Here is a 112332-nt window from a genome sequence, read left to right as displayed (position 1 = left end):
CCCAATATGGTTCGGGCGGCCCGGCAGATCTTGATGGCCTCGCGGGTGTTGTTGAGCTTGCCGAAGCTGACCTGTTCGGGGCGCAGGCCGACGCCGTCCTTGAGGCGGCCGAGGTGCAGCGACAGCAGCTGGCCCTTGTGCAGTTCGACGGCCATGTCGACGAGTTTGGCCTGGGTCAACTGGAATCCGGCGATCGGGCGACCGAATTGGGTGCGCTGCGTGGCGTAGTCCAGCGCGGATTGCCAGGCCGTCCGCGCCGCCCCCATCGATCCCCAGATGATGCCGTAGCGCGCCTCGGACAGGCAGGACAGCGGCCCCCGCAGCCCGGTGGCGTCGGGCAGCATCGCGTCGGCGGGCAGCCGCACGTCGTCGAGCACCAGCTCGCTGGTGATCGACGCCCGCAGCGACAGCTTGTGGTGGATGGTGTTGGCGGTGAACCCGGGGGTGTCGGTGGGGACGATGAACCCGCGGATCCCGTCGTCGGTGGCGGCCCACACGATCGCGACGTCGGCGACCGAGCCGTTGGTGATCCACATCTTGCGGCCGTTGATCACCCAGTCCGAACCGTCTTGGCGCGCGCCGGTTTTCATCGCGGCGGGGTCGGACCCGACGTCGGGCTCGGTCAACCCGAAGCAGCCGAGCAGGTCGCCCGCGGCCATGCCGGGCAGCCACTGCCGCTTCTGCTCCTCGGATCCGAAGTTCCAGATCGCGAACATGGCCAGCGACCCCTGCACGGAGACCATCGACCGAACACCGGAGTCGGCGGCCTCCAGCTCGGTACAGGCCAGGCCGTAGTGCACGGCCGAGGCGCCGCCGCATCCGTAGCCGTGCAGGTGCATGCCGAGCAGGCCGAGCTCGCCGAACTGCTTCCCGAGTTCGCGGGCCACCGGAAGGTCGCCGGCCTCGAACCAGTCCGCCACATACGGCGTGACGTGCTCGGCGCAGAACTTCCTGACGGTGTCGCGCACCGCGATCTCGTCGCTCGACAGGGATGCGTCGAGGCCGAGCGGGTCGAATCGGTCGAAGGCGGGGGGTGCGTCGGTGCTCATAGCAGTCAGCCTGCCATCGTCAGCCCGCCGCTGACACTGATGACCTGTCCGGTGATGAACGACGCGGCGTCGGAGGCGAAGAACAGCACCGGCGCCGCGACCTCCTCGGGACGGGCCAGGCGGCGAAACGGGATCGCCTTGACCAGCGCCTCTTTCAGCTTCTCGGGCTGTGCGTGAAACAGCGGCGTGTCCGTCGGGCCCGGGCACACGCAGTTCACCGTGATCCGATGGCGGGCCATTTCCCGGGCCAGCGACTTGGTCAGCGCGATGACGCCGCCCTTGGCGCCGGCGTAGACGGTTTCGCCCGCGCTGCCGACGCGGCCCGCGTCGCTGGCCACGTTGACCACCCGTCCGCCCGCGTGCGTCTCGATCATCGCGGGCAGGAAGGCGCCGCAGACGTACACCGGACCCAGGTAATTGATCGCCACCACCTTGGCGGCGAATTCCGGTGTGGCATTGAGGAATTGGTCGGTGCGGTCCCAGCCGGCCGCGTTGACGACGATGTTGGGCACCCCGACCTCGTCGTGGGTGCGGGCGCGCAGGGTGTCGACTTGGGCGGGGTCGGCGACGTCCACCGGCAGCGCGGTGATCAGCCCGGGGTGCTGCTCGGCGGTGGCCGCCGCGGCCGACTCGTCGAGGTCGGCGGCGACGACCCGGTCGCCCCGGGTGGCGAGCGCCAGGGCGATCGCCCTGCCGATGCCCGACCCGGCGCCGGTCACGACGGCGATCCCGCCGGAATGTGAATCAGCATTCATCGCCGACGAATCTAGGTTCACCGCGGCTTCGCGGTCAAGGCGCGCGACCCGGCCCGGTAGTCTCGCTGCATGCAGCGGTGGCCGAGCTCCCTAGCCGCGGACGTCATTGCCGTGCTGGTGTTCTGCGCCGCGGGGCGCCGCAGCCACGGCGAGGGGCTCGACGTCACCGGCCTGGTGACGACGGCGTGGCCGTTTCTCACCGGGACCGCCGTCGGTTGGCTGGCGTCCCGGGCCTGGCGGCGCCCGACTGCCGTGGCGCCCACCGGGGTGGTCGTGTGGCTGTGCACGGTGGCGGTGGGCATGGCGCTGCGCAAGGCCAGTTCGGCCGGTGTGGCGGCGAGTTTCGTGTTGGTGGCGGCGTCGGTCACCGCGGCCCTGCTGCTCGGTTGGCGAGGCGCCGTCGCGCTGACCGCGCGGCGCGGCGCCCACACACGATGAAACGGACGGAAGACGACACCTGGGGTCCGGCCACCGGCGTCGGAACGACGGCGACGTTCGGCGCGGTCGCCCGGGCGGTGGCCACCAACGCGGGGCTGCTCGACGACCCGCTCGCCGAGCACCTGGTTCGTGCCGCGGGGGTGGATTACTTCACCCGGCTGATCGACGACCGGCGCTACGCCGACGACGGCGGCGCTTACTCCGTCGTGAACGGGATGGCGGATGTCCTTGCGGCACATACCCGATTCGTCGACGAATACCTCGCGGACGCCGGGAGGGCGGGCATCCACCAGGTGGTGATCCTCGGGTCCGGCCTGGACACCCGGCCCTACCGGCTGTGGTGGCCGCCGGGCACGACGGTGTACGAGATCGACCAGCCGGAAGTCATCGATTTCAAGACCGGCGTGCTGCGCGGGCTCGGCGCCGGGCTGACCGCGAACCGTCGCGCGGTCGGCGTCGACCTTCGTCAGGATTGGCTGGACGGGCTGCGGCGCGTGGGTTTCGACGCCGCGCAACGCACGGTGTGGGTCGCCGAGGGCGTGCTGGTCGGCTACCTGCCGCCGCGCGCGCAGAATCGGCTGCTGGAAACGCTCACGGCCCAGAGCGCCACCGGTAGCCGGTTGGCCGCCGATCACATGCCGACCTGGAGCCAGGCGCAGATGGACGCGGGGCGGGCCTTCATCGACATCTGGCGGCAGCAGGGCCTGGACGTCGACCTGGCCGCGCTGACCCACCCGGGCGAATACCGGTATGTCCCGCAGTATCTGGCGGCCCGCGGCTGGGAGACCGTCGAGCGGAAGGTCACCGATATGTTCGCTGCGATCGGAATGGCCGGCCTATGGCGCGGCGGCCCGCAGGACGAGGCCGTCACCCCCCGCTACGTCACCGCCACCCTGTCCGGGCGGCGCCGTGAGCGCGGCCGGAATGCATCCACCCGCCACACGTTGGACAGTTAGGTGATGTCCCGACTCCAGTTCGTATCGGCGGCCTACGAGGACCCGCTGGCACAGCCGCTGCTGGCCGAGCTGGCCGTCGAGTACGCGCAGCGCTACGGCGGGACGCCGAGCGCGCACCTGACCTGGTTGCCGGTGCCGCCCGAGGAGTTGGCGGCGCCCGACGGCGGCTTGCTGATCGGCGTGCTGGACGGGGTGCCGGTCACCGGCGGCGCGTTCCGGCGTTTCGACGACGAGACCGCCGAACTCAAACGGATCTGGACCGACCGCGCGCATCGGCGCCGCGGCTACGCGAGGGCGCTGCTGGCGGCGCTGGAGGCGGAGACCGCGACGCGCGGCTACCGGCGGCTGTACCTGATCACCGGCAACCGCCAGCCCGAGGCCGAGGCGCTGTACGACGCGACCGGGTACACCCGGGTGCAGGCCGAGCCGATGCCGTCCTGGGGGCCGTTTCACCCCATCGCGTTCGAGAAGATCCTCGGCGAGGGGCTCGCATGACTCAGCTGCATCTGGGGGTCGCGCTCGACGGCTACGGCTGGCACCCGCAGGCGTGGCGGGCCACGCTGGCGTCCGACCCCGCCTTGTCGGTGCTGGACGGCGGCTATTGGTCTGCGCTGGCGGCCACCGCCGAGCGCGGGCTGCTCGACTTCCTCACCATCGACGACACGTTGATGCCGCAGATCGGACGGGGCGAGCGCATCCGCCCCGAGCGGCTGGCCGGCCGCGGCGACGCCGTGCTGGTCGCGGCCCGCATCGCCCCGGCGACCCGGCACATCGGGTTGATCCCGGTGGCCACGGTCACCCACACCGAGCCCTTTCACGTCTCCAAAGCCATTGCGACGCTTGACTATGTGTCGCATGGCCGGGCCGGCTGGCAACCGCGGGTGAGCGTGACCGCGCACGAGGCGGCGCTGTTCGGCCGCCGGGACGTGTCGGAGATCGCGTTCTTCGATGAGGCCGTGGAGTACGTCGACGTGGTCCGCCGGTTGTGGGACAGCTGGGAGGACGACGCGATCATCCGGGACGTGACCACCGGGCGCTACGTCGACACGGACAAGCTGCACTACATCGACTTCACCGGAAGGTACTTCTCGGTCAAGGGGCCGTCGATCACGCCGCGCCCGCCGCAGGGCCAGCCGGTGGTGGCCGCGCTGGCGCACGCCGGATCCGCATACGAATTCGCCGCCGCCGGCGCCGACGTCGTCTTCGTCACGCCCACCGACGACGCGTCGCTGCGCGGCATCCTCGGCGAGCTGCGCGCGGCGGGCGGCACCGAGCTGAAGGTGTTCGCCGACGTGGTGGTGTCGTTCGGCGGCGACGGCTTTCGGTCGGACGCGCTCGTCTTCACCGGTGGCGCAACGGAATTGGTGGACCTGCTGTTGGGCTGGCAGCGGCTCGGCATCGACGGCGCGCGGCTGCGGCCGGCGGTCAACGCCACCGACCTGCCGGCGATCGTCGACGAGCTGGTGCCGCTGTTGCAGCGGGCCGGGCGGTTTCGCGCCGGCTACCGCGACGGCGAAACGCTGCGCGCGCGGCTGGGTCTGCCCGTCGCGCCCAACCAAACCGCGGTCCGGCGATGAGCCCGGTGCCGCTGTCGATACTGGACCTCGCGCCGATCAGCGAGGGCAGCGACGTCGCGACGGCGTTGCGCAACACCGTCGACCTGGCCCAGCACGCCGAGCGGTGGGGCTATCGCCGGTTCTGGGTCGCCGAGCATCACTTCGTCGCGGTCGGCGCCGCGGTGCCGGCGGTGCTGATCGGGCGAATCGCAGCCGCCACCAAGGAGATTCGCGTCGGGTCCGGCGCGGTGCAGCTCAGCCACACCACGGCCGCCGCGATTGTCGAGAGCTTCGGGATGCTGGACGCGTTCTTCCCGGGCCGCATCGATCTCGGCGTGGGCCGCTCGGCGCAGCGACGCATATCGAAGCCGAAGGGGCCGCGGCCCCCCAGGCCGGAGCCGTCGCGCGAATGGCGCGAGGTCGACGGCGTGGTGATCCCGCCCCCGTTCGATCTGCGCGGGTTGCTGGGCAGCGACCGGGTCAGGGCGACGATGTCGGTCCTGCAGCAGCCCGAGGCGGTCGCCCCCGACTTCGAAGAGCAGCTCGGCGACATCATCGCCATGCTGGCGGGCAGCTACCAGGTCGACGGCGTGGACCTGCACGCGGTGCCGGGTGAGGGCGCCGCGCTGACGCCGTGGATCTTCGGCAGCAGCAAGGGCCGCAGCGCCAAGGTGGCCGGGGCGCTGGGCCTGCCGTTCGTCGCCAGCTACCACATCACCCCGTCGACCGCGCTGGACGCCATCGACGCCTACCGGGACGCCTTCGTGCCGTCGGAGGCGCTGGAGCGGCCCTACGTAGTGGTGTCGGCCGACGTCGTGGTGGCCGACGACACCGCCACCGCCAGGCACCTGGCGTCCAGCTACGGCCAATGGGTCTACTCCATCCGGGCCGGGGGCGGGGCCATCCCGTACCCCGACCCCGACCACTGCCCGCCGCTGACCGACGAGCAGCTGGCGGTGGTAAACGACCGGATAGCAACGCAATTCGTCGGCAACCCGGACGAGGTGGCCGAGCGGCTGGAGACGCTGCAGCGCGCCACCGACGCCGACGAACTCGTCATCACCTCGGTCACCCACCGGCACTCCGACCGGCTGCGCTCGCACGAGCTGATCGCCAAACGGTGGGGGCTGACGTGAGCCGCAAACCGATCTACCTCGCCGCGCACTTCCCGGGCGTCAACAACACCACCGTATGGACCGACCCCCGCGCGGGCAGCCAGATCGAATTCGACTCGTTCGTGCACCTGGCCCGCACCGCCGAACGCGGGTTGTTCGACTTCTTCTTCCTGGCCGAGGGGCTGCGGCTGCGCGAACACCGCGGCCGCATCTACGACCTGGACGTGGTGGGCCGGCCGGACACCTTCACTGTGCTGGCGGCGCTGGCGGGTGTCACCGACCGGATCGGGCTGACCGGGACCATCAACACCACCTTCAACGAACCGTTCGAGGTGGCAAGGCAATTCGCGACGCTCGACCACCTGTCCGGCGGCCGCGCCGGGTGGAACATCGTCACCTCGTCGGACGCCTTCACCGGCGCCAACTTCCGGCGCGGCGGATTTCTGCCGCACGCCGACCGGTACCGGCGGGCCGAGGAGTTCCTCACCGTGGCCCGCCGGTTCTGGGACAGCTGGGAGGCCGACGCCGTGCTGGCCGACTTGGAGGCGGGTGTGTACGTCGACCCGGACCGGATCCACCGCGTCGAACACCGCGGCCCGCAGTTCGACGTGCGCGGGTTCGCCACGCTGCCCGCCGGACCGCAGGGCCATCCGATACTGCTGCAGGCCGGCGACTCCGACGAGGGGCGCGCGTTCGGTGCGCGGCACGCCGACGCGTTGTTCACCCTGCACTCGTCGCTGGAGAACGGTCAGCGCTACTACGCCGACGTCAAGGGCCGCGCCAAGTCCTACGGTCGAGACCCCAACCGGCTCAAGGTTTTTCCGGCGGCGACGTTCGTTATCGGGGACACCGACGCCGAGGCCGAGGACAAGGCGCGCCACATCCGCTACCAGCAGGTCAGCGGCGCGACGGCGATCGCGATGCTCGAGCAGGTGTGGGGCCGCGAGCTCTCCGACCACGACCCGGACGGCCCGCTGCCCGATTTCGATCCCGTCGTCGACAGCGACATCACCCAGGGCCGGGTCCGGCACGGCGACCCGATCGCGGTGGCCCGCCGCTACCGCGATCGGGCCGAGGCCGAGAACCTGTCGATCCGCGAGCTCGTCATCGCCGTCACCAGCCGCCAGCAGTTCGTCGGCACGCCGGCCCGGATCGCCGACGAGATCGACCTGTACATCCAGGCCGACGCGTGCGACGGGTTCATCCTGGTGCCGCACCTCACGCCGCACGGCTTGGACGAGTTCGTCGACCGGGTGGTGCCGCTGTTGCAGGAGCGCGGCGCGTTCCGCACCGAGTACACCGGCGAGACGCTGCGCGAGCACCTGGGTCTGGCGGCTTCGACTGTGAGGTGAGGGTTCACGCTTAGCGCGCCAGCGCGAGCGCGGCGTCGGTCGCCTCCCGGATCGGCCCGCGCCACACGTCGCCGTGACCGGGCAGCAGCACCTCGGTCTCCAGCAGGGCGAGCGCGGTCAGGCTGCGCAGGCAGTTCGGCTGGCTGTGGCTGAACACCGCCGGCAGCAGCTGCGGCCCGCTGTGCCGCAGCAGCGGGTGGCCGGTGATCAGCGCGTCGCCGCTGACCAGCACGCCGTCGACGACATACGAGCAGTGCCCGCTGGTGTGCCCCGGGGTGGCGATGGCCATCGGACGGCCGGGCAGCCCGGCGGCCGCCTCGGCGGTCAGCGGCTGCGTGGTGGGGATGCCGTCGCGGACCAGGCCGCCGCTGCGCACCACATGAAGGCCCCAGGTCGCCCACCGCGGCCGCCAAATGCGCAGGGCGACATCGAGAATCGAGACCTGCTCCAGGTACTCGCGCTTGGCGTGACCCACCTCGTCGGCGTGGCAGTACACCGGGGTGCCGTGCTCGCGCGCGAACCAGATCGCCGAGCCCAAATGGTCGATGTGCGCGTGGGTGAGCAGGATGGCGCGAACGTCGCCCGCGTCGTAGCCCAGCCGGCGCAGCGACGCCAGCACCGCCTCGCGGTCGCCGGGATAGCCGGCGTCGATCAGCATGACGCCGTCGTCGCCGGTGACCAGCGTCCAGTTGACGGCCGGGCCCTGGGCGAGGTGCACGATGTCGGTGACTTGAACTAGCTCCGCCATGCCCGCCAGCCTAGGAGTAGAAAGAACGGGTGGCCGAACTGAAACTTGGATACAAAGCCTCCGCCGAACAATTCGCACCGCGCGAGCTCGTGGAACTGGCCGTCGCCGCCGAAGCGCACGGCATGGACAGCGCCACCGTCAGCGATCACTTCCAGCCGTGGCGGCACGAGGGCGGGCATGCGCCGTTCTCGCTGGCCTGGATGACCGCCGTCGGCGAACGCACCGAACGGCTGCAGCTGGGCACCTCGGTGCTCACCCCGACCTTCCGGTACAACCCCGCCGTCGTCGCGCAGGCCTTCGCCACCATGGCCTGCCTGTACCCGAACCGCGTCTTCCTGGGGGTGGGCACGGGTGAGGCGTTGAACGAGATCGCCACCGGGTACGAGGGCGCCTGGCCGGAGTTCAAGGAGCGCTTCGCCCGGCTGCGCGAATCGGTGCGGCTGATGCGCGAGCTATGGCGCGGCGACCGGGTCGACTTCGACGGCGAGTACTACCGCCTCAAGGGGGCCTCGATCTACGACGTGCCCGAGGGCGGCGTGCCGGTCTACATCGCGGCCGGCGGACCCGCGGTGGCCAAGTACGCCGGCCGCGCCGGCGACGGCTTCATCTGCACGTCCGGCAAGGGCGAGGAGCTGTACGCCGAAAAGCTGATGCCCGCGGTGCTGGAGGGCGCCGCGGCCGCCGAGCGCAACCCCGACGACATCGACAAGATGATCGAGATCAAGATCTCCTACGACACCGATCCGGAACTGGCGCTGGAGAACACCCGCTTCTGGGCGCCGCTGTCGCTGACGGCCGAGCAGAAGCACAGCATCGACGACCCCATCGAGATGGAGAAGGCCGCCGACGCACTGCCGATCGAGCAGATCGCCAAGCGCTGGATCGTCGCGTCGGATCCCGACGAGGCCGTCGAAAAGGTCGGCCAGTACGTCGAGTGGGGCCTGAACCACCTGGTGTTCCACGCGCCCGGCCACGATCAGCGCCGGTTCCTGACGCTGTTCGAAAAGGATCTGGCGCCCAGGTTGCGGCGACTTGGCTGACACCGCTCGGACCGCCTCGGGGATCTACATCGCGGCGCCCGAGGCGGAGACCGGCAAGTCGACGATCGCGCTGGGGCTGCTCAACCGGCTGACCGCGACCGTCGCCAAAGTCGGTGTGTTCCGGCCCATTACACGGGCGGACTCGGACCGGGACTACATCCTGGAATTGCTGCTGACCCGAACCACCGCCGGGCTGTCCTACGAGCAGTGCGTCGGCGTCACCTACCAGCAGCTGCATGCCGACACCGACGCCGCGATCGCCGCCATCGTCGAGGCCTACCAGGCCGTGGCGCAGGCCTGCGACGCGGTGGTGATCGTCGGCAGCGACTACACGGACGTCACCAGCCCCGCGGAGCTGTCGGCCAACGCCCGGATCGCGGTAAACCTCGGCGCACCAGTGCTATTGACGGTGAGCGGCAAGGGCCGCACCCCGGGCGAGGTCCTCGGCGTCGTCCAGGTGTGCATGGCCGAGCTGATGGCTCAACGCGCCCACACCGCCGCGGTGGTCGCCAACCGGTGCGAGCCCGCGGAGCTCGCCGCCGTCGCCGAGGCGCTGCGCTCGTTCGTCCCGCACAGCTATGTGCTGCCGGACGACCCGCTGCTGTCGGCGCCGACGGTGGCGGAATTGCAGAAGGCCGTGGGCGGGACGCTGGTCAGCGGCGACGCCGAGCTGACCGGGCGCGAGGCGATGGGCGTGCTGGTGGCCGGGATGACGGCCGACCACGTGCTGGAACGGCTGCGCGACGGCATGGCGGTGATCACCCCCGGCGACCGTTCCGATGTCGTGCTGGCCGTCGCGAGCGCCCATGCGGCCGAAGGGTTTCCGTCGCTGTGCTGCCTGATCCTCAATGGCGGCTTCGAGCTGCATCCGTCGATATCGGCGCTGGTGTCGGGCCTGCGGCTGCGGCTGCCCATCATCGCGACCGAGCTGGGAACCTACGACACGGCCGGCGCCGTCGCCTCGGCCCGCGGCCGGGTCACCGCGACGTCGCAGCGCAAGATCGACACCGCGGTGGAGCTGGTGAACACCCACATGGACGTCGCGGATCTGCTGGCGCAGCTTGCCATTCCGATCCCTACGATCACCACGCCGCAGATGTTCACCCATCGGCTGACGCAATGGGCCCGCGCCGACCGCAAGCGCATCGTTCTTCCCGAAGGGAACGACGACCGGATCCTCGAGGCGGCCGGGCGGGTGCTCCGGCGCCGCATCGCCGACCTCACCATCCTGGGCGATGAAGCCGAAATCCGGTTGCGCTCCGCCGAACTCGGGGTCGACCTCACCGAGGCGAAGGTCATCGATCCTCGCGACGAGGGCCTGTGCGACCGGTTTGCCGAGCAGTACGCAGAGCTGCGCAAGGACAAGGGGGTCACCGTCGAGCAGGCCCACGAGATGATGCACGATGTCTCGTATTTCGGGACCATGCTGGTGCACAACGGCGTGGTCGACGGCATGGTGTCCGGCGCCGCGCACACCACCGCGCACACCGTGCGCCCGGCGCTGGAGATCATCCGGACGGTGCCGGACGTCTCGACGGTGTCCAGCATCTTCCTGATGTGCCTGCCGGATCGGGTGCTGGCCTACGGTGACTGCGCGATCGTCCCGGACCCCACACCCGAACAGCTCGCCGACATCGCGATCTCGTCGGCGCGCACCGCCGCGCGGTTCGGCATCGACCCACAGGTGGCGATGCTGTCCTATTCCACCGGCGATTCGGGCGCCGGGGCCGACGTCGAAAAGGTACGGAAGGCAACGGAATTGGTGCACGCCCGGGATCCGCGGCTGCCCGTCGAGGGGCCCATCCAGTACGACGCCGCGATCGAACCGTCGGTCGCGGCCGCCAAGCTGCGCGATTCGCCGGTGGCCGGTCACGCCACGGTGCTGATCTTTCCCGACCTCAACACCGGCAACAACACGTACAAGGCGGTGCAGCGCAGCGCCGGGGCGATCGCGATCGGGCCGGTGCTGCAGGGCCTGCGCAAGCCGGTGAACGACCTGTCCCGCGGCGCGCTGGTCGAAGACATCGTCAACACCATTGCCATCACGGCCATTCAGGCGCAGGACGGTCATGGCTGAGACGCTGGTGCTGGTTATCAACTCGGGTTCTTCATCTCTCAAATTCCAGCTGGTCGAACCGGCTTCCGGCCGGTCGCGGGCCGGCGGGATCGTGGAGCGGATCGGCGAACCGTCGTCGCCGGTGGCCGACCACGACGCGGCGCTGCGCCGCGCCTTCGACGAGCTGGCCGATGCCGGATACGAATTGAAGCGCGTCGACCTGGCGGCAGTCGGACATCGGGTGGTGCACGGCGGCACGCGGTTTTATCGTCCGACGCGGTTGGACGACGCGGTGGTCGCCGAACTCGACAAGCTGTCGGAGTTGGCGCCGCTGCACAATCCGCCGGCGGTCACGGCGATCGAGGTGGCGCGACGGCTGCTGCCCGACGTACCGCACGTCGCCGTGTTCGACACCGCGTTCTTCCACGACCTGCCGCCCGCGGCCGCGACCTACGCCATCGACCGCGAGCTGGCCGAGCGACACCAGATCCGCCGCTACGGATTCCATGGCACGTCGCACGAGTACGTCAGCCAGCAGGCCGCGTCGTTCCTCGGCAGGCCGTTGGACGTCGTGAACCAGATCGTGCTGCACCTGGGTAACGGCGCGTCGGCTTCGGCCATCGTCGGCGGCCGTCCGGTCGAAACATCAATGGGCTTAACGCCGTTGGAAGGCCTCGTGATGGGCACCCGCAGCGGTGACATCGACCCGGGCGTTTACAGCTACCTGTGGCGCACCGCGAAGATGGACGTGGACGAGATCGAGTCGATGCTGAACAAGCGGTCCGGGGTGTTGGGCCTGTGCGGGGAGCGGGACTTCCGGCGGCTGGGCGAGATGATCGAATCCGGTGACGAGGTAGCGAAATTGGCGTACGACGTGTTCATCCACCGGTTACGCAAGTATGTCGGCGCCTACCTGGCCGTGCTGGGCCACACCGACGTCATCAGCTTCACCGCCGGAATCGGCGAGAACGTTCCGGCGGTCCGCCGCGACGCCGTGGCCGGCCTGGAAGAGCTGGGCATCGTGCTGGACCAGGCCCGCAATCTCGGCGGCGGCAAGGGGCCGCGGCAGATCTCTGCGGACGACTCTCCGATCGCCGTGCTGGTGATCCCGACCAACGAGGAGCTGGCCATCGCCCGCGACTGCGTCGGCGTGGTGGCCTGTGGATAGCCGAAGGCGCGGGGGCCGGCTGTCGTGCGACCCTTCGCGGCGTGCGGGAACCATTCATCGGCAGCGAGGCGCTGCGGCGCGGGGCCCTGGACCGCCATCAATTGCGCACGCGATACCGCGCCGTGCTGCCCGACGTGTACCTGCCGACCGCGGTGCAACCCTCACTGGAGCAGCGCATCTCCGCGGCCTGGCTGTGGTCGAGGGGCCGGGCGACCATCGCGGGCGCGGCCGCCGCGGCACTGCACGGCACCAAGTGGATTCCCGCTGACGTCCCCGTCGAGCTGATCTGCGGCAACTCCCGCCCGCCGCGGGGTGTCGTGACGCGGCGCTGTGAACACAGGGCGGCGCCTCGGCGATTTTCCCGCCCACGATTCACTCTCGAAGCCCAGGATTCACAGTCGATGCGCTGCGAGGTGCGTAGCGCTAGAAGGTGCTGGTCGGCCGCACCTTGTTGGCCATGTCGACCAGCGTGTAGCGGTGCCGCTGGGTGGGCGCGACGCGGGCCAGGGCGCGCAGCGACGCCTCGACGCCCAGGCGCAGGCCGTGCTCGGTGAACGGGAAGCCGAGGATGTGGTTGGTGCTGGCCTCGTTGTCCTGCAGCCAGTCCATCGCCCCGCCCAGCACCAGCGCGCGGATCTGCAGCACGCGGGGCTCGGTGGGCGGCAGCGCCTCCACCCGCCGGGCGGCGTCGCGGATCTGCTCCTCGGTGATCTCGCTGGCGGAGCGGCCGGACATCAGCGTCACCGCACTGGTCAGCCGCGCGGTGGTGAAATGCCTTGAGGTGGCCGGGACTTCGTCGAGGGTGCGCACCGCGCCGGCCCGATCGCCCTCCGCGGAAAGGGATCTGGCCAGACCGAAGGCCGCCGAGATCACGCCGTCGTTCGTCTTCCACACCGTCTCGTAGAACTTGTGCTCGTCGGTTGTGCCGGCCAGCTCGGCGGTGGCCGCCAGCGCCAGCTTGGGCGCCAGCTCGCCGGGGAAGGTGTCCAGCACCTCGGTGAAATGCTTGATGGCCGAGTCGTAGTCGCCGGTGAGCAGCTCGGCGACGGCGCGATACCAGACCAGCCGCCACCGCCAGCCGACCCGCTCGGCCAGGTCGTCGATCTTGCGGGTGGCCTTGGCCACGTCGCCGAGGTCCAGCAGCGCGCGGACCTCCATCAGCGGCAGCTCGATCGACTCGGACACGTCGGCGCCCTCGGCGTCCAGCGAGCCGTGCCGGGCCGCGCGCAGCGAGTCCAGCGTCTGCACCGGCTGGGAAAGCACGGTCGCCTGCAGCACCGGTGCGGCGACGTCCGTCGGGTCGACCAGCGGCACCGGCAGCGCGGTCACGATCTCCCGGGCGGTCAGCCGCTCCGAATGCACCTGGCCGTCCAGGTAGACGTCGGTGTGCGCGACCAGCAGGTCCACCCCGAACGTCGAGCGGCTGGGCGAAAAGATCGTCGACAGCCCGGGCCGCGGCGTCCCGGTGTCCTGGGCGACCACCTCGCGCAGCACGCCCATCAGTTGCGCGGACATCTCGTCGGCGCTGGAGAAGCGGCGCCGCGGGTCGGGGTCGGTGGCGCGGCGCAGCAGCCGGCCGAACGAGTCGTACTTGGCCAGCACCGGGTCGTCCTCGGGCAGCCCGTCGACGTAGCGGCCGTTGCGGGTGCGCAGGTTCAGCGTCAATGCGGCCAGGGTGCGGCCCACCGTGTAGATGTCGGTGGCCACGGTGGGACCGGTCCGCACGATCTCGGGCGCCTGGAAGCCGGGCGTGCCGTAGAGGTAGCCGAACGAGTTGATCCGCGACACCGCGCCCAGGTCGATCAGCTTGAGCTGCTCCTCGGTGAGCATGATGTTCTCCGGCTTCAGGTCGTTGTAGACCAGGCCGATGGAGTGCAGATAGCTCAGCGCCGGCAGGATTTCCACCACGTAGGCGACGGCCTCGGATACCGGCAGCTTCCCGTCCTTGAGGCCCCGCTTGAGCGACTGCCCGCCGATGTACTCCATGACGATGTAGCCGACGGGATCGCCGTGCCGGTCGGTGTGCTCGACGAAGTTGAAGATCTGCACGATCTGCGGGTGGACCACCTCGGCGAGGAACTGCCGCTCGGCCATCGCGATCGCCTGCGCCTCGGCGTCACCGGAATGCACCAGGCCCTTGAGCACCACCGGGCGGTCGTTGACGTTGTGGTCGACCGCCAAATACACCCAGCCCAGGCCGCCGTGCGCGATGCAGCCCTTGACCTCGTACTGGCCGGCGACGATGTCGCCCGGATTCAGTTGCGGCAGAAAGGTATACGGGCTCCCGCAGGACGGGCACCAGCCCTCCGACGCCCCCTTGCCCTCCTCGGTGGACCGCCCGACCGGCTTTCCGCAGTTCCAGCAGAACCGCTTGGATTCCGGCACCACCGGGTTGGTCATCAGCGCCTCGACCGGATCGATGTCGTGCACCCGCGGGATCTCGACCAGCCCGCCGCCGAGCTGCCTGGTCGGCGGAAGCACCCGCGTCCCGACGGTCATCCGGTCCTGCGGCTCGGTGTCCATGGCGCCGAGCTCGATGTGCGGCAGGTCGTCGTCCTCGTCGTCGAAATCCGGGCGGAACAGCGCCTGGGTGGCCTGCAGCCGTCCCGTCGCCATCTGGGTGTCCGGCGGCTGGGTCGCGGGGCTGACGTCGTCCTGCTCGACGTCGCGTTCGACGTCCTGCCCGGCGTTCTTCTCCTTCTTCATGGGCTTCATGGGCTCGGCCATCAGTCCACGTACCTCGGCGTGGGCGGGGCGGGCGCCGGGCCCAGCACCCCTAACCACTTGCGGTACAACGTGTTCCACGTGCCGTCCCGGCGGATGCGTTCCAGCGTGCCGTTGACGAACCGGACCAGTCCGGTGTTGTCCAGCTTGATCCCGATGCCGTAGGGCTGGGTGGCCAGGTTCGGCCCGACGATGTGCAGGTACGGATCCTCCTCGACCAGCCCGGCCAGGATCGAGTCGTCGCTGCTGACGGCGTCGATCTCGCGCTGCTGCATCGCCACCAGGCAGTCGGCCCAGTTCACCACCGACACGATGACCGGCGGCGGCGCGATCTCGCGGATCCGGTGCAGCGACGTCGTGCCCCGGGCCACGCAGACCCGCTTGCCCGACAGGTCGGCCGCCTTGACGATCGGCGAGTCGCGCGGGGCCAGGATGCGCTGGTTGGCGTCGAGGTACACGGTGGAGAAATTCACCAGCTGGCGCCGCTCGCAGGTGATGGTCATGGTCTTGACGACGACGTCGACCTCGGAGTTCTGCAGCGCGGTCACCCGCTCGTCGGCCGACAGGATCCGGTACTCGACGTGCGACGGGGAGCCGAAGATGTCGCGCGCGATCTCGCCCGCGATGTCGACGTCGAAGCCGCTGATCTCGCCGGTGATCGGGTCGCGGAAGCTGAACAGGTTGCTGCCGATGTCGAGCCCGACGATCAGCCGGCCGCGGGCGCGGATGTCGGCCACCGCGGCGTCGGCCTCGGCCTTGGTGGGGAAGGGACGCAGGCTCGCGGTCGCGTCGCAGTGCTGGCTGTCGTCCTTCGGCAGCGGCGGCTGGGGCGGCAGCTGCTCCATGCCCACCGGGGTGGGGGGCGGCAGCGTCGGCACCGTGGCAACGGTCAGCGATTCGGTGTGGCTGCACCCCGCCAGCACGATCGAGGCGGCCAGCGCGCCGCACGCCCGTCGGGCCCCGCGCAGGCGGACCATCATCGATACTCTTTCAGCCGCGGCCACAGGCCGAGGGCGACCGCGATGGCGGCGCCCAGGCTGAGCACCACGCCGCCGACCTGCGCGCCGGACAGCCCGCCGCGCGCGGACAGCACGTCGTTGCGCAGGTGGATGCGGCTTTGGTCCATGGCCTTGCCCAGCTCTTCCTCGAGCTTGTCGAAGGCGGGGGTGGAGTCGTCCTCGCCGCTGCCCAGCGCGACCTGGGTGGCGGCCCGGTAGTTGCCCACCGAGATGTAGGCGTTGATCCGGTCGTTGGCCTGCCGCCAGCGGACCAGCAGCTGATCGGCGCCCTGCAGGTCGGGCTTGTCGACGGCGTCGCTGCGCGACATGTACTGCTCGAGCTGGTTGTGCATCGAGTCGATCCGTTGGTAGAACGACTGCTTGCGCCGGTCCTCGTCGCCGCGCCGGATCAGCGACAGCGTCTCGTCGGCGCGCGCCTGCTGCGCGGTGATCGCCACATTGGTCACCGTCTTGAGCGACTCCGCCGCGGTGTCCTTTGCGCTGCGACTCGCGGTCGTGGAGATCGTCAGCGCAGTTCCGACCCACACCACCATGACGAGAATACCGAGCGCGCCGACAACCAGGCCGGGGTTGATGCGGCGCCGGGTGCGCCGCGCCAGCCACCGATGCGAGAACGCGCCGAAGACCACCGTCGTGGCGACGACGAGGATCACCGGGGCCGGGAAATGGGTGGACGCCGTGGTTTCCGAGTCCACCCGCTCCGTGGTGGCCTGGTAGAGCTGCGCCGCGTCGGGCAGGATCGTCGACTGCATCAGCCCCGACGCCTCCGACAGGTACGACGACCCGACCGGGTTGCCGGCCCGGTTGTTGGTCCGCGCTATCTCGATCAGGCCGGTGTACACGGCCAGCTCGGCGTTGAGCTTGCCCAGCAGCTGCACCAGGGGTTCGTCGGTCAGCCCGCTCGACGCCCGGGTCACGGCCACCGCGGCGTCGGTGATGGCCTGCTCGTAGCGCTGCCGCACGGGTCGCGGCTCGGCCTGGGCGATGAACGCGGTGGCCGCCGCGGCGTCGGCCACCGACAGCGTGGTGTAGAGCCGCCCGGCGGCGAACGACAGCGGCTCGGTGTGGTTGAGCACCGTCGTCAGCACCTGCTGGCGGTGGTTGATGGTCGTCGACGTGGCGAAGGCGCTGGACACGCCGAGCGCCGCCAGCACGATGCCGATGGTCAGGATGCGGCCCGGCGTCGTCGAGATGAACCACCAGCGCGGATGTGCCGGTTCCGCCGGCGACCGCGACCCCAGCGGCTCGGTCGACGGGTGCGCCAGCTCAACCGTCACGTCTGTTCCGACCTCAGCTTTCGGCCTCTATTAGTCGCTGCACGAACCTGTATAAGCGAATTCTAAGAGAATGTTCCGGCGCATGGGGGGAGGCGGAGCCAATTGGCCGCGGGCTTCGAGGATTGCCCGCCTGCCTATCCTGAACTCGTGCAGGGCGACGGTGACGGATGGGTGATATCCGACCGTGGCGTCCATTACTGGGGCCGGTACGGCGCGGCCGGGCTGCTGCTGCGGGCCCCGCGACCCGACGGCACCCCGGCGGTGCTGCTTCAGCATCGCGCGGTGTGGAGCCATCAGGGCGGGACGTGGGGTTTGCCGGGCGGTGCCCGCGACAGCCACGAGTCCGCGGAGGAGACCGCGGTCCGCGAGGCGCGCGAGGAGGCCGGGCTGCTCGCCGAGCTGCTGGCCGTGCGGGCGACCGTGGTCACCGCCGAGGTCTCCGGGCCCGGCGGCGCGCACTGGACCTACACCACCGTCGTCGCCGACGCCGGCGAGCTGCTGCACACCGTGCCCAACCGCGAGAGCGCCGAGCTGCGCTGGGTGGGCGAGGACGAGGTGGCCGGCCTGCCGCTGCACCCCGGCTTCGCCGACAGCTGGCACCGGCTGCGCACCTCACCGGCGCTGGTGCCGCTGGGCCACGCCGACGAGCGGCGGCGACGCCTGCCGCGAACGATGGAGATCGAATCCGGGAAATTCGTCTGGTGCATGCCGGGCGACGCGGATCAGGAGCCGCTGAGCCCGGAGATCAGCTCGCTGCTGCAAGCGCTGACCTGAGCTGGCGCGCCGCCGCCCCCGGGTCCTCGGCCGCGGTGATCGCCCGCACCACCACGACCCGCCGGGCCCCGGCCGCGAGCACGTCGGGCAGCCGCGCGGCGTCGATGCCGCCGATCGCGAACCACGGCTTGTCGCCGGCGAGTTCGGTGACCGCTTGTGCGGCGGCGCGCACCAGGTCCAGGCCCGGCGCCGCGCGGCCGGGCTTGGTCGGGGTGGGCCAGCAGGGGCCGACGCAGAAGTAGTCGGCCTCGCTTGTCGCGGCCGCGGCGACCTGGCCGGGATCGTGGGTGGACAGGCCGAGCAGCGTGTCCGGCCCGACGATCTCCCGCGCGACGTCGAGCGGCAGGTCGCCCTGGCCCAGGTGCAGCACGTCGGCGCCGGCCGCGCGGGCGATGTCGGCCCGGTCGTTGACCGCGAACAGGGCGCCGTGCCGGCGGGCCGCGTCCGCCAGCACCTCGCACGCCGCCAGCTCGTCGCGCGCTTCGAGCGGCCCGAACCGCTGCTCACCGGCCGATCCCTTGTCGCGGAGCTGGATGACGTCCACCCCGCCGGCCAGCGCGGCGTCGGCGAATTCGGCCAGGTCGCCGCGCTCACGGCGGGCGTCGGTGCACAGGTAGAGCCTGGCCGAGGCGAGACGGGCGGCGGGTTGGTGCACACCGCGACGCTAGCGCGCTAGCGTGGAACCCGAACAAACACGGGAGTCCCGGCGAACGGGGACTGAGAGTGGGCGCGCGTGCCCTTACCGTCGAACCTGATCCGGGTCATGCCGGCGAAGGGAGCGCAGGATGCAGTTTCTGGCCGTCATCGGCGGCGGCGTCATCGGGCTGTCGGTGGCGCGCGCGGCGGCGCGGGCCGGGTGGGCGGTGCGGGTGCACCGCACCGGCGAGGCCGGCGCGTCCCGGGTCGCCGGGGGGATGCTGGCGCCGCACAGCGAGGCCTGGCCCGGCGAGGAGCGGTTGCTGCGGCTGGGGTGCGAGTCACTGCGGCTGTGGCGCGAGGGCGGCTTCACCGACGGGCTGCCGCCGGGCGTGATCACCGCGCGCGAGTCGCTGGTGGTGGCCGTCGACCCCGCCGACGTGGCGGACCTGCGCACCGTCGCCGATTGGCTGTCCGCGCAGGGTCACCCGGTGGTGTGGGAGCCGGCCGCCCGCGACGTCGAACCGCTGCTGGCACAGGGCATCCGGCACGGCTTCCGGGCGCCGACCGAGCTGGCGGTGGACAACCGCGTGCTGCTCGACGCGCTGGCAGCGGACTGCGAGCGTCTCGGCGTCGAGTGGGCGCCGCCGGTCTACGACCTGGCCGGGGCCGACGGGGACGCGGTGGTGATCGCCAACGGCATCGACGCGCCCGCGCTGTGGCCCGGCCTGCCGGTGCGCCCGGTGAAGGGCGAGGTGCTGCGCCTGCGCTGGCGAAAGGGTTGTATGCCGTTGCTGGGCAGGGTTATTCGCGCCCGCGTGCACGGGCGGCAGGTGTACGTGGTTCCGCGCGCGGACGGCGTCGTGGTGGGTGCCACCCAGTACGAGCACGGCCGCGACACGGCCCCGGTGGTGTCCGGGGTCCGCGACCTGCTCGACGACGCGTGTGCGGTGCTGCCGGCGCTGGGCGAGTACGAGCTGGCCGAGTGCGCCGCCGGGCTGCGCCCGACGACACCCGACAACCTGCCCCTGGTGCGACGGCTGGACGCGCGCACCCTGGTCGCCGCCGGCCACGGCCGGTCGGGATTTTTGCTGGCGCCGTGGACCGCGGAACGGATTGTCTCCGAACTCGTTCCGGTGGGAGCCCCCCGATGATCGTCACGGTCAACGAGAAACGGGTCGAGGTCGACGAGCAGACCACGGTCGCGGCGCTGCTGGAGTCGCTGGGCTTTCCCGACCGGGGTATCGCGGTGGCGATGGACCTCTCCGTGCTGCCTCGTTCGGATTGGACGACAAAGCTTTTCGATGGAGCGCGACTCGAGGTGGTGACGGCGGTGCAGGGTGGCTGATTCCAAGTTGACGATCGCCGACCGCAGCTTCGCGTCGCGGCTCATCATGGGCACCGGCGGAGCGACCAACCTGGCGGTGCTGGAGGAGGCGCTGATCGCGTCGGGCACCGAGCTGACCACCGTCGCCATGCGCCGCGTCGACGCCGAGGGCCGCACCGGAATGCTGGACCTGCTCAACCGGCTCGGCATCACGCCGCTGCCCAACACCGCGGGGTGCCGCAGCGCGGCCGAGGCGGTGCTCACGGCGCAACTGGCCCGTGAGGCGCTGGACACCAACTGGGTCAAGCTCGAGGTGATCGCCGACGAGCGGACGCTGCTGCCCGACGCGGTCGAATTGGTCAGGGCCGCAGAGCAATTGGTCGACGACGGGTTCGTCGTTCTGCCCTACACCAACGACGACCCGGCGCTGGCCCGGCGGCTGGAGGACACCGGTTGCGCGGCGGTGATGCCGCTGGGCTCGCCGATCGGCACCGGCCTCGGCATCGCCAACCCGCACAACATCGAGATGATCGTCGCCCGCGCCCGCGTTCCGGTGGTGCTCGACGCCGGCGTCGGCACCGCGAGCGACGCCGCGCTGGCGATGGAGCTGGGTTGCGACGCGGTGCTGTTGGCCACCGCGGTGACCCGGGCCGCCGATCCACCGGCGATGGCCGCGGCGATGGCCGCCGCCGTCACCGCCGGCTACCTGGCGCGGCGGGCCGGGCGTATCCCGAAACGCTTCTGGGCGCAGGCATCCAGCCCGTCCCGATGAAACGCTATGTGGCCCTTGGCAGTTCGATGGCCGCCGGTCCCGGCATCCGGCCGCGCGCCGCGGGCGCACCGCGGTGGTCGGGCCGATCGGCCCGCAACTACCCGCATCTGGTGGCCGAACGGCTGGAGCTCGACCTGGTCGACGTGACGTTCTCCGGCGCGACCACCGCGCACGTGCTGACCGACCGCCAGCACGGCCAGCCGCCGCAGATCGCCGCGCTGGACGGCTCGGAGAGCCTGGTCACGGTCACCATCGGCGGCAACGACGTCGGCTACGTCCCGCTGCTGATGGCCGCGTCGCTGCCGCGCTGGGCGCGGCACGTGCCGGTGCTGGGTGGGCGGATATCCGAACTGCTGGACCGTGACACCCGCGACCGGGCCCTGGCCGAGGTGTCCGATGCGCTGCGCGCGGTGGGCCGCGCGGTGCGGGAGCGCGCACCGCGCGCCCGGGTCTGCTTCGTCGACTATCTGACGATCCTGCCGCCCGCGGGCGCACCGGCCCCGCCGCTCTCGCAGCCGGAGGCCGACCTGGGCCGCCATGTCGCCGAGGCGCTGGAACGGCTCACGGCCGACGCCGCCGTGGTGAGCGGGTGCGAGATCGTCAGCGCCGCGGGGGCCAGCCGGCAACACCACGCCTGGTCGGCCGAGCCGTGGACGACGACGCCGGCGCGACTCGGCGTGCCGCTACCGGGCCGGCCGGCCCCGCTGCACCCCACCGGCGCCGGGATGCGCGCGGTCGCGGAACTCGTTGCGGCTCAGCTGTAGAGGTCAGCCGTTGGTCTGCCACCACTGGTAGAGCGCGTTGACGTCGGTGTTGGAGGCGCGGATGTGGCTCAACACGTTCTTGGCGTCGGTGGTCCAGGTGATCACCGCGGCGTTCTTGTAGGTTCCGCACGCCACCTGCCCAGCGGTCTTGCCGCTCTGGCTCCACGTCGTCGGCGATTTACCACTGTCGCCGCACGCGACCAGGGATACCCCGCCGAGGCCATCCGAGAACGCGCTGGCGACATCGGTGCTGTTCTTGAAGAGCTGGTACACGCCGGCGGCCGGGCCGCTGGAGTCGGGGTTTTGCCCGCAGTCGAGCTCGGCCACCACCGAGCCCGTCAGCGCAGCCGATTGACAATTGTTGAGGCCGTAGCCCTTCGACAGCGCGCTGGCCAACGTGTTGACGTCGGCCGAGCTGCCGGTGGGGTCCGCGCTCGCCGTGGCGCCACCGGCGAGGGCGAAACCGCCCATGAGCGCTACGGCCGCAGCGGCGCGCAGTGCGTGGGTGAGAGGGGACATTTTGAACTCCTTTGTTCTAGTGGAAAACCGGTGACTGCGAGCATCTTTCGGCTCGGTGTGCGTGGAATGCGCTGGGGCTCAGCCGTTCAGCCGTTGGACTGCCACCACTGGTAGAGCGCCGCGACGTCACCACCGGATCCGCGGATGAGGCTCATCACGTTCTTGGCGTCGGTGGTCCAGATGACCTCCGCCTGGCCCTGATACGTCCCGCACGCCACCTTTCCCGCCGAGTCGGTATTGCTGCCCTGGTGCCACACGGTCGGCGACTGGGTGTCCCCGCAATTGGTCAGCGTGTCGGCCTTGATGCTGTTGGCGAACGAGCCGGCCAGGTCGCCGGGGTTGTTGAAGAGCATGTACTTGGCAAAGACCGGCCCGTTGGGGTCGTTGTTGTGGCCGCACTGCAGGACCGCCGCCACGCCGTTGGGCGGCGCCTGCGAGGTGCAGTTGCTGGAGCTGTAGCCCTTCGACAGGGAGCCGGCGAGCGTGTCCGTGGGATCCGCTGCGGCGGTGGCCGTGCCGAGGCAGACCGCGCTGCACACGAGTCCCGCGGCCGTCGCGGCCCGCCCGAGGGTCAGGTGAAACATTCGATGGCTCCTTACGGTCGTCGGACCGCCGGTGCGGCTGCGCTGACGTCCGGGAAACGTGCTTCGGCTAAACGGATCGTAAGGCTATGTCGTGGGTATGCAACACATTCCGTTGGATATTATCTGTCTGGTCACCTTTCTCGGCGCGTCCCGGCGACCGCGCCGGCCGGCCGCGCGCGTCGTCAGCGCTAGCGAAATATCCTGAAGGCCACGGCATTTCGAGCGACTTCCCGGACGAATTGTGGCAGCCAGGCGCGAATCCGGTGGCAAGCCGCCGGTCCCGCACCGCGCCCCGTTGCGTTTGCCAAGATCGGCCGGGATATGAATTTCGTGTTCAAACCACTCGCGCGACGGCCGTCGGGTATGGTAAGCACCGCTTTACGCCAGCTAACTTCCCCTCGACTGGAGTACCGATGACACAACAGCCGCCGCCTCCTCCCCCTCCCGGCTACCCGCCGCAGCAGCCGCCCGGCGGTCAAGCGCCGGACAACTACTTGGTGTGGTCGATCTTGGCGACGATATTCTGCTGCCTCCCGTTTGGGATCGTGGCGATCGTCAAATCGAGCCAGGTGAACGGGTTGTGGGCACAGGGCCGTTTCGCCGAGGCTCAGGCGTCCGCCGACAGCGCCAAGAAATGGGTGATCTGGTCGGTGGTCGCCGGTGTGGTGGTAGGCGTCATCTACGGCATCCTGATCGCGATCGGCGCGTTCAACGCCAATACGAATGCGGCGCTTGCCGCGATGTTCTAAGCCGGCATCATGGTGACCCGCACCGGGTCGGCGGCCGCGGGTTTGGGCGCGCCGCTCCTGGTGGCGGCGTCCACGACGGTGGTGTGCGCCTTTACCTGGGTGGCCGACCCGACGACCCCGGGTGGCCCGATGCCGGTGTGCCCCACCAAGGCCCTGTTGGGCATCGACTGCCCCGGGTGCGGGAGCGCGCGGATGCTGTATTCGCTGTTGCACGGTGACGTGACGGCGGCCGCGAGGTTCAACGCGCTGGCCTTGGTGGCGCTGGTGTTGCTGGTGGTGGCGTACGGCGCGTGGACCTACGGCCGGGTGACGGGCCGACGGATCCGGGGCTGGCAACACCGTCGATGGTCGGCGGCGGTGACGCTGGCGGTGGTGCTGGCCTGGTTTGTGGTGCGCAACATTCCCGCCGCGCCATTCAGCGCGCTGTATGTCTAATACCCTTGGGCGCGATGGCAAAAAATTCGCGGCCGATCCCGGCGGTGCTCGCCGTGGTCGCCCTCACCGTGCTCACGTCCGGCTGCTCGCATCGCTGCCCTACCCTGGAGCAGGCGACCGCTAACCCCGCCGCGGCCCAGTTCGCCACCGCGTTGCACGACAAGGTCACCACCGACGCGATGATGGCGCACCTGACGAAACTCCAGGACATCGCCAACGCCAACAACGGCACTCGCGCGGTGGGCACCCCCGGTTATGAGGCCACCGTCGACTACGTGGCTAATACGCTGCGCGGCAAGGGTTTTGACGTGCAGACCCCGGAGTTCTCGGCCCGGGTGTTCCACGGCGACAAGCCGGAGGTGACGGTCGCCGGCAGGCCCGTGGAGGCGCACGCCCTGGACTACAGCCTCGGCACGCCGGCGGACGGGGTGAGCGGGCCGCTGGTGGCCGCGCCGACCGGAGACAGCCCGGGCTGCAAGCCCGCCGACTACGACGGGCTGGCGGTGCAGGGCGCCGTGGTGCTGGTGGATCGCGGCGTCTGCCCCTTCTCCCAGAAGGAGGACGCCGCGGCGCAGCGCGGCGCCGTGGCGATGATCGTCGCCGACAACGTCGACGAGCAGCAGATGGGCGGGACCCTGGGGGCGAACACCGAGGTGAAGATCCCGGTCGTCGGCGTGACCAAGTCCGTCGGGGTGCAGCTGCGCCTGCAGCCGGGACGCGCCACGATCAAGCTCAACGCCCACATCCAGAGTTTCAAGGCCCGCAACGTCATCGCGCAGACCAAGACCGGCTCGCCCACCGACGTGGTGATGGCCGGCGCGCACCTGGACAGCGTGCCGGAGGGGCCGGGCATCAACGACGACGGGTCCGGGGTGGCCGCGGTCCTGGAAACCGCGGTGCAGCTGGGGAATTCGCCACAGGTGCGCAACGCCGTGCGGTTCGGCTTCTGGGGCGCGGAGGAGCTCGGGCTGATCGGATCGCGCAACTACGTCGAGTCGCTGGACCTCGACGCGCTCAAAAACATTGCGCTGTACCTCAACTTCGACATGCTCGCGTCGCCGAACCCCGGCTACTTCACCTATGACGGCGACCAGTCGCTGCCCGCGGACGCGCGCGGCCAGCCGGTGGTGCCGGAGGGCTCCGCGGGCATCGAGCGCACCTTCGTCGCCTACCTGAAGTCGGCCGGCAAGACGGCCCAGGACACCTCGTTCGACGGCCGCTCCGACTACGACGGGTTCACGCTGGCCGGCATCCCGGCGGGCGGCCTGTTCTCCGGTGCGGAGAACAAGAAGTCCGGCGAGCAGGCGAAGCTGTGGGGCGGCACCGCCGACGAGCCGTTCGACCCCAACTACCACAAGAAGACCGACACCCTCGACCACATCGACCGCACCTCGCTGGGCATCAGCGGAAGCGGCGTCGCCTACGCGGTGGCCCTGTACGCACAGGACCTCGGCGGGCGAAACGGCGTCCCGATCATGCCGGACCGCACCCGCCACGTGCTGTCCAAGCCATGACGCGGGCCATGCTGCGCCGGGTGGGGGCGGTGTTGGCGCTGACCGGGCTGCTGGCGGGCTGCTCGTCGTCGCGCCCGGCGCCGCGCGCCGCGGCGCCGGACCTGGGCCGTGGCCTGGCCGCGAAGGTGACCGTCGACGCGATGTTCGGCCACCTGCGCGCGCTGCAGGACATCGCCAACGCCAACAAGGGCAACCGCGCGGAGGGCACACCCGGATACGACGCCAGCGTGGAGTATGTGGCGAAGACGTTGCGCGGCAAGGGTTTCGACGTGTCGACGCCGCAGTTCGACCGGCTGTACGCCGTGTCGCCGGGCAAGCCGGCGCTGACGCTGGACGGTCGCAGCTATCCGGTCGACCAGGCCTCGCTGCTGGTCCGCACGCCGCCCGGCGGCCTGACCGGGCCGCCGGTCCGGCCCACGGTGCCGTCCGGGTGCGCGGCCGGCGACTACCCGGCCGCGATGCCCAAAGATGCCATCGCCGTCGTCGACGACTCCCGCTGCTCGGTGGTCGACAAGCAGAACAGCGCGGTGGCCAGGGGCGCCGCGGCGCTCGTGGTGCTCAGCACGCCCGGCGGCCAGGGCGCGCCGCCCACGCTGTTCAACCGCGGTTACTTCAAGCAGCTGACGGTGCCGGTCGCCGTCGCGGGCGGGTACGCCGCCGGGGCCCTGGCGCGCGCCAGCGCGCCGATCCGCCTGGTGCTGGACGCCGAGAACGTCGACATCACGTCGCGAAACGTGCTGGCGCAGACCAAAACCGGCTCGCCGAACGACGTGATCGTGGTCGGCGCGCACCTCGACGGCCCGCGCGGCGGCCCGGGCATCAACGACAACGGCTCCGGGGTGGCCGCGGTGCTGGAAACGGCGCTGCAGCTGGGCCCGTTGGCCCCGGTGAACAACGCGGTGCGGTTCGCGTTCTGGGGCGCCGACGAGGACGGCCTCAACGGCGTCATGGACTACCTGTTCGGCCTGGACAACGGTCAGCTCAACGACATCGCCCTGTATCTGAACGCCAACCTGATCGGCTCCCGCAACGCCGGCTTCTTCACCGACGACGGCGACCAGTCCGGTCCGCCCGGGCAGGGCATCGCGTTCGGCGACGTGCCCGAGGGGTCGGCCGGCATCGAGCGCACGCTGTCGGCCTACCTGAACCTGTCCGGGAAGCGGCCCGCCGACATGCCGTTGGGCACCCGGACCGACTACCACCCCTTCATGTTGGCGGGCGTGCCGATCGGCGGTTTGACCGCCGGTGCCTCGCAGCCGAAAACGACTGTGCAGGCGCGCCTGTGGGGCGGGCAGGCCGGCGTCGGCTTCGATCCGAACTTCCAGGGCCCCCGGGACACCCTCGACAACATCGACCGGGAAGCGTTGGCGGTCATGGGTTCTGGGCTGGCGTTCGCGGTCGGCAGCTACGCCGAGTCGATCGGGGGCGTCAACGGCGTCCCGTCCCACGACAAGCGGCACCGCACCCGGCTGCCGTAGCACCCGTCGGCCGATCGGCGGTCCGGGGGTTTGCTGGCGTGCCGATTTGTGGCACGCTCGTTGATCGACGGATCTAGAATGAGATCCCTTTGATGCTGCCGTGCAGGCCGGTCGGGATGAGGTTGGTCATGGATAACCACGCGCGGAATCGACGTCGACCGGCCGGTGCCCGCCCGCGCGCCGCGGTGGCGGCGCTGCGGGCGGCAATCGCCTGCGCAGCGGCGACACTCGTGGTCGCGGGCTGCAGCACTTTCGTCGAGGGGCGGGCCCTGTCGATGCTCAACGACCCATTCCGGGTCGGGGGCCTGCCGGCCACCAACGGTCCCAGCGGCATTCGCCCGAACGCGCCGAGTCCGAACGGGACGGTGCTCAACACCAACAACGGAACGATCGACAAGCTGTCGTTGCTGTCGGTGAACGACATCGAGGAGTACTGGAAGTCGGTGTACGGCGATTCGCTGAAGGGAACGTTCATCCCGGTCGACAAGCTGATCTCGTATGACTCCAACAACCCCAGCAGCCCGATCGTCTGCCACAACGACACCTACAAGCTCGTCAACGCGTTTTTCACGTCGCGCTGCAACCTGATCGCCTGGGATCGCGGGGTGTTCATGCCCATCGCGCAGCGCTATTTCGGCGACATGTCCGTCAACGGCGTGCTGGCGCACGAGTTCGGGCATGCCCTGCAGCAGATGGCGAAACTGGTGACGCGCAAGGACCCCACCATCGTTCGCGAGCAGCAGGCCGACTGCTTCGCCGGTGTCTACCTGTTCTGGGTGGCCGACGGCAAGTCGCCGCGCTTCACGCTGAGCACCGCCGACGGGCTCGACCACGTGCTGGCGGGCATCATCACCACCCGCGACCCGGTGATGGACGCCGACGCCGAGAACGACGACGAACACGGATCGGCGCTGGATCGCATCGGTGCCTTCCAGATGGGCTTCATCAGCGGGGCATCGGCGTGCGCGGGGATCAACAAGCAGGAAATCGAGCAGCGCCGCGGCGATCTGCCCAACGCCCTGCGGGTCGACACCAACGGGGACCCGGAGACCGGCGAGGTCACGATCGACCAAGACACCCTGTCGACGCTGACCGAACTCCTGGGAAAGATCTTCTCCCCGAAGAATCCGCCGGCGGTGTCCTACAGCCCGGCCGGTTGCCCGGATGCGAAACCCAGCCCGCCGGCGTCCTACTGCCCGGCCACCAACACCATCTCGATCGACCTGCCCGCGCTGGCGTCGATGGGCAAGGTCTCCGCCGAAAGCGAACACACGTTGCCGCAGGGCGACGACACCGCCCTGTCGGTGGTGATGTCCCGCTACGCGCTGGCGGTGCAGCACGAGCGCGGGCTGCCGATGCAAAGCCCGTGGACCGCTTTGCGGACCGCATGCCTGACCGGTGTCGTGCACCGCAAGATGGCCGAGCCCATCGAGTTGCCTTCCAAGAAGGAGCTTTTGCTGACCGCCGGCGATCTCGACGAGGCCGTTGCCGGCTTGCTCACCAACCACCTTGTCGCCAGCGACGCCGACGGCACCAGTGTCCCGGCCGGTTTCACGCGGATAGCGGCGTTTCGCGGCGGCGTGACCGGCAACATGGACGCGTGCTACTCGCGCTATCCCGGCTGAACGGTTCCGCGACAGGCTAAGACAGCGCGGGCTAGATTTCGGCGAGGCGCGGTATCAGCTCGTCGGCATAGCGGCGGATGAAGCCGACGGGGTCCGGGTTGCCGGGCAGGGGACCGATGTTGATCATCTCGATGCCCAGCGCCCCGAAGCGTTCCACGGTCTTCAGGTAGTCGTCCGTGTCCTCGAACGGGTCGAGCGGCAGCAGGCCGCCCGCCGTCTTGCGGATTTCGCCGGGGTCGCGGCCGAGCGCGGCGCAGTGGCGGTTCAGCACGTCGATCTTGTGCTCGAGCTCGTCGGCGTCGGTCGCCATGCTGTTCCAGACGTCGGCGTACCGCGCGACCAGGCGCAGCGTCTTGCGCTCGCCGTCACCGCCGATCAGCACCGGCGGACGCCGAATCGGTTGCGGCGCACAGATGGTCTCGGCCAGCCGATAGTGCTTGCCGTTGTACGGCCCGTCGTCGTCGCTCCACATCTGCCGGCAGATCTGCAGCGTCTCTTCCAGCATCTCGAAGCGGGTGCTCAGCGGCGGATATGGAATGCCGAGCGCGGTGTGCTCGCGGTCGTACCACGCCGCGCCCAGCCCCAGCATCGATCGGCCCTGCGACAGCACGTCGAGCGTGGTGACGGCCTTGGCCAGCACCCCCGGATAGCGGTAGGTGACGCCGGTGACCAGCAACGCCAGCTCGATCGTCGTCGTCCGCCCGGCGAGGAAACCCAGGGACGTGTAGCCCTCGAGGAACGGATTGTCCGCGGGCCCAAGGGCTTCCATCTGGAAGAAGTGGTCGGCCAGGGTGAACAGCGTCGCGCCGCCCTGCTCGGCGGCCCTGGCCGCGTCGGCCAGCGTCGGGCCCAGGTTCGCCGGGTCGCCCGGCAGGAAATCGATGAAGTGCACTCCGACTTGCATTGCGTATTCGTCCCTTCGAGCGCGGTGGCGGTCCGCCGCGGGGTACCCGTTCTGCGCTCGCCGATGCCGTGGGCTCAGGCGGACGAGGTTTCCTTCTCGGGCTGCGCGGCCCGCACCCAGGCCAGCAGGAACGCCGCGATCAGCAGCGACCCGACGGCGACCGTCGGGATCGCCCAGGCGCGACGGATGATCAGCGCGGTGTCGCACCTGGTGGCGAGGTGGGCCTGCGCGGCCTGGTTGAGGTCGGCGCTGAAGCCGTTGCCGCAGGCGACCTGGACGCCGTAGAGGTCGAATTGGTCCAGGTAGACCGGATACGCCAGGGCCAGGAGCCCGATCAGCGCAAGCGCCAGGCCCGCGATTCCGATGATCGTGTGACGACGAGTCAAGATTCCCCCAATTTCCTTTCTCGGCCGACGGCCGATTATGTGAATGTTAGTTCAGGTCATGCAGACGTTCGAGAACAGCAGCACCGGCCACGACACGATCGACCCCAGGAACGACACCGCCAAATCGACCCCGTGCATCTGGTGCAGATGCTCGGTGTGCGTCGTCGACCAGATGGTGCCTATCAGCAGGTATGGCGTGCCCAGGATCAACCCGATGGCGATCAGCTGCCCGATGGTGACCTGGAAGCCGAGCACCCGGCGAACTTTGTCCAACATGTGCGGTCCCTCCGGCGACCCCCGCTCGGCAACACCCCCTCGAGCGCGCCGGGCGCCCATTATGTTAATTGACATTCTGTTCTGTTGGAAGGCGTTCAGGTCATGCAGACGTTGGCGAACAGCAGCACCGGCCAGGACACGATCGAGCCGAGGAACGACACGACGAGGTCGGCGCCCTGCATGCCGCGAAGGTGGTCGGTGTGGGTCGACGACCAGATCAGCCCGACGACGAAGTACGGGGCGCCCAGCAGCACCCCGAGCCCCATCCACTCGGCGACGGTCATCTGGTAGCTCAGCAGCCGCCGCAGCTTGGTCATCAACGGCCGCGCTCCTTTCCGGCCGGGCGTCCCAGCAGGATGGTCTCCGCCAGGCGGCGCGCGGTCGACCGGGCGTGTGCGGTGTTGTTGTCGTGCCGGACGACCCGGCCCAGGTCGACGATGACCGCGTAGGCGGCGTGGACGGCGTACCGCGCCCGCCCGACGCTCAGGCCCGGGCGCGCCGCCGCGGCCAGCCGGGCCCACGCGTCGACGCTGGACTGCTGGATCGCGTCCAGCATCAGCAGCTCCTCCGCGGGCAGGTTGTGCCGCTCCGTGTAGTAGATGTAGGCGACCTCGGGACGCGCGAAGGATCGGGCGACGTAGGCGTCCAGTAGCGCCGAGAGCGCCCGCCCGGGGTCGGCGGTGCGCGCGACGACCTTGGCCACGTCGCCCGAAAGCCGGTCCGCCGCACGGCGATACAGCGCGGTCAGGATGTCGACCTTGCCGGGGAAGTAACGGTAAAGCCCCGACGGCTGCATGCCCACGGCCGCCGCGATGTCGTCCATGCTGGTGTCGCGGAACCCGCGCTCGTAGAACAGGTGCAGCGACTCGTGCAGGACGAACTCGTAGGTGCCCGCGGACGCGGTGACGGCGGGTCGCGGCGTGGCCGGCGCGCGGGCCCGGCCGGCCGGCAGGTCGGCGGCGAGGACGTCGGCGGCCATCCGGGACACGGCGTCGCGGATCTCGCCGACCGCGAGCGGCGCCGTGTGGTCGGTGATGCTGCCGATCACGGCGAGCGCCGCCGCCGACAGCGTCGACAGCTGGGGCGGCTTCAGCGTCGGCCGCAGGACCGCCAGCGGCCGTTGCAGGCGCCGGTTGGTGAGCCTGAGCTGGTCCTTGAGGGCGGTCCGGTCGGCGCCCTGCAGATAGCGCCCCTCCCATCGGTACAGGCCGCCGGCGGTCCGGTTGGCGATCGCGGTGTCGACGAGCGCGGTGACCAGGGCTTGTAGCAGCTCCGCCGGGTCGCCGTCGGCGGCGTCGTCGGCGAACGCGGTGGCCTCGACGAGCTGTCGGCCCAGGGCGAGCACCGCATCGCGGAACAGGTCATACTTGCTCGGCGAATGGCGGTACAGCGCGGCCGGCGAGATGCCCACCCGCGCGGCGATGTCCTCCATGCTCACCGCGTGATAGCCCTGGGCGCTGAACGCGTCGGCCGAGGCCCGGGCGATCTGCGCCTTGCGGTCCTTGGGCCGCCGTCGCACCTCGGGTGAACTTTCAATCACTTCCGCTGCCCCTTTACGCGCAATCGCAGGAAAGCTTTCGCTCGGATGACTAGGAACGGACATTAACTTATCGTTGCGCGCCAGTCGAGGATGTGAGACGCTTCGTCAACGATGGCCTCACCACCCGTGCCGGCCGACGTGCCGCTGACGACCACGCGGATCAGCATCGGCCGGCGCACCGCCCGCTGGAGCGACGGGCCGGTCGCGGTGAGCGACGCGATGGATTTCTGGTCCTTTGCGGCCGGCGCCGCCAACGTGATCATGCAGCTGTCGCGGCCGGAGGTCGGCTACGGCGTCGTGGAGTCCAAGGTCGATTCGGGCAACCTTTTCAAGCACCCGTGGAAACGCGCCCGCACCACGTTCCAGTACCTGGCCGTCGCGGTGTTCGGCGACGACGAGGACCGCGCGGCCTACCGGGAGGCGGTCGACGCCGTGCACCGGCAGGTCCGCTCGACGCCGGCAAGCCCGGTGTCCTACAACGCCTTTGACCGCGACCTGCAGATGTGGGTGGCGGCCTGCCTGTTCGTCGGGCTCGAGGACACCTACCAGCTGCTGCGCGGCGAGATGACCCCCGAGCAGGCCGAGCAGTTCTACCGCTCGGCCTGGCCATTGGGGACCACCTTGCAGGTCGGCGCGGAGCAGTGGCCGGCCACGCGCGCCGCCTTCGACGACTACTGGAACGCCGCCTGCCGGCGCGTGGCGGTCGACGACGTGGTGCGCGGCTACCTGCGGGACCTGGTCGACCTGAAGATGGTCAATCCGCTGCTGCGGCTGCCGTTTCGGCCGCTGCTGAGGTTCCTGACCGCGGGGTTCCTGGCGCCGGTCTTCCGCGACGCGCTGGGTATGTCGTGGAGCGAGCGCAAGCAGCGGCGCTTCGAGCGCCTGTTCCTGCTCGTCGCGCTGGTGAACCGCTTCATCCCGCCCTTCCTGCGCCAAGGGGGCAGCCACCTGCTGCTGGCCGACGTGCGGCGACGGGTCAGGCGGGGGAAACATCTGCTGTAAGAGGCGGTGCTGCAATGGAATTGCTTCGACGGGTGCTGCAGCGTCCGGTCACGGTGGCGGCCTTCCTCGAGTTCGCGATGTGGCTGGGGGTCGCCTACGTCGTCGTCGGCGTCGCGTGGGCGTTCGTGCACGCCGACCGGGTCAGCGAACTCGAAGCCGCGTGGGCCAAGGCGGTGCCCGTGGGCGCGAACATCGCCGCCTTCGGTGAGGCGACCGCGCTGTGGCCCGCCATACTGCTGCTGCCCACGACCTGTTCGGTGGGGGGCTGAGGCACGCGTCGAGCGTGGGGGATTTGCACAAAAAGCGACCGCTTGTCATCCATGTCCCACACGCTCGGCGAACCGAAGGGCTGAGGGACGCGTCAGCGCAGCAGGCGCAGCGCCGCATCCACCGCGAGCGCGGCGACGTCGACGCCCTTGGCGCGCAGGTCGTGTCGGGCCCCGGAGATCTCGACGACCTCGGTGGGCCCGTTGACCATCGCCGCGGCGGCGCGCACCTCGGCCGGCGTGCCGAAGGGGTCCGACGTGCCGTGGGTGAACACCGTCGGCACCGTGATGCCGGGCAGGTGCTCGGTGCGGGACCGCTCGGGCTTGCCCGGCGGGTGCACCGGATAGGAGAACAGCGTCAGCGCGTCGACCCGGGCCTCGTTCGCGGCGACGACCATCGAGGTCTGCCGGCCGCCGTAGGAATGTCCGCCGGCGATCAGCGGGCCGTCGGCCAGGCCGCGGCACACGTCGATCGCCTCGACGATGCCGGCGCGGTCGGTGGCCGCCGAGCCGGACGGCGGGCCCTTGGGCCGCCGTCGGCGATACGGCAGGTTGTAGCGCACCGCGAGCCAGCCGCGCCGCGCCCACTCGTCGCAAACCTGTTGCAGCAACAGCGATTCCCGGTCGCCGCCCGCGCCGTGGGTCAGCACCACGACACCGGCCGCGGCGCCCTCGGGCTGGTGCGCGATGCCCGCGATCCGGTCGAGGTTCACAACAGCCTGAACAAAGGGGAGACGGGGCCGTGGCCGCCGCCCAGCGGATAGGCGACGCGCAGGCTCTCGGTGACCCAGCGCTTCCCGAACCCGACCGCGTCGGGCACGCCATAACCGTGCGCCAGCGCGCAGGCGATCGCCGACGCGAGCGTGTCGCCGCCGCCGTGGTCGTTGCCGCCGGGCAGCCGCTCCGAATCGAATTCGTAGCGGGAGGCGCCGTCGTAGAGCAGATCGCAGCTGCGATCGGAGGACCGCAGGTGCCCGCCCTTGACCAGCACCCAGCGCGGGCCCAGCGCGTGCAATGCCTTGGCGGCCGCGCGCTGCGACTCCGCGTCGACCACGTCGATGCCGACCAGCAGGCGCACCTCGTCGAGGTTCGGCGTCACCAGCGTGGCCAACGGAAACAGTTGGGCGCGAAGGGTATCCAGCGCCGACGGCGCCATCAGCGCGTCGCCGTGCATGGACGCGCAGACCGGGTCGACGACGAGCGGGACGGTAAGCCCGAGCCGGCGCCAGGTGGCGGCCACCGCGTCGACGATGGCCGACGACGCCAGCATCCCGGTCTTGGCGGCCTGGATGCCGATGTCGGTGACCACGGCCTCGATCTGGCCGGCGACGACGTCGCCGGGCACCTCGTGAAAGCTCTTGACCCCCAAGGTGTTCTGCACGGTGACGGCGGTGACCGCGACGCACGCGTGCACGCCCAGCAGCGCCATGGTGCGCATGTCCGCCTGGATGCCCGCACCGCCGCCGGAGTCCGACCCGGCGATGGTCAGCACCCGCAGCGGCGTGCTGCCGGGCGGCGCAAGCGGCAGGAAGTTCACTGCGTGATCGGCAGATACACCCGATTGCCGTGCTCGGCGAATTCGGCCGACTTCTCCGCCATGCCCTGCTGCAGCGCCGCCTCGATGGCCTCCTCGCTGTCGAGCCCGTGCGCGGCCGCGTAGTCGCGGACGTCCTGGGTGATGCGCATCGAGCAGAATTTGGGCCCGCACATCGAGCAGAAGTGCGCGGTCTTGGCCGGCTCGGCGGGCAGCGTCTCGTCGTGGAATTCCCTTGCGGTGTCCGGGTCCAGGGACAGCGCGAACTGGTCGTTCCAGCGGAACTCGAAACGCGCCGTGCTCAAAGCGTCGTCGCGTTCCTGCGCCCGCGGATGCCCCTTGGCCAAGTCCGCCGAGTGCGCGGCGATCTTGTAGGCGATCACCCCGTCCTTGACGTCCTTGCGGTCCGGCAGCCCCAGGTGCTCCTTGGGCGTCACGTAGCACAGCATCGCGGTGCCGGCCTGCGCGATGATCGCCGCGCCGATCGCCGAGGTGATGTGGTCGTAGGCCGGGGCGATGTCGGTGGCCAGCGGGCCCAGCGTGTAGAACGGGGCCTCCTCGCACAGCTCCTCTTCCAGCCGCACGTTCTCGACGATCTTGTGCATCGGGATGTGCCCGGGCCCCTCGATCATCACCTGTGCGCCATGGGCTTTCGCGATCGTGGTCAGCTCGCCCAGGGTGCGCAGCTCGGCGAACTGGGCGGCGTCGTTGGCGTCGGCGATCGAGCCCGGGCGCAGCCCGTCGCCGAGCGAGAACGTGACGTCGTAGCGCGCGAATATGTCGGCCAGCTCGTCAAAGTGCGTGTACAGGAACGACTCCCGGTGATGCGCCAGGCACCAGGCCGCCATGATCGACCCGCCGCGTGACACGATGCCGGTGACCCGCTTGGCGGTCAGCGGCACATACCGCAGCAGCACGCCGGCGTGCACGGTCATGTAGTCCACGCCCTGCTCGCACTGCTCGATCACGGTGTCGCGGTAGATCTCCCAGGTCAACTCGGTGGGATCGCCCTTGACCTTCTCCAGCGCCTGATAGATCGGCACCGTGCCGACCGGGACCGGCGAATTGCGCAGGATCCACTCGCGGGTCTCGTGGATGTTCTTGCCGGTGGACAGGTCCATGATGGTGTCCGCGCCCCAGCGGGTGGCCCACACCATCTTGTCGACCTCCTCGGCGATCGAGGACGTCACCGCCGAGTTGCCGATGTTGGCGTTGACCTTGACCGCGAACGCCTTGCCGATGATCATCGGCTCGCTCTCGGGGTGGTTGTGGTTGGCCGGGATCACCGCCCGGCCGCGGGCGACCTCGTCGCGCACCAGCTCGGCGGGCATCCCCTCCCGCAGGGCGATGTACGCCATCTCGGCGGTGATCTCGCCGGCGCGGGCCCGCTGCAGCTGGGTGCCGCGGTCGCGGACCACCCCGGGCCGCGCCGGCAGACCCGACGCCAGGTCGATCGCCGCGTCCGGGTCGGTGTACGGCCCGGACGTGTCGTAGAGGTCGAAGTGGTCCCCGGTGGACAGGTGCACCCGGCGGAACGGGACGCGCGCGCCGGGCACCCCCTCCAGCTCGCGGTAGGCCTTGCTGCTGCCCGCGATGGGGCCGGTGGTGACGGACGGTGCAGTGGTCTCCGACAAGGTGTCGGTCATTGTTGTCATCTCCCTACGCCGGCATTACCCGGTCAGGTTCGTACGGTCGACGGCCCCAAGCCGTCCTCTCAGCGCACTCGGCGTGCGCTCCCGCGCCCTAATCCAGTTGGTTTGATCGTCCGCACGCGACGTTACTCCCAGCCGGGGCCCGCCGCGCCAGCCCGGTCGGGCCGCTGCCTGGGAACTCCCCGTGAACCTTCGCCGCCCGATCCGCGCGGTGCCATGATGGAACCGTGACGCAGTCCGCTCAAAACACCAGCTCAGCCGACGGTGCGCCCCCCTCCTTCCTGAGCGTCGGCAGCTTCCGCTTCTGGTTCGCCGACGAACGCTGGGAATGGTCCGACGAGGTCGCGCGGATGCACGGTTACGAACCAGGGTCCGTGACGCCGACGACGGAACTGCTGCTGTCGCACAAGCATCCGGACGATCGCGAACACGTCCGGGATCTGCTCGAGTACGCGCTGCACTCCGGGGAGTCCTTCTCCAGCCGGCACCGGTTCATCGATACCGCCGGCGGCGAGCACGACGCGATCGTCGTGGCCGACCGCATCGTGGACGAATCGGGCGCGGTGCTGGGCACCGCGGGCTACTACATCGACCTCACCGCGACGATCGACGAGACCCGGTTCGAGACCCGGCAGGAGGTCCTCGACGAGGCGCTGCCGGACCTGTTCGAGAACCGCGCGGCCATCGAGCAGGCCAAGGGAATCCTGATGGCCGTCTATCGCGTCAGCGCCGAGCAGGCGTTCCGCGTGCTGCAATGGCGGTCGCAGGAGACCAACGTCAAGGTGCGCGCGCTGGCCAGGCAGCTCGTCAACGAGGTCCTCAGTCTGCCGTCGCCCTCGGCCAGCGTGCAGAGCCGGTTCGACCACGTGTTGCTGACCGTGCACGAGCGCGTCCCCGCCGAACCCGGCGACTGAGTGGCCCGTACCGGTCAGGCCTCCTCCATCGCCTCGCCGAGCTCCTCGAGGATCCGGTTGTGGTGGTTGCTCGCCAGCAGGTGGCCCGCCGCGATGACCAGGGCCACCGGCCAGTCGATGAGCTCGAACGCGGCCAGGGCGGCCAGGCCGCCGTAATAGGCCAGCTGCTCGGGTCGCGGTATCTCCATTTGGCCAAAAACCGGAAGATTGACGGCGAACGTCTCGCCTTCGCGGATTTTCTGCACCGCCTCGCTCTGCGATGTCGCCCTGCGAGCCTTCTTTTCCGCCATCATTTGCCTTTCGGTAACGAAGGATTTGCCGTCGCGCCGGGTCGGGCGGTCACCGTCGGACATATGTCGACGACCGACGCCCTGGCCGATCCGATGACTTCGACGGTAGCTTCTGTGCTGACCGTGCCCCTGCGCCAGCTGTATGCGCTGCTGTGGCGCGCGGGCGTCGTGGAGATTGTGGAGACCGATCGGCGCCGGGCGCCGCGTCCGGGTCCGGTGGCGGTGTGTCCGGCGTGCGCCGGCGCTCCGAGACAAGGTTCACAACGGCTATCGCAGCGGTCGCGGCGCCCGCGGCCCCCAGCGCCTGCGCCCATCCGAGGGGCCCGAGAGGCGTACAGCCAAGTAGTTGGCTGACGCCCGGGGTGCTGATCAGGGTTCCCACCAGGACGAGTGAGCCCGTCGCGGTGAGCACCACCATCGGGGCCCGGGACTCCAGCAGCGTCTGGGCCAATTCGGCGGACACCAGCGCGATCAGCGCCACGGTGGAGGCGCGTTGCGGGCGCCCGGTGACGCGCGCCATCGCCCACGCGCCCGTCGCCGCCGCGGCCGTGGTGACGCCGCGGACGGCCACGGCGCTCCACAGCGCGGGCTGATCCGCGCCGCGCAGGTTGGGGTCGACCGCGCCGCGCGGCTTGCTGACCGCGAGCGCCGCGGCGGGCAGGGCGTCGGTGAGCGTGTTCACCAGCAGCAGCTGGCGGGTGTTCAGCGGCGAGATCCCGGTGAGCGCGCTGCCGACGATCGCGAAGATCACCTCGCCGGCGTTGCCGCCGAGCAGCACGGTCACCGCGGCCTGCACCCGCCGCCACAGCTGACGGCCCTCCTCGATGGCCTCCAGCAGCGCCTCGATCCGGCCGTCGACCAGCACCACGTCGGCCACCAGGTGGGCGGGGTCGCTGCCGTGCGCCACCACGCCGAGGCCGACGGTGGCGGCCCGGATGGCGGCCGCGTCGTTGGCGCCGTCGCCGACCATCGCGGTCCGCACCCCGGCGCCTTCGAGGGCCTGGACGACCTGGACCTTGTTCTCCGGTGTCATCCGGGCGAAGATCACCCGTTCGGTCGCGACCCGCTCCTGGTCCTTGCGCGACAAGGATTCCCATTCGGCGCCGCTGATGACCTGGTCCGCGGTCACCGGCAGGCCCAGCTCCTCGGCGATGGCCTTCGCGGTGATCGGGTGATCGCCGGTGATCAGCTTGATGCCCACGCCCTGCGACCGCAGGGTCCCGACGACGCCCGCCGACTCCGGGCGCGGGGTGTCGGACAACCCGAGGAATCCCGCGAGGGTCAGCCCGTCGGCGCAGAATTCCGCGACGCGATCGGGGCCGTCTCGCAGCGCCCGGGCCTGCTGCGCGTCGAGGCGGCGGCGCGCCACCGCGATCACCCGCAGCCCGCCGGCGGCCATCCGGGCGACGGTTTTGTCCAGCGCGGCGAGGTCCCCGCACGCGGCCAGCACGACTTCGGGTGCGCCCTTGACGGTCAGCTCGGTTCCGGTCACCGAGGCCGAGAACGACCTGCCCGAGCGGAACGGCAGGTGCGCGCTGGGGCCCTGTCCGTCGTGGCCGGCGAAGGCGCCCGCCGCCGCGGCGGCCTCGACGATCGCGACGTCGGTCGCGTGCGCCTGCGGGCCGCCGTTGGTCACCGGCGCGGCGTGCGCCGCGCAGCGCAGCACGTCGTGGTCCGAATGGCCGGGCTCGGCGTGCACCTGCGACACCCGCAGCCGGTTCTCGGACAGTGTCCCGGTCTTGTCGAAGCACACCACCTCGATGCGGCCGAGCGCCTCGACCGAACGCGGAACGCGAACCAGCGCACCGAATTTCGTCAACCGCCGCGCCGACGCCGCCTGCGCCAGCGTCGCGACCAGGGGCATCCCCTCGGGAACCGCGGCGACCGCGATGGCGATTCCGCTGGACACCGCGTGCTGCAAACCGGTGCGGCGCAACAGCCCGAGCGCGCCGACCACCGCGCCGCCGGCGATGCTGACCGGCAGCGCCCGGGCGGTGAGCTGGCCGAGCTGGTGCTGCAGGCCGATGTCCGACGACAGCTCGCCCGACACCAGGTCGGCGGCGCGACGCTGCTGGGTGTCGGCGCCGACCGCGGTCACCAGTGCTACCGCGGTGCCCGCCACCACGGTGGTGCCGGCGAACAGCATGCAGCGGCGCTCGGCGAGCGGGGCGCCGGGCGTGGCTTCGACCTGTTTGTCCACCGACAGCGACTCGCCGGTCAGCGTCGACTCGTCGACCTCGACGTCGACCTCCTCGATGATCCGGGCGTCGGCGGGCACCACCTCGTGGGTGCGGACCTCGATCACGTCGCCGGGTTGCAGGTGCGCGGCGTCGACGTCGGCGTAGGTTCGCTCGCCGCCGGGACCCTGGAGCACCTTGCGGGCCGGCGGGATCTGCAGGGCCAGCAGGTGGCTCAGCCGCTTCTCGGCGCGCAGCCGCTGGGCGGCGGCCAGGATGGAGTTTCCGGTCAGCACCGTCCCGACCAGCACCGCGTCGACGGGTGAGCCGAGTATCGCGCTGGCCGCCGAGCCGAGCGCCATCACCGGCGTCAGCGGGTCGGACAGCTCGGCCCGGACGGCCTTGGCGAGCTGCCAGATCGCCTGCGCCGGCGACTCCGACGGCTGCGCGCCGCGGCGGAAGGGCTCCGCGGCCGCGGGGTCGGGCGGGGGCAGGGCCTTGCGGACCTGCTCGACCGGCATCGCATGCCATTCGTGCACCTCGGCCGGCCGGGGCGTGTCCGCGTTGAGGATCCCGCGCGCGAGCAGATAGCCCGAGAGCAGGCCCGCGGCCGCGCCGGCGTTCACCGTCCCGGACGCGAAGTTGCCCCGCACGCCCGGGATCATGAACAGCGACCCCATCGCGGTGGCGCCGGCCGCGATCCCGGCGCCGCGCTGGGCCGCGGTCCTGGCCGCGGGCACCGCGCGCAGCACCCGCCAGGCGGCCGTCAGGTCCGGCAGCAGCAGATCGGCATGCCACGGCGGCGCGGCTTGCTCCGAGGCGACGACCAGCGCCAGGTCCGCCGCCGAAATCGCCTGCGCGGCAGACGATGACAGGACGGCCACTTTGCGGCCCGCCTGCCGCAGGTCGGCGACCGCGGCGGCGAGCGCGTCGTCGACGGCCTTGCTCGTCGGTTCGGTGGGCCGCACGTCGTCGAACGCCGGACGCAGCTCGCCCAGCGACTCGTCGTCGACGGTGATCAGTTCCGCCCCGGTGCGGTGCGCCTCGGCGACGACGGCCGAGGCCAGCGGGTCGTGCGCGGGCAGGAAGAGGGCCTCGACCCCGGCCGCCGCCCGCCCGCCGACCGCGTGCCAGCCCGGGCGCGCGCCGTCGTTCTCCAGCATGAGCTGCGCGCGGGCCCACGCCGCGGGCAGCTCGCCCTCGCCGGCGCCGCGGATGCGCGCCATCCGCAGGGTGTCGGCGCACAGGACGCGCGGGTCGATGACGATCGCGTCGACCTTGCCCAGCCGGCGCAGGCTCTCCGGCCGCAACGACAACACGCGGTGCTGCTCGGCCAGGCCCCGGCCGAGCGTCGCGGCGAACGCCTCCGGCGTGGTCCGGTTCGCCTTGGGGGTGGTCACCTGCACCGCGGCGGCGGCCATGGTCACGTTGCGGGTCCCGGCGCCGAGCGCCCCGGTGCTCAGCGCCTGCAGGAGGGCGAAACGGCGGACGGTGGGGTCGACGGTCTTGGCCCGCGGCGGCGACGACGGGCCGGCCGGCGGCTGCTCGGCGTGCCGGGCCAGTTCCGGCTCGTGCTGTTCCCAGGCGCGCGCCGCGGCGCGGCACTCGGCGGCCTTCAACGACTGCATCGTCAGCCCGATCGACAACGCCGTCGGCGACTGGGACAGCGTCTGGCTGGTCGCTTGGACCAGCGTGATCACGGTGTCGGTGGCGGGCCCGCCGATGAGGTCCTCGAGCAGGCCGCGCAGCGCGGGCTGGTAGTCGAAGAACGTGATGCCCGCGGCGATGGGGGCCGGCAGGGGCGGCAGGCGCATCGCGCGGCCGGTGAGCGCGATGCCCAGCCCGGCCGCGTTGGCGGCGACGGTCAACGCCCGGGTCGCCAGCACGACGTGATCGCCCGGCAGGCTCGGCCCACCGGCGGCCCGCCGGGATTTGGGTGTTGCGGCACAACGCTTTTCGGCGTGTTCGACGGCGCGGCACAGGTCGCGCAGCGAGACGTCCGGGTTTTCGAGGCCGACGACCACGCGCGACAGCGGGTGATTCAGCTTCGCCGAGGTGACGCCGGGATGCGCGAGGACCGCGTCGACGACGGTCGGCCCGAGGTCGGTGGTGCCCGCGTCGTCGAGGCCCCGCACCTCGATCCAGGCGCGGTCCCCGCCGCGCCAGCAGTGCCGGCCCAGCGTCTCCGGGGTCATGTCACCGGAGAGCGCCCTGGCCGCTTCGCGCAGCGGGATGGCGGCGATGTCCAAGCCCGTGGCAACGGCGCGAAACGGCAGTGATCGTCGAAGTGCTGCGCCGATGCTCAACGGTTACTCAACGATGCCTTTCAGTTGGTGCTGCGCAGCTCGGTGCTGCCCGCCCTGCGGCCGCCGGTCTTCTTGGCCGCCGACTTGGTTGCGGCCTTGCGCGGTTCGGCCTTCTTGGGCGCCGACTCGGAGGGTACCGGCTTGAGGTTGGCCTTCGCCACCGGTGCGGCCGCCTCCGGCTTACGGCTCAGCCTGTGCAACAACAGCGCACCGCCGCCGACGGCCAACAGCACCGGCCACTCGACCAGGCCGGTGACGCCGAGCGCGCCGATGGCCAGCGCGGCCGCCGGCGTCGAGTGACTGCCCGAGCTGACCCCGCGCTTGATGCCCTCCGCGGCTCCCGTTACCCCGCCGACGATTCCATTCACCGCCGCGCCCCCGACCGCGCCGGCGGCGGCGGTGGTCGCGTCGGCCGCGCGATTCACCGTCTTGCCCACGCTGCGGACCGCCGCACCGACGAAACTCATGATGACTCCCTGGCTTGCAACTACAAGATTGTTTTTCTGCACCTGATAAACGAAAGCCTGCCACGTTGCAAACGCGCTTACAACGCGAAGCGGTCTGCAATTTCCCGGCTCAGCCGGGCCCGACGTCGATAAGCACCGGCGCGTGATCGCTTGGCGCCTTGCCTTTGCGTTCGTCGCGGACGATCTGCGCGCCGGTGACCCGGCGGGCCAGCGCCGGCGACGCGAGGATGAAGTCGATGCGCATGCCCTGGCCCTTCGGGAACCGCAGCTGGGTGTAGTCCCAGTAGGTGTACACCCCGGGCCCCGGCGCGAAAGGCCTTACCACGTCGGCGAATTGCGCGTCGACGATGGCGTTGAACGCGCGCCGCTCCGGCTCGGAGACATGCGTGGCGCCGGCGAAGAATTCGGGATCCCAAACATCATCGTCCGTGGGGGCGATATTCCAGTCGCCGACCAGCGCGATCTGCGCCGCGGGATCGTCGCGCAGCCAGCCCGCCGCCGTATCACGCAGCGCGGCAAGCCAATCCAGCTTGTAGGCGTAGTGCGGATCGCCGAGGGCGCGCCCGTTGGGGACATAGAGGCTCCACACCCGCACGCCGCCGCACGTCGCGCCGATGGCGCGGGCCTCCGCCGTGGCGGCCACATCGGGCTTGCCGCTCCAGGTGGGCTGGCCGTCGAAGCCGATCTGCACGTCGTCCAGCCCGACGCGCGAGGCGATGGCCACGCCGTTCCATTGATCGAAGCCGACGTGGGCGACCTCGTAGCCGAGCTCGAACAGCGGCAGCGTGGGGAACTGGCTGTCGGAGCATTTGGTCTCTTGCATGGCCAGCACGTCGACGTCGGCGCGGGCCAGCCAGTCGACGACGCGGTCCAGCCGGATGCGGATCGAGTTGACGTTCCAGGTGGCCAGGCGCAGCGTGCCGTCGGGCATGGCTAGAGGTTATCCGGGCTATCGGGTGGTGTCCGGCGCCGCCGTCGCGAGGAAGTAGCGGGTGCGGTGGTGAAACCGGAAACCCAGGGACTCGGCCAGCGCGGTTCCGTCGGCGTCGTCTGCGCGCAGGTAGCCGCGGGTCGCGCCGCGCCGCGCGCCCCAGGCCAGCAGCGCCTCGCACAGCCGGGCGGCGGCGCCGGGGTCGTCGGTCGCGCGCACCTCCGACAGGCCCACCCAGCGGGTGCCGTCGGGCGCCTCGGTCACCGCCGCGCGCGCGACGGCCGAACGTCGCTCCAGGGTGACGCTCGGATCCGGGCGTGACGCCGGCGGGACGCTCGACCGGTCGCGCACGAAGACGCGCTCGGTGCGCTCGGCCACCAGGCCGGGCGGCGGCCGCAGCAACCGGTCGGGGACGGCCAAGAACGGCGTCAGGCCCCGCACGTCATACCAGGCGACGATCGCCGGAATCGCGTCCAGGCTGGCCGAAACATCAAGCGGCACCGCGGAATTCGCGAGTGAGGGAGCGTCGTGCCCGGCCCGCAGCAGCCAGCCGTCCAGCCAGGCGTGTTCGGCCGCGGGCCACGCCGCGGCGGCCGCGTGCTCGAGCGCCCGGATCTCCGACGCCCGCACCGGCGCGTTGGTCAGCACCCGCATTGCCACCACGTCGGCGGGCGCGCACTCGGCGATCGCGCCGGTTTTCGTGCGCACCCGCACCACCGGGTCGACCGCCAGCAGGTGGCCCACCGCGTCGGTCAGCGGCGGGACCGACCCGGCGGGGCGCCGGTAGCGAACCGTCACCCGCGTTCCCGGGTCGGGCCACGAGATCATCAGTGACCGAACGGGTCCGGCCCCTCGCCGGGCAGCCACGACAGGCCCGGCACGCCCCAGCCGTGCGACTTGACCGCCCGCTTCGCGGCGCGGGCGTGCCGGCCGATGAGCCGGTCGAGATACAGAAAGCCGTCCAGGTGCCCGGTTTCGTGCTGCAGCATGCGCGCGAACAGGCCGGTGCCCTCGATGGCCAGCGGGCTGCCGTCGGCGTCGAGGCCGGTGACCCGCGCCCACTTCGCGCGGCCGGTGGGGAACGATTCGCCGGGCACCGACAGGCATCCCTCGTCGTCCTCGCCCGGGTCGGGCATCGTCTCGGGGATTTCGGAGGTTTCCAGGACGGGGTTGATGACGACGCCGCGGCGGCGGTCCGTCATCCCGCGGTCCTCGGCGCAGTCGTAGACGAACAGCCGCAGCGCGACGCCGATCTGGTTGGCGGCCAGGCCCACCCCGTGCGCGGCGTCCATCGTCTCGTACATGTCGGAGATCAAGTCGGCCAGATCCGCCGGCAGCGAACCGTCGGCGGCGACCGCGACCGGTGTTGTCGGGGTGTGTAAGACCGGATCGCCCACGATGCGAATGGGTACGACTGCCATGGTCGGCTAGCTTAGGCGGGTGGATGATCGCCGCCGTGAAGAGCCGGGCAATCTTGGCCAATCGGCCGACTCGCGGGTCTGGATTACGGCTTGAGGGTTCGCGGCGTGGTTCAATATTCGCCGAAACATGCCCCTACGTAAGTCAAGTCATTCGCACAATTCGAGAATCGCCGGAAGGGTCCAGGGGAAGCGATATGGACAGCGCCATGGCGCGGGCAAATCGATCGGGGGACGACTCTGAAATCGCCGACGGGCTGACGCGCCGCGAACACGACATCCTGGCTTTCGAACGTCAGTGGTGGAAATATGCCGGGGCCAAGGAAGACGCGATCAAAGAGCTGTTCTCGATGTCGGCGACGCGCTACTACCAGGTGCTCAACGCGCTGGTGGACCGACCCGAGGCGCTGGCCGCCGACCCGATGCTCGTGAAGCGACTGCGGCGGCTGCGCGCCAGCCGTCAGAAGGCCCGGGCGGCGCGGCGCCTCGGCTTCGAGGTGACCTGACGCGCCTTTACAGGCTCCGGCACGTTCCTGGCTACAGTGGGGCTCGATGAAAGAGCGTGTCCCCGACTCGACGGGGCTTCCCCTGCGGGCCATGGTGATGGTGCTGCTGTTCCTCGGCGTCATCTTCCTGCTGCTGGGCTGGCAGGCCCTGGGCAGCTCGGGGAACTCCGAGGACGAGTCGGCCTCGCCGGCCTCCAGCGTGACCAGCACCTCGTCGCCCACGTCGACGACCAGCAAGCCCCCGGCGAACCAGGCCGAGGTGCGCATCTACAACATCTCCACGAAGGAGGGCGTCGCCGCGCGCACCAAGGACCAGCTGACGGGCGCCGGGTTCAACGTCACCAAGGTCGACAACCTGACGGTGCCCGACGTCTCGGCCACCACGGTGTACTTCACCGACGCCGACGGCGAGCACGCCACCGCCGACGCCGTGGGCAAGACCCTGGGCGCGCCCGTGCAACCGCGAATCCCCGCACTGTCCAGCGAGCCGCCGGGCGTCATCGTCTTGGTGACGGGCTGACGCTGATTGCGCTGCTCCAAATTCGGGGGCCGTCGGGCTAGGCTTCGGGCTATGCGTAAGCACCGCAATGTCGCTGCCGCCGCCATCTCCGCCATCGCTCTGGTGAGCGCGTGCTCGGTGCCCCAGCACGCCTCGTCGGTTCCGGGCACCACGCCGGCGGTCTGGACCGGGTCGCCCGCCCCGTCGGGCGGCGCCGGCGAGGAGGGCGCGGCGCCCGTCGCCGGTGAGGGGTCCGCGTCGCAGCGAATGATCACCCACCTGAAGGCCCCGGACGGCACCCAGGTCGCGACCGCGACGTTCGAGTTCAGCAACGGCTACGCCACCATCACGATCGCGACGACGGGCGCGGGTCAGCTCAAGCCCGGCTTCCACGGGGTGCACATCCACAAGGTGGGCAAGTGCGAGCCCAACTCGGTCGCGCCGACCGGCGGCGCGCCCGGCGACTTCCTGTCGGCCGGCGGGCACTTCCAGGTGCCCGGGCACGCCGCCGAGCCGGCCAGCGGCGACCTGACCTCGCTGCAGGTGCGCAAGGACGGTTCCGGAACGTTGATGACGACGACGGACGCCTTCACCATGGAGGACCTGTTGAGCGGCGAGAAGACCGCGATCATCATCCACGCCGACGCCGACAACTTCGGCAACATCCCGCGCGAGCGCTACAGCCAGACCAACGGCACACCGGGTCCCGACGCGACGACGATGAGCACCGGCGACGCCGGCAAGCGGGTGGCGTGCGGTGTCATCGGCGCCGGCTAGCCGGGCCCGCGCCCGCATCGATTTCAAGCGCTCACCGAAGCCGACCATCGGCGTCGAATGGGAGTTCGCGCTCGTCGACGCGCAGACCCGCGACCTGAGCAACGAGGCCACCGCCGTCATCGCCGAGATCGGCGAAAACCCGCGCGTGCACAAGGAATTGCTGCGCAACACCGTCGAGGTGGTCAGCGGCATCTGCGACTGCACCGGGCAGGCGATGGAGGACCTGCGCGAAACCCTGGGGCCGGCGCGGCGGATCGTGCGGGACCGCGGCATGGAGCTGTTCTCGGCGGGCACCCACCCGTTCGCGCGCTGGTCCACCCAGAAGCTCACCGACGCGCCGCGCTACGCCGAGCTGATCAAGCGCACCCAGTGGTGGGGACGGCAGATGCTGATCTGGGGCGTGCACGTGCACGTCGGAATCTCCTCGGCCAACAAGGTGATGCCGATCATGTCGTCGCTGCTGAAGTACTACCCGCACCTGCTGGCGCTGTCGGCGTCGTCGCCGTGGTGGGGCGGCGAGGACACCGGGTACGCCAGCAACCGCGCGATGATGTTTCAGCAGCTGCCCACCGCCGGGCTGCCGTTCCAGTTCCAGACCTGGGCACAGTTCGAGGGCTTCGTGTACGACCAGAAGAAGACCGGCATCATCGACCACATGGACGAAATCCGTTGGGACATAAGACCTTCGCCACATCTCGGCACCCTGGAGGTGCGGGTGTGCGACGGGGTGTCCAACCTGCGCGAGCTGGGCGCGTTGGTCGCGCTGGCGCACTGCCTGGTCGTCGACCTGGATCGCCGGCTGGACGCCGGCGAGACGCTGCCCACCATGCCGCCGTGGCACGTGCAGGAGAACAAGTGGCGCGCCGCCCGTTACGGCCTGGACGCGATCATCATCCAGGACGCCGCCAGCAACGAGCGCCTGGTCACCGAGGACCTCGACGACGTGCTGACCCGGCTCGAGCCGGTCGCCAAGTCGCTCGGCTGCGTTGACGAGCTGGCCGCGGTGGCCGAGATCCCGCGACTGGGCGCCTCGTATCAGCGGCAGCGACGGATCGCCGAGGAGCACGACGGGGATCTGCGCGCCGTCGTCGACGCGCTGGTGGGCGAGCTCGAGATCGAGGTTTGACCGATGGCCCCGCCCGAACTTGAACTCGCGATGTTCCCGCTGGAATCGGCGGTGCTGCCCAACCAGGAGCTGCCGCTGCGGATCTTCGAGCCGCGCTACGTCGCGCTGGTGCGGCACTGCGTCGAGGTCGGCGACCCCTTCGGCGTGGTGCTCATCTCCCGCGGACGCGAGGTCGGCGGCGGCGACACCCGATGCGATGTAGGCGTCCTGTCCCGGATCACCGAATGCGTCGATCAGGGCGCCGACCGGTACTCCCTGCGCTGCCGGACCGGTGAGCGGATTCGGGTGCGCGAGTGGCTGATCGACGATCCCTACCCGCGGGCGATCGTCGAGCTGTGGCCCGACGAGCCGGGGGATCCGGTGAGCCGCGCGCAGCTGCTCGCTGTCGACGACCGGGTGATCGCGCTGTTCGAGCGGATCGCCGCGCTGCGCGGCGCGCGGCTGCCGGACCGCGAGGTGCTGCTGGGTTACGACGAGGCCTTCGCGGACGACGCCGGCGGGCGCCTGTTCGCGTTGGCGTCGCGCCTCCCGATCGGCGCGGCCGACCGCTACGCCGTGCTGGCCGCGCCGTCGGCGGCCGATCGGCTGGCCGCGCTGAGCGAGGCCGTCGACACGGTCGCCGAGATGGTGGAATTCCAGCTCTCCGAATGAACACCGATGTGACGGTCGACATCGACGACGGCGTGGCGGTGCTGACGCTCAATCGTCCCGAGCGGCTCAACGCCTACACCGCCGAGATGGGCGCGCAGCTGGGCCGCGCCTACCGGGCCTGCGACGACAACGACGACGTCCGCGCCATCGTGGTCACCGGGGCGGGCCGCGCGTTTTGCGCCGGTGCGGATTTCGCCGGTGGCCCATCGCCTTTCGACGCCCCGGCCGGCGAATTCTCGGCGTCGCCGATCGAGCCGGCCGCCTTCGAATTGCGCAAGCCGGTGATCGCCGCGCTCAACGGCCATGCCATCGGCATCGGCCTGACGATTGCGCTGCAGGCCGACATCCGCATAGTCGCGGCGGACGCGAAATACGGTGTGGTGCAAGTGCGCCGGGGCGTGATACCCGACTGCATGGCGCACTGGACGCTGCCGCACCTGACGTCGCTGGGGGTGGCCGCGGAGGTACTGCTCACGGGCCGCACCTTCACCGGCACCGAGGCCGTCGCGCTGGGTGTCGCCAACGCCGCGGTGCCCGGTGCCGAGGTGCTCGCACACGCGCTGCAGATGGCCCGCGACATCGCCGTCAACGTGGCGCCGATGTCGGCGGCGCTGTGCAAGCGGCTGCTGTGGGACGGCGCGCTCAACAACTACACCGCGCGAGAGGTCGCGTCGCTGGAGACGCAGCTGCACCACCGGGTGATGGGAACCGCGGACGCCCGGGAGGGCGTCGCGGCGTTCCTGGAACGCCGCCCGCCGCGGTTCAGCGCGCGGCTTTCCGCCGAGTGGACGGACCTGCCGGAGCCGTGAGCGAGCCGGCCGCGGCTTCGCGCTCGGCCAGCGACTTCAACGTGAGCAGCTGCTTGCGCATCATCACCAGGTCACCCAGGGCCAGGCCGCGTGCGAGCAGCCGCGGGCCCGCGAACCACACGCGGGCGTGCAGTCGCGACCCCGCGCCCTCGGGCCGGACGGTGTAGGTGACGGCGACGCCCTTGGCGCGCAACGTGATCCACTTTCCATCGGCAAACGAGTGCAGCTCGAACATCGTCATGAACCGCTGCCCGACCTCGAGGCGCACCAGTTCCGGGTCGCGCGTTCGGGGGCTTTTCCGGCCCAGGTTGTCGAGCAGGTCGTAGCTGTAGGGCGCCACGCGCAGCTGGCGCAACCAGGCGAACACGATCGACGGCGGCGCGGCAATGCTGATCGCGCGGTCGGCCCGGACGCCGCCGCGCGGACACAGCGCATCGCAGGGCAGCGGCGTCGTTCGCTCGGCGGGCCGCGTTCCCCAGGTCAGGCCCAGGTTCAAGGGGCGGCCACCAGACGGGCGGCGCGCTGCATCAGCCGGGGTGCGACGACCCGGTGCAGGGGGCCGACCGCGGCCCACACCATCCTCGCGGCGATCTCGCGGTGATAGTGCACGCGAGTGGTGAGCGTGGCACGCCGACCCTCCTCGCGTCGCAGCGTCAGCTCGCCCCGCATCAACGGCCCGCTCGTGCTCAGTGTTATCGCATCGGGGTCCGAATGCACGATCCGCCAGCCGATCAGATGATCGGGCGAAAAGAGCGGCCCCAGCCGAAATCTCAATACGTGGCGGTGAATCCACAGCACAATGCCTCCGCCGGGTCCGTCCCTCAGCGCGTCACGAAACATCTGCTCGGCGGTGCGCGTGTCGCCGTACCGGATCGGGGCTTCGAAGACGTCGGCGTAATCGGGGCCGGCCGGACCTCGCGCCGCCGCCGCAATGTGTTTCAGCGTCCAGCGCACCGCGACGCGGTGTCCACCGGTGCCGATCACGAGCGCGCGGTAGGCCTTGCCGTGGACGCCCGGGAAGGCGGCCCAGGTCGCCGCCCGCACCCGGGTGCGGCCCTCCGGCCGGGCGTCCAGCTCGAACACCCACCGGTACACCGCGAACGGGTGGCGGCCCCTCAAAGCGAACCGCTCGGGCGGTCGCGCCTCGTCCAGCACGAAACCGAACGGCACGCTGGACGGGTCGCGCGGGTCGCGGCACAACACGCGCAGCAGCGCCGACCACGTGTCGTCGCGATTCGCATCGACGGTTATGGCATGCTCATCAATATAGGGTAATCGTTCCATATAGAAGGAATGTACTAGATCATGGCGCCTCCGCGGAAGCACGAAACCGATGTGATCCTCGACGCAGCGCGGGCGCTGGTGCTCGACGGTGGGCCGCGGGCGGCCAGCGTGGCGGCGATCGCGAAGTCCAGCGGCGCCCCGGCCGGCACGCTGTATCACCGGTTCGGCAACCGCGACGGCATCCTGGCGGCGGCGTGGCTGCGGGCGCTGGAACGCTTTCAGTCCCGGGCGATGGCCGCCGAGGCGGCTACACCGATCGAGACTGCCGTCGCCATGGCCGTGGCCGCGATCGCCTTCGCCCGCGAGCTTCCCGAGGACGCCCGGCTGTTGCTGACGATCCGGCCCGGGGACCTGCTCGACGGCGAGCCCGACGCGCGATTCTCCGAGACGCTGGCCGCCATGAACGCGCCGCTGACCGAGCGGGTCGGCGTCCTGGCCCGAAAACTCTACGGGCGCAAGGACTCCCGGTCCGTCGACGCCGTCGCCCGGGCGGTGGCCGACCTACCCTACGCCGTGGTCCGCCGCCACGCCCACGACGATCCGCTGCCGCGCTGGCTGGAAGCCGACGTCGCCGCCTCGGCCCGGGCGGTGTTAGAGAGCTTTGGCGAACGCGCGTAGGGCGTCCACCTGGATCGGGTCCAGCGAGGGGCGCACGGTCTTGCGGGCCTCCGCGAGGTCGGCCGCCGTCACGTCGGCGGCGTCGATGGAGCGGCGCATCGCGGCGAGCGCGGCCTCGCGCAGCAGCGCCGCGCAGTCGGCCGCGCTGTAGCCGTCGAGCTCGGCGGCCACCTCGTCGAGGTCGACGTCGGCGCTCAGCGGGATGGATTTGCCCGCGGTGCGCAGGATTTCGCGGCGCGCGGCGGCGTCCGGCGGCTCGATGAAGACCAGTCGCTCCAGCCGCCCCGGGCGCAGCAGCGCGGGGTCGATCAGGTCCGGCCGGTTGGTGGCGCCCAGGACGACGACGTCGCGCAGCGGATTGACGCCGTCGAGCTCGGTCAGCAGCGCGGCCACCACGCGGTCGCTCACGCCCGAGTCGAAGCTCTGCCCGCGCCGCGGCGCCAGCGCGTCCACCTCGTCGAGGAACACCAGCGACGGCGCGGAGTCGCGGGCGCGCCGAAACAGCTCGCGCACGGCCCTTTCCGAGCTGCCCACCCACTTGTCCATCAGCTCGGAGCCCTTGACGGCGTGCACGGACAGCTGCCCGGTGCTGGCCAGCGCGCGGACGACGAAGGTCTTGCCGCAGCCGGGCGGGCCGTACAGCAGCACCCCGCGGGGCGGGTCGACGCCCAGCCGGGCGAAGGTGTCGGGATGCTGCAACGGCCACAGCACGGCCTCGGTCAGCGCCTGCCTGGCCTCGGCCATGTCGCCGACGTCGGCGAGCGTGACGTCGCCGACGGTCACCTCCTCGCTGCCCGAGCGCGACAGCGGCCGGATGACCGTCAGCGCGCCGACGAGGTCGTCCTGGTTCAGCTCGGGTGGGTGCCCGTTGGCGCTGGCCCGCGACGCCGCCCGCAGCGCCGCCTCGCGCAGCAACGCGGCCAGGTCGGCAACGACGAATCCCGGTGTGCGCGCGGCGATCTCATCGAGGTTCAGTTCCCCGACGGGGACCGGTTTGAGCAGCGACTCCAACAGCGCCTTGCGGGTGGCGGCGTCCGGCAGCGGCAGGCTGAGCTCCCGATCGCACAGGTCGGGGGCGCGCAGCCGCGGGTCGAGCTGGTCGGGTCGCGCGGAGGTCGCGATCAACGCCACCCCCTCGGTGGCCACGGCGGTGCGCAGTTCGCCCAGGATCAGCGCGGCCACCGGTTCGGCGGTGGCCGGCAGCAGGGCGTCCACGTCGGTGATCAGCAGCACGCCGCCGCCGTCGCGGACGGCCTGCACCGCCGAGCTCACGGTCTTGAGCCGATCCTCGGCGTTCAGCGCGCCCACCTCCGGGCCGTCCAGCTTGACCAGCCTGCGGCCGTCGCACACCGCGCGCACCAGCGTCACCTTGCCCACCCCGGCCGGGCCGGACACCAGCACACCCAAATTGGCCTCGGCGCCAAGGGTTTTCAGCAGGTGCGGCTCGTCGAGCGCGAGCTTGAGCCATTCGGTGAGCTTGGCGGCCTGGGGCTGCGAGCCCTTGAGCTCCTCGACGACGGTCTCCGGGCTGGCGACGTCGACCAATTCGGTCGACACCCCGGCGCCCAAGGGAACGCCGGTGCCCCAGGTCACCAGCGAGTTCGGTTGCACGCTGACCGGTCCCGGCGGGTCGACGGCGGTGACGGTCAGCAGCTCCGAGGTCCAGCTGATCCCGACCGACGCGGCCAGCGCGCGGGTGGCCGCCGACGTGGACGTGCCGGGCCCGAGGTCGCGGGGCAGCAGCGAGACCGCGTCGCCGACGGTCAGCACTTTGCCGAGCAGGGCCTGCCGCAGGGTCACCGGCGAAATCGATTGGGTGGCCAGCGTCGAGCCGCTCAGCGTCACCGACCGCGCGCCGTAGACGGTGACCGCGCCGACGATCACCGGCGTGCCCTCGCGCAGCCCGGCGTTGGACAGCGTGACGTCGTCGAGCAGCGCGATGCTCACCGGGCTGTCCTGGTCGGCGAGGCCGACCACCGCCGCGGTGGTCCGCGATCCGGTCAGCGACACCGCGTCCCATTCCCGGATGCCAAGGGCGGCAACGGCATTCGGGTGCAATCGGATGACGCCGCGGCGAGAGTCGACGGCGGAGGTGTTCAGCCGCGCGGTGAGGGTGAGCTGACGGCCCGCTCCAGCACCGGGGCCGGGGTTCACGGCAGCCGCCTGCCCGGTTTGCGCAGCCCCAGCCGCGCCATCGACCGGCGGTTGGGGTGCGCCTGGCGGATCGCGCGGCGGGTGGCGCGTCGCTGCCTGGGCTCGTCGTCCCACGCCTCGGGGTGCGCGGCCAGCCAGCGCTGGCTGTGCACGGCGAACGGGACGTGGCACAGGTAGGCGATGATGATCACCCAGATCAGGACGTAGGGCGCCAGCACCGCCGCGGCCGCGCAGATCGCCAGCAGCGCCAGCAGCGGAGCCGCCCAGTTCGGCGGGACCGCCGCGGCGTGCATCTTGCGCATCGGGATCTTGCTGATCATCAGCACCGACGTCCCGGCGATCCAGACGCACAGGAACGCCGTCGACGTCCACCAGCCCTCACCGAACTGCAGCTTGAGCCCGATCAGCCCGATCATCGAGACCGCGCCCGCCGGCGCGGGCATCCCGACGAAGAACTCGTGCGCGTAGGACGGCTGGCTGCCGTCGTCCTGCAGGGCGTTGTACCGGGCCAGCCGCAGCACGACGCACACCGCGTAGAGCAGGATCGCCACCCAGCCCGCGGGCGACTTGGACAGCATCGTCACGTAGAGCACGATCGCGGGCGCCACCCCGAAGTTCACCGCGTCGGCCAGCGAGTCGATCTCCTCGCCGATCCGCGACTGGGCGTCGAGGATGCGGGCCACCCGGCCGTCCAGGCCGTCCAGGATGGCGGCCGCGGCGATCAGCGCCATCGCGGCCTTGGGCTGGTGCTCGAGGGCGAACCGGATCGACGTCAACCCCGCGCAGATGGACAGCACCGTCATCGCGCTGGGCAGGATTTGCAGGTTGACCGGCCGCCTCGCCCGGGGCCTGCTGATCACGGCAGTTCCGCCAGCACGGTTTCGCCGGCCAGCGCCCGCTGCCCCTCTTTGACGAGCGGCTCGGCGCCCGGGGGCAGGTAGGTGTCCAGCCGGGAGCCGAAGCGGATCAGGCCGTAGGTGTCGCCGATCGACAGCTTGTCGCCGAGGTGCGCGTCGCAGACGATGCGGCGGGCCAGCAGGCCGGCGATCTGCACGACGACGACCTCGGCCCCGCCCGGCGTGCGGATCCGCAGGCTGGTGCGCTCGTTGTCGCTGCTCGCCGAGGGCAGGTCCGCCGAGCCGAACCGCCCCGGCCGGTGCTGCACGGCCACCACCTCACCGCTGACCGGCGCCCGCTGCACGTGGGCGTCCAGCAGCGACAGGAAGATGCTGATCCGCGTCAGCGGCGCCTCGCCCATGCCGAGTTCGGCCGGCGGGGCCGCGGAGTCGATCACGCAGATCACGCCGTCGGCGGGCGCGACGATGGCGCCGGGCCGCGGCGGCGGGACCCGCGGGGGATGACGGAAGAACCCCGCGCAGGCGCCCGCCGCCAGCAGGCCCGCGCGGCGGACCCAGCGGTGGTTGCGCCCGGCCAGGGCCAGCGCCAGGCCGGCGGCGATGAACGGCCGCCCGGCGGGGTGCACCGGCGGGATCGTGGAGCGCACCAGCTCCACTACGTGTTGGGGGCCGAAGGTCGGGTCCTCGGCCGTCGGGCCGATCGTGCGGGGGCGTCGTGCCACGCGGCCATCTTACGGAGCCGCGCCCGGCTAGCTGAGATCCCAGACCTGCAGCTGGGTTCCGGCGGACACCTCGGTCACGTTCTCGGGGATGTCCAGCAGCCCGTTCGCCGACGCCAGCCACCGCAAATGGTGCGACGCCGGTGGGCCGTAGCTGGTGACGCTGCCGGTGTCGGCGTCGAGGATCGCGCGGCGGAACTGGCGCTTGCCGCGCGGCGACGTCAGCGACTCGGCGAGCACCGCGGGGCGGTGCGGGCGCTCCGGATCGGGCAGTCCCATGGCCGCCCGCAGCGCGGGCCGGATGAACACCTCGAAGGACACCAGCGCGCTGACCGGGTTGCCGGGCAGGGTGACGATCGTGGTGCCCGCGACGCGCCCGATGCCCTGCGGCATGCCGGGCTGCATCGCCACCTTGACGAATTCCACGCCCTGGTCGCCGTCCCGGCCGAAGGCGTCCTTGACCACCTCGTAGGCGCCGGCGCTGACACCGCCGCTGGTGATGATCAGGTCGGAGTCGGCCGCGTGCCGGTCCAGGATCGAATTGAACTGGGCGACATCGTCTTCGGCGGTCGCGACGGCGACCACGTCGGCGCCCGCCTCGCGGACCGCGGCGGCCAGCATGACCGAGTTGGACTCGTAGATCTGCCCGGGCCGCAGCGGGGTCCCGGGCGTCACCAGCTCCGACCCCGTGGATATCACCAGCACCCGCTGCCGCGGGATCACCGTCAGCCCCGCCATTCCCAGCGCCGCCGCCAGCCCGAGCACGGCCGGCGTCACGACCTGACCCCGGCGCAGCACGGTGGTGCCCGGCGAGACGTCTTCGCCCGCCCGCCGGATGTGCTTGCCCGCCTCGCGGGGACTTCGGATCGCCACCGTATCCATGCCGCCGTCGGTGTCCTCGACCGGCACGACGGCCGTCGCGCCGGCCGGTAGCGGCGCGCCCGTCATGATCCGGTGCGCGGTCCCGGGCTGCAGCGTCAACGCGTCGGTGCGCCCGGCGGGAATGTCCTCGGCGACGGGCAGGACCACCGGGCGCTCGGGGGTGGCACCCGCTACGTCCTCGGCGCGCACCGCGTAGCCGTCCATCGCGGAGTTGTCGAACACCGGCAGCGCCAGCTGCGCGACCACATCCTCGGCCAGGACCAGCCCCTGGGCGTCGGCCAACCCGACGGTGGCCGCGGGGCGGGCGTGAATCATCCCGGATACAACGCGCTGGTGTTCGTCGACTGACCGCACCCGGCCATTATCGGCCCCGTCAGATCGGGTAGCTGACGCCGGTGAGCTCTTCGGAGACGGCCCACAGCCGGCGCTGCAGGTCCTCGTCGTGCGACTGCGCGCTGGACCGCACGAGCTTGGGGTGGCCGCGCTGCTCGGCGAAGCCGTCGGGGCCGTAGTACTGGCCGCCCTCGACGGACGGGTCGGTGGCGGCCCGCAGTGTCGGCAGGGCGCCCATCGCCGGACTCTGAAAGAGCACCGGCCCGAGGACGGCGCGCACGGGCTTGAAGATCCCCGGCAGGTAGCGGGCCAGCTCGGTGTTGGTGCCGCCGGGATGCGCGGCCACGGCGACGGTCTTCGCGTCGGGCCGCGCGGCCAGCCGGCGCTGCAGCTCGTAGGTGAACAGCAGGTTGGCCAGCTTGGACTGCCCGTAGGCGCCGATCCGGTCGTAACCGCGCTCCCACTGCAGGTCGTCGAAGTGGATCGAGGCGCGCAGCCGGTGGCCGAGGCTGCTGACCGTCACCACCCGCGAATCCCGCACCCCCAACAGGTGCTCGAGCAGCAGGCCGGTCAGCGCGAAATGGCCGAGATGGTTGGTGCCGAACTGCATCTCGAAACCGTCGGCGGTGAGCTGCTTGGGCGTCCACATCACCCCGGCGTTGTTGATCAGCAGGTCGATGCGCGGGTAGGCCGCCTTGAGCGCGTCGGCGGCCGCGCGGACCGAGTCGAGCGAGCTGAGGTCCAGCGCCTGCAGGGTGACGTCGATTTTTCGGGCCCCCTGGTCCCCGGCGGCCACGATCCGCGACAGCGCCGCGTTGCCCTTGTCGAGGTTGCGCACCGCGAGCACGACGTGCGCGCCGCGGTAGGCCAGCACGGCGGCCGTCTGGTACCCGATGCCGGTGTTGGCGCCGGTGACGATCGCGACGCGGCCGCTCTGATCCGGCACGTCGGCCTCCGACCATTTGCGGTTCCCGGTGTCGTTGGCAGCCATGGAAGCCATGGCCCAAAACATACCGAGCCGGAATTCGGCGCCGCCGCGCGGCGATGGGCGACGACGGGCGACGTAAAGTCGAGAACGTGATTACCGGGTTGGCCCACACCGGCGTGTGCGTTCCCGACTGCGAGGCCGCGGTGGCGTTCTACCGAGATGTGTTGGGCCTGCGTGTGCTTTCGCCGCCGTACGTGATGGCCGGTAACGCCATTCGCGACGACATGGGCGAGCTGGTGGCAGACCCCACGATGAAGGCGGCCATCGTCGGGTTCGACGACGGCAGCGACCGCGTCCTGGAGGTGATCGAATACCTCAACGTCGAGGGCTCGGGCCGGCGGGCGGCCCTCACCGAACACGGGCTCTCGCATGTCGGGCTGATCTGTGAGGACATCGACGCCACGCGAGCCGAGCTGGAGCGCAAGGGCGTGCGCTTTCTGGTCGGCGGGATCGCCGACGTCGCGCGGGTCCGCACCACCTGGTTCGCCGACCCGTGGGGAGTGGTGTTCATCCTCGTGGAGAAGACCCGGCCCGGCCGACCCTATTTCGCGCAATGGGAGTGAACCGGACCGTCGGCGTCATCGGCGCGGGCGCCGGCGGCATCGCGATGGGCATCCAACTCGCAAGCGCCGGTTACGAATTCACGATCTTCGACCGCGCCGACGGGTTCGGCGGCACCTGGCGCCACAACACCTTTCCCGGCGCGGCCTGCGACGTCCCGTCGCACCTGTACTCCTATTCGTTCGCACCCAACCCGCGCTGGAGCAAGACCTACGCCAACCAGCCCGAGATCCTGGCGTACCTGGAAAGGGTGGCCGCCGAGCACGGGCTGGGCCCTCACCTGCGGCCCCACACCACGATCGCCGCGGCGCGCTGGTCGGACACCCACAAGCGCTGGACGCTGAGCACCGGCGACGGCGAGCAGCACCACTTCGACGTGGTGGTGAGCGCCGTCGGGATGCTCGACGTGCCCTACATCCCGGATATCCCCGGGGCGCAACGGTTTCGGGGCCGGCGGTTCCATTCGGCGCGCTGGGATCACAGCAAGTCGACGGACGGGGAGCGGGTCGCCTCCATCGGGACCGGGGCCAGCGCGGTGCAATACGTGCCCGCGATCGCGCCAAAGACGGCCCACCTCACGGTGTTTCAGCGCACCCCGATCTGGATCGCCCCGCGGTTCGACTTCCCGTTCACCCCCGAGCAGCACGAGGAGTTCGAACGCCACCCCGAGATTGCGCGAAAGCTGCGCGACGAGGCGTTCGACGCCTACGAGTCGTCCAGCTTCGACGTCGACGCCGCGCAGACCCGCGAGGCCACCGAGCTCGCCCGCAGCTACCTGGCGCGCAAGGTGGCCGACCCCGAGCTGCGGGCCAAGCTGACGCCGGACTACCCGGCCGGCTGCAAGCGCCCGGTGATGTCGCGCGACTGGTACCCGACGTTCGCGCTGCCGAACGTCAGCCTGGAGACCACCGCCATCGCCGAGCTGACCGAGCGCGGGGTGCGCACGGTCGACGGCGTCGAACACCGCGTGGACACCGTCATCTACGGCACCGGGTTCAAGGCCGCCGACTACCTGTCCAGCATCGACGTGTACGGCACCGGCGGCCGCCATCTCCGCGAGGAGTGGCGCGACGGCGCGGAGGGCTACCTGGGCACGCTGATCGCCGGGTATCCGAACTTCTTCACGCTCTACGGCCCGAACACCAACGGGGTCAACTCGATCCTGTACATCCACGAGGCGCAGACCACGTTCATCCGCCACATCCTCGAGGTGATGGACGGCCGCGGCGCGCGCACCGTCGAGGTCACGCCCGAGGCGCAGCGCCGCTACAACGACGAGATCCAATCGGCCATGCAGGGCAAGGTGTGGCTGGCGTGCACCAACTACTTCCGGCATCCCAGCGGCAAGGTCGTCACCCAGCTGCCCTACAGCGGCCGCACCTTCTTCGAACGCACGCGCGCGATGATCCCCGGCGACTACCGCCTGAGCTGAGACCGCGAGCAGACGCAAAGGCACCCATTTCGTGCCGAAATGAGGTGCCTTTGCGTCTGCTCGCGAGGGAACCGGACTACTGGATCCAGTAGTTGTCGTGGCGGACGAACCACTCCCGGCGTTCGTCGTCGGTCATGTCGGCCAGCGCGGCGAAGCCCTCGAAGTAGGCCTCGCGCGGCGCGCCGGGGGCGAACAGCATCAGGATCGACGCGGCGTCGTCGGCCTCGTTGCGGAAACCGTGCACGCCGCCCGGCGGGACGTAGAGGAAGTCGCCCTGGTGGCCGTCGACCCAGTCGGTGCCGTCGTAGAGCTTCATCGTCCCGGAGAGCACGAAGAACGCCTCGGACATGGCGCGGTGAAAGTGCGGCCCCGGGCCGCCGCCGCGGGGGCTGATGTCGACGCGGTACAGGCCGTAGTCGCCGTCGGTGGCCTTTTGGTCGGCCAGATAGTGGTAACTCACCCCGATGGGCGATTGATAGTCCGGCGGCTCGTCGGCTCGCTTGAGCCAGGCACTGAGCTCCGGCTCGTCCTTGGTGTAGCGGGGCGGCGGGTACGGCGGCACGACGAGGGACATGGTTTCCAGCCTGCCAGTTAGCATCGCGTGCGTGCAGCCCCCCGAAGACGTTCGCGTGCAACGGCTCCTCGACGCCCAGGGCAAGGCGGCGCGACTGTTCGACGAGATCGAGCGGCGGGCCATGATCCGTCCCGGGGTCGGGGAGCGGGAGCTGTCCGACGAGATCCACGACCTGGCCGGCGAGATGTTCGGCGTGACCCGGCACTGGCACCGGCGCATCGTGCGGGCCGGGCAGAACACGCTGCAGCCGTTCCGGGAGCGCCCGCCGGATCGGGTGATCGCCGCCGACGACGTCGTCTTCCTCGACCTGGGGCCGGTCTTCGAGGAGTGGGAGGCCGATTTCGGGCGGACGTTCGTCCTCGGCGACGACCCGCACAAGGCGGCCATTCGCGATGCGCTGCCCCGGGTTTGGGAGGCCGGCCGCGAGCACTTCGCGAGCCACCCCGAGATCACCGGCGCCGAGTTGTTCGACCACGCCGTCGGGGCGGCCCGCGCCGAGGGCTTCGAGTGGGGCAGCCCCATCGCCGGGCACCTGATCGGCGAGTTCGCGCACAAGAAGATCGCCGGCCCCGGCGTCGAGTGGTACATCATGCCCGGGTCGACCAAACCGATGCGCCGCACGGATCCCCGCGGCCGCGCCTGCCATTGGATTCTCGAGATCCACCTCGTCGACCGCCGGCGCGGCTTCGGTGGCTTCTACGAACAGCTGCTCGACCTGCCCTGAACCGGGGGCACCTTCTTGCACTCTCCATAGGCGAGTGCTAAGAATGACGTTGGCACTCGCGACCGGTGAGTGCTAGGTCGGGACGGTGAGACCAGGCCCAACGACAGCCCGGTCGTCCGTCGCGGGCACTGCACCCGGCCAGGACGTGTCATCCCCAATCCGGAGGAATCACTTCGCAATGGCCAAGACAATTGCGTACGACGAAGAGGCCCGTCGCGGCCTCGAGCGGGGCCTGAACAGCCTTGCCGACGCGGTAAAGGTGACGTTGGGCCCCAAGGGCCGCAACGTCGTCCTCGAGAAAAAGTGGGGTGCCCCCACGATCACCAACGATGGCGTGTCCATCGCCAAGGAGATCGAGCTGGAGGACCCGTACGAGAAGATCGGCGCCGAGCTGGTCAAGGAGGTCGCCAAGAAGACCGACGACGTCGCCGGTGACGGCACGACGACGGCCACGGTGCTGGCCCAGGCGCTGGTCAAGGAGGGCCTGCGCAACGTCGCGGCGGGCGCCAACCCGCTGGGTCTGAAGCGCGGCATCGAGAAGGCGGTCGAGAAGATCACCGAGACGCTGCTCAAGACGGCCAAGGAGGTCGAGACCAAGGAGCAGATCGCTGCCACCGCGGCCATCTCCGCGGGCGACCAGTCGATCGGCGACCTGATCGCCGAGGCGATGGACAAGGTCGGCAACGAGGGCGTCATCACCGTCGAGGAGTCCAACACCTTCGGCCTGCAGCTCGAGCTGACCGAGGGCATGCGGTTCGACAAGGGCTACATCTCGGGCTACTTCGTCACCGACGCCGAGCGTCAGGAGGCCGTGCTCGAGGAGCCCTACATCCTGCTGGTCAGCTCCAAGGTGTCGACGGTCAAGGACCTGCTTCCGCTGCTGGAGAAGGTCATCCAGGCCGGCAAGCCGCTGCTGATCATCGCCGAGGACGTCGAGGGCGAGGCTCTCTCCACCCTGGTCGTCAACAAGATCCGCGGCACCTTCAAGTCGGTGGCGGTCAAGGCCCCCGGCTTCGGTGACCGCCGCAAGGCGATGCTGCAGGACATGGCGATCCTCACCGGTGGCCAGGTGATCAGCGAGGAGGTCGGCCTGACGCTGGAGAACGCCGACATCTCGCTGCTGGGCAAGGCCCGCAAGGTCGTCGTCACCAAGGACGAGACCACCATCGTCGAGGGCGCCGGCGACTCCGACGCCATCGCCGGCCGGGTGGCCCAGATCCGCCAGGAGATCGAGAACAGCGACTCCGACTACGACCGCGAGAAGCTGCAGGAGCGCCTGGCCAAGCTGGCCGGCGGTGTTGCGGTGATCAAGGCCGGCGCGGCCACCGAGGTCGAGCTCAAGGAGCGCAAGCACCGCATCGAGGACGCGGTCCGCAACGCCAAGGCCGCCGTCGAGGAGGGCATCGTCGCCGGTGGTGGCGTGACCCTGCTGCAGGCGGCCCCGGTCCTCGAGGAGCTCAAGCTCTCCGGCGACGAGGCCACCGGCGCCAACATCGTCAAGGTGGCGCTGGAGGCTCCGCTGAAGCAGATCGCCTTCAACTCCGGGCTGGAGCCGGGCGTGGTGGCCGAGAAGGTGCGCAACCTTCCGGCGGGCCAGGGCCTGAACGCGGCCACCGGGGAGTACGAGGACCTGCTGAAGGCCGGCGTTGCCGACCCGGTCAAGGTGACCCGCTCGGCGCTGCAGAACGCGGCGTCCATCGCGGGGCTGTTCCTGACGACCGAGGCCGTCGTCGCCGACAAGCCGGAGAAGGCGGCCGCTCCGGCGGGCGACCCGACCGGCGGCATGGGCGGCATGGACTTCTAGGTCCCAGTCAGCGAAAGAGCCCGGCTCCCGTTGGGGGGCCGGGCTTTTTCGTATGCGCGGAGCGTGTGGGATATGGATGTCCACACATCGAAATTCGTCCACAGACCCCACGGTCGGCGCACACGCCGCGAAGGCGTGGCGGCGAATATGCCGGCATGGAGCCATTTCTCGGCAGCGAAGCGCTCAAGCGTGGTGTCGTCACCCGGAATCAATTGCGCACCCGCTATCGAGCGGTATACCGCGACGTGTACATCCGCAAGGACGCGGAGCTGACAGCAGCCGTAAGAGCCCGAGCGGCTTGGCTATCCACCGGCGCGACATTGGCCGGGTTATCTGCCGCCGCGGTACTCGGCACGAAATGGCTTGACGGGTCCGCGCCCGCGGAGATCGTGCGCGGTGATCGGCACGGTCAGCGAGGCATTGTTGTCCACAGCTACGAGCTGGCCGATGGCGAGGTGCACAGGGTCCGGGGAATGCGCGTGACGACCGCGGCCCGTACGGCTTTCGACATCGGTTGCGGCCTCCCCGCCGCCAAGGCGGTGCCGATCCTCGATGCGTTGCTCAATGCGACGGGCATCAAACCCGCCGACGTCGCCGCTGTGGCCGACCGCCATCCCGGAACCCGTGGTATCCGGCGGTTGCGAGCCGCGCTGGAGTTGGTCGACGGCGGCGCGGAGTCGCCGCAGGAGACCAGAGTGCGGCTGCTACTGGTAGGCGCTGGATTGCCGAGGCCGGAGACGCAGATCGAGTTTCGTAACCTGCACAGGCGACGGATCCGGGTCGACATGGGGTGGCGCGAGTGGAAGGTCGCCGTCGAATACGACGGGATCCAGCATTGGGATGACCCTTATCAGCGGTCCTGGGACATCGAGCGAATCGCACTGCTGGAAGCGGCCGGCTGGGCCGTGATCAGAGTCAGCGCCGAGATGTTGTCGCGGCCGAGCGCGATCGTTGAGCGCGTCAAAACCAGGCTGCGCGAGCGTGGGGCCTATGGACGAATTCAAGGCGTTCCCCGTACTTAGGGCCCACGCTCGGCGCCGCGCCGCGCCACGGCGTCAGGCCGGGAGCGAGAACACCACGCAATCGTGCAGGCAGCCCTTGGCCGCCGCGGGCGAGCCGGCGTCCGCCTCGCGGTGCAGCAGCGCCCGGGTGGGCACGACATCTAACCGAACCGCCTCATCGCCAGCGTCGGTCACCTCGGCTGTGCCGTCGACGATCAGCGAGTAGCCGCCCGGCTCGGGCGGCGGCCACAGCAGCGTGACGTCGCTGCGCCGGGCGAGGTTGTCCCGGGTGCGGCCGCCGATCAGGCCGACGTCCAGGGTCGCCTCGCGCAGCTGCGGCTCCACCGTCACGGTGTGCGCGCGGTAGTCGTCGTCGACGGTGATCAGATACGCGAACGGGTAGTCCGGGAGGGCGGCGGCGAGCCGTTCGAAGTCCACCCTCTTCTTCGTGCGCATGCCCTCGAGGATAGGCGCGTCGGTCAGGGCCGGTTGAGCAGGCCGGGGCCGGTCACGCCCGAGTTGAAGCCGGTGCTCGCGGTGGCCGAGTTGAGCAGCGCCGAGCCGACGTTCGAGCTCACGCCGCCCGTGACGTAATGGCCGGAATTGAGAGGGCCGACGTTGCCGGCGTCGGCGGGTGCGGCGGCGGCGACGCTCTGCCCGACGCTGTTGCCGATGGCCTGCGTGCCGGCGGGCAGGGCCGAAGCGGGCCGGCCGGGGCCGAGGTCGAGTTTCGGCAGGACCTGATGCCAGGGCTCCAACTTCGCCACCGCGGCCGATGCGTCGGCGTGGTAGCCCGACATCGCCACCACGTCGGCCGCCCACATCTGCTCGTACGCGGCCTCGATATCGGCGATGGCCGGGGCGTTCTGCCCCAGATGATTCCCCGACGCCAGCGCCTGCACCAGGGCGCGGTTGGCCGCCACCACCCCGGGCTGGACGGTGGCCTCCAGCGCGGTCTCGAACGCGTCCGCGATGGCCGCCGCCTGGGTGGAGGCCGCCTCCGCCTGGGCGGCGGCCGCGGACAGCCAGTTCACGTACTGGGTCGCGACGGCCATCATCGCCGCCGCCGACGCGCCCTGCCACGCCCCGTTGGCCAGGTCCGATGTCACCGAAAAGAACGAGGATGCTGACGACGCCAGATCCTCGGCCAGCCCGTCCCACGCCTTCGCCGCAGCAAGCAGCGGCGCCGCTCCCGGACCGGCGAAAATGAGTGCCGAGTTGATTTCGGGCGGCAACCGCGCATAATGCGGGCTCGTCACCAACCAAAGTTAACCGGGACAAGCCGCTCTTCGTGGCGTTATCGACTAGGTACCGGGGATGGTTTGCGGCCGCGGACCAACTTGCCGGGTCGCGCGGCGGTGGGAACGCCGCCCTCGGCGATCACCTCGCCGGACACGATCGTCGCGACGTACCCGTCGGCGGTCTGGTCCAGGCGACGTCCCCCGGCGGGCAGGTCGTAGGTGATCACGGGCTTGTGCAGGCGCAGCGCGGCGTGGTCGATGACGTTGAGGTCGGCCTTGTATCCGACGCCGATGCGGCCGCGGTCGCCCAGCCCGGCGATGCGGGCCGGCACGGACGTGAGCTCGCGGACGGCCTCGGGCACGGTGAACCGGCCGGCCTTGCGATCGCGCGCCCAGTGCGCCAGGAAGTACGTCGTGTAGCTGGCGTCGCAGATCATGCCGTAGTGCGCGCCGCCGTCGCCGAGGCCCAGCACCACGTCGTCGCGGTGCAGCAGCCGCCCGACGGTGTCCAGCGAGTTGCCCTCCAGGTTGCTGGTGGCGACCAGCAGCATGGCGCGGCCGTCGTCGTCGAGCAGCCGGTCGTAGGCCTCCTCCATCGGGTCCACCCCGCGGGCCCGGGCGCGGGCCCCGATGCTGGTCGACGGGTCGGGCTCGTAGATGGGCTCGTCGCCCAGCGGGAAGATCCAGTCCCACATCTGCGCGACGTACAGGATCGGGTGACCCTGCCCGGGCTTGTCGGCCAGGATGCGGGCCCGGACCTCCGGCTTGCGCATCTCGGCGACGCGCTCGGCCAGTGGCAGGTGCGCGATCTCGCGGTAGCTGGGGTAGAGCACGAACGGGTTGGCGGACAGCTGCAGCCCGATGATCAGCCCGATGGGCCGCGGCAGCAGCTGCGCGGTGACCTGGGGGTCGCCGGTGCCCGCCCGCGAATTCGCCTTCTCGATCATGGTGATGGCCTCCGGCCACGTCGGGTTGCCGGCGTTGGCGACGACGAGCGTGAAGGTCAGCGGCAGCCCGACGTCCTCGGCGACGTCGAAGACCGTCTGCAACACCGGCTCGTAGCCACCGGAGGGAATGTCGGGCACGAACTGCAGCAGGCCACCGCCGCCGTCCACCACACCCCGGGCGATCTCCTCGATCTCCTCGCGGGCGGCCTCGTAGCTCGGGATCGGCGAACCGCTCTCGGTCTTGTGGATCGTCAGCCGCGACGACGCGAAGCCCAGCGCGCCGGCCTCGACGGCCTCCTTGGCCAGCGCCCGCATCTTGGCAAGGTCCTCGGCGGTGGCCGGCTCGCGGTTCGCGCCGCGCTGACCCATCACGTAGACCCGCAGCGGGGAGTGCGGCAGGTAGGCGGCGACGTCGATGTCACGCTTGCCCGCGTCCAGCGCGTCCAGGTATTCGGGGAAGGTCTCCCAGGTCCACGGCAGGCCGTCGGTCATGACGACGCCGGGAATGTCCTCGACGCCGGCCATCACGTCGACGAGCACGTCGTGGTCCTCCTGCCGGCACGGCGCGAAGCCGACCCCGCAGTTGCCCATCACCACCGTCGTCACCCCGTGCGCCGACGACGGGGTCAGCCGCTCCGACCAGATGGACTGGCCGTCGTAGTGGGTGTGCAGGTCGACGAAGCCCGGCGTGACCAGCAGCCCGGTCGCGTCGATCTCGCGCGCGGCGCCGTCGCCGTTCACGGAACCCACCGCCGCGATCACGCCGTCGCGCACCGCGACGTCGCCGACGTACGGCTCGCCGCCCAGCCCGTCGACAATGGTGCCATTGCGGATGATCAGGTCGTAGGTCATCTAAATAATCTACGACCGCGCCGGTGCGTCGTGCCAGGATCTCTTCCGTGATCGACCACATCGGAATCAACTGCGCCGACTACGCAAAATCGCAGGAGTTCTACGACACGGTCCTGGCCACGCTGGGCTTTTCGCGGCAGATGGACGTCGGTCCGGCCATCGGGTACGGGCGCGACGGCAAGCCGACATTTTGGATCGCGGATGGGGCCGGGATGGGGTCCAATCGGGAGGTCCACGTCGCCTTCGAGGCCGGCGACGAGAACGCCGTGCGCGCCTTCTATCGGGCGGCCGTGGAATGCGGCGCCGAGTCGTTGCACGAGCCGCGGCTGTGGCCCGAGTACCACCCGGGTTACTTCGGCGCGTTCGTGCGCGACCCGGACGGCAACAACGTCGAGGCGGTCTGGCACGGCGGTCCGTAATGTCGCGGGTATGCCAAACACCTCCAGCACCGACGCCGCCGCCCAGGAGTTGCTTCGCGACGCGTTCACCCGCTTGATCGAACACGTCGACGATCTGACCGACGGGTTGACCGACGAGCTGTCCGCTTACCGGCCCACCCCGGACGCCAACAGCATCGCCTGGCTGATCTGGCACAGCGCCCGGGTGCAGGACATTCAGCTGGCCGATGTGGCCGGGGTCGAGCAGGTGTGGACCCGCGACGGCTGGGTGGACAGGTTCGGGCTCGACCTGCCCCGCAACGACACCGGCTACGGCCACGGCCCCGACGAGGTCGCGAAGGTCCGGGCGCCCGCCGACCTGCTCTCCGGCTACTACCACGAGGTACACAAGCTGACGCTGTCCTACGTCGCCGGCGTGACCGCCGCCGAGCTGTCCCGCGTCGTCGACACCAACTGGGATCCGCCGGTGACCGCCAGCGCGCGGCTGGTGAGCATCGTCGACGACTGCGCCCAGCACCTCGGGCAGGCGGCCTACGTCCGAGGGATCGCGCAGTAGCGAGCGCGCTCATTTGTACGCCGACACGCCGTCCACGCCGGCATTTTGAGGACGCTCGGCAAGTGAATTGTGGCGCGGCAAGGCCTAACTCAGGGGCAGCTCGGCCAGTATCGGGGTGGTCGGCTGCGGCGACCCGGTGCCGGGTTCGACGGTGAACGCCAGCGCCGTCGACGACCCGAGGTTGGTCAGCGTCGCCTTCGTCGACGGCGACACGGCGGCCGCGCCCATCGTCCCCGCCGACGCCGGACCGTTGGCCGAGATCAACCACATCTGATAGACGGTGCCGGGGGACGGCGGCGGCACGTTGTTCATCACCAGCACGCCGGCGTTGCGGTCGCGGGAGAACATCACCGTGGCCGTCCCGTTGGCGAGCGGGCGCGAGACCGTCCGCACGTCCGGGGCCGCCAGGACCTGTTCGGCGACCGTCGACGGCGCCGGCGGCCGCATCAGCACCCCGATGCCGAACGCGGCGGCACCGACCACGACGGCCGCCGCCGCGGACACCAAAGCGGCTGCCCGCCAACTCAATTGGCGCCAGTCGCGGGCCTTCACCGCCCCCAGCGTGGCGGCGCGCAGGCGCGCCGGCGGTTCGGCGGCGGTCGCCGCGGAGACGACGGCCATCGTCTCGCGGGCGGCGCGGACCTCGTCGGCGAACGCGGCGGCCACCGGCGACGGCGCGGCCGCCACCCGCCGCTCGACGTCGGCGCGCTCCTCGTCCGACATGGCGTGCAGCGCGTACGGCGCGGCCAGCTCGAGCAGTTCGAAATCGGTCGGGTCGGTCATGACACGTCCAGACAGTTGCGCAGGCCGCGCAGCGCGTCGCGGATGCGCGACTTGATCGTCGACAAGTTGGCGGCCAGCCGCTGCGACACCTCGGTGTACGTCAGGCCGCCGTAGTAGGCCAGCTCGATGCACTGCCGCTGCGCATCGGTCAGCGCCTCCAGGCATTCGGTCACCCGGCGACGTTCGTCGTCGGCGATCGCGGAGTCGGCGACGACATCGGCGGCCGGATCGACATTGGCTGCGCCATAACGTGATTCCCGACGGCTGCCGGCCTGCTCGGCGCGCACCCGGTCGATGGCGCGCCGGTGCGCCATCGTCATCAGCCAGGCGAGCGCGGAACCCTTGGCGGGGTCGTAGTCCGACGCGGTTCGCCACACCTCGAGATAGATGTCCTGGGTGGTTTCCTCGCTGTAGCCGGCATCACGCAGCACCCGCACCACCAGTCCGAACACCCGGCCCTTGGTGAGGTCGTAGACCGCGGCGAAGGCGTCGCGGTCCCCGCGCGCGACCCGGCGCAGCAGGCCGTCCAGGTCGTTGCTCATCGACGGGTAGCCTATCGCCCATCATCGACCGATCTGGGTGGTCGAGGGAAGAAAAATGCCGTCCGTTGCCGGTATTCGTCGAAGCCCGGACGGCCGGCCATCAACTTCTCGGTGAGCCGGGCGCCGGTGACGAACACCAGGAAGTAGGTCATGAGCAGCGGCGAGCCGACGGTGGCCAGCGACACCCAGCCGTTGATGGTGATCAGCCACAGCCCCCACCAGACCGTGGCGTCGCCGAAGTAGTTGGGGTGGCGCGTCCAGGCCCACAGGCCGCGGTCCATCACCACCCCGCGGTTGGCCGGGTCGGACTTGAAGACCCTCAACTGCCGGTCGCCGACCGCCTCGAAGGTCACGCCGACCGCCCACACGGCCACGCCCAGCACCGTGACGGCCGCCAGCGGCCCCGGGGTGGGACCGGTCACCGCCGACAGCTGCAGCGGGAACGAGACGAACCACGTGATGAGGGCTTGCAGCACAAAGACTTTGCGGATGACGCCGAACAGCGTCGCGCCCCGCAGCAGGGCGGCGTAGCGCGGATCCTCCCCCTTGCCCGCGGTCTTGCGCTGGATGTGCCAGCTCAGCCGCAGACCCCAGATCGTCACCAGCGCCAGCAGCAGCCAGCGCCGGGGCGCGTCGCCGCGCCCCAGAGTCGCCGCGGCGGCGGCGACGGCCACGAAGCCCACGCCCCAGGCGACGTCGACGACGTTGTAGCGGCCGACCCGCTGGCCGATGGCGAACGTGACCGAGTGCACCACCGCGAGGGCCAACACCGAGGCGCCGGACACTTGGAGGAGGTTGGTCAGCTGAGCTGGATTCATTGGCGGCCCTCGCGTGCGAACGTCCACTGGTAGACGTCAAGATAGCCCGACCGGAGCCCGGCCTCCGAGTACGCCAGGTACAGCTCCCACATCCGGGCGAACACCTCGTCGAAGCCCAACCGCGCCAACCCATCCCGGTGCCGCGCGAACCGCTCCCGCCACAGCCGCAGTGTTTCGGCGTAGTGCGGGCGCAGCGACGTTATGTCGACGGTGTGTAAACCGGTGTGCCGCCGGGTGATGTGGGAAATGGCGCGGGTCGAGGGGAGCAGGCCGCCGGGGAAGATGTACTTCTGAATCCAGGTGTGGGTGTTGCGGGTGGCCAGCATCCGGTCGTGGTCCATGGTGATGGCCTGGATCGCCACCCGGCCGCCGGGGCGCACCAGTTGTTCGAGCGTGGCGAAGTACCGCGGCCAGGCGTGGTATCCCACCGCCTCGACCATCTCGACCGAGACCACGGCGTCATAACACCCGTCGATGTCGCGGTAGTCGCACAGATCGATCCGCACGGCGTCGGACAGCCCCGCCGCGGCGACGCGACGCCGAGCCAGGCGCTGCTGCTCGGCCGACAGGGTCACTGAACGGACGCGCGCCCCGCGGGCGCCCGCGCGGAGGCACAGCTCGCCCCACCCGGTGCCGATCTCGAGAACCCGGCTGCCGGGCCCCACCTCGGCCGCATCGAGCAGCCGGTCGATTTTGCGGCGTTGCGCGGCGGCGAGATCGCCCGGGGCGGCGGGTAATTCGGCGAACAGGGCGCACGAGTAGGTCATGGTCTCGTCGAGGAACGCGGCGAACAGCTCGTTGGACAGGTCGTAGTGCGCCGCGACGTTGCGCCGCGCCCGATCCCGGCCGGTGGCCCGCCACCGCGGCCGAAACGCCGGGGCGATCGGCCGCAGCCGCTGCAACGCGCGCGGCACCAGCTCGGTCACCGAGGCGGCGAGGACCGTCAGCAGCGCGGGCAGGTCGTCCGACGACCATTCGCCGGCCATGTAGGACTCGCCGAACCCGATCAGACCGTGTCGCCCGATCCGGCGCGCCAGCGCCTCGGGTTGATGGACGATCAGGGTCGGCGCCGCCGGGTCGGCCGCGCCGACGACGGTGCGGTCGGGGTATGCCAGGCGCAGCGGCAGGCGCGCGGCCGCGCGGCGCAGCAGCCGGCCGGCGATAACCGCCGACGCCGCGGCGATCGGGCCCGACGGCACTTTCGCGACCGCCGGCCAGCGCACCGAATCGATTGCCGCCGAGGGCCTTTGGATGGTGTTCAGGCTCATCGCGGTACCACCGGAAGCCGACGTGCCCACAGCTTGATCCCCTGTATCCGGATGCGGGCGGCCACCAGCACCGGCGCCAGCGGCGAAATGAACTGCATGATCGCGACCTGTCTGGTGGTGGCCGGCCGGCGTGTGCCGCGTAGGTTTGCGAGAAACGTCGGTCGGTGGCCATGGTGCAGCGCCACGGTGATGTCGACCTCGTTGCCCGGTCGCGGCGCTTGCACCAGGTAGTAGCCGTCCACCTGGTTGAACGGCGAGACGTAAAACCGCTTGGCCGTCACCACCGGCAGGTCGGCCGGGGGCAACAGGTAAGCGTGCCGCCCGCCGTAGGTGTTGTGCACCTCGGCGACCACGTGCGTCAGCCGGCCGTCGCGGTCGTGGCACCAGAAGATGCTCAGCGGGTTGAAGACATAGCCGAAGACGCGCGCCTGCAGCAGGGCCGTGACGGGGCCGTCGGGGAGGGCCAGCCCGCGGTCGGCGAAGAAGACGGCGAGCCTCTCGCGCAGTGACCCGTGCGCCGGCTCGGCGAAGTGGTCGTCGGCGCGAAAGCGTGCGAACGGTTGCAGCCAGCGGGGCAGGCGGGGGAGGTCGTCGACGTCGACATACCAGCTGTAGCTTCGGTATTCGAACGAGTGGCGCACCGGGACCCGGCGAGTGTGGGTGATCGTGGTGCGGTAGATCGCGGGCGTCAGCACGAAGGCACCACCTCGCGCCGGGCGGCGACGGGCCAGTCCGCGCCGAGCCGGCGGGCCGCGCGCAGCCCTGACGCGGCGCCGTCCTCGTGGAATCCCCAGCCGTGGTAGGCGCCGGCGAACACCACCCGGCCGTCGTCGAGCGTGGGCAAGAGGCGTTGGGCCGCAACGGATTGCGGCGTGTACAGCGGGTGGCTGTAGGTCATCTCGGCGAGCACGGTCTGCGGCGCCACCCGGTCGTGACCGCCCAGGGTGACCAGGTAGCGGCGCCTCGTGTCGAGGCGCATCAGCCGGGTGACGTCGTAGCTGACCACCACGTGGTCCCCGCCGGGTGACACCAGATAGTTCCACGAGGCCCGCGCGCGGCGATGCCGCGGCAGCAGCGAGGCGTCGGTGTGCAGCTGGGCGCTGTTGGTGGAGTACGGAATCGCGCCCAGCACGGCGCGCTCCCGCGGGGTGGCGCCGTCGAGCAGCAGCAGCGCCTGGTCGGGGTGGACGGCGACGACCGCGGCGTCGAAGAGCCGCGCCGGGTGGCCGCCCGCCCGCACCAGCACGCCGTCGGGCACCCGTCGTAGCGAGTGCACCGGCGTCGATGCGCACACCTCGTCGAGCCGGGACGCGACGGCCCGCACGTAGGTGGCCGAACCTTCGGTGACGGTGCGCCAGGTCGGGGAGCCGAACACCGACAGCATGCCGTGATGGGCGAGGAAGACGAACAGGTAGCGGGCCGGATAGCGCAACGCGTCGTCGCCCGCGCAGGACCACACCGCCGCCACCAACGGGGTGATGAAGTAGTCGACGAAGTACGACGAGAACCGGTGCCGGCTCAGGAAGGCGTCCAGCGTCTCGAGACCGTCGGCGCCGTCGTCGCGCAGCAGCCGGGCGGCGGCGCGGTGGAAGCGGACGATCTCGGCGAGCATCGCCAGATAACGCGGCCGCAGCGACTGCCGGCACGCGAACAGGCCCGAAACCCCAAGGGCTCCAGCGTATTCGAGGCCGATGTCGTCCGCCCGCACCGACATCGACATCTCCGAGTCCTGGGTGGCCACCCCGAGTTCGGCGAACAGCCGGCACAGTGTCGGATAGGTCCGGTCGTTGTGCACCAGGAAGGCCGAGTCGACGCCGACGACCCGCCCGTCGCCGTCGTCGACGAGGTGGGTGTGTGCGTGGCCGCCGAGCCGCGCGTCGGCCTCGTACAGGGTGACGCGGTCGCGCCCGGACAGGACGTAGGCGGCCGTGAGGCCGGCCACGCCGCTGCCGATGACCGCGACCGAGCGTGCGTAGGGCTGATCCACACCCGCTATTCGGAGCCGTCGGCGCAGCGGACGGGCCGCCGACGGTGAACCAAAATACCTGCCACCTTTGCTGACCCGCATGTCGAGCTGATCGCGGGGCGCGGCGGCGCCGAATTGTTGCCCATGCTCTGATGCAGGGCGGAGGCTCCACGGATCGAGGTCGCGGTGCCTACAAGATCACGGGCATCGGAATCAGCAACACCCTGAGACGCAACCCAGCAGGTCAGCAAGTCCTTCGAGATCGAAGTGATCTGCCCTTAGCTGGCTTTGATGGTTGATCGTTTCGCTTGTCACCAAATCCATCACGCATCGAGGACAACAATGACTGAACAACCGCAGGGATCCACCGGAGCTGCAGCCCGACCACGATGCTGCCGCGCCCTAGGATCAGCAACCGCAACAGCGATCTTCGGATCAATCATCCGGTGACAGGCCGGGACCCTGTGGTGGCAAGCGGCGGATCTCAAGTGGTATCCACCCGAGCTTCACCCCGACGACAAAGTACCGCCGCCGCCTCCGTCCGTTCCATCCAGGCAGCCACCCGCGACGCCGAAGAGTCCGTCATGTTGACGGCGTAGTGCGGGCACAGCGACGTCATGTCGACGGGTGCCGATTTTGATCACGTTCGGCTCCGCGTCATTTCGGGGCTGTCAGTTCGGCGACCAGTTCGCGGCGCAGCACCTTACCGGTCGCGTTGGTCGGCAGGTCTCCGCGGAATACCACTCTGTCGGGGGTGCGCGATCCGCGCAGGTGGGCGCGCACGTGGGCGCGCAGTTCTTCGGGATTGGGGGTATTTTCGCCGTCGGGTACTACGACGGCGACGATGATCTGGCCCCATTGCGGGTCTTCAAGTCCGACCACGGCGCAATCGCGCACGGCGGGGTGCTCGACGAGGACGTCTTCGATTTCGGCGGGGGCGATGTTTTCCCCGCCCTTGATGATGGTGTCGTCGGAGCGACCGCCGATAAACAGGTAGCCCTCGTCGTCGAGCATCGCGACATCTTTTGTGGGAAACCAGCCCTCGGCGTCGAGGACGGACCCGATTTCGGCGTAGCGCCCGGAGACCTGATCGCCGCGGACGAACAGTTGGCCGGTCTGTCCGGGGCCCAGCACGGTGCCATCCTCGCCGCGGATCTGCACCTCGATGCCGGGAACAGGTTGACCGACCGACCCCAGTCTGCGCAGCACCGCATCATCGTTTGAGGCCAGCGCGGCGCGATGGTCCTCGGGCCCGAGGATGGCGATCGTCGAGCTGGTCTCTGTAAGGCCGTAGGCGTTGACAAAGCCAACCTCAGGCAGCAGCGACAATGCCCTGCGCACCAGCGGAAGTGGCACCTTGGAGCCGCCGTAGGCCAGGCTGCGCAGGGTGGGTAGCGAGACGGTGTCAGCTTCGAGAGCGGTGACGATGCGGTCGAGCATCGTCGGGACGACAGTGGCTGAGGTGACGCCTTCGTTGCGCACCAGCCGAGCCCACTCGGCGGCGTCAAACTGCGGCAGATACACCATCTTTCGGCCGGCATACAGATTCGAAAGTGCCGCACTTACTCCGGCGATGTGATAGGGCGGCACGCAGATCAGCGCGGCGTCGCCGGGTTCGGCGCCATCGAACTCGACGGTTCGGGTGATGTAGCTGGTCAGGTTGTTGTGGGTCAGCTCAACGGCTTTGGGCCGCGACGTGGTGCCGGAGGTGAACAGCACCACCCCGACATCCTCCGGATCGGGGAACTCTGCGGAGTGCTCTGCGGTGCGTGCGGCGGCGACGAACTCATCAGAGCTGATCAATTGCCTGCCCGCCCCGGCGACGACATCGAGATATTCGGTATCGGCGATTACCAACGGCGCCGGGAGTCGATCGATGAGCTCGCGCAACCCGTCGGCGGACAGTCGGTAGTTCAGTGGGGTGACCGCCACGCCGGCGCGCGCCGAGGAGAACAGCAGCAAGGGCAACATCGCTCCGCCCATACCGACGTAGGCGACATGCGACGCCCCCAGCGCGGCGATTACGCCCGCACCGCCGTCAGCCAGCTCACTCAGTTGCGCCGTGCTCAGCCGCATCTCCCCGGAGACCACCGCGGTCCGATCCGGGTTCTTGGACGCTGCCATCTCCAGCAGCAACGAAATACTCACGGTGTCAGTCCAATTACTAGGGCTTCTTAGGGATGTACATCGCGCCCGGCGCGGCGGCGGGTGAGTGAGCGGGATGCAGCGCAGTTGACGTTGCCGAAGTAACGCACGGGAGTTGAACTCCTGTGGCGTCGGGTGAGCCAGGCAGGCGACGATCTGGAACATCGCGCGATCATTCAGAAATCCTCTCTTCCCAGACCGACCGCAGACCCCGACAACCATGTCGTTTAGGCCACTATTAAGCCACCTTCGGTTGTTGGCTCCAGGGGCAAGTGCAGCTGCTGCTCTTGATAAATTTACATGCAGCAGTATTAGTATCATATATAGCTGGGAGCATGCCGCAATGCGCCGGCTGAGCTGATAGGCAAACCGCCATCGAAGACTGCAACTCGGAGGATGCATGACATCGAAAACGCCTTTGGCCACGATCGTGGCGGTGGCCCGCACGGCGATTGGTACGTCCCGTAAGGGCACGTTGGTCAACGTGGACGCAGCGGACATGGCCAAGCCGGTGGTTTCGGCCGCGATCGAACGCTCGGGCCTTGCTCCGGAAGAATTCAGCGATCTACTTCTGGGTGAGGTAATGCAGGGTGGAGGCGATATAGCTCGCTATGTCACAGCCGATCTTGGCTTGACGTCGTTGCCTGGCGTGGCTTTGAACCGACAATGCGCCAGCAGTTTGACGGCGGTTGCGCTCGGCGCCGGACAGGTCGCTGCAGGAATGAGCCGCGCAGTGTTGGCGGGTGGAACCGAGTCTGCCTCCACGGTGCCGATTTGTCGTAAACGTAAGCCTTTCGCACTCGGTGCGGACCTTGCTGACTACGAGGATCCCTGGTTCTCATTTTCGCACCCACCCACCGAAGATGCGCCCGCCATGGACATGTCGATAACCGTGGGGCACAACAGTGCTCGACAGTTCAACATATCTCGTCTCGATCAAGATGAGTGGGCATTGCGCAGCCATCAACGAGCCATCAAGGCGATCGATGCCGGCTCGTTCGTTGGGGAGATTGTTCCCATCGACGTACCGCAGCCTGACGGCACGACGAGACGCTTCCAGGTTGACGAGCACCCCCGTCGAGATAGCACCCTGGAGGTCCTTTCCGGCCTGAAAGTGCTGCATCCTGAAATCGAAGGCTTCTCCGTGACGGCCGGCAACTCTTCGGGTGTGAACGATGCGGCCGCAGTAGTCGCGCTAGCGGCACCGGGCGTAGGTCAACCGATGGCAAATGTCCTGTCTTGGGCGTGGGCCGGCGTTTCGCCGGAAGAGACCGGCGCGGGTCCGATCAAAGCCATCCCGAAGGCCCTAGAGCTGGCGAACCGCACCATCAAGGACGTAGCACTCTTCGAGATCAATGAGGCCTTCGCGGCACAAGTCATCGCGTGCTCGCGCGCACTGGATCTCGACGAGGAAAGGGTCAATGTGTACGGGTCTGGAATAAGCCTCGGTCATCCAATCGCCGCGACGGGGGCGCGGATGGTCACATCAGCCGTCCATGAGTTGCGGCGCCGCGGTGGTGGGATCGGTGTGTTGTCGATGTGTGCCGGAGGAGGGATGGGGGCCGCACTAGTTATCGACGTCGCCTGAGCGCGATCTGATGGCAACCGGCTGGGCAGACATGTCGACTTCTCGAGCGTCTGCCACAGCGCAAAATCAAAATAAACTGAGAGGACTGCGTCGTGAAAGTATCTTTGGACGTTGACCGCTGCGTCGGACACGCGCAGTGCCACGCGACTGCACCGGAAGTTTTCCCTATAGATGATGACTCTGGATTTTGCACCCTCAAACCGCATGTCGTCAGTCCAGAGTTGGAGCAGGAGGCGCGAGACGGCGTGCGGGCCTGCCCGGAAAATGCGCTCATCCTGGAGGAATGAGAAGAGACACTCCGATCTGTTGGAAGGGTCACTCGGCAGCCTGTATCTGTCGAATGCAAATTTGGACCGGATCGCACGCTGTTCGAATGGGAAAGGAGTATGTAGGCTGTGTCAACGAAGTTGGAAGTCTACGAACGTATTTGAGAGATCATCGATCGTCTTGAGCGGCCGGTGTGCGCGGGATACCGCTCATCACCGGCGACAACTTCAGTACGATCTGGTTCCCCGAACAGCTCGAACTCGCGGACAACGGACTACCTTGCTGGCACAACCCTACTGTTGCGTACGTAGATGCCGTCAATCGCTGACTAGCTGACAGCCACGGATGATCGAGCAGCAGCGATAGAGCATTTGTCAACGCCGCATTCGGAGTACGCCCACCACACGGGACAACTCAGCATCGATACCTTTTCCGGAACCGTCGGCGGCACATAGCGGTCAACATTTGCGGGGCCCGGGATCCCTGATCGACCACCGCGATCTACAGTCCCTCCATGCTTCAGGTCCAACGCAGCGGGAGAGACGTGAGTGCGAATGTCCCGGCGGGATATCGAATCTGGGGTGTGTATCCTGGCTCTACTTCAAAATCTGGGATGCGCTTGAGCCATTCGTCGACCAAGAATCCTAGTTCCAGCCTTGCCAGGTGCGATCCCAAGCACCGGTGTGGTCCGCCGCCGTATCCCCAATGCCGCTGAACCTTGCCGTCCATCACAAGATGATTGCTCGATAGCTCGTCTTCGCCGTCACAATTCACGGCTCCGACACACAACATCACCGGGGTGTCCGGGGGCAGCGTGACGCCAGCAAGAGTGACGGATTGAGTGGTCATTCTCGGAATAGTCGGCGCTGGTGGTTCCAAACGCACGATCTCCTCAACGAACACCCTGATCTTGTCCGGATTGGCTCGAAGATCCTGTCGCAGTTGTGGATTGCGTGCAAGCTCGAGCAAGCTGAATCCGATCGCTGACGTGACAGTGTCGAGGCCGGCGAGCACGATGAGGTAGCTCAAGCCGAGCATCTCCGTGTCATCGAGTGGGTCATCGCTCGTCAACAGTTGCGAGAGAATGTCCGCTCTCGGGTTGGCTCGGCGCTCATTGATGGCCTCAGCCAGATAGCCGAACAACTCCATCGCCGGGGTGAGATCCTTGCCCTCGAGCGTCGGTGTCTTCCCGAGTTCGAGCACCGCGTCCTTCCATCGGACCAGTCGATCGCGGTCAGCTAACGGCAGACCGTAAAGGGTTAAGAAAACCTGCGATGGAAACGGAATCGCCACGTCATTCATGGCCTCACACTGGCCCTTGGTGGCAACGTCATCGACGAGTTCGATGACTTGTGTGCGCAGAGCCTCATTGAGCGGTTTCAGCGACCCAGGACTGAAGAAGGGCTGCAGCACTTTTCTGTATCTGGTGTGCTCCGGGGGATCGAAGGCGCTGGGAACGACCGGTATCGGGCTACCTAGTGTGTCGAACGCCTTCTTTGAGGAGAACACCTCGGGTGTCCGCAGCGCGTCCACGACGTGTTCGCGGCGCGTGAGGTGATACCAGCCGTCCATGAGCACCACCGGCCCCAACTGCCGCAGCGCATCCCAGCCGAGTTGTCGGTCGGTAGCCATCGGCAAGGTGGTCGAATCGACGATGGGGACACCGGGAATGTTGCTGGCGTTATCTGTGCTCGTTGCCATTGAGCGGATCACCTCCGAGGTCGGCGCTATCACAGATGTGAAGCGAAAAGTGCCCTGCGGGCTCGGTGCAGATGGTGTGAACGCGGGCCGGCGGTCGAGCCCGCATGGCGATTTGAGGATACTATACGAACGCCGGAGAGACATAGGTCACTCTGGCACGCTGAGCCACTGCGGCAGCACAGGCCACATCTAGACCGTGCCGTCGATTCGATTGGTATCAGCCCAGGCGGGGGAGCGCCGCTCGCGCCAGGCGGCGATCCCTTCGCGCGCCTCCTCGGCTGCGAAAAGCATGCCTGACAGCGCGTTCATCTCGTATAGCGCCTCGTCGTAAACAGTCGTCGGAACAGTGAGCAGGAGCCGCATCGTTGCTCCAACAGCGCTTGGTGCTCCTAGTGCTATCTCTCGAACGTAGCCGTCCACCACACCGGCGACCTCATCGTCGGCAACGGCGTCGTCGACTAGGCCGATCGCTTCTGCCTCTGCCGCATCGAACGGGCGGCCAGTGAGAAAAAGCTTGCGTGCTGAGTGCGGAACGACGCGCTGCAGAACCGGCACCGCGATGACCGCCGGCGCTACTCCGAGCCGCACTTCCGTGAAGGCGAATGTAGCGCTCCGCGGGGCGACGACAATGTGACAGGCAGCCATCAGACCGATGCCGCCTGCACGGGCGGACCCGTTGAGGCGGCAGATCACGGGTTTGTCCGAGGAGCGAATGCGCTTCAATATCGTAGAGAACAGATCGCTTCCCTGATTTCCTTGGCTTCGCTCCTTGAGGTCTGCTCCCGAACAGAAGATGGTTCCGGCGGCAGTCAGCTCGACGGTCCGCAGGGTTGGGTTAGATAGTGCATCTCTCAGCGCGATGTCCAGTTCTGTGAGCAACTGTGCTGAAAGCGCATTGCGATTGTGCGGCGAATCCAAGACCACGCGCATGTGGCGTTCAGTTCGCTCGATCTTGACGTACGACGATGCGGTTTGGTCGGATAGCGTCATCCTGGTGCTCCTGAGGTCGAGGTCCAGTTGGCGGAGTGATCGTTGTCGTTAACAAACTGGCCGGGCTTTCGACCCTCGCCTGGCGCTCCGGCGTATGCCTGTGCGATGGCGAGCCATTCAATGGCCGTGTCACCCGAGGCCACGAGCGCGGTATCGGCGAAATGACGGCGTCGTGTCACAACTAAACAGAAGTCGAGCGCCGAACCCGAGACGGTGTCCCGGGCCTTCTCGTCGCCATAGAACCAGCTGGCGCCGTCGGGTGCCGAAAGGGTGATGGCTATGGGGGCCTCGGGTATATCCCGTTTGTTGACGAGGTAGCTGAAGTGTCGTGTTGCGACGCCGATGCGACATATGTGACGCAGCCGATCGCTCGCGCTCGGAGCTAGGCGCAGCGCGTCACGAATGTCCTGGCCGTGTGCCCATGTCTCCATAAGCCGCGCGGTCAACATGCTCGCCACACCCATATCGGGCCCGTACCAAGGGATGCGGGCACGCGGTGGAAGAGTCCGTAGCTGCTTGACCAGCTTCTCGCGTTGAGCGAGGAGCTCGGTGATTGCCTCGGCGGGGGGCGTCGCCCGCCGGCCAGTCACCGCCCTGTCGAGTCGACCGGGGTCTGCGAGGTCGGCGCTGCGCATATGGGCGAACGCGCTGGTATCGGCGGCGGCTAGGCACGCCCGGCTTTCGGTGACGAGTAGATGGGTGACCAGGTCGCCAATCGTCCATCCCGGCGCCGGCGTGAGGGTGTCCCACTGCTTGCGTGTCAGCGGACCGATCACACTGACCAGCTCATCTGTCTCTGCATTGAGGTCGCCGACCAGTGAATCAATGACGTCCATATGCATTCCTCCCAACGGGCATTCAGTATACTATTCGAGGACCGCTGGAAAGGTGTGATCGTGACAGCTGCAATCAACGGGTCGACCCGGGCCGACCTCTCGCCCGACGCTCGCCGCGATTTCATGCAGGGCCTTCTCGACGAGGTTGCGGCTTTGCAGCGCACCCTGCTCAGTGGTGGCGGCGAGAAGTATGTCGCGCGGCATCGGCAGCGTGGCAAGCTGATGGTGCGGGAGCGCATTGCGCTGCTGTTGGACAACGGGTCTCCATTTCTGGAACTTTCGCCTCTCGCCGGAGCCCAGACCACCGATCCTCTCGGGGCTGGGCTGGTGACCGGCATTGGCATTGTTTCGGGCACGGAATGTCTGTTGATGGCGAATGATCCCACTGTGCGCGGCGGCACGCTGAATCCATCAGCCATCAACAAGCTGTTGCGCGCGTACGAGATTGCGCTATCCAACCGGCTTCCACTCGTCAATATCGTCGAGTCGGGCGGTGCCGACCTGCCTCATCAGGCCACAACCTTCAACCGCGGCGGTACCCAGTTCCGGCACCTTGCGGAGCTGTCGGCCGCCGGGATCCCCACCATCGCGATAGTGACAGGCCCTTCTACAGCAGGGGGAGCCTACGTTCCAGGGATGAGCGAATACACCGTATTCGTCGCCGGTGAAGCCCGTGTCTACCTTGGAGGGCCGCCCCTGGTGAAAATGGCCATCGACGAAGATGCCGACGAAGAGGATCTCGGCGGTGCCGAGATGCACGCCAGAATCTCAGGATTGGCCGACGCGCTGGTGGCCGACGAAGCCGAAGCGGCAACAAAGGTGCGCTCGATAGTTCGTAATCTGAACTGGCGGAAGCAGGGTCCGCGTCCGACCGGCAAAGCAAGACCTCCAACGGTCGATCCAGAAGCGTTGATGTCGATCGTCACCCCCGACCTGCGCGCACCGTTCGACATACGGGATGTCATCGTGGCCATCGTCGACGGCTCGGAATTAGACGAATTCAAGCCGCTCTATGGCTCGATGCTCGTCGCGGGATTCGCAGAACTGCACGGATATCCAGTCGGCATCTTGGCGAACAACGGCATACTCTTCTCGCCAGACGCCCGGAAGGCGGCGCAGTTCGTACAATTGTGCAACCGCCGAGATCTGCCGATTCTATTCCTGCACAACATAAACGGCTTCATGGTGGGAACGGAGTACGAACGCGGCGGCATCATCAAAGACGGCGCGGCCTTAATCAACGTCATCTCGACCTCCACTGTGCCGCACCTTGTCTTGATGGTGGGCGCTAGTTACGGAGCTGGCAACTACGCGATGTCCGGCCGTGGGTACCGGCCGCGGTTCGTCTTCTCCTGGCCTAGCCACCGGATCGCGGTGATGGGAGGTAAGCAGCTTGCCGGCGTCATGTCGATCGTGCAACGTCGATCGGCTCAGGCAATGGGAAGGCCGTACTCAGAAGACGACGAATCAGCGCTAAAACAACGTATCGAGGATCAGATCGACCGCGAATCGACTGCCCTCTACGCGACCGGGCAGGTTTGGGATGACGGCATCATTGACCCCCGCGATTCGCGGACTGTTCTCGGACTTGCTTTGTCGGCGTGCGCGAATGCCCCATTCAAGGGCACTCGATCTTTTGGTGTCTTCCGGCTCTGAAAGGTGACAATGACGATTCGCAAGCCCCAATTATCCACACTCTTAATCGCCAACCGCGGCGAAATCGCTCGGCGGATCATTCGCACGGCCAAGTCGATGGGCATCGTTCCAGTTGCGGTATACGCCGAGTCGGATGCTCACGCACACTTTGTTCGAGAAGCGATCCGTGCCGTGCCCCTTCAGGGGACGACGTCGGCTGAGACGTACCTCGACATGGAGAAGTTGCTCGCCGCAGCGCAACGTGTCGAGGCGGATGCCGTCCATCCGGGATATGGGTTTCTGGCGGAGAACGCTGCGCTGGCTCGCGCCTGTGAGAAAGCAGGAATCCTGTTCATTGGCCCCAGTGCCGACAACATCGAAGCAATGGCCAACAAGATCGCAGCCAAGCAAATCGCCGAGCGCGCAGGGGTGCCCGTACTTCCGACAGGGGAGCTAACCGGTCCGGATGATCCCCTGATGGAGCGGCGGGCCGACTCAGTCGGCTACCCGCTGCTCGTGAAGGCGGTGGCAGGTGGTGGTGGCAAGGGCATGAGGCAGGTGACCCGTCGCGAAGACTTGGCATCCGCCTGCGCCGGCGCTGCCCGCGAAGCTGAAGCGGCCTTCGGCGACGGTTCGCTGTTCCTTGAGCATTACGTAGCGGGCGGCCGGCACGTCGAAGTGCAGATTCTGGCTGACAGTCATGGGGGCGTGCTCCACTTGCTTGACCGGGACTGCTCGATACAGCGACGCCACCAGAAGGTGATCGAGGAGGCGCCAGCCGTCGACATCGGCCGTGAAGTGCGCGACAGACTCCATGACAGCGCGGTCGCGCTTGCGCGCTCGATCGGATACCTGGGAGCGGGGACGGTCGAGTTCCTCGTCGACGGTGACAACGCGTACTTCCTTGAGATGAATACGCGGCTACAGGTCGAGCATCCGGTCACTGAGGAAGTACTGGGACTCGATATCGTTCGCTACCAGCTCGAAATCGCACGTGGTGAAGCCCTGCCTGCGCAACTCCGTGACATCGCTGCTGTCGGCCATGCTGTCGAAGCGAGGGTATGTGCTGAGCAACCTGGCAACCATTGGCTCCCGTCGATCGGTCGCATCACGGCGTACCGCGAGCCACAAGGTGATGGCATTCGGATCGAGAGCGCGGTGGGCGCCGGCGATGAGATCACCCCGAACTTCGACTCGATGATCGCCAAGGTAATCGCTCACGGCAAGGACCGCCCCGAGGCTTTCGCACGGCTGTCGGGCGCACTGCAGGGGTTGGTCATCGACGGCATTGAGACCAACATCGAACTCCTGAAAGCGATATGCCGGAATGAGGAGATTCTGCAGACCCCTCAGCCAACAACATGGCTTGAACAGCGCGCAGACCTCATGTCAGTGGCACCACCCGATCACATATCAGAAGCGCACTCGGTGCTCGCCGCCCTGGCGTACGCGGTCGGTGTAAAACGCGCCAGTGGCCTGCTTGCCGAGGTGCCAGTGGGATGGCGAAACGTATACGGCGTCGGTCAGGCATCCCGTTGGTCGTGCGGTTCCAATGAGTACAGCATCGAGGTGACTGCCGTCGACCGAGAACGCAATCAAGTGACGGTGGATAATCGGCTGGTTGACATTCGTGTCCGTGCGATCGGTGACAGCAGCGTCGATGCCGAGATCGATGGTCTTCGGTATCAAACCGAAATGCTTTGGAACGGTGACGAAGTCAGGGTCGTAGGTCACGAATGGCAGACGCGACACCGACGTGTGGCTCCGCGTGGATCGGGCGCAGGGCAATCAGCCTCAGGAAGTTGCGTCGCGGCGCTGCCCGGTACGGTCGTACGCGTCGACGTAACTCCTGGCGCGCAGGTAGTCGCGGGCGACTCGTTGTGTGTGTTGGAGTCGATGAAGATGGAACACGTAATCCGCGCTCCTGCAGATGGCGTGATCACCAAAGTTAATGTCGCCATTGGTGCTTCAGTCTCAGTCGGCCAGTCGTTGTTCGTCGTACAGGAGGATGAGTGAGTAGCGGTCCGAACAGAGCCCGCCCGATCCGGATCGCCAATTGCAGCGGCTTCTATGGTGATCGACTCTCCGCCGCGCGTGAGATGGTCGACGGAGGCTCGATCGATGTACTGACTGGCGACTGGCTGGCTGAGCTGACGATGGCCATTCTTGCGAAGGACCGACAGCGACGGCCTGACGGTGGTTGGGCACGTACATTCTTGACGCAGATCGACGATGTAATGGATTCTGTCGCTCATCGGGGACTCAAGGTCGTTAGCAACGCGGGTGGACTGAACCCCCGAGGCTGCGCCGACGCGGTCAAGGCGGCCGCGGCAGCTCGCGGCTTCGAGGTCAGGGTGGCCGTCGTGCATGGCGACGATCTGGTACCTCATTACCGCGAACTACGTAGCGCAGGAGAAACATTCGCGCACGTGTGCTCGGGAGCACCCTATCCCGACCAGCGTCCGGACCCCGAAACGGCCAACGCCTACCTCGGCGGGTGGGGCGTCGCGGCGGCACTGCGCGGCGGAGCTGACATTGTCATCACGGGTCGGATCACCGACGCCTCACTTGTTGTCGGGCCGGCCGCGTGGTGGTGGGACTGGGGCACAGGGGAATGGGATTGCCTAGCAGGCGCCGTTGCCGCAGGACACGTCATCGAGTGCGGAACGCAGGCCACTGGAGGGAATTTCGCTTTCTTTCAGGAGGTGCCCGGCATCGAAGCCCTCGGATTTCCCATTGCCGAAGTGGCGAAGGACGGTTCGAGCGTCATCACCAAGCATCCCGATTCAGGGGGCACCGTTACCGTCGAAACCGTGACGGCGCAGCTTCTCTATGAAGTAGATGGACCGCGGTACGCCGGACCAGATGTCACCATGCGGCTGGACTCGCTACAGCTCGAATCGGTCGGCCCCGATCGTGTGCGCATCTCCGGGGCCGCTGGGGAACCACCTCCGGACAAACTCAAGGTGTCAATGACGTCGCAGGGTGGCTGGCAGAATTCGACGACCTTTGTGCTCACTGGCCTCGACATAGAGGACAAAGTCGATGCATGTTTGAACGCCTTGTGGGACCGACTTCCCGGGGGTCTGGACTACTTCGACCTCGTGGCGGTCGACCTCATCGGTGGCGCAGGAAGTGTCGATGGTGCCGCTGACGGCGTGCCGCTGGCGTTGTTGAAGGTAACGGTCCAAGACGAGGATGAGCGGAAGGTCGGCCGAGCGTTTTCCAGCGCAGCGGTCGAAACAGGCCTGGCAAGTTATCCAGGGCTGTACTTCGCAGGTCCGCCCGCGTCGGCCAAGGCGTTTCAACGCTACTGGCCCGGCACCGTGCTCGCAGAAAAGGTCACACAAACGGTCGAACTCGACGGCAACCTCATCATGGCTGAGTGCCCACCAGTGCGTTACCCTGCGCTATTTCGGCAGCCGTCAACGAGTGTGCAATCGTTTGCTGGCCGCGACGACGACGGCAACTGTATCGAGATGCCCTTCGGCAGATTGTTCGGCGCGCGGTCCGGTGATAAGGGCGGCGATTTCAACGTGGGTGTATGGGCTCGAACGCCGGCATCATATGCGTGGCTGAGTAACGCATATGGCGCTGATCGCTTCGCCGCGGCGATGCGTCTACCGGAGAAGAGCGTCATCGACACGTATGTGCTGCCGAACCTCTTAGCCGTGAACTTCGTTGTTCGGGGCGGCCTCGGCGAAGGCGTAGCCTCAACGACCCAAATCGACAGCCAAGCCAAGTCGGCCGGCGAAGCATTGCGCGCCACTCGAGTGCTCGTGCCTGCATCTCTGACGCCACCCACCACGCAACCCACCGTTGCGTCCGGCGAGCCGAATCTGCTGAGTGACGGATGACGCGAACACATCCTAATGGTGTACTCTTTCTTCCATCCGGGATCTGCAGTCACGGCGGGTTTCCCCGGAGTGCGAATAGACGACGGTCGGCTCGCCCGAAACTTCAAGCCCCGCGCGTAACAGGGAGGCTTATATGCAAGAGGTCGACAGCGCCGACCTGGATGCGTTGCGTGAAGAGATCCGATCATCGTTGTCACCCGCAGCGCCTGAGCCGGGTTGGCGTGAGACCTACCTGGCGATGTCCGACGATGAACAGCGCGCATTCGATGACCGACACCGAAAGGCGCTCAAAGAGGCGGGATGGCTAGCGGCGCATTGGCCTCCCGAATTCGGTGGCCGCGGATTGTCGGCAGCACAAGACATCGTGCTCAAGATCGAACTTCAACGTCTGGACTTTCCCCCGGTCGAACGTGGCATCGGCTTCCATCACGCGGCGGCGACCTTGATCCAGCATGGCACTCCTCAACAGCAGGCCCACCTGGCCGCCATTTTGGACGGTGAAATCTGGTGCCAAGGGTTTTCCGAGCCGGGTGCTGGGTCAGATTTGGCGTCGCTGCAAACGAAAGCTGTCCGAGATGGACAGCACTATGTGGTCACCGGCCAGAAGGTGTGGTCAAGCGAGGCGCACCTTGCCAAATGGTGCTTGCTATTGGCGCGGACGGACAGCGCTGCCCCAAAACACAAGGGCATCAGCCTATTCATGATGGACATGTCATCACCGGGCGTTGAAGTCCGGCCGATCCGCGAGGCAGCAACCGGTGCGTCACACTTCAACGAAATCTTTCTCAACGATGTTCAAATACCCGTCGAGAACCTTCTCGGACCAGAGAACGAGGGTTGGCGCGTGGCGCAAACCATACTGGCTACTGAGCGCATGAGTTTGATGGTCAGCAACCACGCCCAGCTCGCAAACGCGGTCGGTGACCTCTGCGCTGAAGCCGCCCGGATACCCTGGGGGATGAACGGTTTCGCAATTGACGACGGCGGGGTACGAGCAGAACTGGCCGATTGCGCCGCCGACGTCGAGGTTCTCGGCATGCTGATCGAGAAGATTGTCGGAGGAGTCGTCGAACATGGCGAGGTAGGTCCTGAGGGCTCGGTGCTCAAGCTTTTCTACAGCGAGACGCTGCAGAAGCTTACGGGTCTCGGTGCCCGCCTTCGTGGTACGGAGTCCTGGATCGAGGGCGGTATAGAAGCTTTCGCCTCAGTATCCGGCAACTGGGCGGTTGATCACATCGGCTCATGGGTCTGGACAATCTCGGCTGGCACCAACGAGATTCAGCGCAATATCATTGGTGAGCGAGTGCTCGGCTTGCCCCGCGAACCGTCTCGCAGCTGATGAGCACACCACCGGCCGCCGATTTAAAGGACCCTTTCGTGATGTTGAACAGCGAGGACCGCGGGATCCTGCAGCAGGCGGCCGCCGAGCTCTTGGACCGTTGGTCGGGGCGCTCACACGTCCGTGCTGCTGTCGATGGCGACCGTCATGTCGATCCGCAGACTTGGCGCTACATCGTTGACGCCGGTTGGACCGGCTTGCTTATTCCGGAATCCCTTGGCGGGAGCGAAGGCGGGCTAAGTGCGGCCACTGCGGTGCTTCAAGAATTAGGGGCGCACACGACACCCGGCCCGTTCCTGTCGAGTGCGGTGCTGTTCGCCGGTGCCCTCAGCGGTCAAGCCAACGCATCAGTCACACAGTGGTTGCCACGGATCGCGGACGGAAGCGCAGTCGGTGCCGTCGCCGTCGGTGCTGTCGCAGCGCGCCTAAGAGGCGGACCATGGAGCCTTACATGCGAAGAATTACCGGACGGCGGCGTTCGGTTTAACGGTAGTGCTCCGCTTGTTCTCGATGCGCCTGTCGCAGACGTTTTCATGGTTATCGCCGGTTCGCAAGAGGGCCCAGTCGTGGCATTGCTCGATGCAGAGTCGGGCGCAACAGTCACGGAGGTTCCCCTTATCGACCGCACTCGCCGGTGCGGCAATGTCGAGATGGGATCGGGTATTAGCGCGGAATCCGACACAATCCTTGCACGCGGAGGCGAGGCCGAGCAGCTGATAGACCGGTTGACCAACATCGCGGCTTTGGCGTTGACGACTGACGCCGTGGGTGCCGCAGCCAGGGCCCTCGATCTGTCGGTCAACTATGCCAAGGATCGTTGTCAATTCGGACGACCAATCGGCTCTTTCCAAGCCGTCAAGCACAAGCTTGCAAACATGTACGTGACAGTCGCAGCCTGTCAGGCCGCGATCGAGAAGGCGGCCGAAAAATTCGACAGTGCGCCACTGGATGCCAGCACCCAGGTGGCAATTGCCGCGGCGAGCCGATTCGGCCGTTCAGGTGCAGGTCGAGTGGTAGGGGATGCCATGCAGGTTCACGGCGGCATCGGGTACACGTGGGAGCATGACTGCCACATCTTGATGAAACGCGCCAAGTTCGCCGAGACATACCTGAGTGACGGTTGGGCGCAAGGCGATCGGCTCGTGAATGCGCTCAGAACCGGTGCTGCTTAGTCCAACCGGTGTCAGGTCCGGCTGCCCGAACGGGTAGTCGCGCAAACCTACATACGGGCCATCCATCAAGTGCGCCACCAGGCAGAAATTGGTCTGTTGCATCTCAATTTTGTTGTATGAAGGCATCATACGGACGTGCATCTTTGTCACTACGCCGACAGTTTCCTCAGCGGCGCCGAAGAGGCTGCCGAAATGGAACGGCTCGGGCAGCATGCTTAGGAGTCAGAAACGAACGCCACGGGGGCGCAGTCGGAGAAGCTGCCGCCGCCGGACACGTGGATACGCGGAACAATCCGGCGCGTAGCCGAACTGAAGGCCACTGTTAGAGATGGCCGCGACAAGATCTATATAGTATCCTCATAAACCGCCAGATCCTCGCGAAGTCGATCGCGAGAATCGGCCGAGTTGTACCGATCGAGGCGGCACGCGAGCCGACTCCCGCGGCAGGAGGCTCACGCAGATGCGCGTTTCCAAACGGTTGGTGCAGATCGGATTACTGGCTGTGGCACTAGTTGTCACCGGGTCTCCGGTCGCGGCGGCGGAGCCGTTGACTCCCTTGTCGCCTGCAGAAGTCCAGTATCTCCAGCAATTGCGTCGCGTCTTCACGGCTCACCAAGACCCGACGGCATTCCGCAGCGATGGTGAACTGTTGGATCAAGGCCGGATGGTATGTCATCAGCGCGAGAATGGCCTCGTCGGAGCCCCGGCGACGCTAGTCGCGCCAGCCGTCACGCAACTCGCGTTCATCTACCTCTGCCCGCGCTGAGTGCGTTCGGTTTACGTAACTAGGGGAGTTCGTATGCGAAAGCTCACTGTCACAGGTTTTGGAATACTCGTCGGAATGTCGCTCGTCTTGTGGGCGCCCCAAGCCCAGGCAGATGACTGGAGTTTTGTCGACGCGGCGAAGGCGCTCGGATTTCAGCAAGAATCTGACAACCTGATCAGCGCGGCGCGGTCGGTCTGTTACTTCTTGGGCCGCAATCGTGATCCCGATGAAATTGCGAATCGCATCTCGCGATCCTTGAGCGTCGACTCCGACATGGCGCGGAAGTTCTTCGCGATGTCCGTCGACAACTATTGCCCGCAGTACCAAGGTCGCGTCAGCGACTGAATCTTCGAATTGTGCAGTGGTGTCTGGCAAAGCTGGGCCAGGCCCGACTGTGCACCACCGAAACGGCGGTTGCCCGGGGTGGTTGGCGAGAGCCGTGTTGGTTACCGTCGCGCGGTCTCCTATCGTTATCGCTGAGCAGAACAAGACCGAAATCCACCAGAATCCATTGCAGCGCAGAATATTAAGGGCGGCGGACTGCAAGAATCGCTTGGTCTGTTGCACGCGGACGGTACTTCACTTGCGAAACCCAGATAGGATATTCTAGCCGCCTTCAGCGGCTGATTGATCGCAGCACCCATCTTGATCGGTAGACCGCGAAGCGGATAATCACTGCAAGTTGCCGATGATCCTGTCCGGGAGGCACACCATGGAGCTACCAACCAGTGTTGAGCGCGTGCGCCTCAATCAACTTCCGTTCTTGGTGGGTTGAAATCGTGGCGCAGTTACTGGCTGGCTATCGGATCATCGAATGCGGTCCCCTTCTCAATGCCGCCTCACCGACGATGCACTTGGTCGACCTCGGCGCCGAGGTAATCAAAGTTGAAAGCCCTTTTCGCGGAGACTACCTCCGGGCACATACCTCGATGCCCCAGTTGCATCGCCAGGTCAATAAAGGAAAGCGCAGCGTAGCTCTCGACCTGACCACTGACGCCGGTCGATCGGTCTTGTACCGGTTGGCCGCGAATTCTGATGTGTTTGTCACCAATATGACCGAAGCTCGAAGCCGCTCTCTTGGCGTCGCTTACGAGCATCTGGTAAGTCACAATCCCGGCATCGTGTACTGCCGGAACACCGGTTATGGCGCTACCGGCCCGTATGCAGATGTACCGACGCATGGCCAAATGATGGACGGCTTGGCCGGCGCCACTCCCGTGGAGATGGGCGAGGACGGTCTGGTGCGCCCGGCACGGTGGTCCGGGACGCAGCGGATCAACACTCTAGAGGCCGCGGGCGAGGGAACCTCCATGAGCGGCCTGTACGCCGCGCTCTATGTCGCGGCGGCCCTAGCCGGGCGGGGCCGCAGCAAACGCGGGGCAGCGCTCGATGTTTCAGCTTCGGCCTGTGTGCTTGCGAGTGCGTGGGCTCCAGCGTTGGCCGCACTCGACCCGTCCACGCATGCCGCTGGAGACGATGAAGCAGCCAGTCGAGGCGTCGCCCGTTACCAGTACTACGGCACTGCAGATGGCCGGTTCGTGCTCTTCTGCCCCGAGGAACAGAAGTTTTGGGAGGGTTTCTGCGACCTCGTCGAGCGACCGGAGCTCAAGCCACTTCGCTACGGCGAAGACTTACGAAGAGAGCTGCAAAGCATCTTCTCGACCAAGACCCTCGAGCAGTGGATGGAGGTGGCAATAGCCAATCGACTTCCGATCGGTCCCGTCCACTCGACGATCGCGCAGGTGGACTCGGACCCCCAAATCAGGGCGCGCCGGGTCATCCTCGAGTCAACATCAATTCCGGGAACCCATCTGCTTGCACCGCCCGTCTTAGTGGCCGACCAGCCTTATGTCGAGCCAACGCCCGCTCCCGAGCTGGGCCAAGACACGGAATCCGTGCTGCGCGAACTCGGCTATACACCTGAACAGATCGCCGAACTAGCGGCTACTTACGTGACAAATTGCCCGCAAGGTCGTCATGCGACCCACCCCGACGTCTTCAGTGCCTCGAAAGAGAGCGAAGAAACAAATCCCTCCTAGTCGAACGGTCACCGCTGCATCCCAGATGCTCTCCGGTCGAGGTTAACTTCGCCAACAGACATCCGGGTCTCAGCGGCTTCCATGCTCCGCTCGGCCAGATGGGACACTCAATTGCTGGCCAGCGTGCCGGTGATTGCTGCCGGCCGGCACGCGAAGCGCGATGCGGTCTCCTATCGCAAACGTCTGCGCAGCAGGAATCGCGAAAGCCAGATGCCGTCGAGATGCTCAGCTCCCGGGCGCTCGATACTCAAATCGTCCCCCGCGCAGAAACTTTCTGAACAACGCGCGTATGTGTCGTGGCTATCTACCGCGCGGAAGCGTGGTCGCGTCGCCGCGGATCTGTCCATCTATAGACCGCGTGCCGGAAGGACTTCCGCTTTGGCCATGAGGGCGCCTTCTGGTAGCGCCTGGTCGCGAAATTGACGCCAATGTGCCGATCGAGTTCTGTGCTCCCGATTCTGCGCGGTCTGCTTCGCAAGGGGTTACATTAGTATACTCTTTGCGTTAGCATTCAGCTTGCACCTCAGCAGCCTGGGCAGAAAGCAGAGGAACCGAGTGGTCGCTAGCGCTGAATGTCCCGCGCCAGCACGGTCGACGCGTTCGGCCCTAGCCTTGGCAGGACAAGCGGCATCGAAGGCCGCTGCGGTGCCTGTGCGCGCAGCAGGCACCACCGGTCGCGGGATGCATCTGGCAGTGAGAGTGCTGCATTACTCGGTCCACGACACCGTGACGATGCGACTGCCAATACGAGAGTTCCTTTGGCAAGCATGGGTTCTACTCAAGGTGACGGCCACTCCGGCACTGCTAATGGCGATCCCATTCGGCGCGATGGTCACAGTTGTGACATCGGGCTTGGTTGCCGAAGTCGGAGCGACCGCACTACTCGGCGCGGCCAGTGGTGTGGGTGTGGTGCGGCAGGGTGCGCCGATCACCGCCGGACTGTTGATGGGCGGCGCTGCGGCGTCTGCCATCGCGTCCGATTTCGGAGCCCGTGCCATGCGAGAGGAACTGGACGCGATGCGAGTCCTTGGCGTCGACCCGGTTCGGCGCTTGGTGGTGCCGCGGTTTCTTGCTCTCCTATTGATCGCTCCGATTCTCTGCGTGATCATCATCGCGTCGGGCACTGGCGCGGCGTTCTTGCTTTCGGTGACCGTCAATGGAGTCGCTCCGGGCAGCTTCTGGAGTTCATTCGGCACGTTCGCCAACATGACCGACGTCTGGTTCGCCGTGGCAAAGAGCGTTGTCTTCGCTGCGATCGTGGCTGTCGTTTCAGCGCTGCGAGGCATGGAAGCCATAGGTGGACCGCGCGGCGTTGCCGATGCGGTGAACGCTGCCGTGGTGATCAATGTCGTCCTCGTTGTCTTCGCGAATCTAGCTATCACTCAGATTCAGACGATGTTCTTTCCGATGGCGATCGCATAATGGCAGTTCCCTCGACGTTCCCCCATGTGCGGGTGCTGAGCGCGCGATTTGTGCTTACGCCGTTCTTCGGAATCGGCCAATGGGCGATGTTCATCGGTCAAACGTTCTTCTATTTACCACTTACGCTGCGTAAGTACACGCGGCAGACGCTGACAGCGACATTCAATTTAGCTTGGGGGAGAGGCTCACTCATTGTCGATGGCGGCACAATCAGCGTTCTGCTCGTCTTGGGCATGGCAGTCGGCGCGTCTTTGGCCATCGAGGCGTTGGCGACGCTCAACATCATCGGATTTGGTGCGTTGTCGGGTCTGATCGGTGGAGTTGGAGCTATCCGGGTGATCGGACCCTTGGTTGCTGGCATCGCATTCACCGCGCAAGCCGGTACACGAATGACTGCAGAGATCGGCGCCATGCGGATCTCGGAGGAGATCGACGCCGTCGAGGCGATGGGTCTTCGCCCGATCCCGTTTGTAGTTGGTACGCGGATGATCGGCAGTCTGATCTGCGTCGTACCCGGTTACATGCTGACCATGGTGGCAACTTTCTTTATTCTCGAGACGGTGGTGACCCTGGTCAGCGGGGAACCAAGCGGAACCTACCACCACTATTTCATCCAGTTTCTGACTCCGACAGATCTCTTCTACTCGCTGATCAAAGCGACTACCTATTGCATTGCGGCAACGTTAATCCATTGCTATTACGGCTATTTCGCTTCTGGCGGCCCCGTTGGGGTGGGCCAAGCATCCGGCCGGGCGGTGCGCGCGAGCCTGGTCATGATCATGGTCCTGGACTTTGCAACCACGGTGCTGCTATGGGGTCTCAAGCCTGAATTCGTGTTCAAGGGATAGTTCTGTCGCCATGCTTAGAGGATCAGAGAGTAGCCAGAACCGCGTCCTTGCGACCATCGGTCTTTCGGTAGTTCTGTGCGTGGTTCTGGCCGCCTCTTTGATAGTTGTGCATCCGTTTGGGAGCCGGTCCGCCGATCTGCTTTCTGTAGCGATCAGCACTCCATACGTCGGCCAGGGCGTCGAGCCGGGAACCGCCGTGGTCCTACATGGTGTCAAAGTCGGCCAAGTAGTCGGTGTCGCAAAGACGGCCAGCGGTGGCATACGACTAGATACGGAATTACAGAAGCAACCGTTGCAAGGTCTGACCGATGCGATGAGCTTCGACTTCCGACCGATCAACTACTTCGGAGTATCAGGAATCAACCTGCAGCCGAAGCCGGGCGGCAACCCCCTTCGCGACGGGGCCGAGATCAGCTCGGCGCCAACAGGAAACTTCACGTTGTCAGAGCTCTTGTCCAATTTGGGAAACGTGTCGCAGGCTTCCCTTACGCCGCAGTTGTTTAGCGTGATCGACAGAGTCACGCGCTACACCGACGGGCTCAACCCGCTGTTCGAAACCGCAGTCACAGTGACGCGGGCGGTGACAGACGTGCAGGCAGTTCCAACCGAACAACTGCTTGCGAACACTGCATCGGTTTCTGCTGCGTTTCCAGGCTTCACCGACGCAGCTCTCGAAGCGAGTAGAAGGCTCACCGACTTCAAATACTACCCCGGCCAAACGTTTCCGCCGGCACAGACGATCCCGAAGAGGGTGAGCTATCCATATATGGAGGGCGTGTCGGTACCGAATTACGCGGACGAGACCGAGGATTACTGGAAAAACGTCTATCTCGCGTGGTCCGACATTGCTGCAAATGGCTTGTTCGGTGCCGTGGGCAAGTTGGAAGTCAGCCATGTCGATGACCTGCTCCCGCTGATCAGCGGAGTAAAAGCGCTGACGGACATAACCCCTCCGCTGTTTCGCCCTCAAGACATCGCGCAAAAGCTGGCCGACTTGAGAACCCGGTTCGAAAAGCTCTACGCGGGAAATGGTGACCAGCGCGCGATCAACGTTCGCGTCGTGCTCGACAGTCTCCCCGGTGTTGCGGCGCCTCTCGGCGTGGTCGTGGAGCAGCGACGATGAAGCCTCTTGCAGCCGCCTGGCGCGTCGGTCTCAGCATTGCGGTCGCCGTCGTCTTGTTCATTCTGCTCGCCAATACCTTTACTAACCCAGTGGACGTCAAGACGCGGACGTACACAGCTGAATTCACTGATGCGTCTGGACTGCATCCGGACGGCGACGTGCGGGTGCGCGGTGTTCGCGTCGGCAAGATCCAAAGCGTCGACCTCGCGCGCCACGACGGGTTGAACTTCGCCAAGGTGACATTCACCCTAGACCATCGGTACGGCATCGTGGCCATCTCTCGGCTCGCCATTAAATTCCAGGCACTAACTGGCGTCCGGTATTTGGATGTGACCAACGCGGCTGAGGGCTACCGAGCGTCAGATCTCATTGCCGCTGTGCCGACGAACATGACTCAGCCCTCGTTCGACGTAACGGCGCTATTCAACGGGTTGCAACCAGTGCTTGCAACGTTGAGCCCAGAGGAGATCAACAACTTCACCGCGAAAGCGGCGTCATTGTTAACCGGAGATGGCAGCGGATTGGCTCCTCTGCTGGACAGCCTGCGGACACTCACCGAGTTCGTCGCCAACCGACAAGAAGTGGTGTCGGTGCTGACGCAGAACCTGTCGAACGTTGCAAACGCCATGGATAGCAAGTCAAAGCAATTCATCCACATCATTGATCTGTTCAACCAGCCGGTTGACCACGCCCTGACCATCCTAGATGAGTTCCGCAAGTCTCTTCTGTATGGGAAGGGATTCTTTGATCCGGTGGTTCGGCTGCTGAACAACGCAGGTTTGAAGCCGGGAATCAACATCGACGAGGCGCTCGACCGCGCTTTCAGCAATCTGGACAACTTCTTCGACGCGTTCAAGCTGGTTCCGGTGATGAACGAGAACATCCAACCGCCGGGCGAGAACGCTGACGCACCGGAACCGTGCTCGCGCGGCCGGTTCCAGCTGCCCGAGACGATGGATGTGCTGCTGAACAGCCAGAGGGTAGTGCTATGCAATCGGTGAGAGCCTTCCGCAATCCTGTGACATGGGGTGCTGGCGCCATTCTTCTTGTCGCAGTGGTGTCGCTTGTGCTGGCATACGTGTATTTCCATCCACCGGGTCAAAGCAAACGCGTGACTTTCTATACGAACGACGCCGCTTCGATCCGTGTCGGTGACGAAGTGCGTATGGCGGGCATCAAGGTGGGCAAGGTCGAAAAGATGGAACTAGAGGCCCAACAGGTCCGAGTAACCGCCCGCGTCAAGAATGACGCCTTCGTCGGCGATCAGTCGCAGATCGATGTCAGGATGCTGACCGTAGTCGGGGGCTATTACGTGAATCTCGTGTCGATTGGCAACACCCCGATCGGCGACACTGCGATTCCGCTCACGCGAGTGACTATGCCTTACAGCCTCATTCGGACGCTCACGGACACGACGAAGATCACCGAGAATGTGAATGCGAAGCCCCTCAATGACTCCTTGAATCAGCTTCAGCAGGGACTGACCGGAACCAATGTCGAAGTGGTATCAGCCGTCGTCGATGCCGGCAACGCGATCATGTCGACGGTCGACCGGCAGCGCGGGCAAGTGACTGACATCCTCAATATGTCCGACGAGTACATCCGGGCGCTCTCTGCGTATCGCGACAAGTTCGATCAGCTGGTCAGGAAGGTGTCGATCCTGACGCAGACACTTGTCCTCTACAGCGGGGGGATGAAGAACACCATCCAAGGGATCGCCACGGTGTTGGCCCAGCTGGGGACAGTGGGCGAATTCTATGAAGCACATCGAGTCGAATTCATCGAAAAAGTACAAGATTACTTGCACAGGGGGCGCTTGTTCGTCGAGCGAAATGGCCTGACGATACGCGCCCTGCGGCGCGTTCAGAACTTATTCGACCGAATCCTGAACGCGCAGAATGCCGCTCCCGCACTCTTGGCCACTGATATTTGCATACCGATTCCAGGGGAGTCATGTTGACGTTCCGCTTCAACTGTGGCTGCGTCCGGCGCCTGACGGTGGCGATCGTCGTGTTGACCACGATCGCACTGTGCGGTTCGTGCGCGCCGCTGACCACAACCCAACAGTCCGCAAAATACTGCGCGATCATGCCCGACAGCGTAGGACTGTACGTGAACAACCCGGTCAGCCAAATGGGATTTGAGATCGGCAGAATCACGGCCGTCAGTCCGTCGTCGCAATCGGTCCGGGTCGACTTCACCGTCGAGAAGCAAAGGCCGCTACCCAGTAACGTCAAAGCCGTCATCAGGTCCACCTCCATCCTCGCGGATCGGTCCCTGGAACTTGTCGGCAATTACAGCGATGGCCCGAAGCTCTCTGCGGGAACCTGCATTACCCTCAACCGATCGTTGACACCGAAGAGCCTGTCGCAAGTGATCGGCGCGTCGACAAAGTTTGTCAACTCGATCAGCCCCGAGGGATCGGCGAACGTAGCCGGTGTTCTTCATGGGATCGACCAGGCGCTCAACAATCAAGGGCACAATGCCAACCGTCTGTTGACCACGGCGGCGTCTGTGTTGGATTCACCGGGCCAGGCGATAGGCGACCTCAGTTCCATCACCACGAATCTCGGTACGCTGACGACCACGCTAGCCAACCTTGAACCAACATTGAAAAGTGTTTTCTCCGACGTGGATTCCTATGCGCCGGAGATTGTGACCGTCGGACAATCGTCATCGGTGGCATGGTCGGGACTAGCCCCCATTCTCACCATGGTCGCAGACCTCGAGACCCAACTGGGTCCTCAGATTCAGCAGTTACTCGATACCGTATCCGTGGCGATCAGGAAGCTAGCACCGCGGGCACCGTTTTACGCGAGCATTTTGAACGTGGCGCCGCGGCTCATCAATGGAATGGTTAATATCGTTAACACCCATCAGTTCGGCACGCTTCGTTATCGCCCACCGCTGTATCGGCTCCGCGCCCCAGATGGGGTGCTGCAGTGCAACTTGATGAATGCCTCGGTACCGGGTAGTTGTGCCAATGTTCAAGGCATGCCTTACGCCGTAGATGTCGCGCTGCTTCAGTACGTTCTGACGATGGCGAGCCGATAATGCGCGGCCTCGTTTTCGCAGCAATGACCATCGTCAGTACCCTCGTAACCTCGGCGTGCGCGTCCATCAATGTGAATGCGTTACCTCAACCAGGCGCCTTTGACAGCGATGGTTACGACATCGTGATGAAGTTCGAGAGTGTGCTCAATCTTCCCGAGCGCGCGAAGGTAGTGCTGGATGGCATAACCGTGGGAGTTGTGTCCGGAATGACGTTGACTCACGACGATGTTGACGTCACCGCCCGTGTCAACCGTGGCGTCGCTATCCCGTCGAATATTCACGCTGTGTTGGAGCAGGCGACGGTTCTCGGCGACATTTACGTCGCTCTCGAGCGACCGCAGGACGGCGGCCCGCAAGCGGTTCCTTTGTCGCCGGGCGCCGCGATCCCTCTGGCCCAGACAACGTCTCCGCCTCAGCTTGAGGACACGATCGCCAGCCTCGCGAACTTCGTGTCGAGCGGGTCTATTCAGCGTGCGCAGAACACCGTAATTCGCCTCAACCGCGTGATTCCGGCGAGTGATGAGGTGCGAAGGCTCACACACCAAGTGGATGCGAACTTGCGCGCTCTCTCGATGAAGATCGACCAAGTCGACGCACTGCTGGATGGGGTGTCGAGGACCGCGGATACCTTGAACGCGCATATTCCAGAGCTCGAGTACCAGCTCTCACCCTACGGCCAGCGCGGCATGGACCGCACGATCGCAATCACGAATTACGTGTCTACTCTGCTTCCCGCCGTTGGCAGCATCTCTGCCGGCGGTTACTGGCTCGTTCCGTTCTTGAATTCGCTCGCCGACTCCGTAGGTGCCATTCAGCAATCGAAGGTCGCGGTCGAATCCGAGGTGCCGAAGTACCGTCGCCTGTTTACTGATTTCTTCCTTCCGGAGGACAAGTATCCGGCGATCAACATCACGTCCATCGTCGGACCTGATGGACGCGAACTGTCGGGCAATGTTCAGGACGTTCTGCGGATCCTTGGAGCGATGCCATGAGAGTGCGAGATGCGGTCTCTTTTCTAGCCTTCGCCGCAATAATCGTCTTCGCTCTCGGCTACTTCGCGATGCAGGGCTTGCGCGTGACGCCGCCGACCAACCGGACCGACCTCTCGATCGAGGTCCCGGATATCAACGGGCTGGCCGTCGGATCGAATGTGCTGTTGCGCGGCGTGCCGGTCGGCAAAGTGACTAGTACCGGTACGTCTGTGCAGACGGCGACCATTGGCTTCTACGTCGACGGCAACTATCGGATTCCGGTTGATACCGAAGTGCGGCTGGAGAACCTGTCCGCACTCGGAGAGTCATACATCGGGCTATTTCCTCGCAGCGAAAAGGGACCGACACTGCGTAATGGACAACGGATCTCCTCCGAGCGAGTGGTGCAACCACCCTCGATCTCGGAACTCGCGACCAGCGTCACGCGCGTGCTGAAGCAGATGGACCCCGAAGCCCTGGAACGCGTGATCAACGAATCGGATGCCGCCCTACCAGATCCGAACGTGGTCCTGCCGAACCTGTCGCGAACCAGTGTGTTGCTGAACAACGCCGTTCAAGAGATGCATGGCCGTGGACGGTTGTTACTCGGTAACTTCCAGGCGCTGCTTGCGAATGCAGATTGGGAAAATCGGATCATGACCAGCCTTACTCCGAATGTTCGCGAGATCGGCAAAGCCATTCAAGACTTCTACAAACAGACTCCACTCATCATGCATCGCGGTGAGCCGGCCAACATACTCAATTTAGCCAAGTTCCTCAACCGGATACAGACGCTGCTCGACGATAGGGGCGGTGATCTCAAGGTATTGGGCGAGGCGTTCCAACCCAAGCTGAACATGATCGCAGGGTCGTTGATGAACCTCGACACGAGCCAGCTTCTGGACAACTTCCTGGAAACAGTTCCGCACGATGGAACCATCACGCTGCGGGTCACTCCGTGACGCCAGCACGGGCGATAAAGATCAAGGAAAGGCAAATCGATGGACACCACGACCACCAACAACCGGAAGCCCATCGTGTCGCAGCTGGATACGACGCCGGTCGATGAGGCGGGCAACAGCTCGAAGCCGGAGGATGACGAGGTCGTCGCCCCCACAGCCGAGAAGGCTGGTGATGCGAGCGATTCGACACCCGAGCGCAATGCCAAGTCAGCGCGCACAACGCGTTCGGTCTCGCTCAGTGTCCGCAGTCTTGTAGTCGGCGCGGTCATGGCGCTGTTGGTCGCCGCGATCGCAACCGTGAGCTGGCTATATCTATGCGCCCGAAGCCAATTGAACGCGCAAGCTGCTCAATCGGCAAATGATTCGCGTGCCGAGAAGATGGCGCTCGACTACGCAGTGAGCGCTGCGACGATGGACTATAAGGATCTTCAGACCTGGAAAGTCCAGCTTGTCCGGGGCACGAGCCCGGAGCTCAACAAGAAGTTGTCCGATGCGGGCAAATCGATGGAACAGGTACTCGTTCCGCTGCAGTGGAGTTCCAGTGCGCGACCGCTGGTCGCCAAAGTCCGGTCGAACACCGGTGGCGTCTACGTCGTGGACAGCTTTGTCAGCGTTAACACAAAGACGATCCAGTCTCCCGAGCCGCTGCAGTCCACCGCGACGTATAGCACCACAATCGACAGCAACAACAATTGGCAGATCACCGACGTTGGTGGAATCCGCGACGCATTGGAGTCGCGCTGAGGCCGTATAGGGAAGGAGTCAGCCTCGTGACAAGCGTACTCGCCCGAGCCGCAACTAAATTCGTAGTGAGTGGTCGCTTCGCCGCGGTGTACTCCATCGTGATGTTGGCGGCATTGGGCACCACAGCGGTGGGCTCCGCCGGAGCTGGTCCGGGTGATCCGCCGTCGCCGCCTGGCCGGCCATCGGACAGCGATGTCATCCGTCCTCTGCCGCCGGTCACGCCGGTCAGGTCTGATTGGCAGCCGAAATACCCTTTCCCCTATGACCAGACCAGGAACAGGGTCACCGATGCTGACATCACGGCGATGCGAGAGATGTGTCAGTGGTACAGCGCTCAATATGCCACGCTGAGAGCTCAGATCGACCGACTCCAGTTCAACCGTATCGGTCCTGACGGCAAAGATTATGACTACACGCGAGACGATACTCAGCAGCAGGTTGACATCGTCACTGGAAACATCGGCCAGGCCGTGGCCTTCCTTACGCCGCGCGTCCAGGCGCTGACTCAAGCTCAAAACTCGTTCGGAGACAACTATTTTCCGATCTACGAGGGCGAAGCATTTTACAAGCTCTGGGAGCAATTGAGCAATGTCAACAACGGAATCCTTGCGCACCAGGCTGACTGGTTCACTGGTCCATCGGTGCAGAAGGCGAAGCGGTGGGGCAGCGACATTCATCGTTCACACGTCTGCGAGTAGGAGGTGAGTGTGAGAAGGAGCATATCGGTTGCATTGCTGATAGTAGGTTGCAGCCCAGTCCTGTGGGCGCCTCCGGCCGCGGGCGACACAGACAAGCTCACGGCGGCGGTGCAGGCGGTGCGCTCTACATCTTGTGGTCCGTTGCGAGCGGACCCGGTGGTTCAACAGGCTGCCGAGAACACTAATAGGTCCAACGTCCTCTGGCTCGAACAGATGTCGCGGGCCCAGCCAGTGCCCGACGCGATGCCGCTACTGAAGGACCTCGGCTACGCGGGAACTAAGGCCACGATCCTCTACGGAGCAGCAATGAATGAAGCAGACTCCATCAAAGCCCTCCTCCTGCAGGGGTATCGCAAGATTCCCGACTGTTCTTATAGCGATGTTGGAGTCAGCATGATGCAAGAGAAGTCGGCTGGCTGGATTCTCAGCACAGTGCTGTTGGCTGCGTAGGGCATGAGTGCAGACGCGATAGATATCTATGCCACATGGTGGCGCGAACAGAGGTGCATGAAGCGGAGCGTATGGGTGGCAGTCGTCGCGCTCGTCGTCATTAACACCCTGTTCCAGATGCCAGTGGCACGAGCGGACGACACCGTGCGATACGAGATCTTCTCGGATTCAGTGGGCATGTTAGCCGGCATCGAGTACCGGGATAGCGCGGGTAAGCATCTGCTACAAAGCATTCCACTGCCGTGGAGTCTTACGGTTCCTGTCAAGGACGCGACTAGTCCCACCGGAGACGGCGCGGAGCTTCGCGCCGACTGGCGACCGAACTTTCGCACCGCAGCTACCGTCGGACGGGTTCTGCTCAGGAATTTCGTCACCGTGCGTATCTACCGCGGCGACGAACTCCTGTGCGAGAGCATCCTCGACGTCGGAAATGCAACGTGCTATGGCAGCGTGCCCCACCGGGCCGAGAACGAAACATCGCCGGGAAATCTGCCATGAGTTGGCGGCGCATTCGAGAATCCCGAACCGCGCTGTCGGAGCGAGGGGATGCTCGAGTGCTGCTCCGTCGCTCGTCGACGATAGCCATGCTGGCGGTGGGCGTCTTGACGCCGACCCCCGCGCATTCGCAACCCCCGCCCGTCAATCCCTATCCGGACACCGACCTGATTGTGAGGTCCTACAACTCGGTCAAGTATGACGAGTACTTCACCGCAAGCGCTGGGGGCGTGTGGTTTACGACGCCGCTTGGTCTCAATTGCGGTATCTGGGACCGCGGGAGCTTCGGCTGCACAGGCGATATCAGAGGTGCACCGCCCGGGACCACAAACATAGGTTGGGTCAACGGAAACGTTGTCACGCGGTACGACCGGTTGCTCGGTGTGCAATTTCCGCCGGGTCGTGGTGAGAAAGAGCTGCCGCCTCGCAGTTACATCGAATACAACGCGACGCGGTGCGTCACCATGGCGGACAGCAGTACGTATTGCTCTCACGGCCCGTTCAAGTTTTTCGTCACGCCATCAGGGACATGGCTTAGTCCGCCATGACATAGAACTGCCGCTGGCGAAGCCCGAGAACGTCGAGTCTCGGGGTGCCGACGACGTGTGTGTGGAGACAGGCCATGAGCTCATGCTTTCCCGCCGTGATCTGCTGGCCGACGGACTGAACGGCTTATGGCGGGAGTGGATCCGGCGAAGCCAATAGGATACTATTTATCGGTGGCGCTTGCCGCTTCTATGCCCGGCCCAGAGAGTCCGATCGGAGGAGGGGTCCCAGCGGGATGAGCGACGTTGAACATGGACATATAACCGACGCCTCTGTGGAGATGATGCGTCGTCGGATCGGTTACTCGAATCCCACTGTCAGATCCGGTATCGAGATGCTGCCGTTCAATACGGTGGCGACGTTCGATTCGATACGTCACTTCGCGGAAGGATACGGCGACGTCAATCCCCTGTTCACCACTCCCGATTACGGCAGGAAGACCCGCTGGGGTTCGCAAATCGCCAGCCCCGGCTTGGAGAGCACGATGGGCCACGACTGCACCCCGGTGTGTCCGCCCGAGCTGGATCGGGAGACGCGGGGCGCACTCCGAGGCGTTCACTTGTTCCACTCCGGCAATGATGTTCGTTGGTTTCGCCCCATTTTGCCCGGCGACGAGCTCGATCGACAGAGAGTTGTGCATGATGTCGCGGAGAAGCCATCGGAGTTCGCGGGGAGGTCGGTCATCGTCACTAACGAGCAGACGTGGTGGAACCAACGCGAAGTCGTGCCGGTGCAGGAACAGCATTGGTTTGTGCACGCTGAGCGCCGACGGTCCTCGGAACGAACGAAGTATGCGGCGGATGAACCTGCATGGTACTCCGACGAACAGCTCGCTGAGATCGAACGGGCGTACGACAGCGAGTACCTTCGCGGCGCCGACACTCTGTGGTGGGAAGACGTCGAAGTAGGGCACGAGCTTCCGACGATGGTCAAGGGGCCGCTGACAGTTACCGACCTCATTTCATTCCACATCGGCGGCGGATGGTTCGGGTATGGAAACCCCCCGCTACGAATGGCATATGAGAATCGAAAGAAGTTGCGCGGCTTTTACACTCGCAATGAGTTCAACGCCTGGGACGTTATTCAGCGTATCCATTGGGAGCCTCAAACGGCGCGCAAGATCGGTGTGATGTCATCGTACGATATCGGCCCCATGCGGTGGAGTTGGCTTGTCCACTACTGCACGAACTTCATCGGAGACGACGGATGGCTGGCGAGGCTTCGGGGCGAGTTCAGAAGGTTCAACTACATCGGTGACACCACATGGATCACGGGCACAGTTATCGCTAAACACGACAGTTCGCCGCTCGGCCCTTCGATAGAGATCGACATCACCGCTACCAATCAACGAGGCAAAGTAAATGCCGTCGGACATGCGTGGGTACAACTGGCGTCTCGCCAACGAGGGCCGGTGACTTTGCCCGATCCGCCGGCACGACCGATGACCGCGGGTCCCCGGCGCGTCGGCGGGTGACGACCTCTTACACAATGAAAGACCTAGCTGAGGAGTGAAGCTGTGTCAGGACCTCTTTCTGGCATCCGCGTCGTCGACTGTTCGACTGGCACTGCTGGGCCGCGGGCGACAGGTATCCTTGCCGATTACGGTGCCGATGTCGTGTGGGTCGAGCCTCCAGGTGGAGACCGGTTTCGAGCCACGCTGGCAGTTCATTATTCGGTTTTCAACCGTGGAAAACGCAGTGTCACACTTGATCTGAAGACCCAAGAAGGCCAGTCAAGCCTACGCGAGCTCATCGCACAAAGCGATGTCTTCTTTGAGAGTTGGCGGCCAGGAGTTGCCGATCGACTGGGTTTGGGTTTCGCCGACCTTCATGCCGCTTGGCCCAGTCTCGTTTGCGTATCTGTCAGTGGATTCGGATGTGACAGCCCGTATCGCAATTTGGCTGGCTATGAAGCCATAGTCCATGCCCTTGTGGGATCGATGGGGGAGCAACCCGGTCACAGAGACGGCCCAATCTTCCAAGGCCTACCGTTCGCCAGCATTGGTGCTGCCCATCTGGCCGCGATCGGAACAGTGGCAGCGCTGTATCGGCGCCACGCGGACGGTATAGGCCGTCACATTGAGACGGCGCTTCTGGATGGCGCGTTGGTGTATCTCAGTATGTTGTGGGGAGACGCGGATGTGCCGCCGCCACCGCGAGATCCGGGTGCGAACCGGTTGGTCGCCAGGAACTTCCGGTGCAGCGACGACGAGATCATCGGCGTCCATACGGGCGCTGTCGGAGCTTTTGGGCGATTCCTGAAAATCGTTGGGCTACAGGACCGCATACCCGCCAGCGAAGACGGCATCGACATGGGAATCCCGTTAACTCCTGAGCAGCGCACAGTGCTGAGCGAGGATCTGCCGCGCATCTTCGAGACTCGGACGCGAGGAGAATGGCTCGAAGTTCTTCGTGGTGCCGATATCTGTGCGATACCGCTACTGGAACCGATCGATGTGTTCGATGAGCAGCAAACTCTGCATAATGGAATGGTCATTCGCGTCGATGACCCGGTTATCGGTGCGGTGGATCAAGTTGCACCGGCCGCACGATTCGCAGATTCGCCGGCCGCGGTGGCCAAGCCGGCACCGATAGCTGGTCAGGACGACGCCTCGCAGATTTGGTCTACGACGTCGGGCAAGGTGGAAATATCGCCGCACGCCGACCGCCGACCGTTCTTGGAAGGCCTACGAGTCCTGGAATTGGGCGCTTTCTACGCTGGCCCTTACGGCTCGCGTCTCCTCGCAGACCTCGGCGCAGATGTCATCCGACTTGAAACCTTGGTGGGCGATCCAAATCGCGGGCTGGAGGTCATCTTCCGCGGAAGCCATGCTGGAATGCGATCGATTGCAATAGACCTCAAGCGGCCGGAGGCCGAGCCTCTCATTGAGCGGTTACTCACGTGGGCGGACGTCGTGCACAACAGCATGCGGCCCGGAGTCGCGGATCGCATCGGCGTGGGATACGAGCGGGCGCGATCGCTGAACCCGGAGATCGTGTACGCCTATGCGCCAGGGTGGGGCTCGACCGGTCCACTTGCAGGCGGGCAGAGTTTTGCGCCGCTGATTTCTGGCTATGTGGGTGCTACCTCCGAAGTTTCGGGGCAATTTAATCCTCCTGTGTATCCGATCGGCAACGAAGACCCAGCGAATGGCCTGCTGGGTGCGCTGAGCATGCTCATGGCAGCTTTTCACCAGCGCCGCACCGGCAACGGTCAGTACGTTGAACACCCCCAACTGAACGCAGCGTTGTGCCATGTGGCCCACATCGTTCGGCGCCCGGATGGTGAAGTTCTCGGGGCGATGAGGCTGGACCCCAGCCAAACGGGATTCGGACCCCTGGAGCGGTTGTACGAGACCAGCGATGGATGGATCTGTGTGGTCGCCACGACCAGCACCGAAATCGGTGGCCTGGCTGATGTGCTTGGCGTAGAGATCCTCGGTGACCCTCGTTTCGGCAATGTCGAACAACGCCAAGAGAATCAATATGCGCTCGAGGCGGTGCTGAGCGATGCGATCGGCATGTGGAAAACCCAAGAGCTGGTTGACGCGCTGCAAGTGGCCGGCGTGGCCGCTGTGGAACCCGTCCCGCATAACAGCACAGCGTTCCTGCGGGATCCCGAAAATCTCCGAACCGGGAGGTCGGTCGAATGTCCGCACTCGACGCGCGGCAAGGTTCGAGAGGTCGGCCTCCTGATTAGGGCAACCGACGTCGCCTATGTCCCGCACCGCGTGGCGCCTCAACTGGGAGAGCACAACGACGAAGTGTTGACAGCTTTGGGCTTCTCGGCGAGCGACATTGCCGCCTTGAGGCGGGAGCGCGTCATCTTGTAAGGCTCAGCGGCCTCCATCGACCGACAGCAATCACACCAGCCCCAGAAGGTAGGAAGCGGTATGAAGATTACAGCGGCAGTTCTCCGTGAAGCAGGCGCATCGATGTCAATCGAAACCCTCGACCTCGATGAGCCACGAGCGAACGAGATCATCGTCGAGATTGCAGGCTGTGGTGTGTGTCATACGGATCTGTCACTTCGTGACGGAGCGTGGCCGTATCCCTTGCCGGCCGTCGTCGGTCATGAAGGAGCAGGCACAGTCGTTGAGGTTGGTTCGGCCGTAAGCACTTTGGCGATCGGGGACCGGGTCGTTTTGTCTTTCGGCTTCTGCGGCGCGTGTCCGTCATGTCTTTCGGGCTCGCCCGCGAATTGCCCGAACATCTCGCAGATCAACATGGTCGGCGCCCGAGTGGACGGATCAGTGACAATGTCGCAGGGGGGTGACCCGGTTCATGGATCGTTCAATGTGCAGTCGTCGTTCGCGACCCACGCGCTAACCGAAGAACGCTTCGCAATCAAACTTCCAGACAGCGTTCCGTTGGAAATCGCCGGAACACTCGGCTGTGGCATCCCTACCGGTGCGGGCGCAGTGCTCAATGCACTTAGGCCGCTGCCGGGATCTACCGTTGCTGTCGTCGGTATGGGCGCAGTCGGATTGGCAGCCGTTGCAGCCGCGAAGTACAGCGGATGCTCACGCATAGTCGGTGTCGACCTCAAATCCACCCGTCTCGATCTTGCGTGGCAGTTCGGCGCCACAGACGTCATTGATGCCAACTCGAAAGACTCGATTCAAGCCATCCACGAATTGATTCCGGGTGGAGTCGATGGTGCGGTGGAGGCAAGCGGAACCAAAAAGGGGCTCCATGATGCCTTCATGTCGACCAAGCCCAGCGGGACCACCGTACTGGTGGGAGCCGCCCCGGTCGGGACGCAGTATGAACTCGATTCTGTTTCCTTGCTCTCCGGTCGCATACTTCGCGGATGCGTAATGGGCTTGGCCAATCCGCCGGTTTTCATCCCGCAGTTAGCGCAGATGTGGGAGCAGGGACTGCTGCCGATTGAAAAGATGACCAAGACCTTCAAATTGAGCGACGTCGATACGGCGTTGGCAGCAGTGGCTGATGGGTCAGTCGTCAAACCTGTGCTGATTCCCTAACTTCATTCGCGAGCGCAGCGGAAGGCATCGTGTCATTAGCTCGACCGCCCAGTCTGGCCGAGCCTCGATCAGCGGAGCCGGTAATCTCTGCCCGCTCTGGGGGGTTGCCATTGGGGTTGGCGGCGCTCCGTGTACGCCTTTGGACCCTCGGTAGCGTCGGGGTGGTTCCAATGGCTCCTCACGAGGGCCCATCCGAGATCAGTGGCTTGCGTGTAGCCCATGTCGAGGGACTTCCAGAGCGCTTCCTGCGACACGGCCATCGCCCGAGGTGAACCTTGCATCATGAGGCGAGCCATCTCGTCTGCGGCGGGTAGCAGTTCCTCTACTGGATATACTTCGTCGACTAGACCCAACTGGTAAGCGCGTTGGGCGGGCATGCGGTAGTGCTTGCCCATGAGCGTCATGCGCAATGCCGATCCCAATGGCAAACGCCGGGTAAGCCCGATATTTTCGATGGCACCTATCTGGCCGACACTGACGTGTGTATCCATAAACGCAACGGTCTCGGCAGCTAGCACGATGTCAGCATCAACCACAAAATGCAGGCCTGCACCGGCAACGAGGCCATTGACCGCGCAGATAACCGGCTTCCACACGGAATTTTGCCTCGCGGTGTACCTGACGTCTTGGTCGTACGGCCCGTCGTTCCGTGGGGCATCACCGGCAAACTCCGCTGCGCCGACGTCGGCTCCGGTGCAGAAGTGGCGATCGCCCGATCCGGTCATGATAGCAACGCGAATCGCCGGATCATCGCGGACCGCCGCCCAGGCTCGGGCCAGGTCGTCGCCCAGGTCGACGGTCAATCCGTTGCCTCGGCCAGGTCGGTCGAGCGTCAGCAATGCAACGCCGTCACGAACTTCATAGCGCAGGCCGGACGGTCGAGTTTGACTGTTGGATTCCAACTTGGCCTCCTGATAGTTGGCTCGACGGCGAAACCGTGCAGTAAGGGTATCCTCTATGCGTGGGCAAATCGGAATCTGCGAATTCGTCGGCGATGTCGCGTGCGTGGATTGAGCCGCCGCCGGCGGTTGTCAGCGGGACGAAATTGAAGTTGGCGGAGTTGACGGCGATGCGGATTGAGGCCGAGATCATCCGGCAGGGGTGGCCCGAGGGTAAGCAGTTGGGTTCTGAGCCGGAGCTGTTGAAGTGGCTCAATGTCAGCCGTGCGGTGTTTCGTGAGGCGGTGCGCCTGTTGGAGCATCACGGTGTAGCCGCGATGCAGCGTGGTTCTGGTGGGGGTTTGATTGTGCGCCACCCGGATCCGTCCTCGGCGGTGCGTCCGGTGGCGTTGTATCTGGAGTATGCGCGGGTCAGCACTGCCCAGTTGATGGCGGTACGTTCTGCGCTGGAGACTCTTGCGGTGCAGTTGGCCGCTGAGGTGCTGACCGAGTCTGATATCGCTACGCTTCGTGAGTGTTTGGATGAAGAGCGTGCTATCGGTCCTGAGATTGATGTCCACATCCATGACTTTCATATAGTGGTGGCTCGGATCAGCGGTAATCCCGCGTTGTGGATGTTCATCGAGATTTTGGCGCAGTTGACTCACGACAGGCCGGGGCCTGCAGCGCTTTTCACGCCTGGGGTGACGTTTCAGCGGCCGCAGGAAACCCTCGACGAGATCCATCGCGCGCATGCGGCCATCGCCGAGGCGATCATCGCCGGGGACGCGGCCCTGGCGTCGCGGCGCATGCTCAAACACCTCAACAGCATCGCAGCTGCCGTCACACCCACACGTGGCCAATAACATTGCGCAGCACCCGGATTCCATCACGGCGCGCCACCACGGTGTCCGTCTCTGTCAGTTGCCGCTGCAACCAAGGCGCGTACTGCCCCCCGCGCGACCTTCATCGACTGTGTGCGAGGAAGGGCGTCGAGGATCATCAGGTCCACGGGCGTCTGATAGCCAGTCAATCGTGCGCGAGACCAAGAGATCAAATCGCTTGGCGTTGGCGGTGCGATTCCCGACACCAGTTCGACCACCGCGACGGGAACCTCGCCCAGGCGAGCATCCTTCTTAGCCACAACGCAGGCCTCCCGAACGGCGGGATGATTCTCCAGGACTGATTCAACGTCGGCCGGCCACACTTTGAAGCCCCCGCGGGTGATGACTCCGTCTGAGCGGCCCTCTAGCCACAGGAAGTCATCTTCGTCGATCCGAGCAAGGTCGCTTGTTCTAGTCCAACTGCCGCTGAGGTGTGCTGACCTGACTTCTAACGTTCCTCGCTCACCCACGGGGACGGGAACGCCATTGTCATCAACTACGCGTAGCTCGGTCCCCGGAAGTGGTCGGCCCACACTGCCGCGCTTGGCACCGATCCACCGGGCGTGATCGGGTGCTGTCCAGCCTGCGATGGCGCCGGCGAACTCCGTGGCACCGTAATTGACCAAGATAGCCACGCCGTAACGATTCTCGAAGTCGCGCCATAGAGCGCTCGACAGTGGAGCACTACCGCAGAGAACAACTTCCGTAGCGTCGAAAGCGTCAACTGGAACGTCGGCCTCATACAGCATTCGTAGGGCGGCAGGGACAAGCCCCACGACGCGTGGACTGTGACGTCGAAGCGCCGCCACGAACCCATCGACGGTAAAACGTTCGAGCAAGCAGGCCTTCCGACCTTCCACCATGGTGCGCAGTGCTGCGTCGAATCCCGCCATATGAACGGGAGGGTTCATCAGAATGACCGTTCCAGACCGCAGCGTGGCTTTTCCGTCAGCACCGGCGGCATGGTGATTGCGACCATGCCGCAGCGTCTGTTCCAACGCGTCGTAGCGCAAAGACACGCGCTTCGGCGGCCCCGTTGTTCCGCTGGTGCCCATCCGCACGGCGACGTCGGCATCTGCGCTCCGTTTCATGGGCGGACGACTGTTCGGTCGTACGCTGACTTCAGCGAACTCCGCGCGTCCAGTTCCGAGTGAGACGCCGATGGCGCCGACAGCGGAGATGGCATCTCGCAGTGCCTGATCCAGCAGGTGTTGATTTCGGACCATGACGATCTGCGGCCGAAGTCCGTCTAGCTCCTCGGCCAACGACTGAGCGCTCTTGAGAGGACTGAGTGGGATGAGGGTGCTACCTGTCGAGAGGACCGCCGCCATCGTCGCGAAACTTGTGAAGCAGTTCTCCATTACAACAGCGATGTCGGCGGGTAGTAGCACGCCGTTCTCGGCAGCGATTTCGACCAGGCGATCCTGCCACCGGGCTATGTCATCCCAAGTCCACCAACGACCTTCGGCTTCGACTGCTGGAGCCCGACGATCCAAGTTGACCAAGCGATTCAGATGGTCAGGCAGCCACACAAGAGTCTCCTCCGGTCGTCGCCCGCATCCCGTCCTTAGGACGGCATGCAAGGTCTCAGTATACTTTGAATCGGACAAATAGTACACTGATTGTGTTTGGCGCATACTGGACCGACTAGGAATGGGATAGGACGGACCTTGACACGAACCCCACCCCCTGATTTCGCTGAGTACCAATGGCTCCGCGATTGGTGCAAACCTCGCGCGCAAGTTGTGGACAACGGCTTCGTGGTTCGTGAGGTCATCAGTCCGGGAGACATTCTCTACGACGTGCAACTGTTTCATGTCGAAGCGGACGGGAGCGTGCTCGCTGGTGACATAGGCGGCCAGCCGCAGCGCGGGTGGGACGCGGAGAACGGCCACGGGGCGATCTATCGAATCCGACCCGACTATGAGATCGAACCCGTAATGCCGGTTGGTAATACGGGCAAGGCTATGGTCCTGTGCCCGGTTGTCGCACCATCGTGGTTCGGGCCGTATGCAGGCGACATCTTCTTCGTCGGCCAGGCCCATCCCGGCCGGGCCGGCGCGACGCGGAAACACCTGGTTTTTAGGTTGCCCGCGGGAAGCAACACCCCGGAATTCTTCGCCGAGCCGCCACACGCAGGAACTGCGGGAGACGGAATACCAGGTGCATTGGTGACCGGTACCTTCGGCCGGCCTGCAACGGCGCACGAGGGTACTTGGTTCGTCATGTCACTGATGAACCGGACCATCTACAGTGTTCGCCCTGATCGTTCGTGCACGGTCTTCGCGTCCCTGAACGAGGACACGATGGATGGCAAGGCGGTGATGCCCCTCGCGATCTTCTATGCGACTGAACACTGGGGAGATCTTGAGGGAGAACTGATCATGGCGGGTATACCGGATACATCGTTTACGGAATCCGCCAAGCCCGGGCTGGATCTTCACTATTGGAGACTCACAGCCGACGGCATTGATCCCGAGATGCTGCCGGACCGCCGTTGGGGTCTGGTCCTTCCGAACGGACCCGCGGTCGCTCCTGAAGGTTTCGGGCAATTTGAAGGTCACGCATTCGTGTCCGATGAGGGTTCAACGAATCAGATGCACACCACGATGGTGGAAGATGGACCTCTGCCCTACGACGCCAAGATTGTGCGCATAGACCCCGACGGCAATGCGCACGATTTCGTTATGAATCTTCAGGGCGGCGCGGGCACATTGGTTTTCGCCGGAGATCGGCTGCTTTATGGTCAGATTCGGAAGAGCTATTCAACTGGCGATTATCATGAGCCGGATTCGTCCGTCTACGAGATCCGGTATATAGGTGGCGATACGGACGAACCCTAACCGGTCGGCGTCGTTCGTCGGCTGGCGGGGTTGAGTGGGGACAACGTGCTGCGCGAGCCACGATGACCTGCGAGCGCAGATTCGATCATTCGAAAGCCACGCGAGGGGCGCAAGATCCTGCAATAAGACTGATGTGATAACCCACTGTGTCTGACCGAAACTCGGTCGATACCGGTGACAAGAGCTCATCGGGCAACGAGGTCCTGGACAGGCTGTGCTTATCGAGCGACGCGGTCGCATCCTGCTCATTACGATCAATCGTGCCAACGCGCGGAATGCGGTGAACGCCATGGTGAGTCACGGCTTGCCGCAGCTGTCGACCAACTCGAAGGTGACGCCACTTTATCGGCCGCCATATTGCAGAGCAGTGACGGAATATTCAGCTCTGGAATGGGTTCTCTCGGCCTTGTGAATGTGATAGCCAGGCCCAGGAGAGTTCTTGATGCGGCGTTGGATCTGGCGGAGCGCGTCACGGCTAACGGGCCGCTAGCCGTAGCAGCGACGAAGTCGAGTCGAGCAGTTGGGCTAAGGACGAAATGTGGGATGACCAGATGAAGTTCATCGGTCCCGTGTTCAGTTCGAATGGTGCAAAGGAAGGCGCCACCGCTTTCGCGGAGAAGCGGTTCCCGAACTGGTCGGCCAGCTGACGGGTAGCCGGGCAGCCGCACTGTCCATGCGTGGTCAGGTGCCTGATACCTACTGCGAAGTAATGCCTTTGGCGTGTGGCGACGTTGTCCTTGATTCGTAGGCCGTTCTCGCCGCGGTGCAAGCCGGCAGCGCAGTGCCGTATGTTCATCCCGTGCCGTAGACAGGCCAACCGCAAACAGTGTACTATTTGACGCCATGGTTGGCACAGATGCGCCTTTCTGCGCGGCATGGCAAGCAATCGGACGGTCGATGAACGTCGACACGCGACGGTCGGGGGCAGC

109 protein-coding genes, 3 pseudogenes and 2 riboswitches (1 of these 114 cut by a window edge) are annotated in these 112332 nt (G+C 67.0%); of the genes and pseudogenes, 66 read left to right on the top strand and 46 right to left on the bottom strand.

Features of this window, described 5'->3' with window-relative positions; translation table 11 throughout:
• Together AC5Y6X_RS23540 and AC5Y6X_RS23535 are read right to left on the bottom strand one after the other, a co-directional pair.
• On the bottom strand, positions 1-1049 hold the 5' portion of the coding sequence (locus AC5Y6X_RS23540) for an acyl-CoA dehydrogenase (RefSeq protein ID WP_499989543.1). It extends 139 nt beyond the left edge of the window; 1049 of the gene's 1188 nt are visible here — the first part of the coding sequence; its start codon is at positions 1047-1049; the stop codon falls past the left edge of the window.
• Between the two features lie 5 nt (positions 1050-1054).
• Positions 1055-1804 carry an SDR family NAD(P)-dependent oxidoreductase gene (locus tag AC5Y6X_RS23535; protein WP_499989542.1) on the bottom strand — a complete coding sequence of 250 codons (750 nt, stop codon included), beginning with the start codon at positions 1802-1804 and terminating at the stop codon, positions 1055-1057.
• 69 nt (positions 1805-1873) lie between these two features.
• Here AC5Y6X_RS23535 and AC5Y6X_RS23530 point away from each other — a divergent pair, with 69 nt between their 5' ends.
• Genes AC5Y6X_RS23530 through AC5Y6X_RS23505 form a run of 6 tightly spaced genes read left to right on the top strand, consistent with a single transcriptional unit; the run spans position 1874 to position 7221 of the window.
• Positions 1874-2242: a DUF3054 domain-containing protein gene (locus tag AC5Y6X_RS23530; protein WP_499989541.1), complete on the top strand. Its 369-nt coding sequence runs from the start codon at positions 1874-1876 to the stop codon at positions 2240-2242.
• Positions 2239-3198 carry a class I SAM-dependent methyltransferase gene (locus AC5Y6X_RS23525; RefSeq protein ID WP_499989540.1) on the top strand — a complete coding sequence of 320 codons (960 nt, stop codon included), beginning with the start codon at positions 2239-2241 and terminating at the stop codon, positions 3196-3198. Before AC5Y6X_RS23530 ends, AC5Y6X_RS23525 begins: the two co-directional genes overlap by 4 nt.
• Positions 3199-3201: 3 nt before the next feature.
• Positions 3202-3693 carry a GNAT family N-acetyltransferase gene (locus AC5Y6X_RS23520; RefSeq protein ID WP_499989539.1) on the top strand — a complete coding sequence of 164 codons (492 nt, stop codon included), beginning with the start codon at positions 3202-3204 and terminating at the stop codon, positions 3691-3693.
• Positions 3690-4775 (top strand): LLM class flavin-dependent oxidoreductase, encoded by a 1086-nt coding sequence (locus AC5Y6X_RS23515; RefSeq protein WP_499989538.1) that lies wholly within the window; start codon positions 3690-3692, stop codon positions 4773-4775. Before AC5Y6X_RS23520 ends, AC5Y6X_RS23515 begins: the two co-directional genes overlap by 4 nt.
• Entirely contained in the window at positions 4772-5890 is a 1119-nt protein-coding gene (locus tag AC5Y6X_RS23510) for an LLM class flavin-dependent oxidoreductase (protein ID WP_499989537.1), read from the top strand. Before AC5Y6X_RS23515 ends, AC5Y6X_RS23510 begins: the two co-directional genes overlap by 4 nt.
• The gene (locus AC5Y6X_RS23505) at positions 5887-7221 is read left to right on the top strand and encodes an NtaA/DmoA family FMN-dependent monooxygenase (protein ID WP_499989536.1); all 1335 of its coding nucleotides are present in this window, start codon (positions 5887-5889) and stop codon (positions 7219-7221) included. Before AC5Y6X_RS23510 ends, AC5Y6X_RS23505 begins: the two co-directional genes overlap by 4 nt.
• A 10-nt stretch (positions 7222-7231) precedes the next feature.
• On the opposite strand, the gene AC5Y6X_RS23500 is transcribed toward AC5Y6X_RS23505, so the two are convergent.
• On the bottom strand, positions 7232-7969 hold the full coding sequence (locus AC5Y6X_RS23500; protein WP_499989535.1) for an MBL fold metallo-hydrolase: 738 nt from the start codon (positions 7967-7969) through the stop codon (positions 7232-7234).
• Between the two features lie 29 nt (positions 7970-7998).
• Between AC5Y6X_RS23500 and fgd the strand changes: the two genes are divergently transcribed.
• The 4 genes and pseudogenes from fgd to AC5Y6X_RS23480 form a co-directional block, all read left to right on the top strand.
• Positions 7999-9009, top strand: a complete 1011-nt coding sequence (gene fgd, locus AC5Y6X_RS23495) for a glucose-6-phosphate dehydrogenase (coenzyme-F420) (protein ID WP_499989534.1) — start codon at positions 7999-8001, stop codon at positions 9007-9009.
• On the top strand, positions 9002-11086 hold the full coding sequence (gene pta, locus AC5Y6X_RS23490) for a phosphate acetyltransferase (RefSeq protein ID WP_499989533.1): 2085 nt from the start codon (positions 9002-9004) through the stop codon (positions 11084-11086). The genes fgd and pta overlap by 8 nt, the downstream gene beginning before the upstream one ends.
• Entirely contained in the window at positions 11079-12233 is a 1155-nt protein-coding gene (locus tag AC5Y6X_RS23485; RefSeq protein WP_499989532.1) for an acetate kinase, read from the top strand. Before pta ends, AC5Y6X_RS23485 begins: the two co-directional genes overlap by 8 nt.
• 41 nt (positions 12234-12274) lie before the next feature.
• A pseudogene (locus AC5Y6X_RS23480) lies at positions 12275-12562 on the top strand (hypothetical protein); the annotation flags it as partial.
• 94 nt (positions 12563-12656) lie between these two features.
• On the opposite strand, the gene AC5Y6X_RS23475 reads toward AC5Y6X_RS23480, so the two are convergent.
• From AC5Y6X_RS23475 to glnX, 3 genes are all read right to left on the bottom strand, one after another.
• Entirely contained in the window at positions 12657-14849 is a 2193-nt protein-coding gene (locus tag AC5Y6X_RS23475; protein ID WP_499989683.1) for a serine/threonine-protein kinase PknG, read from the bottom strand.
• 110 nt (positions 14850-14959) lie between these two features.
• Entirely contained in the window at positions 14960-15934 is a 975-nt protein-coding gene (locus tag AC5Y6X_RS23470) for a glutamate ABC transporter substrate-binding protein (protein WP_499989682.1), read from the bottom strand.
• A complete protein-coding gene (gene glnX / locus AC5Y6X_RS23465; protein ID WP_324681696.1) occupies positions 15934-17253 on the bottom strand; it encodes a protein kinase G-activating protein GlnX in 1320 nt (439 codons plus the stop codon). The genes AC5Y6X_RS23470 and glnX overlap by 1 nt, the downstream gene beginning before the upstream one ends.
• 147 nt (positions 17254-17400) lie before the next feature.
• Between glnX and AC5Y6X_RS23460 the strand changes: the two genes are divergently transcribed.
• Complete coding sequence (locus tag AC5Y6X_RS23460; protein WP_499989531.1) at positions 17401-18027, top strand: NUDIX hydrolase; 627 nt, start codon at positions 17401-17403, stop codon at positions 18025-18027.
• On the opposite strand, the gene thiE is transcribed toward AC5Y6X_RS23460, so the two are convergent.
• Entirely contained in the window at positions 17999-18682 is a 684-nt protein-coding gene (gene thiE / locus AC5Y6X_RS23455; protein WP_499989530.1) for a thiamine phosphate synthase, read from the bottom strand. The two genes, AC5Y6X_RS23460 and thiE, sit on opposite strands and share 29 nt — an antisense overlap.
• A 29-nt stretch (positions 18683-18711) precedes the next feature.
• A riboswitch (TPP riboswitch) is annotated at positions 18712-18822 on the top strand.
• Between thiE and thiO the strand changes: the two genes are divergently transcribed.
• The 4 genes from thiO to AC5Y6X_RS23435 all read left to right on the top strand — a co-directional run bounded on the left by thiO (position 18813) and on the right by AC5Y6X_RS23435 (position 21526).
• Positions 18813-19817, top strand: coding sequence for a glycine oxidase ThiO (gene thiO, locus AC5Y6X_RS23450; protein ID WP_499989529.1), 1005 nt, complete (start codon positions 18813-18815; stop codon positions 19815-19817). Its footprint overlaps the riboswitch before it by 10 nt.
• Positions 19814-20011 carry a sulfur carrier protein ThiS gene (gene thiS, locus AC5Y6X_RS23445; protein ID WP_324681701.1) on the top strand — a complete coding sequence of 66 codons (198 nt, stop codon included), beginning with the start codon at positions 19814-19816 and terminating at the stop codon, positions 20009-20011. Before thiO ends, thiS begins: the two co-directional genes overlap by 4 nt.
• Positions 20004-20762, top strand: coding sequence for a thiazole synthase (locus AC5Y6X_RS23440; RefSeq protein WP_499989528.1), 759 nt, complete (start codon positions 20004-20006; stop codon positions 20760-20762). Before thiS ends, AC5Y6X_RS23440 begins: the two co-directional genes overlap by 8 nt.
• Positions 20759-21526 carry an SGNH/GDSL hydrolase family protein gene (locus AC5Y6X_RS23435; RefSeq protein WP_499989527.1) on the top strand — a complete coding sequence of 256 codons (768 nt, stop codon included), beginning with the start codon at positions 20759-20761 and terminating at the stop codon, positions 21524-21526. The genes AC5Y6X_RS23440 and AC5Y6X_RS23435 overlap by 4 nt, the downstream gene beginning before the upstream one ends.
• A gap of 3 nt (positions 21527-21529) precedes the next feature.
• On the opposite strand, the gene AC5Y6X_RS23430 is transcribed toward AC5Y6X_RS23435, so the two are convergent.
• Positions 21530-22045, bottom strand: coding sequence for a serine/threonine protein kinase (locus tag AC5Y6X_RS23430; RefSeq protein ID WP_499989526.1), 516 nt, complete (start codon positions 22043-22045; stop codon positions 21530-21532).
• 86 nt (positions 22046-22131) lie between these two features.
• The gene (locus AC5Y6X_RS23425; protein ID WP_499989525.1) at positions 22132-22629 is read right to left on the bottom strand and encodes a serine/threonine protein kinase; all 498 of its coding nucleotides are present in this window, start codon (positions 22627-22629) and stop codon (positions 22132-22134) included.
• 413 nt (positions 22630-23042) lie between these two features.
• Between AC5Y6X_RS23425 and AC5Y6X_RS23420 the strand changes: the two genes are divergently transcribed.
• The 5 genes from AC5Y6X_RS23420 (at position 23043) to AC5Y6X_RS23400 (ending at position 28430) form a co-directional block, all read left to right on the top strand.
• Complete coding sequence (locus tag AC5Y6X_RS23420) at positions 23043-23378, top strand: CD225/dispanin family protein (RefSeq protein WP_499989524.1); 336 nt, start codon at positions 23043-23045, stop codon at positions 23376-23378.
• A 9-nt stretch (positions 23379-23387) separates the two neighbouring features.
• Positions 23388-23813: a DUF2752 domain-containing protein gene (locus AC5Y6X_RS23415; RefSeq protein ID WP_499989523.1), complete on the top strand. Its 426-nt coding sequence runs from the start codon at positions 23388-23390 to the stop codon at positions 23811-23813.
• 14 nt (positions 23814-23827) lie between these two features.
• Positions 23828-25327: a M28 family metallopeptidase gene (locus AC5Y6X_RS23410; RefSeq protein ID WP_499989522.1), complete on the top strand. Its 1500-nt coding sequence runs from the start codon at positions 23828-23830 to the stop codon at positions 25325-25327.
• A gap of 8 nt (positions 25328-25335) precedes the next feature.
• On the top strand, positions 25336-26805 hold the full coding sequence (locus AC5Y6X_RS23405) for a M28 family peptidase (protein ID WP_499989681.1): 1470 nt from the start codon (positions 25336-25338) through the stop codon (positions 26803-26805).
• 128 nt (positions 26806-26933) lie between these two features.
• Positions 26934-28430, top strand: a complete 1497-nt coding sequence (locus tag AC5Y6X_RS23400; protein ID WP_499989521.1) for a neutral zinc metallopeptidase — start codon at positions 26934-26936, stop codon at positions 28428-28430.
• A gap of 31 nt (positions 28431-28461) precedes the next feature.
• On the opposite strand, the gene AC5Y6X_RS23395 is transcribed toward AC5Y6X_RS23400, so the two are convergent.
• From AC5Y6X_RS23395 to AC5Y6X_RS23375, 5 genes are all read right to left on the bottom strand, one after another.
• Positions 28462-29334 carry an LLM class F420-dependent oxidoreductase gene (locus AC5Y6X_RS23395; protein WP_499989520.1) on the bottom strand — a complete coding sequence of 291 codons (873 nt, stop codon included), beginning with the start codon at positions 29332-29334 and terminating at the stop codon, positions 28462-28464.
• Between the two features lie 74 nt (positions 29335-29408).
• Positions 29409-29720, bottom strand: a complete 312-nt coding sequence (locus AC5Y6X_RS23390) for a hypothetical protein (protein WP_324681720.1) — start codon at positions 29718-29720, stop codon at positions 29409-29411.
• A gap of 51 nt (positions 29721-29771) precedes the next feature.
• On the bottom strand, positions 29772-29996 hold the full coding sequence (locus AC5Y6X_RS23385; RefSeq protein WP_324681722.1) for a hypothetical protein: 225 nt from the start codon (positions 29994-29996) through the stop codon (positions 29772-29774).
• 95 nt (positions 29997-30091) lie between these two features.
• Complete coding sequence (locus tag AC5Y6X_RS23380) at positions 30092-30313, bottom strand: hypothetical protein (RefSeq protein WP_420715987.1); 222 nt, start codon at positions 30311-30313, stop codon at positions 30092-30094.
• Positions 30313-31515, bottom strand: a complete 1203-nt coding sequence (locus AC5Y6X_RS23375) for a TetR/AcrR family transcriptional regulator (protein ID WP_499989680.1) — start codon at positions 31513-31515, stop codon at positions 30313-30315. The genes AC5Y6X_RS23380 and AC5Y6X_RS23375 overlap by 1 nt, the downstream gene beginning before the upstream one ends.
• A gap of 132 nt (positions 31516-31647) precedes the next feature.
• Here AC5Y6X_RS23375 and AC5Y6X_RS23370 point away from each other — a divergent pair, with 132 nt between their 5' ends.
• Both AC5Y6X_RS23370 and AC5Y6X_RS23365 read left to right on the top strand, forming a co-directional pair.
• A complete protein-coding gene (locus AC5Y6X_RS23370) occupies positions 31648-32538 on the top strand; it encodes an oxygenase MpaB family protein (protein ID WP_499989519.1) in 891 nt (296 codons plus the stop codon).
• A 14-nt stretch (positions 32539-32552) separates the two neighbouring features.
• On the top strand, positions 32553-32807 hold the full coding sequence (locus AC5Y6X_RS23365) for a hypothetical protein (RefSeq protein WP_324681729.1): 255 nt from the start codon (positions 32553-32555) through the stop codon (positions 32805-32807).
• A 92-nt stretch (positions 32808-32899) separates the two neighbouring features.
• Here the strand turns inward: AC5Y6X_RS23365 and AC5Y6X_RS23360 are convergent, their stop codons facing one another.
• The 3 genes from AC5Y6X_RS23360 to thiC all read right to left on the bottom strand — a co-directional run bounded on the left by AC5Y6X_RS23360 (position 32900) and on the right by thiC (position 35984).
• Entirely contained in the window at positions 32900-33517 is a 618-nt protein-coding gene (locus AC5Y6X_RS23360; RefSeq protein ID WP_499989518.1) for an alpha/beta hydrolase family protein, read from the bottom strand.
• Complete coding sequence (thiD, locus tag AC5Y6X_RS23355; protein WP_499989517.1) at positions 33514-34341, bottom strand: bifunctional hydroxymethylpyrimidine kinase/phosphomethylpyrimidine kinase; 828 nt, start codon at positions 34339-34341, stop codon at positions 33514-33516. Before thiD ends, AC5Y6X_RS23360 begins: the two co-directional genes overlap by 4 nt.
• Positions 34338-35984: a phosphomethylpyrimidine synthase ThiC gene (gene thiC, locus AC5Y6X_RS23350; RefSeq protein ID WP_499989516.1), complete on the bottom strand. Its 1647-nt coding sequence runs from the start codon at positions 35982-35984 to the stop codon at positions 34338-34340. The genes thiD and thiC overlap by 4 nt, the downstream gene beginning before the upstream one ends.
• Positions 35978-36088, bottom strand: a riboswitch (TPP riboswitch). (Overlaps the previous gene by 7 nt.)
• A gap of 129 nt (positions 36089-36217) precedes the next feature.
• Between thiC and AC5Y6X_RS23345 the strand changes: the two genes are divergently transcribed.
• Positions 36218-36904 (top strand): PAS and ANTAR domain-containing protein, encoded by a 687-nt coding sequence (locus tag AC5Y6X_RS23345; RefSeq protein ID WP_499989515.1) that lies wholly within the window; start codon positions 36218-36220, stop codon positions 36902-36904.
• 14 nt (positions 36905-36918) lie between these two features.
• On the opposite strand, the gene AC5Y6X_RS23340 is transcribed toward AC5Y6X_RS23345, so the two are convergent.
• The gene (locus tag AC5Y6X_RS23340; protein ID WP_324681784.1) at positions 36919-37194 is read right to left on the bottom strand and encodes a hypothetical protein; all 276 of its coding nucleotides are present in this window, start codon (positions 37192-37194) and stop codon (positions 36919-36921) included.
• Between AC5Y6X_RS23340 and AC5Y6X_RS23335 the strand changes: the two are divergent.
• A pseudogene (locus AC5Y6X_RS23335) lies at positions 37093-37329 on the top strand (hypothetical protein); the annotation flags it as partial. The gene AC5Y6X_RS23340 and the pseudogene AC5Y6X_RS23335 overlap by 102 nt on opposite strands.
• Here AC5Y6X_RS23335 and AC5Y6X_RS23330 read toward each other — a convergent pair.
• The 5 genes from AC5Y6X_RS23330 to AC5Y6X_RS23310 form a co-directional block, all read right to left on the bottom strand.
• Positions 37244-41677 carry a cation-translocating P-type ATPase gene (locus AC5Y6X_RS23330; protein WP_499989514.1) on the bottom strand — a complete coding sequence of 1478 codons (4434 nt, stop codon included), beginning with the start codon at positions 41675-41677 and terminating at the stop codon, positions 37244-37246. The pseudogene AC5Y6X_RS23335 and the gene AC5Y6X_RS23330 overlap by 86 nt on opposite strands.
• A 20-nt stretch (positions 41678-41697) precedes the next feature.
• On the bottom strand, positions 41698-42144 hold the full coding sequence (locus AC5Y6X_RS23325; protein ID WP_499989513.1) for a hypothetical protein: 447 nt from the start codon (positions 42142-42144) through the stop codon (positions 41698-41700).
• 109 nt (positions 42145-42253) lie between these two features.
• On the bottom strand, positions 42254-43060 hold the full coding sequence (locus AC5Y6X_RS23320; RefSeq protein WP_499989679.1) for an exodeoxyribonuclease III: 807 nt from the start codon (positions 43058-43060) through the stop codon (positions 42254-42256).
• Between the two features lie 33 nt (positions 43061-43093).
• Complete coding sequence (locus AC5Y6X_RS23315; protein ID WP_499989512.1) at positions 43094-43903, bottom strand: GNAT family N-acetyltransferase, cg3035/Rv0428c family; 810 nt, start codon at positions 43901-43903, stop codon at positions 43094-43096.
• Positions 43903-44496, bottom strand: coding sequence for a peptide deformylase (locus AC5Y6X_RS23310; protein ID WP_499989511.1), 594 nt, complete (start codon positions 44494-44496; stop codon positions 43903-43905). Before AC5Y6X_RS23310 ends, AC5Y6X_RS23315 begins: the two co-directional genes overlap by 1 nt.
• Positions 44497-44690: 194 nt before the next feature.
• On the opposite strand from AC5Y6X_RS23310, the gene napA reads away from it, so the two are divergent.
• The 6 genes from napA to AC5Y6X_RS23280 are packed head-to-tail and all read left to right on the top strand — an operon-like array spanning position 44691 to position 48861.
• Positions 44691-44999, top strand: a complete 309-nt coding sequence (napA, locus tag AC5Y6X_RS23305; protein WP_324681742.1) for a nucleoid-associated protein NapA — start codon at positions 44691-44693, stop codon at positions 44997-44999.
• Positions 45000-45045: 46 nt separating this feature from the next.
• A complete protein-coding gene (locus AC5Y6X_RS23300) occupies positions 45046-45519 on the top strand; it encodes a LytR C-terminal domain-containing protein (RefSeq protein WP_499989510.1) in 474 nt (157 codons plus the stop codon).
• Between the two features lie 51 nt (positions 45520-45570).
• Positions 45571-46275 carry a superoxide dismutase[Cu-Zn] gene (gene sodC / locus AC5Y6X_RS23295; RefSeq protein WP_499989509.1) on the top strand — a complete coding sequence of 235 codons (705 nt, stop codon included), beginning with the start codon at positions 45571-45573 and terminating at the stop codon, positions 46273-46275.
• Positions 46256-47401 carry a glutamate--cysteine ligase gene (locus AC5Y6X_RS23290; protein WP_499989508.1) on the top strand — a complete coding sequence of 382 codons (1146 nt, stop codon included), beginning with the start codon at positions 46256-46258 and terminating at the stop codon, positions 47399-47401. The genes sodC and AC5Y6X_RS23290 overlap by 20 nt, the downstream gene beginning before the upstream one ends.
• Before the next feature lie 3 nt (positions 47402-47404).
• Entirely contained in the window at positions 47405-48052 is a 648-nt protein-coding gene (locus tag AC5Y6X_RS23285; protein ID WP_499989507.1) for an LON peptidase substrate-binding domain-containing protein, read from the top strand.
• Entirely contained in the window at positions 48049-48861 is an 813-nt protein-coding gene (locus tag AC5Y6X_RS23280) for an enoyl-CoA hydratase/isomerase family protein (RefSeq protein ID WP_499989506.1), read from the top strand. The genes AC5Y6X_RS23285 and AC5Y6X_RS23280 overlap by 4 nt, the downstream gene beginning before the upstream one ends.
• Here the strand turns inward: AC5Y6X_RS23280 and AC5Y6X_RS23275 are convergent.
• Positions 48815-49357 carry a hypothetical protein gene (locus AC5Y6X_RS23275; protein WP_499989505.1) on the bottom strand — a complete coding sequence of 181 codons (543 nt, stop codon included), beginning with the start codon at positions 49355-49357 and terminating at the stop codon, positions 48815-48817. The genes AC5Y6X_RS23280 and AC5Y6X_RS23275 overlap by 47 nt on opposite strands.
• Entirely contained in the window at positions 49354-50145 is a 792-nt protein-coding gene (locus AC5Y6X_RS23270) for a DUF2867 domain-containing protein (protein WP_499989504.1), read from the bottom strand. Before AC5Y6X_RS23270 ends, AC5Y6X_RS23275 begins: the two co-directional genes overlap by 4 nt.
• Positions 50146-50166: 21 nt before the next feature.
• Here AC5Y6X_RS23270 and AC5Y6X_RS23265 point away from each other — a divergent pair, with 21 nt between their 5' ends.
• Positions 50167-50763 (top strand): TetR/AcrR family transcriptional regulator, encoded by a 597-nt coding sequence (locus AC5Y6X_RS23265; protein WP_499989503.1) that lies wholly within the window; start codon positions 50167-50169, stop codon positions 50761-50763.
• Here AC5Y6X_RS23265 and AC5Y6X_RS23260 read toward each other — a convergent pair.
• The 5 genes from AC5Y6X_RS23260 to AC5Y6X_RS23240 are packed head-to-tail and all read right to left on the bottom strand — an operon-like array spanning position 50737 to position 56699.
• Positions 50737-52917, bottom strand: a complete 2181-nt coding sequence (locus tag AC5Y6X_RS23260; protein WP_499989502.1) for an AAA family ATPase — start codon at positions 52915-52917, stop codon at positions 50737-50739. The genes AC5Y6X_RS23265 and AC5Y6X_RS23260 overlap by 27 nt on opposite strands.
• A complete protein-coding gene (gene pssA, locus AC5Y6X_RS23255; RefSeq protein WP_324681761.1) occupies positions 52914-53777 on the bottom strand; it encodes a CDP-diacylglycerol--serine O-phosphatidyltransferase in 864 nt (287 codons plus the stop codon). The genes AC5Y6X_RS23260 and pssA overlap by 4 nt, the downstream gene beginning before the upstream one ends.
• Positions 53774-54496 carry a phosphatidylserine decarboxylase gene (locus AC5Y6X_RS23250; RefSeq protein ID WP_499989501.1) on the bottom strand — a complete coding sequence of 241 codons (723 nt, stop codon included), beginning with the start codon at positions 54494-54496 and terminating at the stop codon, positions 53774-53776. Before AC5Y6X_RS23250 ends, pssA begins: the two co-directional genes overlap by 4 nt.
• Positions 54497-54523: 27 nt before the next feature.
• Entirely contained in the window at positions 54524-55729 is a 1206-nt protein-coding gene (gene moeA, locus AC5Y6X_RS23245; RefSeq protein ID WP_499989500.1) for a molybdopterin molybdotransferase MoeA, read from the bottom strand.
• A gap of 19 nt (positions 55730-55748) precedes the next feature.
• Positions 55749-56699 (bottom strand): SDR family NAD(P)-dependent oxidoreductase, encoded by a 951-nt coding sequence (locus AC5Y6X_RS23240; RefSeq protein ID WP_499989678.1) that lies wholly within the window; start codon positions 56697-56699, stop codon positions 55749-55751.
• Between the two features lie 86 nt (positions 56700-56785).
• On the opposite strand from AC5Y6X_RS23240, the gene AC5Y6X_RS23235 reads away from it, so the two are divergent.
• Positions 56786-57259, top strand: coding sequence for a VOC family protein (locus tag AC5Y6X_RS23235; protein ID WP_499989499.1), 474 nt, complete (start codon positions 56786-56788; stop codon positions 57257-57259).
• On the top strand, positions 57250-58689 hold the full coding sequence (locus tag AC5Y6X_RS23230; protein WP_499989498.1) for a flavin-containing monooxygenase: 1440 nt from the start codon (positions 57250-57252) through the stop codon (positions 58687-58689). Before AC5Y6X_RS23235 ends, AC5Y6X_RS23230 begins: the two co-directional genes overlap by 10 nt.
• Positions 58690-58765: 76 nt before the next feature.
• On the opposite strand, the gene AC5Y6X_RS23225 is transcribed toward AC5Y6X_RS23230, so the two are convergent.
• Positions 58766-59263 carry a cupin domain-containing protein gene (locus tag AC5Y6X_RS23225; RefSeq protein WP_324681771.1) on the bottom strand — a complete coding sequence of 166 codons (498 nt, stop codon included), beginning with the start codon at positions 59261-59263 and terminating at the stop codon, positions 58766-58768.
• Between the two features lie 31 nt (positions 59264-59294).
• Here AC5Y6X_RS23225 and AC5Y6X_RS23220 point away from each other — a divergent pair, with 31 nt between their 5' ends.
• The 3 genes from AC5Y6X_RS23220 to AC5Y6X_RS23210 all read left to right on the top strand — a co-directional run bounded on the left by AC5Y6X_RS23220 (position 59295) and on the right by AC5Y6X_RS23210 (position 62813).
• Positions 59295-59987 carry a M24 family metallopeptidase gene (locus tag AC5Y6X_RS23220; protein ID WP_499989497.1) on the top strand — a complete coding sequence of 231 codons (693 nt, stop codon included), beginning with the start codon at positions 59295-59297 and terminating at the stop codon, positions 59985-59987.
• Between the two features lie 178 nt (positions 59988-60165).
• Positions 60166-61791: a chaperonin GroEL gene (groL, locus tag AC5Y6X_RS23215; protein WP_324681774.1), complete on the top strand. Its 1626-nt coding sequence runs from the start codon at positions 60166-60168 to the stop codon at positions 61789-61791.
• Positions 61792-61946: 155 nt separating this feature from the next.
• A complete protein-coding gene (locus AC5Y6X_RS23210; RefSeq protein WP_499989496.1) occupies positions 61947-62813 on the top strand; it encodes a DUF559 domain-containing protein in 867 nt (288 codons plus the stop codon).
• Positions 62814-62846: 33 nt separating this feature from the next.
• Here AC5Y6X_RS23210 and AC5Y6X_RS23205 read toward each other — a convergent pair whose 3' ends face one another.
• Genes AC5Y6X_RS23205 through AC5Y6X_RS23195 form a run of 3 tightly spaced genes read right to left on the bottom strand, consistent with a single transcriptional unit; the run spans position 62847 to position 65832 of the window.
• Positions 62847-63248: a pyridoxamine 5'-phosphate oxidase family protein gene (locus AC5Y6X_RS23205; protein ID WP_499989495.1), complete on the bottom strand. Its 402-nt coding sequence runs from the start codon at positions 63246-63248 to the stop codon at positions 62847-62849.
• Between the two features lie 23 nt (positions 63249-63271).
• Complete coding sequence (locus AC5Y6X_RS23200) at positions 63272-64051, bottom strand: PPE family protein (RefSeq protein WP_499989494.1); 780 nt, start codon at positions 64049-64051, stop codon at positions 63272-63274.
• Between the two features lie 38 nt (positions 64052-64089).
• Complete coding sequence (locus AC5Y6X_RS23195; RefSeq protein ID WP_499989493.1) at positions 64090-65832, bottom strand: N-acyl-D-amino-acid deacylase family protein; 1743 nt, start codon at positions 65830-65832, stop codon at positions 64090-64092.
• A 47-nt stretch (positions 65833-65879) separates the two neighbouring features.
• Here AC5Y6X_RS23195 and AC5Y6X_RS23190 point away from each other — a divergent pair, with 47 nt between their 5' ends.
• Both AC5Y6X_RS23190 and AC5Y6X_RS23185 read left to right on the top strand, forming a co-directional pair.
• Entirely contained in the window at positions 65880-66251 is a 372-nt protein-coding gene (locus tag AC5Y6X_RS23190; RefSeq protein ID WP_499989492.1) for a VOC family protein, read from the top strand.
• A gap of 10 nt (positions 66252-66261) precedes the next feature.
• Positions 66262-66786 carry a mycothiol transferase gene (locus AC5Y6X_RS23185; RefSeq protein ID WP_499989491.1) on the top strand — a complete coding sequence of 175 codons (525 nt, stop codon included), beginning with the start codon at positions 66262-66264 and terminating at the stop codon, positions 66784-66786.
• Between the two features lie 84 nt (positions 66787-66870).
• Here AC5Y6X_RS23185 and AC5Y6X_RS23180 read toward each other — a convergent pair whose 3' ends face one another.
• The 7 genes from AC5Y6X_RS23180 to AC5Y6X_RS23150 all read right to left on the bottom strand — a co-directional run bounded on the left by AC5Y6X_RS23180 (position 66871) and on the right by AC5Y6X_RS23150 (position 74311).
• Complete coding sequence (locus AC5Y6X_RS23180) at positions 66871-67569, bottom strand: anti-sigma factor (RefSeq protein ID WP_499989490.1); 699 nt, start codon at positions 67567-67569, stop codon at positions 66871-66873.
• Positions 67566-68111, bottom strand: coding sequence for a sigma-70 family RNA polymerase sigma factor (locus tag AC5Y6X_RS23175; RefSeq protein WP_499989489.1), 546 nt, complete (start codon positions 68109-68111; stop codon positions 67566-67568). Before AC5Y6X_RS23175 ends, AC5Y6X_RS23180 begins: the two co-directional genes overlap by 4 nt.
• An 11-nt stretch (positions 68112-68122) precedes the next feature.
• On the bottom strand, positions 68123-68929 hold the full coding sequence (locus AC5Y6X_RS23170) for a DUF1295 domain-containing protein (protein ID WP_499989488.1): 807 nt from the start codon (positions 68927-68929) through the stop codon (positions 68123-68125).
• Positions 68926-70197, bottom strand: coding sequence for a class I SAM-dependent methyltransferase (locus tag AC5Y6X_RS23165; RefSeq protein ID WP_499989487.1), 1272 nt, complete (start codon positions 70195-70197; stop codon positions 68926-68928). The genes AC5Y6X_RS23170 and AC5Y6X_RS23165 overlap by 4 nt, the downstream gene beginning before the upstream one ends.
• The gene (locus AC5Y6X_RS23160; protein WP_499989486.1) at positions 70194-70892 is read right to left on the bottom strand and encodes a DUF1365 domain-containing protein; all 699 of its coding nucleotides are present in this window, start codon (positions 70890-70892) and stop codon (positions 70194-70196) included. Before AC5Y6X_RS23160 ends, AC5Y6X_RS23165 begins: the two co-directional genes overlap by 4 nt.
• Positions 70886-72184 carry an NAD(P)/FAD-dependent oxidoreductase gene (locus AC5Y6X_RS23155; RefSeq protein WP_499989485.1) on the bottom strand — a complete coding sequence of 433 codons (1299 nt, stop codon included), beginning with the start codon at positions 72182-72184 and terminating at the stop codon, positions 70886-70888. The genes AC5Y6X_RS23160 and AC5Y6X_RS23155 overlap by 7 nt, the downstream gene beginning before the upstream one ends.
• 636 nt (positions 72185-72820) lie before the next feature.
• Positions 72821-74311: a class I adenylate-forming enzyme family protein gene (locus tag AC5Y6X_RS23150; RefSeq protein ID WP_499989677.1), complete on the bottom strand. Its 1491-nt coding sequence runs from the start codon at positions 74309-74311 to the stop codon at positions 72821-72823.
• A 397-nt stretch (positions 74312-74708) separates the two neighbouring features.
• Here AC5Y6X_RS23150 and AC5Y6X_RS23145 point away from each other — a divergent pair, with 397 nt between their 5' ends.
• Both AC5Y6X_RS23145 and AC5Y6X_RS23140 read left to right on the top strand, forming a co-directional pair.
• Positions 74709-75896, top strand: a complete 1188-nt coding sequence (locus AC5Y6X_RS23145) for a thiolase family protein (protein WP_499989484.1) — start codon at positions 74709-74711, stop codon at positions 75894-75896.
• Positions 75897-75988: 92 nt separating this feature from the next.
• Positions 75989-76183 carry a ferredoxin gene (locus AC5Y6X_RS23140; protein ID WP_499989483.1) on the top strand — a complete coding sequence of 65 codons (195 nt, stop codon included), beginning with the start codon at positions 75989-75991 and terminating at the stop codon, positions 76181-76183.
• 499 nt (positions 76184-76682) lie between these two features.
• On the opposite strand, the gene AC5Y6X_RS23135 is transcribed toward AC5Y6X_RS23140, so the two are convergent.
• The 3 genes from AC5Y6X_RS23135 to AC5Y6X_RS23125 form a co-directional block, all read right to left on the bottom strand.
• Positions 76683-77864 (bottom strand): cytochrome P450, encoded by a 1182-nt coding sequence (locus tag AC5Y6X_RS23135; RefSeq protein WP_499989482.1) that lies wholly within the window; start codon positions 77862-77864, stop codon positions 76683-76685.
• Between the two features lie 189 nt (positions 77865-78053).
• Positions 78054-78854 carry an enoyl-CoA hydratase-related protein gene (locus AC5Y6X_RS23130; RefSeq protein WP_499989481.1) on the bottom strand — a complete coding sequence of 267 codons (801 nt, stop codon included), beginning with the start codon at positions 78852-78854 and terminating at the stop codon, positions 78054-78056.
• Complete coding sequence (locus AC5Y6X_RS23125; protein ID WP_499989480.1) at positions 78851-79690, bottom strand: TIGR03084 family metal-binding protein; 840 nt, start codon at positions 79688-79690, stop codon at positions 78851-78853. The genes AC5Y6X_RS23130 and AC5Y6X_RS23125 overlap by 4 nt, the downstream gene beginning before the upstream one ends.
• A gap of 123 nt (positions 79691-79813) precedes the next feature.
• Between AC5Y6X_RS23125 and AC5Y6X_RS23120 the strand changes: the two genes are divergently transcribed.
• The 23 genes from AC5Y6X_RS23120 (at position 79814) to AC5Y6X_RS23010 (ending at position 106798) form a co-directional block, all read left to right on the top strand.
• Positions 79814-81346 (top strand): acyl-CoA carboxylase subunit beta, encoded by a 1533-nt coding sequence (locus AC5Y6X_RS23120; RefSeq protein WP_499989676.1) that lies wholly within the window; start codon positions 79814-79816, stop codon positions 81344-81346.
• Positions 81347-81355: 9 nt separating this feature from the next.
• A complete protein-coding gene (locus tag AC5Y6X_RS23115) occupies positions 81356-83341 on the top strand; it encodes an ATP-binding protein (protein WP_499989479.1) in 1986 nt (661 codons plus the stop codon).
• Entirely contained in the window at positions 83338-85182 is a 1845-nt protein-coding gene (locus tag AC5Y6X_RS23110) for an acyclic terpene utilization AtuA family protein (RefSeq protein ID WP_499989478.1), read from the top strand. The genes AC5Y6X_RS23115 and AC5Y6X_RS23110 overlap by 4 nt, the downstream gene beginning before the upstream one ends.
• A gap of 133 nt (positions 85183-85315) precedes the next feature.
• Complete coding sequence (locus AC5Y6X_RS23105) at positions 85316-86521, top strand: acyl-CoA dehydrogenase family protein (protein ID WP_499989477.1); 1206 nt, start codon at positions 85316-85318, stop codon at positions 86519-86521.
• On the top strand, positions 86521-87693 hold the full coding sequence (locus AC5Y6X_RS23100) for an acyl-CoA dehydrogenase family protein (RefSeq protein WP_499989476.1): 1173 nt from the start codon (positions 86521-86523) through the stop codon (positions 87691-87693). Before AC5Y6X_RS23105 ends, AC5Y6X_RS23100 begins: the two co-directional genes overlap by 1 nt.
• 460 nt (positions 87694-88153) lie before the next feature.
• The gene (locus AC5Y6X_RS23095; protein WP_499989475.1) at positions 88154-88459 is read left to right on the top strand and encodes a hypothetical protein; all 306 of its coding nucleotides are present in this window, start codon (positions 88154-88156) and stop codon (positions 88457-88459) included.
• 75 nt (positions 88460-88534) lie between these two features.
• Entirely contained in the window at positions 88535-88804 is a 270-nt protein-coding gene (locus tag AC5Y6X_RS23090) for a DUF732 domain-containing protein (protein ID WP_499989474.1), read from the top strand.
• Positions 88805-89238: 434 nt separating this feature from the next.
• Positions 89239-90498 (top strand): CaiB/BaiF CoA transferase family protein, encoded by a 1260-nt coding sequence (locus AC5Y6X_RS23085; RefSeq protein WP_499989473.1) that lies wholly within the window; start codon positions 89239-89241, stop codon positions 90496-90498.
• A gap of 555 nt (positions 90499-91053) precedes the next feature.
• Complete coding sequence (locus tag AC5Y6X_RS23080) at positions 91054-91920, top strand: ABC transporter permease (protein ID WP_499989472.1); 867 nt, start codon at positions 91054-91056, stop codon at positions 91918-91920.
• Positions 91920-92768, top strand: a complete 849-nt coding sequence (locus AC5Y6X_RS23075) for an ABC transporter permease (protein WP_499989471.1) — start codon at positions 91920-91922, stop codon at positions 92766-92768. Before AC5Y6X_RS23080 ends, AC5Y6X_RS23075 begins: the two co-directional genes overlap by 1 nt.
• Positions 92769-92847: 79 nt before the next feature.
• Positions 92848-93891 (top strand): mammalian cell entry protein, encoded by a 1044-nt coding sequence (locus tag AC5Y6X_RS23070; RefSeq protein WP_499989470.1) that lies wholly within the window; start codon positions 92848-92850, stop codon positions 93889-93891.
• A complete protein-coding gene (locus AC5Y6X_RS23065; RefSeq protein WP_499989469.1) occupies positions 93888-94892 on the top strand; it encodes an MlaD family protein in 1005 nt (334 codons plus the stop codon). Before AC5Y6X_RS23070 ends, AC5Y6X_RS23065 begins: the two co-directional genes overlap by 4 nt.
• Positions 94880-95851, top strand: a complete 972-nt coding sequence (locus AC5Y6X_RS23060; RefSeq protein ID WP_499989468.1) for an MlaD family protein — start codon at positions 94880-94882, stop codon at positions 95849-95851. Before AC5Y6X_RS23065 ends, AC5Y6X_RS23060 begins: the two co-directional genes overlap by 13 nt.
• Positions 95848-96945 carry an MlaD family protein gene (locus AC5Y6X_RS23055; protein WP_499989467.1) on the top strand — a complete coding sequence of 366 codons (1098 nt, stop codon included), beginning with the start codon at positions 95848-95850 and terminating at the stop codon, positions 96943-96945. Before AC5Y6X_RS23060 ends, AC5Y6X_RS23055 begins: the two co-directional genes overlap by 4 nt.
• Positions 96945-97937 carry an MlaD family protein gene (locus AC5Y6X_RS23050; RefSeq protein ID WP_499989466.1) on the top strand — a complete coding sequence of 331 codons (993 nt, stop codon included), beginning with the start codon at positions 96945-96947 and terminating at the stop codon, positions 97935-97937. The genes AC5Y6X_RS23055 and AC5Y6X_RS23050 overlap by 1 nt, the downstream gene beginning before the upstream one ends.
• Positions 97934-98878, top strand: a complete 945-nt coding sequence (locus tag AC5Y6X_RS23045) for an MlaD family protein (RefSeq protein ID WP_499989465.1) — start codon at positions 97934-97936, stop codon at positions 98876-98878. Before AC5Y6X_RS23050 ends, AC5Y6X_RS23045 begins: the two co-directional genes overlap by 4 nt.
• Positions 98879-98917: 39 nt before the next feature.
• A complete protein-coding gene (locus tag AC5Y6X_RS23040; protein ID WP_499989464.1) occupies positions 98918-99622 on the top strand; it encodes a hypothetical protein in 705 nt (234 codons plus the stop codon).
• A 101-nt stretch (positions 99623-99723) separates the two neighbouring features.
• Complete coding sequence (locus tag AC5Y6X_RS23035; RefSeq protein ID WP_499989675.1) at positions 99724-100320, top strand: hypothetical protein; 597 nt, start codon at positions 99724-99726, stop codon at positions 100318-100320.
• A gap of 9 nt (positions 100321-100329) precedes the next feature.
• Complete coding sequence (locus tag AC5Y6X_RS23030; RefSeq protein ID WP_499989463.1) at positions 100330-100770, top strand: hypothetical protein; 441 nt, start codon at positions 100330-100332, stop codon at positions 100768-100770.
• Between the two features lie 75 nt (positions 100771-100845).
• On the top strand, positions 100846-101268 hold the full coding sequence (locus AC5Y6X_RS23025) for a hypothetical protein (protein ID WP_232527274.1): 423 nt from the start codon (positions 100846-100848) through the stop codon (positions 101266-101268).
• 778 nt (positions 101269-102046) lie between these two features.
• The gene (locus tag AC5Y6X_RS23020) at positions 102047-103285 is read left to right on the top strand and encodes an FAS1-like dehydratase domain-containing protein (protein ID WP_499989462.1); all 1239 of its coding nucleotides are present in this window, start codon (positions 102047-102049) and stop codon (positions 103283-103285) included.
• A 42-nt stretch (positions 103286-103327) separates the two neighbouring features.
• Positions 103328-105643, top strand: a complete 2316-nt coding sequence (locus AC5Y6X_RS23015; protein WP_499989461.1) for a CaiB/BaiF CoA transferase family protein — start codon at positions 103328-103330, stop codon at positions 105641-105643.
• Positions 105644-105703: 60 nt separating this feature from the next.
• The gene (locus tag AC5Y6X_RS23010) at positions 105704-106798 is read left to right on the top strand and encodes an NAD(P)-dependent alcohol dehydrogenase (protein WP_499989460.1); all 1095 of its coding nucleotides are present in this window, start codon (positions 105704-105706) and stop codon (positions 106796-106798) included.
• Positions 106799-106866: 68 nt separating this feature from the next.
• On the opposite strand, the gene AC5Y6X_RS23005 is transcribed toward AC5Y6X_RS23010, so the two are convergent.
• Positions 106867-107700: an enoyl-CoA hydratase/isomerase family protein gene (locus AC5Y6X_RS23005; protein ID WP_499989459.1), complete on the bottom strand. Its 834-nt coding sequence runs from the start codon at positions 107698-107700 to the stop codon at positions 106867-106869.
• 59 nt (positions 107701-107759) lie between these two features.
• On the opposite strand from AC5Y6X_RS23005, the gene AC5Y6X_RS23000 reads away from it, so the two are divergent.
• Positions 107760-108542, top strand: a complete 783-nt coding sequence (locus AC5Y6X_RS23000; protein WP_145958890.1) for a FadR/GntR family transcriptional regulator — start codon at positions 107760-107762, stop codon at positions 108540-108542.
• Between the two features lie 23 nt (positions 108543-108565).
• Here the strand turns inward: AC5Y6X_RS23000 and AC5Y6X_RS22995 are convergent, their stop codons facing one another.
• On the bottom strand, positions 108566-110092 hold the full coding sequence (locus tag AC5Y6X_RS22995) for a class I adenylate-forming enzyme family protein (RefSeq protein ID WP_499989458.1): 1527 nt from the start codon (positions 110090-110092) through the stop codon (positions 108566-108568).
• 213 nt (positions 110093-110305) lie between these two features.
• Between AC5Y6X_RS22995 and AC5Y6X_RS22990 the strand changes: the two genes are divergently transcribed.
• Positions 110306-111403, top strand: coding sequence for a hypothetical protein (locus AC5Y6X_RS22990; protein WP_499989457.1), 1098 nt, complete (start codon positions 110306-110308; stop codon positions 111401-111403).
• A 187-nt stretch (positions 111404-111590) separates the two neighbouring features.
• Positions 111591-112050, top strand: a pseudogene (locus AC5Y6X_RS22985) (enoyl-CoA hydratase-related protein).
• Positions 112051-112332 lie beyond the last annotated feature (282 nt).

The organism is Mycobacterium sp. NGS26 (assembly GCF_059813025.1).
Note: the sequence above shows the minus strand (reverse complement) of the source record. Positions and strands in the feature narration are given on the sequence as shown.

What these genes read in the sequence shown, in the direction of transcription:
- AC5Y6X_RS23165 (WP_499989487.1), bottom strand. Translation starts at nt 70,197, where the DNA reads ATGAGCCTGAACACCATCCAAAGGCCCTCGGCGGCAATCGATTCGGTG.
- AC5Y6X_RS23280 (WP_499989506.1), top strand. Translation starts at nt 48,049, where the DNA reads ATGAACACCGATGTGACGGTCGACATCGACGACGGCGTGGCGGTGCTG.
- AC5Y6X_RS23425 (WP_499989525.1), bottom strand. Translation starts at nt 22,629, where the DNA reads ATGTTTCACCTGACCCTCGGGCGGGCCGCGACGGCCGCGGGACTCGTG.
- AC5Y6X_RS23430 (WP_499989526.1), bottom strand. Translation starts at nt 22,045, where the DNA reads ATGTCCCCTCTCACCCACGCACTGCGCGCCGCTGCGGCCGTAGCGCTC.
- AC5Y6X_RS23205 (WP_499989495.1), bottom strand. Translation starts at nt 63,248, where the DNA reads ATGCGCACGAAGAAGAGGGTGGACTTCGAACGGCTCGCCGCCGCCCTC.
- AC5Y6X_RS23230 (WP_499989498.1), top strand. Translation starts at nt 57,250, where the DNA reads ATGGGAGTGAACCGGACCGTCGGCGTCATCGGCGCGGGCGCCGGCGGC.
- AC5Y6X_RS23415 (WP_499989523.1), top strand. Translation starts at nt 23,388, where the DNA reads ATGGTGACCCGCACCGGGTCGGCGGCCGCGGGTTTGGGCGCGCCGCTC.
- AC5Y6X_RS23530 (WP_499989541.1), top strand. Translation starts at nt 1,874, where the DNA reads ATGCAGCGGTGGCCGAGCTCCCTAGCCGCGGACGTCATTGCCGTGCTG.
- AC5Y6X_RS23385 (WP_324681722.1), bottom strand. Translation starts at nt 29,996, where the DNA reads ATGTTGGACAAAGTTCGCCGGGTGCTCGGCTTCCAGGTCACCATCGGG.
- AC5Y6X_RS23475 (WP_499989683.1), bottom strand. Translation starts at nt 14,849, where the DNA reads ATGGCGACGGGACGGCTGCAGGCCACCCAGGCGCTGTTCCGCCCGGAT.
- AC5Y6X_RS23270 (WP_499989504.1), bottom strand. Translation starts at nt 50,145, where the DNA reads ATGGAACGATTACCCTATATTGATGAGCATGCCATAACCGTCGATGCG.
- AC5Y6X_RS23500 (WP_499989535.1), bottom strand. Translation starts at nt 7,969, where the DNA reads ATGGCGGAGCTAGTTCAAGTCACCGACATCGTGCACCTCGCCCAGGGC.
- AC5Y6X_RS23395 (WP_499989520.1), bottom strand. Translation starts at nt 29,334, where the DNA reads ATGCAAGTCGGAGTGCACTTCATCGATTTCCTGCCGGGCGACCCGGCG.
- AC5Y6X_RS23100 (WP_499989476.1), top strand. Translation starts at nt 86,521, where the DNA reads ATGAGCACACCACCGGCCGCCGATTTAAAGGACCCTTTCGTGATGTTG.
- AC5Y6X_RS23060 (WP_499989468.1), top strand. Translation starts at nt 94,880, where the DNA reads ATGCAATCGGTGAGAGCCTTCCGCAATCCTGTGACATGGGGTGCTGGC.
- AC5Y6X_RS23105 (WP_499989477.1), top strand. Translation starts at nt 85,316, where the DNA reads ATGCAAGAGGTCGACAGCGCCGACCTGGATGCGTTGCGTGAAGAGATC.
- AC5Y6X_RS23045 (WP_499989465.1), top strand. Translation starts at nt 97,934, where the DNA reads ATGAGAGTGCGAGATGCGGTCTCTTTTCTAGCCTTCGCCGCAATAATC.
- AC5Y6X_RS23525 (WP_499989540.1), top strand. Translation starts at nt 2,239, where the DNA reads ATGAAACGGACGGAAGACGACACCTGGGGTCCGGCCACCGGCGTCGGA.
- AC5Y6X_RS23175 (WP_499989489.1), bottom strand. Translation starts at nt 68,111, where the DNA reads ATGAGCAACGACCTGGACGGCCTGCTGCGCCGGGTCGCGCGCGGGGAC.
- AC5Y6X_RS23380 (WP_420715987.1), bottom strand. Translation starts at nt 30,313, where the DNA reads ATGACCAAGCTGCGGCGGCTGCTGAGCTACCAGATGACCGTCGCCGAG.
- AC5Y6X_RS23515 (WP_499989538.1), top strand. Translation starts at nt 3,690, where the DNA reads ATGACTCAGCTGCATCTGGGGGTCGCGCTCGACGGCTACGGCTGGCAC.
- AC5Y6X_RS23300 (WP_499989510.1), top strand. Translation starts at nt 45,046, where the DNA reads ATGAAAGAGCGTGTCCCCGACTCGACGGGGCTTCCCCTGCGGGCCATG.
- AC5Y6X_RS23240 (WP_499989678.1), bottom strand. Translation starts at nt 56,699, where the DNA reads ATGGCTGCCAACGACACCGGGAACCGCAAATGGTCGGAGGCCGACGTG.
- AC5Y6X_RS23365 (WP_324681729.1), top strand. Translation starts at nt 32,553, where the DNA reads ATGGAATTGCTTCGACGGGTGCTGCAGCGTCCGGTCACGGTGGCGGCC.
- AC5Y6X_RS23265 (WP_499989503.1), top strand. Translation starts at nt 50,167, where the DNA reads ATGGCGCCTCCGCGGAAGCACGAAACCGATGTGATCCTCGACGCAGCG.
- AC5Y6X_RS23195 (WP_499989493.1), bottom strand. Translation starts at nt 65,832, where the DNA reads ATGACCTACGACCTGATCATCCGCAATGGCACCATTGTCGACGGGCTG.
- thiS (WP_324681701.1), top strand. Translation starts at nt 19,814, where the DNA reads ATGATCGTCACGGTCAACGAGAAACGGGTCGAGGTCGACGAGCAGACC.
- AC5Y6X_RS23145 (WP_499989484.1), top strand. Translation starts at nt 74,709, where the DNA reads ATGACATCGAAAACGCCTTTGGCCACGATCGTGGCGGTGGCCCGCACG.
- AC5Y6X_RS23210 (WP_499989496.1), top strand. Translation starts at nt 61,947, where the DNA reads ATGGAGCCATTTCTCGGCAGCGAAGCGCTCAAGCGTGGTGTCGTCACC.
- AC5Y6X_RS23485 (WP_499989532.1), top strand. Translation starts at nt 11,079, where the DNA reads ATGGCTGAGACGCTGGTGCTGGTTATCAACTCGGGTTCTTCATCTCTC.
- AC5Y6X_RS23075 (WP_499989471.1), top strand. Translation starts at nt 91,920, where the DNA reads ATGGCAGTTCCCTCGACGTTCCCCCATGTGCGGGTGCTGAGCGCGCGA.
- AC5Y6X_RS23435 (WP_499989527.1), top strand. Translation starts at nt 20,759, where the DNA reads ATGAAACGCTATGTGGCCCTTGGCAGTTCGATGGCCGCCGGTCCCGGC.
- AC5Y6X_RS23370 (WP_499989519.1), top strand. Translation starts at nt 31,648, where the DNA reads ATGGCCTCACCACCCGTGCCGGCCGACGTGCCGCTGACGACCACGCGG.
- AC5Y6X_RS23040 (WP_499989464.1), top strand. Translation starts at nt 98,918, where the DNA reads ATGGACACCACGACCACCAACAACCGGAAGCCCATCGTGTCGCAGCTG.
- AC5Y6X_RS23315 (WP_499989512.1), bottom strand. Translation starts at nt 43,903, where the DNA reads ATGATCTCGTGGCCCGACCCGGGAACGCGGGTGACGGTTCGCTACCGG.
- napA (WP_324681742.1), top strand. Translation starts at nt 44,691, where the DNA reads ATGGACAGCGCCATGGCGCGGGCAAATCGATCGGGGGACGACTCTGAA.
- thiO (WP_499989529.1), top strand. Translation starts at nt 18,813, where the DNA reads ATGCAGTTTCTGGCCGTCATCGGCGGCGGCGTCATCGGGCTGTCGGTG.
- AC5Y6X_RS23065 (WP_499989469.1), top strand. Translation starts at nt 93,888, where the DNA reads ATGAAGCCTCTTGCAGCCGCCTGGCGCGTCGGTCTCAGCATTGCGGTC.
- AC5Y6X_RS23035 (WP_499989675.1), top strand. Translation starts at nt 99,724, where the DNA reads ATGTTGGCGGCATTGGGCACCACAGCGGTGGGCTCCGCCGGAGCTGGT.
- thiC (WP_499989516.1), bottom strand. Translation starts at nt 35,984, where the DNA reads ATGACCGACACCTTGTCGGAGACCACTGCACCGTCCGTCACCACCGGC.
- AC5Y6X_RS23520 (WP_499989539.1), top strand. Translation starts at nt 3,202, where the DNA reads ATGTCCCGACTCCAGTTCGTATCGGCGGCCTACGAGGACCCGCTGGCA.
- AC5Y6X_RS23285 (WP_499989507.1), top strand. Translation starts at nt 47,405, where the DNA reads ATGGCCCCGCCCGAACTTGAACTCGCGATGTTCCCGCTGGAATCGGCG.
- AC5Y6X_RS23115 (WP_499989479.1), top strand. Translation starts at nt 81,356, where the DNA reads ATGACGATTCGCAAGCCCCAATTATCCACACTCTTAATCGCCAACCGC.
- AC5Y6X_RS23130 (WP_499989481.1), bottom strand. Translation starts at nt 78,854, where the DNA reads ATGACGCTATCCGACCAAACCGCATCGTCGTACGTCAAGATCGAGCGA.
- AC5Y6X_RS23125 (WP_499989480.1), bottom strand. Translation starts at nt 79,690, where the DNA reads ATGGACGTCATTGATTCACTGGTCGGCGACCTCAATGCAGAGACAGAT.
- AC5Y6X_RS23050 (WP_499989466.1), top strand. Translation starts at nt 96,945, where the DNA reads ATGCGCGGCCTCGTTTTCGCAGCAATGACCATCGTCAGTACCCTCGTA.
- AC5Y6X_RS23535 (WP_499989542.1), bottom strand. Translation starts at nt 1,804, where the DNA reads ATGAATGCTGATTCACATTCCGGCGGGATCGCCGTCGTGACCGGCGCC.
- AC5Y6X_RS23090 (WP_499989474.1), top strand. Translation starts at nt 88,535, where the DNA reads ATGTCGCTCGTCTTGTGGGCGCCCCAAGCCCAGGCAGATGACTGGAGT.
- AC5Y6X_RS23185 (WP_499989491.1), top strand. Translation starts at nt 66,262, where the DNA reads ATGCCAAACACCTCCAGCACCGACGCCGCCGCCCAGGAGTTGCTTCGC.
- AC5Y6X_RS23340 (WP_324681784.1), bottom strand. Translation starts at nt 37,194, where the DNA reads ATGGCGGAAAAGAAGGCTCGCAGGGCGACATCGCAGAGCGAGGCGGTG.
- groL (WP_324681774.1), top strand. Translation starts at nt 60,166, where the DNA reads ATGGCCAAGACAATTGCGTACGACGAAGAGGCCCGTCGCGGCCTCGAG.
- sodC (WP_499989509.1), top strand. Translation starts at nt 45,571, where the DNA reads ATGCGTAAGCACCGCAATGTCGCTGCCGCCGCCATCTCCGCCATCGCT.
- AC5Y6X_RS23020 (WP_499989462.1), top strand. Translation starts at nt 102,047, where the DNA reads ATGAGCGACGTTGAACATGGACATATAACCGACGCCTCTGTGGAGATG.
- AC5Y6X_RS23135 (WP_499989482.1), bottom strand. Translation starts at nt 77,864, where the DNA reads ATGGCAACGAGCACAGATAACGCCAGCAACATTCCCGGTGTCCCCATC.
- AC5Y6X_RS23225 (WP_324681771.1), bottom strand. Translation starts at nt 59,263, where the DNA reads ATGTCCCTCGTCGTGCCGCCGTACCCGCCGCCCCGCTACACCAAGGAC.
- AC5Y6X_RS23170 (WP_499989488.1), bottom strand. Translation starts at nt 68,929, where the DNA reads ATGAATCCAGCTCAGCTGACCAACCTCCTCCAAGTGTCCGGCGCCTCG.
- AC5Y6X_RS23420 (WP_499989524.1), top strand. Translation starts at nt 23,043, where the DNA reads ATGACACAACAGCCGCCGCCTCCTCCCCCTCCCGGCTACCCGCCGCAG.
- AC5Y6X_RS23470 (WP_499989682.1), bottom strand. Translation starts at nt 15,934, where the DNA reads ATGGTCCGCCTGCGCGGGGCCCGACGGGCGTGCGGCGCGCTGGCCGCC.
- AC5Y6X_RS23095 (WP_499989475.1), top strand. Translation starts at nt 88,154, where the DNA reads ATGCGCGTTTCCAAACGGTTGGTGCAGATCGGATTACTGGCTGTGGCA.
- AC5Y6X_RS23010 (WP_499989460.1), top strand. Translation starts at nt 105,704, where the DNA reads ATGAAGATTACAGCGGCAGTTCTCCGTGAAGCAGGCGCATCGATGTCA.
- AC5Y6X_RS23400 (WP_499989521.1), top strand. Translation starts at nt 26,934, where the DNA reads ATGGATAACCACGCGCGGAATCGACGTCGACCGGCCGGTGCCCGCCCG.
- AC5Y6X_RS23410 (WP_499989522.1), top strand. Translation starts at nt 23,828, where the DNA reads ATGGCAAAAAATTCGCGGCCGATCCCGGCGGTGCTCGCCGTGGTCGCC.
- AC5Y6X_RS23510 (WP_499989537.1), top strand. Translation starts at nt 4,772, where the DNA reads ATGAGCCCGGTGCCGCTGTCGATACTGGACCTCGCGCCGATCAGCGAG.
- AC5Y6X_RS23310 (WP_499989511.1), bottom strand. Translation starts at nt 44,496, where the DNA reads ATGGCAGTCGTACCCATTCGCATCGTGGGCGATCCGGTCTTACACACC.
- AC5Y6X_RS23405 (WP_499989681.1), top strand. Translation starts at nt 25,336, where the DNA reads ATGCTGCGCCGGGTGGGGGCGGTGTTGGCGCTGACCGGGCTGCTGGCG.
- AC5Y6X_RS23325 (WP_499989513.1), bottom strand. Translation starts at nt 42,144, where the DNA reads ATGAGTTTCGTCGGTGCGGCGGTCCGCAGCGTGGGCAAGACGGTGAAT.
- AC5Y6X_RS23180 (WP_499989490.1), bottom strand. Translation starts at nt 67,569, where the DNA reads ATGACCGACCCGACCGATTTCGAACTGCTCGAGCTGGCCGCGCCGTAC.
- AC5Y6X_RS23120 (WP_499989676.1), top strand. Translation starts at nt 79,814, where the DNA reads ATGCAGGGCCTTCTCGACGAGGTTGCGGCTTTGCAGCGCACCCTGCTC.